Origin of the sequence: Rhizobium sp. Root1334 (assembly GCF_001426665.1) — a bacterium.
Lineage (GTDB): Bacteria > Pseudomonadota > Alphaproteobacteria > Rhizobiales > Rhizobiaceae > Pararhizobium.
In genome coordinates, this window is the sequence record NZ_LMEY01000001.1 from 1,136,942 (window position 1) to 1,248,882 (window position 111,941).

Annotated in this window: 115 protein-coding genes and 1 pseudogene (2 of these 116 running past the window's edge); 46 read left to right on the forward strand and 70 right to left on the reverse strand. The window is 60.3% G+C overall.

Features of this window, described 5'->3' with window-relative positions; all coding sequences use genetic code 11:
* Positions 1 to 780 carry the 5' portion of a heat-inducible transcriptional repressor HrcA gene (hrcA, locus tag ASD36_RS05475; protein WP_037104461.1) on the reverse strand. 300 nt of this gene lie to the left of the window's left edge, so the window shows 780 of its 1,080 coding nt (coding positions 1-780); its start codon is at positions 778 to 780; the stop codon falls past the left edge of the window.
* 188 nt (positions 781 to 968) lie between these two features.
* On the opposite strand from hrcA, the gene rph reads away from it, so the two are divergent.
* The 4 genes from rph (at position 969) to hemW (ending at position 4,421) form a co-directional block, all read left to right on the forward strand.
* The gene (gene rph / locus ASD36_RS05480) at positions 969 to 1,688 is read left to right on the forward strand and encodes a ribonuclease PH (RefSeq protein WP_060500862.1); all 720 of its coding nucleotides are present in this window, start codon (positions 969 to 971) and stop codon (positions 1,686 to 1,688) included.
* 138 nt (positions 1,689 to 1,826) lie between these two features.
* A complete protein-coding gene (locus tag ASD36_RS05485) occupies positions 1,827 to 2,246 on the forward strand; it encodes a VOC family protein (protein WP_060500864.1) in 420 nt (139 codons plus the stop codon).
* A 40-nt stretch (positions 2,247 to 2,286) separates the two neighbouring features.
* The gene (gene rdgB / locus ASD36_RS05490; RefSeq protein ID WP_060500866.1) at positions 2,287 to 2,931 is read left to right on the forward strand and encodes an RdgB/HAM1 family non-canonical purine NTP pyrophosphatase; all 645 of its coding nucleotides are present in this window, start codon (positions 2,287 to 2,289) and stop codon (positions 2,929 to 2,931) included.
* Positions 2,932 to 3,245: 314 nt separating this feature from the next.
* Positions 3,246 to 4,421, forward strand: a complete 1,176-nt coding sequence (hemW, locus tag ASD36_RS05495; RefSeq protein ID WP_060500867.1) for a radical SAM family heme chaperone HemW — start codon at positions 3,246 to 3,248, stop codon at positions 4,419 to 4,421.
* Positions 4,422 to 4,424: 3 nt separating this feature from the next.
* Here the strand turns inward: hemW and ASD36_RS05500 are convergent, their stop codons facing one another.
* Complete coding sequence (locus tag ASD36_RS05500) at positions 4,425 to 4,913, reverse strand: MarR family transcriptional regulator (RefSeq protein ID WP_060500868.1); 489 nt, start codon at positions 4,911 to 4,913, stop codon at positions 4,425 to 4,427.
* An 81-nt stretch (positions 4,914 to 4,994) separates the two neighbouring features.
* Here ASD36_RS05500 and ASD36_RS05505 point away from each other — a divergent pair, with 81 nt between their 5' ends.
* The gene (locus ASD36_RS05505) at positions 4,995 to 5,897 is read left to right on the forward strand and encodes an EamA family transporter (RefSeq protein ID WP_060500869.1); all 903 of its coding nucleotides are present in this window, start codon (positions 4,995 to 4,997) and stop codon (positions 5,895 to 5,897) included.
* Here the strand turns inward: ASD36_RS05505 and ASD36_RS05510 are convergent.
* From ASD36_RS05510 to ASD36_RS05520, 3 genes are all read right to left on the reverse strand, one after another.
* Complete coding sequence (locus ASD36_RS05510) at positions 5,887 to 6,669, reverse strand: pyrroline-5-carboxylate reductase dimerization domain-containing protein (protein WP_162246310.1); 783 nt, start codon at positions 6,667 to 6,669, stop codon at positions 5,887 to 5,889. The two genes, ASD36_RS05505 and ASD36_RS05510, sit on opposite strands and share 11 nt — an antisense overlap.
* Positions 6,666 to 7,913, reverse strand: a complete 1,248-nt coding sequence (locus ASD36_RS05515; protein WP_060501402.1) for an aminopeptidase — start codon at positions 7,911 to 7,913, stop codon at positions 6,666 to 6,668. Before ASD36_RS05515 ends, ASD36_RS05510 begins: the two co-directional genes overlap by 4 nt.
* Positions 7,914 to 7,987: 74 nt before the next feature.
* Positions 7,988 to 8,677, reverse strand: a complete 690-nt coding sequence (locus ASD36_RS05520; RefSeq protein ID WP_060500871.1) for a glutathione S-transferase family protein — start codon at positions 8,675 to 8,677, stop codon at positions 7,988 to 7,990.
* 78 nt (positions 8,678 to 8,755) lie between these two features.
* Here ASD36_RS05520 and ASD36_RS05525 point away from each other — a divergent pair, with 78 nt between their 5' ends.
* Entirely contained in the window at positions 8,756 to 9,211 is a 456-nt protein-coding gene (locus ASD36_RS05525; protein ID WP_060501404.1) for a MarR family winged helix-turn-helix transcriptional regulator, read from the forward strand.
* A 2-nt stretch (positions 9,212 to 9,213) separates the two neighbouring features.
* Here the strand turns inward: ASD36_RS05525 and ybaK are convergent, their stop codons facing one another.
* The 4 genes from ybaK to ASD36_RS05545 all read right to left on the reverse strand — a co-directional run bounded on the left by ybaK (position 9,214) and on the right by ASD36_RS05545 (position 12,306).
* A complete protein-coding gene (gene ybaK, locus ASD36_RS05530; RefSeq protein ID WP_060500872.1) occupies positions 9,214 to 9,687 on the reverse strand; it encodes a Cys-tRNA(Pro) deacylase in 474 nt (157 codons plus the stop codon).
* Positions 9,688 to 9,690: 3 nt separating this feature from the next.
* Positions 9,691 to 10,041 carry an ArsC family reductase gene (locus ASD36_RS05535; RefSeq protein ID WP_060500874.1) on the reverse strand — a complete coding sequence of 117 codons (351 nt, stop codon included), beginning with the start codon at positions 10,039 to 10,041 and terminating at the stop codon, positions 9,691 to 9,693.
* A gap of 319 nt (positions 10,042 to 10,360) precedes the next feature.
* Complete coding sequence (locus ASD36_RS05540; RefSeq protein WP_060500876.1) at positions 10,361 to 11,419, reverse strand: succinylglutamate desuccinylase/aspartoacylase family protein; 1,059 nt, start codon at positions 11,417 to 11,419, stop codon at positions 10,361 to 10,363.
* A 266-nt stretch (positions 11,420 to 11,685) separates the two neighbouring features.
* Positions 11,686 to 12,306 carry a 2'-5' RNA ligase family protein gene (locus ASD36_RS05545; protein WP_162246311.1) on the reverse strand — a complete coding sequence of 207 codons (621 nt, stop codon included), beginning with the start codon at positions 12,304 to 12,306 and terminating at the stop codon, positions 11,686 to 11,688.
* Positions 12,307 to 12,558: 252 nt separating this feature from the next.
* Here ASD36_RS05545 and ASD36_RS05550 point away from each other — a divergent pair, with 252 nt between their 5' ends.
* From ASD36_RS05550 to ASD36_RS05560, 3 genes are all read left to right on the forward strand, one after another.
* Complete coding sequence (locus ASD36_RS05550) at positions 12,559 to 13,056, forward strand: methylated-DNA--[protein]-cysteine S-methyltransferase (RefSeq protein WP_060500879.1); 498 nt, start codon at positions 12,559 to 12,561, stop codon at positions 13,054 to 13,056.
* Positions 13,057 to 13,115: 59 nt separating this feature from the next.
* The gene (locus tag ASD36_RS05555) at positions 13,116 to 13,679 is read left to right on the forward strand and encodes a methylated-DNA--[protein]-cysteine S-methyltransferase (protein ID WP_060500881.1); all 564 of its coding nucleotides are present in this window, start codon (positions 13,116 to 13,118) and stop codon (positions 13,677 to 13,679) included.
* 164 nt (positions 13,680 to 13,843) lie between these two features.
* The gene (locus ASD36_RS05560; RefSeq protein WP_060501406.1) at positions 13,844 to 14,770 is read left to right on the forward strand and encodes a hypothetical protein; all 927 of its coding nucleotides are present in this window, start codon (positions 13,844 to 13,846) and stop codon (positions 14,768 to 14,770) included.
* 110 nt (positions 14,771 to 14,880) lie between these two features.
* On the opposite strand, the gene ASD36_RS31660 is transcribed toward ASD36_RS05560, so the two are convergent.
* A complete protein-coding gene (locus ASD36_RS31660; protein ID WP_162246312.1) occupies positions 14,881 to 15,795 on the reverse strand; it encodes a LysR substrate-binding domain-containing protein in 915 nt (304 codons plus the stop codon).
* Between the two features lie 118 nt (positions 15,796 to 15,913).
* Between ASD36_RS31660 and ASD36_RS05570 the strand changes: the two genes are divergently transcribed.
* From ASD36_RS05570 to ASD36_RS05590, 5 genes are all read left to right on the forward strand, one after another.
* Positions 15,914 to 16,936, forward strand: coding sequence for an agmatine deiminase family protein (locus tag ASD36_RS05570; RefSeq protein WP_200963817.1), 1,023 nt, complete (start codon positions 15,914 to 15,916; stop codon positions 16,934 to 16,936).
* Between the two features lie 202 nt (positions 16,937 to 17,138).
* Entirely contained in the window at positions 17,139 to 18,128 is a 990-nt protein-coding gene (locus ASD36_RS05575) for an agmatine deiminase family protein (protein WP_244481795.1), read from the forward strand.
* Positions 18,129 to 18,266: 138 nt separating this feature from the next.
* The gene (locus ASD36_RS05580; protein WP_060500886.1) at positions 18,267 to 18,605 is read left to right on the forward strand and encodes a metalloregulator ArsR/SmtB family transcription factor; all 339 of its coding nucleotides are present in this window, start codon (positions 18,267 to 18,269) and stop codon (positions 18,603 to 18,605) included.
* A complete protein-coding gene (locus ASD36_RS05585) occupies positions 18,602 to 19,042 on the forward strand; it encodes an SRPBCC domain-containing protein (protein WP_060500888.1) in 441 nt (146 codons plus the stop codon). The genes ASD36_RS05580 and ASD36_RS05585 overlap by 4 nt, the downstream gene beginning before the upstream one ends.
* The gene (locus ASD36_RS05590) at positions 19,039 to 19,698 is read left to right on the forward strand and encodes a glutathione S-transferase family protein (RefSeq protein ID WP_060500890.1); all 660 of its coding nucleotides are present in this window, start codon (positions 19,039 to 19,041) and stop codon (positions 19,696 to 19,698) included. Before ASD36_RS05585 ends, ASD36_RS05590 begins: the two co-directional genes overlap by 4 nt.
* A gap of 23 nt (positions 19,699 to 19,721) precedes the next feature.
* Here the strand turns inward: ASD36_RS05590 and guaA are convergent, their stop codons facing one another.
* The 4 genes from guaA to ASD36_RS05610 form a co-directional block, all read right to left on the reverse strand.
* Positions 19,722 to 21,284, reverse strand: coding sequence for a glutamine-hydrolyzing GMP synthase (guaA, locus tag ASD36_RS05595; protein WP_060500892.1), 1,563 nt, complete (start codon positions 21,282 to 21,284; stop codon positions 19,722 to 19,724).
* 109 nt (positions 21,285 to 21,393) lie between these two features.
* On the reverse strand, positions 21,394 to 22,032 hold the full coding sequence (locus ASD36_RS05600) for a 5'-methylthioadenosine/S-adenosylhomocysteine nucleosidase (RefSeq protein WP_060500894.1): 639 nt from the start codon (positions 22,030 to 22,032) through the stop codon (positions 21,394 to 21,396).
* Positions 22,029 to 22,415 carry a PaaI family thioesterase gene (locus ASD36_RS05605; protein WP_200954882.1) on the reverse strand — a complete coding sequence of 129 codons (387 nt, stop codon included), beginning with the start codon at positions 22,413 to 22,415 and terminating at the stop codon, positions 22,029 to 22,031. The genes ASD36_RS05600 and ASD36_RS05605 overlap by 4 nt, the downstream gene beginning before the upstream one ends.
* A gap of 116 nt (positions 22,416 to 22,531) precedes the next feature.
* Positions 22,532 to 22,984, reverse strand: coding sequence for a TspO/MBR family protein (locus ASD36_RS05610; protein ID WP_060512013.1), 453 nt, complete (start codon positions 22,982 to 22,984; stop codon positions 22,532 to 22,534).
* Between the two features lie 136 nt (positions 22,985 to 23,120).
* Between ASD36_RS05610 and ASD36_RS05615 the strand changes: the two genes are divergently transcribed.
* Entirely contained in the window at positions 23,121 to 23,606 is a 486-nt protein-coding gene (locus ASD36_RS05615) for a GNAT family N-acetyltransferase (protein WP_244489758.1), read from the forward strand.
* Positions 23,607 to 23,616: 10 nt separating this feature from the next.
* Here the strand turns inward: ASD36_RS05615 and ASD36_RS05620 are convergent, their stop codons facing one another.
* The 10 genes and pseudogenes from ASD36_RS05620 to ASD36_RS05665 all read right to left on the reverse strand — a co-directional run bounded on the left by ASD36_RS05620 (position 23,617) and on the right by ASD36_RS05665 (position 35,492).
* On the reverse strand, positions 23,617 to 24,699 hold the full coding sequence (locus tag ASD36_RS05620; protein ID WP_112834651.1) for a DUF1513 domain-containing protein: 1,083 nt from the start codon (positions 24,697 to 24,699) through the stop codon (positions 23,617 to 23,619).
* 234 nt (positions 24,700 to 24,933) lie between these two features.
* Complete coding sequence (locus tag ASD36_RS05625) at positions 24,934 to 25,923, reverse strand: magnesium transporter CorA family protein (RefSeq protein WP_060500900.1); 990 nt, start codon at positions 25,921 to 25,923, stop codon at positions 24,934 to 24,936.
* A gap of 217 nt (positions 25,924 to 26,140) precedes the next feature.
* Positions 26,141 to 27,269, reverse strand: a pseudogene (locus ASD36_RS05630) (imelysin family protein).
* The gene (locus ASD36_RS05635) at positions 27,269 to 28,858 is read right to left on the reverse strand and encodes a di-heme oxidoredictase family protein (protein WP_082511900.1); all 1,590 of its coding nucleotides are present in this window, start codon (positions 28,856 to 28,858) and stop codon (positions 27,269 to 27,271) included. The pseudogene ASD36_RS05630 and the gene ASD36_RS05635 overlap by 1 nt, the downstream one beginning before the upstream one ends.
* A 50-nt stretch (positions 28,859 to 28,908) precedes the next feature.
* Complete coding sequence (locus ASD36_RS05640; protein WP_060500904.1) at positions 28,909 to 30,189, reverse strand: imelysin family protein; 1,281 nt, start codon at positions 30,187 to 30,189, stop codon at positions 28,909 to 28,911.
* Positions 30,190 to 30,418: 229 nt separating this feature from the next.
* Entirely contained in the window at positions 30,419 to 31,708 is a 1,290-nt protein-coding gene (locus tag ASD36_RS05645; protein WP_060500906.1) for an RsmB/NOP family class I SAM-dependent RNA methyltransferase, read from the reverse strand.
* Between the two features lie 187 nt (positions 31,709 to 31,895).
* Positions 31,896 to 32,297 (reverse strand): septal ring lytic transglycosylase RlpA family protein, encoded by a 402-nt coding sequence (locus ASD36_RS05650; RefSeq protein WP_112834647.1) that lies wholly within the window; start codon positions 32,295 to 32,297, stop codon positions 31,896 to 31,898.
* A 458-nt stretch (positions 32,298 to 32,755) separates the two neighbouring features.
* A complete protein-coding gene (locus ASD36_RS05655; protein ID WP_060500908.1) occupies positions 32,756 to 33,628 on the reverse strand; it encodes an SDR family oxidoreductase in 873 nt (290 codons plus the stop codon).
* Positions 33,628 to 34,788: a tRNA epoxyqueuosine(34) reductase QueG gene (queG, locus tag ASD36_RS05660; protein WP_060500910.1), complete on the reverse strand. Its 1,161-nt coding sequence runs from the start codon at positions 34,786 to 34,788 to the stop codon at positions 33,628 to 33,630. Before queG ends, ASD36_RS05655 begins: the two co-directional genes overlap by 1 nt.
* A gap of 11 nt (positions 34,789 to 34,799) precedes the next feature.
* Positions 34,800 to 35,492 (reverse strand): glutathione S-transferase family protein, encoded by a 693-nt coding sequence (locus tag ASD36_RS05665; RefSeq protein WP_060500912.1) that lies wholly within the window; start codon positions 35,490 to 35,492, stop codon positions 34,800 to 34,802.
* 179 nt (positions 35,493 to 35,671) lie between these two features.
* On the opposite strand from ASD36_RS05665, the gene ASD36_RS05670 reads away from it, so the two are divergent.
* Entirely contained in the window at positions 35,672 to 36,478 is an 807-nt protein-coding gene (locus ASD36_RS05670) for an undecaprenyl-diphosphate phosphatase (protein ID WP_060500915.1), read from the forward strand.
* Positions 36,479 to 36,575: 97 nt separating this feature from the next.
* Here the strand turns inward: ASD36_RS05670 and ASD36_RS31005 are convergent, their stop codons facing one another.
* From ASD36_RS31005 to ASD36_RS05680, 3 genes are all read right to left on the reverse strand, one after another.
* On the reverse strand, positions 36,576 to 36,740 hold the full coding sequence (locus ASD36_RS31005) for a hypothetical protein (RefSeq protein ID WP_112834648.1): 165 nt from the start codon (positions 36,738 to 36,740) through the stop codon (positions 36,576 to 36,578).
* Between the two features lie 250 nt (positions 36,741 to 36,990).
* A complete protein-coding gene (locus ASD36_RS05675) occupies positions 36,991 to 37,971 on the reverse strand; it encodes a complex I NDUFA9 subunit family protein (protein WP_060500917.1) in 981 nt (326 codons plus the stop codon).
* 121 nt (positions 37,972 to 38,092) lie between these two features.
* Positions 38,093 to 38,380 carry a DUF1330 domain-containing protein gene (locus ASD36_RS05680; RefSeq protein ID WP_060501418.1) on the reverse strand — a complete coding sequence of 96 codons (288 nt, stop codon included), beginning with the start codon at positions 38,378 to 38,380 and terminating at the stop codon, positions 38,093 to 38,095.
* Between the two features lie 150 nt (positions 38,381 to 38,530).
* Here ASD36_RS05680 and ASD36_RS05685 point away from each other — a divergent pair, with 150 nt between their 5' ends.
* The gene (locus ASD36_RS05685) at positions 38,531 to 39,595 is read left to right on the forward strand and encodes a right-handed parallel beta-helix repeat-containing protein (protein WP_060500919.1); all 1,065 of its coding nucleotides are present in this window, start codon (positions 38,531 to 38,533) and stop codon (positions 39,593 to 39,595) included.
* Here ASD36_RS05685 and pyrF read toward each other — a convergent pair whose 3' ends face one another.
* The 4 genes from pyrF to dnaN form a co-directional block, all read right to left on the reverse strand.
* A complete protein-coding gene (pyrF, locus tag ASD36_RS05690; protein ID WP_060512015.1) occupies positions 39,596 to 40,288 on the reverse strand; it encodes an orotidine-5'-phosphate decarboxylase in 693 nt (230 codons plus the stop codon).
* 2 nt (positions 40,289 to 40,290) lie between these two features.
* Positions 40,291 to 40,881: a histidine phosphatase family protein gene (locus tag ASD36_RS05695; protein WP_060500920.1), complete on the reverse strand. Its 591-nt coding sequence runs from the start codon at positions 40,879 to 40,881 to the stop codon at positions 40,291 to 40,293.
* Positions 40,882 to 40,890: 9 nt separating this feature from the next.
* On the reverse strand, positions 40,891 to 41,493 hold the full coding sequence (gene pmtA / locus ASD36_RS05700) for a phospholipid N-methyltransferase PmtA (protein WP_112834652.1): 603 nt from the start codon (positions 41,491 to 41,493) through the stop codon (positions 40,891 to 40,893).
* Between the two features lie 232 nt (positions 41,494 to 41,725).
* A complete protein-coding gene (gene dnaN / locus ASD36_RS05705; RefSeq protein ID WP_060500924.1) occupies positions 41,726 to 42,844 on the reverse strand; it encodes a DNA polymerase III subunit beta in 1,119 nt (372 codons plus the stop codon).
* Between the two features lie 258 nt (positions 42,845 to 43,102).
* Between dnaN and rsmI the strand changes: the two genes are divergently transcribed.
* The 10 genes from rsmI (at position 43,103) to ASD36_RS05755 (ending at position 50,741) form a co-directional block, all read left to right on the forward strand.
* A complete protein-coding gene (rsmI, locus tag ASD36_RS05710; RefSeq protein WP_060500926.1) occupies positions 43,103 to 44,032 on the forward strand; it encodes a 16S rRNA (cytidine(1402)-2'-O)-methyltransferase in 930 nt (309 codons plus the stop codon).
* Complete coding sequence (locus tag ASD36_RS05715) at positions 44,022 to 44,390, forward strand: YraN family protein (protein WP_060500928.1); 369 nt, start codon at positions 44,022 to 44,024, stop codon at positions 44,388 to 44,390. Before rsmI ends, ASD36_RS05715 begins: the two co-directional genes overlap by 11 nt.
* Positions 44,391 to 44,494: 104 nt before the next feature.
* Positions 44,495 to 45,793, forward strand: coding sequence for an extracellular solute-binding protein (locus tag ASD36_RS05720; protein ID WP_060500930.1), 1,299 nt, complete (start codon positions 44,495 to 44,497; stop codon positions 45,791 to 45,793).
* 349 nt (positions 45,794 to 46,142) lie between these two features.
* Positions 46,143 to 46,967, forward strand: a complete 825-nt coding sequence (locus ASD36_RS05725; RefSeq protein WP_060501421.1) for an ABC transporter permease subunit — start codon at positions 46,143 to 46,145, stop codon at positions 46,965 to 46,967.
* Between the two features lie 14 nt (positions 46,968 to 46,981).
* Positions 46,982 to 47,824: a sn-glycerol-3-phosphate ABC transporter permease UgpE gene (ugpE, locus tag ASD36_RS05730; RefSeq protein WP_060500931.1), complete on the forward strand. Its 843-nt coding sequence runs from the start codon at positions 46,982 to 46,984 to the stop codon at positions 47,822 to 47,824.
* A 12-nt stretch (positions 47,825 to 47,836) separates the two neighbouring features.
* A complete protein-coding gene (locus tag ASD36_RS05735; protein WP_060500933.1) occupies positions 47,837 to 48,952 on the forward strand; it encodes a sn-glycerol-3-phosphate import ATP-binding protein UgpC in 1,116 nt (371 codons plus the stop codon).
* Between the two features lie 97 nt (positions 48,953 to 49,049).
* Entirely contained in the window at positions 49,050 to 49,370 is a 321-nt protein-coding gene (locus tag ASD36_RS05740; protein ID WP_060500935.1) for a metalloregulator ArsR/SmtB family transcription factor, read from the forward strand.
* On the forward strand, positions 49,367 to 49,798 hold the full coding sequence (locus tag ASD36_RS05745; RefSeq protein WP_060500937.1) for an SRPBCC domain-containing protein: 432 nt from the start codon (positions 49,367 to 49,369) through the stop codon (positions 49,796 to 49,798). The genes ASD36_RS05740 and ASD36_RS05745 overlap by 4 nt, the downstream gene beginning before the upstream one ends.
* A gap of 44 nt (positions 49,799 to 49,842) precedes the next feature.
* Positions 49,843 to 50,055, forward strand: a complete 213-nt coding sequence (locus ASD36_RS05750; RefSeq protein WP_060500939.1) for a hypothetical protein — start codon at positions 49,843 to 49,845, stop codon at positions 50,053 to 50,055.
* A gap of 65 nt (positions 50,056 to 50,120) precedes the next feature.
* Positions 50,121 to 50,741, forward strand: coding sequence for a YdeI/OmpD-associated family protein (locus tag ASD36_RS05755; protein WP_060501423.1), 621 nt, complete (start codon positions 50,121 to 50,123; stop codon positions 50,739 to 50,741).
* 195 nt (positions 50,742 to 50,936) lie between these two features.
* Here the strand turns inward: ASD36_RS05755 and ASD36_RS31155 are convergent, their stop codons facing one another.
* Positions 50,937 to 51,137 (reverse strand): hypothetical protein, encoded by a 201-nt coding sequence (locus tag ASD36_RS31155; protein ID WP_060511960.1) that lies wholly within the window; start codon positions 51,135 to 51,137, stop codon positions 50,937 to 50,939.
* Positions 51,138 to 51,408: 271 nt separating this feature from the next.
* Here ASD36_RS31155 and ASD36_RS05760 point away from each other — a divergent pair, with 271 nt between their 5' ends.
* Positions 51,409 to 51,642, forward strand: a complete 234-nt coding sequence (locus tag ASD36_RS05760; RefSeq protein WP_060500941.1) for a hypothetical protein — start codon at positions 51,409 to 51,411, stop codon at positions 51,640 to 51,642.
* Between the two features lie 217 nt (positions 51,643 to 51,859).
* Entirely contained in the window at positions 51,860 to 52,108 is a 249-nt protein-coding gene (locus ASD36_RS05765; protein ID WP_060500944.1) for a glycine zipper 2TM domain-containing protein, read from the forward strand.
* Positions 52,109 to 52,276: 168 nt separating this feature from the next.
* Here the strand turns inward: ASD36_RS05765 and ASD36_RS05770 are convergent, their stop codons facing one another.
* Positions 52,277 to 53,068 carry an SDR family oxidoreductase gene (locus tag ASD36_RS05770; protein ID WP_060500947.1) on the reverse strand — a complete coding sequence of 264 codons (792 nt, stop codon included), beginning with the start codon at positions 53,066 to 53,068 and terminating at the stop codon, positions 52,277 to 52,279.
* Between the two features lie 197 nt (positions 53,069 to 53,265).
* Here ASD36_RS05770 and ASD36_RS05775 point away from each other — a divergent pair, with 197 nt between their 5' ends.
* The 3 genes from ASD36_RS05775 (at position 53,266) to ASD36_RS05785 (ending at position 57,086) form a co-directional block, all read left to right on the forward strand.
* Positions 53,266 to 53,814, forward strand: coding sequence for a dihydrofolate reductase family protein (locus ASD36_RS05775; protein WP_060500949.1), 549 nt, complete (start codon positions 53,266 to 53,268; stop codon positions 53,812 to 53,814).
* A 549-nt stretch (positions 53,815 to 54,363) separates the two neighbouring features.
* Positions 54,364 to 55,311 carry a glutathione synthase gene (gene gshB / locus ASD36_RS05780; RefSeq protein WP_060500951.1) on the forward strand — a complete coding sequence of 316 codons (948 nt, stop codon included), beginning with the start codon at positions 54,364 to 54,366 and terminating at the stop codon, positions 55,309 to 55,311.
* A 242-nt stretch (positions 55,312 to 55,553) separates the two neighbouring features.
* Positions 55,554 to 57,086, forward strand: a complete 1,533-nt coding sequence (locus tag ASD36_RS05785) for a YifB family Mg chelatase-like AAA ATPase (RefSeq protein WP_060500953.1) — start codon at positions 55,554 to 55,556, stop codon at positions 57,084 to 57,086.
* A gap of 243 nt (positions 57,087 to 57,329) precedes the next feature.
* Here ASD36_RS05785 and cysK read toward each other — a convergent pair whose 3' ends face one another.
* Entirely contained in the window at positions 57,330 to 58,298 is a 969-nt protein-coding gene (gene cysK / locus ASD36_RS05790) for a cysteine synthase A (RefSeq protein WP_060500954.1), read from the reverse strand.
* A gap of 134 nt (positions 58,299 to 58,432) precedes the next feature.
* A complete protein-coding gene (locus ASD36_RS05795; protein ID WP_060500956.1) occupies positions 58,433 to 59,050 on the reverse strand; it encodes a LysE family translocator in 618 nt (205 codons plus the stop codon).
* 153 nt (positions 59,051 to 59,203) lie between these two features.
* On the opposite strand from ASD36_RS05795, the gene ASD36_RS05800 reads away from it, so the two are divergent.
* Both ASD36_RS05800 and ASD36_RS05805 read left to right on the forward strand, forming a co-directional pair.
* The gene (locus ASD36_RS05800) at positions 59,204 to 59,836 is read left to right on the forward strand and encodes a LysE family translocator (protein ID WP_060500958.1); all 633 of its coding nucleotides are present in this window, start codon (positions 59,204 to 59,206) and stop codon (positions 59,834 to 59,836) included.
* A gap of 37 nt (positions 59,837 to 59,873) precedes the next feature.
* On the forward strand, positions 59,874 to 60,431 hold the full coding sequence (locus ASD36_RS05805; protein ID WP_060500960.1) for a cysteine hydrolase family protein: 558 nt from the start codon (positions 59,874 to 59,876) through the stop codon (positions 60,429 to 60,431).
* 3 nt (positions 60,432 to 60,434) lie between these two features.
* Here ASD36_RS05805 and ASD36_RS05810 read toward each other — a convergent pair whose 3' ends face one another.
* Both ASD36_RS05810 and ASD36_RS05815 read right to left on the reverse strand, forming a co-directional pair.
* Positions 60,435 to 60,740 carry an NIPSNAP family protein gene (locus ASD36_RS05810; RefSeq protein ID WP_060500963.1) on the reverse strand — a complete coding sequence of 102 codons (306 nt, stop codon included), beginning with the start codon at positions 60,738 to 60,740 and terminating at the stop codon, positions 60,435 to 60,437.
* A gap of 35 nt (positions 60,741 to 60,775) precedes the next feature.
* A complete protein-coding gene (locus tag ASD36_RS05815) occupies positions 60,776 to 61,672 on the reverse strand; it encodes a DMT family transporter (protein WP_060500965.1) in 897 nt (298 codons plus the stop codon).
* A gap of 133 nt (positions 61,673 to 61,805) precedes the next feature.
* On the opposite strand from ASD36_RS05815, the gene ASD36_RS05820 reads away from it, so the two are divergent.
* Entirely contained in the window at positions 61,806 to 62,252 is a 447-nt protein-coding gene (locus tag ASD36_RS05820) for an Lrp/AsnC family transcriptional regulator (protein WP_060500966.1), read from the forward strand.
* Between the two features lie 3 nt (positions 62,253 to 62,255).
* On the opposite strand, the gene ASD36_RS05825 is transcribed toward ASD36_RS05820, so the two are convergent.
* On the reverse strand, positions 62,256 to 63,152 hold the full coding sequence (locus ASD36_RS05825) for a GNAT family N-acetyltransferase (RefSeq protein WP_060500967.1): 897 nt from the start codon (positions 63,150 to 63,152) through the stop codon (positions 62,256 to 62,258).
* Positions 63,152 to 63,622 (reverse strand): dUTP diphosphatase, encoded by a 471-nt coding sequence (gene dut, locus ASD36_RS05830; RefSeq protein WP_060500970.1) that lies wholly within the window; start codon positions 63,620 to 63,622, stop codon positions 63,152 to 63,154. The genes ASD36_RS05825 and dut overlap by 1 nt, the downstream gene beginning before the upstream one ends.
* Positions 63,623 to 63,718: 96 nt before the next feature.
* On the opposite strand from dut, the gene ASD36_RS05835 reads away from it, so the two are divergent.
* Positions 63,719 to 65,302 carry a peptide chain release factor 3 gene (locus tag ASD36_RS05835; RefSeq protein ID WP_060500972.1) on the forward strand — a complete coding sequence of 528 codons (1,584 nt, stop codon included), beginning with the start codon at positions 63,719 to 63,721 and terminating at the stop codon, positions 65,300 to 65,302.
* Between the two features lie 195 nt (positions 65,303 to 65,497).
* On the opposite strand, the gene ASD36_RS05840 is transcribed toward ASD36_RS05835, so the two are convergent.
* The gene (locus ASD36_RS05840; RefSeq protein WP_060500973.1) at positions 65,498 to 66,871 is read right to left on the reverse strand and encodes an FAD-dependent oxidoreductase; all 1,374 of its coding nucleotides are present in this window, start codon (positions 66,869 to 66,871) and stop codon (positions 65,498 to 65,500) included.
* Between the two features lie 214 nt (positions 66,872 to 67,085).
* On the opposite strand from ASD36_RS05840, the gene ASD36_RS05845 reads away from it, so the two are divergent.
* A complete protein-coding gene (locus tag ASD36_RS05845) occupies positions 67,086 to 68,129 on the forward strand; it encodes a 2-dehydropantoate 2-reductase (RefSeq protein ID WP_060500975.1) in 1,044 nt (347 codons plus the stop codon).
* 3 nt (positions 68,130 to 68,132) lie between these two features.
* Complete coding sequence (locus ASD36_RS05850; RefSeq protein WP_060500978.1) at positions 68,133 to 68,489, forward strand: VOC family protein; 357 nt, start codon at positions 68,133 to 68,135, stop codon at positions 68,487 to 68,489.
* 10 nt (positions 68,490 to 68,499) lie between these two features.
* Here the strand turns inward: ASD36_RS05850 and ASD36_RS05855 are convergent, their stop codons facing one another.
* The 9 genes from ASD36_RS05855 to ASD36_RS05895 form a co-directional block, all read right to left on the reverse strand.
* Positions 68,500 to 69,174: an HAD family hydrolase gene (locus tag ASD36_RS05855; RefSeq protein ID WP_060500980.1), complete on the reverse strand. Its 675-nt coding sequence runs from the start codon at positions 69,172 to 69,174 to the stop codon at positions 68,500 to 68,502.
* Positions 69,175 to 69,300: 126 nt separating this feature from the next.
* A complete protein-coding gene (locus ASD36_RS05860; RefSeq protein WP_060500982.1) occupies positions 69,301 to 69,912 on the reverse strand; it encodes a LysE family translocator in 612 nt (203 codons plus the stop codon).
* 74 nt (positions 69,913 to 69,986) lie between these two features.
* On the reverse strand, positions 69,987 to 70,781 hold the full coding sequence (locus ASD36_RS05865; RefSeq protein WP_060500984.1) for an AraC family transcriptional regulator: 795 nt from the start codon (positions 70,779 to 70,781) through the stop codon (positions 69,987 to 69,989).
* 18 nt (positions 70,782 to 70,799) lie between these two features.
* Positions 70,800 to 71,204: a GFA family protein gene (locus ASD36_RS05870; protein ID WP_060500986.1), complete on the reverse strand. Its 405-nt coding sequence runs from the start codon at positions 71,202 to 71,204 to the stop codon at positions 70,800 to 70,802.
* A 36-nt stretch (positions 71,205 to 71,240) separates the two neighbouring features.
* Positions 71,241 to 72,041: a 5-deoxy-glucuronate isomerase gene (gene iolB / locus ASD36_RS05875; RefSeq protein WP_060500988.1), complete on the reverse strand. Its 801-nt coding sequence runs from the start codon at positions 72,039 to 72,041 to the stop codon at positions 71,241 to 71,243.
* Between the two features lie 174 nt (positions 72,042 to 72,215).
* Positions 72,216 to 73,133, reverse strand: coding sequence for a myo-inosose-2 dehydratase (gene iolE / locus ASD36_RS05880; protein WP_060500989.1), 918 nt, complete (start codon positions 73,131 to 73,133; stop codon positions 72,216 to 72,218).
* Between the two features lie 74 nt (positions 73,134 to 73,207).
* On the reverse strand, positions 73,208 to 75,058 hold the full coding sequence (iolD, locus tag ASD36_RS05885; RefSeq protein WP_060500991.1) for a 3D-(3,5/4)-trihydroxycyclohexane-1,2-dione acylhydrolase (decyclizing): 1,851 nt from the start codon (positions 75,056 to 75,058) through the stop codon (positions 73,208 to 73,210).
* Positions 75,059 to 75,276: 218 nt separating this feature from the next.
* Entirely contained in the window at positions 75,277 to 77,208 is a 1,932-nt protein-coding gene (gene iolC / locus ASD36_RS05890) for a 5-dehydro-2-deoxygluconokinase (protein ID WP_082511901.1), read from the reverse strand.
* 103 nt (positions 77,209 to 77,311) lie between these two features.
* Entirely contained in the window at positions 77,312 to 78,175 is an 864-nt protein-coding gene (locus ASD36_RS05895) for a MurR/RpiR family transcriptional regulator (RefSeq protein ID WP_060500993.1), read from the reverse strand.
* Positions 78,176 to 78,505: 330 nt separating this feature from the next.
* On the opposite strand from ASD36_RS05895, the gene ASD36_RS05900 reads away from it, so the two are divergent.
* Positions 78,506 to 79,333, forward strand: a complete 828-nt coding sequence (locus tag ASD36_RS05900; protein ID WP_060500995.1) for a class II glutamine amidotransferase — start codon at positions 78,506 to 78,508, stop codon at positions 79,331 to 79,333.
* Here the strand turns inward: ASD36_RS05900 and coaBC are convergent.
* The 4 genes from coaBC to ASD36_RS05920 form a co-directional block, all read right to left on the reverse strand.
* Positions 79,319 to 80,524 (reverse strand): bifunctional phosphopantothenoylcysteine decarboxylase/phosphopantothenate--cysteine ligase CoaBC, encoded by a 1,206-nt coding sequence (gene coaBC / locus ASD36_RS05905; protein ID WP_060501427.1) that lies wholly within the window; start codon positions 80,522 to 80,524, stop codon positions 79,319 to 79,321. The two genes, ASD36_RS05900 and coaBC, sit on opposite strands and share 15 nt — an antisense overlap.
* Before the next feature lie 101 nt (positions 80,525 to 80,625).
* The gene (locus ASD36_RS05910) at positions 80,626 to 83,184 is read right to left on the reverse strand and encodes an HWE histidine kinase domain-containing protein (protein ID WP_060500997.1); all 2,559 of its coding nucleotides are present in this window, start codon (positions 83,182 to 83,184) and stop codon (positions 80,626 to 80,628) included.
* Entirely contained in the window at positions 83,171 to 83,731 is a 561-nt protein-coding gene (locus ASD36_RS05915) for a biliverdin-producing heme oxygenase (protein ID WP_060511962.1), read from the reverse strand. The genes ASD36_RS05910 and ASD36_RS05915 overlap by 14 nt, the downstream gene beginning before the upstream one ends.
* 111 nt (positions 83,732 to 83,842) lie before the next feature.
* Complete coding sequence (locus ASD36_RS05920) at positions 83,843 to 84,265, reverse strand: helix-turn-helix domain-containing protein (RefSeq protein ID WP_060501001.1); 423 nt, start codon at positions 84,263 to 84,265, stop codon at positions 83,843 to 83,845.
* A gap of 83 nt (positions 84,266 to 84,348) precedes the next feature.
* Between ASD36_RS05920 and ASD36_RS05925 the strand changes: the two genes are divergently transcribed.
* On the forward strand, positions 84,349 to 86,667 hold the full coding sequence (locus ASD36_RS05925; RefSeq protein WP_060501002.1) for a heavy metal translocating P-type ATPase: 2,319 nt from the start codon (positions 84,349 to 84,351) through the stop codon (positions 86,665 to 86,667).
* A 36-nt stretch (positions 86,668 to 86,703) separates the two neighbouring features.
* On the opposite strand, the gene ASD36_RS05930 is transcribed toward ASD36_RS05925, so the two are convergent.
* The 7 genes from ASD36_RS05930 to ubiE form a co-directional block, all read right to left on the reverse strand.
* Positions 86,704 to 88,350 carry an alpha/beta-hydrolase family protein gene (locus ASD36_RS05930; protein ID WP_060501004.1) on the reverse strand — a complete coding sequence of 549 codons (1,647 nt, stop codon included), beginning with the start codon at positions 88,348 to 88,350 and terminating at the stop codon, positions 86,704 to 86,706.
* Between the two features lie 43 nt (positions 88,351 to 88,393).
* On the reverse strand, positions 88,394 to 88,861 hold the full coding sequence (locus tag ASD36_RS05935; protein WP_060501007.1) for a nucleoside deaminase: 468 nt from the start codon (positions 88,859 to 88,861) through the stop codon (positions 88,394 to 88,396).
* Positions 88,862 to 88,937: 76 nt separating this feature from the next.
* A complete protein-coding gene (locus tag ASD36_RS05940) occupies positions 88,938 to 90,884 on the reverse strand; it encodes a MacB family efflux pump subunit (protein WP_060501009.1) in 1,947 nt (648 codons plus the stop codon).
* An 11-nt stretch (positions 90,885 to 90,895) separates the two neighbouring features.
* The gene (locus ASD36_RS05945) at positions 90,896 to 92,077 is read right to left on the reverse strand and encodes an efflux RND transporter periplasmic adaptor subunit (RefSeq protein ID WP_244481816.1); all 1,182 of its coding nucleotides are present in this window, start codon (positions 92,075 to 92,077) and stop codon (positions 90,896 to 90,898) included.
* Positions 92,078 to 92,371: 294 nt separating this feature from the next.
* On the reverse strand, positions 92,372 to 92,620 hold the full coding sequence (locus tag ASD36_RS05950; protein WP_060501013.1) for a hypothetical protein: 249 nt from the start codon (positions 92,618 to 92,620) through the stop codon (positions 92,372 to 92,374).
* A gap of 171 nt (positions 92,621 to 92,791) precedes the next feature.
* The gene (gene ubiB / locus ASD36_RS05955; protein ID WP_060501015.1) at positions 92,792 to 94,366 is read right to left on the reverse strand and encodes a 2-polyprenylphenol 6-hydroxylase; all 1,575 of its coding nucleotides are present in this window, start codon (positions 94,364 to 94,366) and stop codon (positions 92,792 to 92,794) included.
* Positions 94,367 to 94,428: 62 nt separating this feature from the next.
* Positions 94,429 to 95,205, reverse strand: coding sequence for a bifunctional demethylmenaquinone methyltransferase/2-methoxy-6-polyprenyl-1,4-benzoquinol methylase UbiE (ubiE, locus tag ASD36_RS05960; RefSeq protein WP_060501017.1), 777 nt, complete (start codon positions 95,203 to 95,205; stop codon positions 94,429 to 94,431).
* A gap of 182 nt (positions 95,206 to 95,387) precedes the next feature.
* Between ubiE and mutM the strand changes: the two genes are divergently transcribed.
* From mutM to dnaA, 3 genes are all read left to right on the forward strand, one after another.
* Positions 95,388 to 96,278, forward strand: coding sequence for a bifunctional DNA-formamidopyrimidine glycosylase/DNA-(apurinic or apyrimidinic site) lyase (gene mutM / locus ASD36_RS05965; RefSeq protein WP_060501019.1), 891 nt, complete (start codon positions 95,388 to 95,390; stop codon positions 96,276 to 96,278).
* 203 nt (positions 96,279 to 96,481) lie between these two features.
* A complete protein-coding gene (rpsT, locus tag ASD36_RS05970; protein ID WP_037104210.1) occupies positions 96,482 to 96,748 on the forward strand; it encodes a 30S ribosomal protein S20 in 267 nt (88 codons plus the stop codon).
* Between the two features lie 1,088 nt (positions 96,749 to 97,836).
* A complete protein-coding gene (dnaA, locus tag ASD36_RS05975; RefSeq protein ID WP_060501429.1) occupies positions 97,837 to 99,288 on the forward strand; it encodes a chromosomal replication initiator protein DnaA in 1,452 nt (483 codons plus the stop codon).
* 76 nt (positions 99,289 to 99,364) lie between these two features.
* Here the strand turns inward: dnaA and ASD36_RS05980 are convergent, their stop codons facing one another.
* A complete protein-coding gene (locus tag ASD36_RS05980; protein WP_060501021.1) occupies positions 99,365 to 100,756 on the reverse strand; it encodes a M17 family metallopeptidase in 1,392 nt (463 codons plus the stop codon).
* Between the two features lie 140 nt (positions 100,757 to 100,896).
* Between ASD36_RS05980 and ASD36_RS05985 the strand changes: the two genes are divergently transcribed.
* Entirely contained in the window at positions 100,897 to 101,718 is an 822-nt protein-coding gene (locus ASD36_RS05985) for a tetratricopeptide repeat protein (protein WP_060501023.1), read from the forward strand.
* 221 nt (positions 101,719 to 101,939) lie between these two features.
* Here ASD36_RS05985 and ASD36_RS05990 read toward each other — a convergent pair whose 3' ends face one another.
* From ASD36_RS05990 to ASD36_RS06030, 9 genes are all read right to left on the reverse strand, one after another.
* Positions 101,940 to 102,926, reverse strand: a complete 987-nt coding sequence (locus ASD36_RS05990) for a type II secretion system F family protein (protein ID WP_060501025.1) — start codon at positions 102,924 to 102,926, stop codon at positions 101,940 to 101,942.
* A gap of 13 nt (positions 102,927 to 102,939) precedes the next feature.
* On the reverse strand, positions 102,940 to 103,950 hold the full coding sequence (locus tag ASD36_RS05995) for a type II secretion system F family protein (protein ID WP_060501027.1): 1,011 nt from the start codon (positions 103,948 to 103,950) through the stop codon (positions 102,940 to 102,942).
* Positions 103,951 to 103,958: 8 nt separating this feature from the next.
* Positions 103,959 to 105,425, reverse strand: coding sequence for a CpaF family protein (locus ASD36_RS06000; protein WP_060501029.1), 1,467 nt, complete (start codon positions 105,423 to 105,425; stop codon positions 103,959 to 103,961).
* Between the two features lie 31 nt (positions 105,426 to 105,456).
* Complete coding sequence (locus ASD36_RS06005) at positions 105,457 to 106,746, reverse strand: CpaE family protein (RefSeq protein ID WP_060501031.1); 1,290 nt, start codon at positions 106,744 to 106,746, stop codon at positions 105,457 to 105,459.
* Positions 106,747 to 106,776: 30 nt separating this feature from the next.
* A complete protein-coding gene (locus ASD36_RS06010) occupies positions 106,777 to 107,484 on the reverse strand; it encodes a CpaD family pilus assembly protein (protein WP_060501431.1) in 708 nt (235 codons plus the stop codon).
* Between the two features lie 60 nt (positions 107,485 to 107,544).
* Positions 107,545 to 109,065, reverse strand: a complete 1,521-nt coding sequence (locus ASD36_RS06015) for a type II and III secretion system protein family protein (protein WP_112834703.1) — start codon at positions 109,063 to 109,065, stop codon at positions 107,545 to 107,547.
* 20 nt (positions 109,066 to 109,085) lie between these two features.
* A complete protein-coding gene (gene cpaB / locus ASD36_RS06020; RefSeq protein ID WP_060501035.1) occupies positions 109,086 to 109,898 on the reverse strand; it encodes a Flp pilus assembly protein CpaB in 813 nt (270 codons plus the stop codon).
* A gap of 177 nt (positions 109,899 to 110,075) precedes the next feature.
* On the reverse strand, positions 110,076 to 110,588 hold the full coding sequence (locus ASD36_RS06025) for a prepilin peptidase (RefSeq protein ID WP_082511903.1): 513 nt from the start codon (positions 110,586 to 110,588) through the stop codon (positions 110,076 to 110,078).
* A 144-nt stretch (positions 110,589 to 110,732) separates the two neighbouring features.
* Positions 110,733 to 110,912, reverse strand: coding sequence for a Flp family type IVb pilin (locus tag ASD36_RS06030; protein WP_060501039.1), 180 nt, complete (start codon positions 110,910 to 110,912; stop codon positions 110,733 to 110,735).
* A 307-nt stretch (positions 110,913 to 111,219) separates the two neighbouring features.
* On the opposite strand from ASD36_RS06030, the gene ASD36_RS06035 reads away from it, so the two are divergent.
* Together ASD36_RS06035 and ASD36_RS06040 are read left to right on the forward strand one after the other, a co-directional pair.
* Positions 111,220 to 111,645, forward strand: a complete 426-nt coding sequence (locus ASD36_RS06035) for a pilus assembly protein N-terminal domain-containing protein (RefSeq protein ID WP_082511904.1) — start codon at positions 111,220 to 111,222, stop codon at positions 111,643 to 111,645.
* Positions 111,646 to 111,846: 201 nt separating this feature from the next.
* Positions 111,847 to 111,941, forward strand: the beginning of a protein-coding gene (locus ASD36_RS06040) for a TadE/TadG family type IV pilus assembly protein (protein WP_060501041.1). Its footprint extends 517 nt past the window's final position; only the first 95 of its 612 coding nucleotides appear in the window; its start codon is at positions 111,847 to 111,849; its stop codon lies off the right edge, out of view.

Consider the following 111,941-nt stretch of genomic DNA (forward strand, 5'->3'; position numbering starts at 1 on the left):
GCCTTCCAGAAGATTGGCACGGCCGCGCACGATCAGTTGCGTCGGCTTGTCGTCCGCCTCGCTGCCCGACCAGATGGCAAGGCCGCGCTCGACCAGGTCCTGACTCAACGTATCTAGTTCGCGCCGGACGGTTTCCTTGACCTTTTCCAGCTGGCCGCGAACCTCTGGCAACGTCTGTCCGGCCAGATGGGCGTTGAGGAAATTTGCGGCTTCCGTCAGTTGCGAGCTGGTGACGCCGGCCGGAAGCTCGATGATCCTGTTTTCCACCTGGTCGTGTTCGCCGACAAGCACGGCGAGCGCCTTGGTCGGCGCCAGCCGCACGAACTCGACATGCCGCAGCACCGGGTCGTTCTTGGCGGTGATCACTAGCCCAGCCCCGCGCGACATGCCCGACAGCATCTGGCTCGCTTCGGTGAGCAGCGTTTCGACAGGCTGGTCACGATCGGCGCGGCGCACGTGCCGGTCGATCGAGGCTCGGTCTTCCGGCGAGAGATCCCCCACCTGCATGAAGGCATCGACGAAGAAGCGCAGGCCGTTCTGTGTCGGCAGCCGCCCGGCGCTGATATGCGGAGAATAGATCAGGCCGAGGTCTTCGAGGTCGCTCATCACATTGCGAACAGAGGCCGGCGACAGCGACATCGGCAGGATGCGTGACAGGCTGCGCGATCCGAGCGGCTCGCCGCTTTCCAGATAGCTTTCCACGATGCGGCGGAAGATTTCGCCCGACCGCTCATCAAGCGCCGAAAGCCTTTCCCGCATTGCAGATTTATCCAGCACCATTCGAACGCAAAAACCCATCCTGTTGAAGTCAATTGAAATATAGTGATCCCGGCCCGGATAGCAAAAGGGAAATTGGCTGGAAAGCCCGCCGTACAGCGCCTTTTGCCGCTCTCCACTCTTTTAGAGCAAATGATTTCCCTTCCTTCCAAGTTAGGTTAGAAGGCTGACAAACATCACAGGAGTTCATGATGCGGCCTTCCGGCAGAAAAACCGACCAGATGCGCAAGGTTACCTTCGAGCGCAATGTTTCCAAGCATGCAGAAGGTTCCTGCCTGGTGAAGTTCGGCGACACGCATGTGCTGGTCACGGCGAGCCTGGAAGAAAAGACGCCGCCGTGGCTGCGCAACAGCGGCAAGGGCTGGGTCACGGCGGAATACGGCATGCTGCCACGCGCCACCGGCGAGCGGATGAAGCGCGAGGCGGCTTCTGGCAAGCAAAGCGGCCGCACTCAGGAAATCCAGCGCCTCATCGGCCGGTCGCTGCGCGCCGTGGTTGACCTGCAGGCACTGGGCGAGCGCCAGATCTCAATCGACTGCGACGTCATCCAGGCCGATGGCGGCACACGCACCGCCTCGATCACCGGCGCCTGGATTGCGCTGCGCGATTGCCTCGCCTGGATGGAAGCCCGCAACATGATCAAGGTGGAAAAGGTCCTGAAGGACCATATCGCCGCGATCTCCTGCGGTATCTTCGCCAATCAGCCGGTCATCGATCTCGACTATCTGGAGGACTCGGCGGCTGAAACCGACGCCAATTTCGTCATCACCGGCTCCGGCGGCATTGTCGAGATCCAGGGCACTGCGGAAGGCAAGCCGTTCTCGGAAGAGGAATTCGGCACATTGCTCGGCCTCGCCAAGAACGGCATTGCCGAACTGGTTGGTCTGCAGAAGCAGGCTATCGGGGGCTGAGGACGCCTATGCGATCACTGCCCCTCATCCACACTATCGGGCACCTTCTCCCCGTCGTGACGGGGAGAAGGACCAGTCGGCAATCTCTGTCGTCCCCTCTCTCCGCGTGCTGGGAGAGGGCCAGGGTGAGGGCAACGCATGGATAAGCTGAAATTCGAAGGTATTCTGGAGACGGCGCTCTATGTTGACGATCTCGATGCGGCGGAGGCGTTTTACGGCTCCGTTCTCGGCCTTGAGAAAATCAGCCGCGGCGGCAACCGGCATATCTTCTTTCGCTGCGGCCCCGGCGTTTTGCTGATCTTCAATCCAGCCGAGACGATCAAGCCTCCGCCGGCAGACGGCCTGCAGGTTCCGCCGCACGGGACACATGGAAACGGGCATATGTGCTTGCGGGTCGCGAAAGGCCAGCTCGCGGCCTGGGAAGACAAACTGAAGGCTGCGGGCGTCGCGATCGAGACCGATGTCCATTGGCCATCCGGCTCCCGGTCCTTCTATTTCCGCGACCCGGCTGGAAACAGCCTGGAATGCGCCGAAGCCGGCCTCTGGGCTATCGACTGAAACGAATGGGCGGACTGTCCGCCGGATGAGAAAGACGCAGATGCGCAAGCTTGAAGACAAGACCCTGATCGTTGCCAGCCACAATGCCGGCAAGATCCGTGAAATCCGCGACCTGATCGGCCCGATGGGCTTTGAGGCCAAGTCGGCGGCCGATCTGAATTTCATCGAGCCGGACGAGACCGGCACGACCTTCGAGGAAAACGCCACGATCAAGGCGCTGGCCTCGGCAAAAGCCTCCGGCATGCCGGCGCTCTCGGACGATTCCGGCCTTGTCGTCGATGCACTGAACGGCGATCCCGGCGTCTACACCGCCAATTGGGCCGAAACCGCTGACGGCACGCGCGATTTCGCCATGGCGATGCACAAGGTCGAAACTGCCATCCAGGAAGCCGGTGCCACCGCCTTCGACAAGCGCACTGGCCGCTTCGTCTCGGTGCTCTGCCTTGCCTGGCCGGACGGCCATGTGGAGCTGTTCCGCGGCGAAGTGGAAGGCCACATCGTCTGGCCACCGCGCGGCACACAGGGATTTGGCTATGACCCGGTCTTTCAACCGCTCGGCTACGACACCACATTCGGCGAAATGAGCGCCGAGGAAAAGCACGGCTGGAAGCCGGGTGATGCCGAGGCGCTGTCGCACCGCGCGCGGGCATTCAAGTTTTTTGCCGAGACATGCCTGAGTGCTTGAAAACGTGAGCGCGAAACCTCTTCTCCCCAGCGGGGAGAAGTGCCGAACGTGGTGAGGCGATGAGGGGGCTTCGGCGCAGCCGGAGCCAGACCAAGGTGCCTTCGGCCCCCTCATCCGGCCTTCGGCCACCTTCTCCCCGCTGGGGAGAAGGGAACGCCGACAGGCGGGGTAACCCGGCTCCGATTTCAGACATAGAGATAAAAGACCAAACGGTATAAGAGACGGGATAGCGTTTAGCGTTTCCGGTCTCTAAATATGCGGACAACACGACCTTAACGACGCAGCGCACAAGCGCCTGAAAGACCCAGAACAGAATGGCCACTTTTTCTTCCATCGGTGACAACAAGGAGCCCGGTTTCGGGGTCTATGTGCATTGGCCCTTCTGTGCCGCTAAATGTCCCTATTGCGATTTCAACAGCCATGTCCGGCATCAGCCAGTCGACCAGCCGCGCTTTGTCAGCGCATTTCTGACCGAAATGGCGGCGATGCGGCATATGTCCGGGCCGCGCACCGTCACCAGCATCTTCATGGGTGGCGGCACGCCATCGCTGATGAACCCATCAACGGTGGAGGCCATTCTCGATGGTATCGCCAATCTCTGGCATGTGCCGGATGGTATCGAGATCACCATGGAAGCCAATCCGTCCAGCGTCGAAGCCACTCGCTTTCGCGGCTACCGCGCAGCCGGGGTCAACCGCGTTTCGCTCGGTGTCCAGGCGCTCAACGACCGGGACCTCAAATTTCTCGGGCGTCTGCACAACGTCGAGGATGCGCTGAAGGCCATCGGCCTGGCGCGGGATATTTTCCCGCGCATGTCGTTCGATCTGATCTATGCCCGCCCGAAACAGACGGTCGAGGAGTGGGAACAGGAACTGAAGCAGGCGGTTTCCTATGCGGTCGACCACCTGTCGCTCTACCAGCTGACGATCGAAGAAGGCACGCCCTTCTACGGGCTGCACAAGGCAGGCAAGCTGATCGTGCCGGACGGCGAGCATTCCGCCGTGCTGTACGAGGCGACACAGGAAATCACCGAAGGTTTCGGCATGCCGGCCTATGAGGTATCCAACCATGCCGCTCCCGGGGCAGAAAGCCGTCATAATCTTACCTACTGGCGCTATGGCGACTATGCCGGCATTGGCCCGGGCGCCCATGGACGCCTGACGCGTGGCCGCAACAAGATTGCCACCGCGACCGAGCGCAAGCCGGAAGACTGGCTGCAACTGGTCGAGGAGCATGGCCACGGCATGATCGATCAGGAAGTGCTGGGTTATGAAGAACAGGCCGACGAGCTGCTGCTGATGGGCCTGCGGCTGAAGGAAGGCATCGATCTCGTGCGCTGGCAGGACCTGTCCGGCCGCGAGCCGGATCCCGACCGCGAACAGTTTCTGATCGAACACGGCTTCATCGAGCGGCTCGGCAATTCCCGCCTGCGCTGCACCCCGGCCGGCATGCTGATCCTCGACGCCGTGGTTGCCGATCTCGCCTGTTGAGTTTTACTCGAAAGCAGCCAGATATTTTTTGGCAATCGCATCCAGCGCTTTCCGCTCTTCAGGCTCCAGCAGCGCCGTCAACCGGTGCTGGTTGGCGACGTGGGCGGTAACAGTGCGTTCGACCAGTTCGAGCCCCGGCTGTGTCAGGGCGATCAGCACGCTGCGGCGATCCTCTGGATTGGTCAGCCGCTCAACCAGACCTGCCTTTTCCAGCTGATCGATCCGGTTGGTCATCGTTCCCGACGTGATCATTGTCGTGCCCAGCAGGTCGCCGGGCGACAGTTGGTAGGGCTTGCCGGAGCGCCGCAGGGCCGCCAGCACGTCGAAGCTCGCCGATGACAGCCCGAATTCCGAAAATGTCCTATCGACCTCGCGGCCAAGATAGGTGGATAGCCGCGCCAGCCTGCCGAGCAGGCCCATCGGCTCGACATCGAGGTCCGGGCGCTCCCTGCGCCACTGCACGAGAATTCTATCGACGTGATCTTCATCCATGGTTTTTGGTACGCAGGATTCATCTTGACGTCAAGATAATCGATGTTATTCTCAATTTATCTTGAAATCGAGATACTTTAAATGAAGATAAAATCCTCCTCCCTCGCTGATATCGCCTTGACGGCGATTGCGCCCGCCATCTGGGGCAGCACCTATGTGGTCACCACCGAATTTTTGCCGCATGGCTATCCCCTGACAGTCGCCATGCTGCGCGCGCTTCCCGCAGGCCTGATCCTGCTTCTCATCGTCCGGCAATTGCCGCAGGGCATCTGGTGGGCGCGCAGCTTCATCCTCGGCGCTCTCAATTTCTCGTTCTTCTGGGCCATGCTGTTTGTCTCGGCCTATCGCCTGCCCGGCGGCGTCGCGGCAACCGTCGGCGCCATCCAGCCGCTGATCGTCGTCATGCTGGCGCGGATGCTGATCGGAACGCCGGTGAGGACAATGGCAATCGCCGCCGGGATCGTCGGCATAGCCGGTGTCGGCCTGCTGGTGCTGACACCCGGCGCAACGCTCGATCCGATCGGCATCATCGCCGGGCTGGCCGGGGCGGTCTCCATGGCGTTTGGCACGGTGCTGTCACGGCATTGGGCGCCGCCGGTATCCAGCCTTACCTTTACCGCGTGGCAGTTGACCGCCGGTGGCCTCTTGCTGGTACCGGTCGCCCTGTTATTCGAGCCGGCCCTGCCAATGCCGACCATGGCCAATATTCTTGGCATGGCATGGCTGGGACTGATCGGAGCGGCCTTCACCTATCTCCTGTGGTTTCGCGGCCTGTCCAAGCTTGAGCCCGCAGCCGTCGCCTCACTCGGCTTCCTCAGCCCGTTGGTGGCCACGCTGCTTGGCTGGAGTGTGCTTGGCCAGAACCTGACGCCGCTGCAGATTGTTGGCATGGTTACGGTTCTGGTCAGCGTGTGGCTTGGACAACGGGCGCAGATGGCACCGCGTCCTGCAGCCCCGCTCGCAGCAAAAACGGTCAGCCCTTAGCCGCCTTCTCCGTCGCCGCGGCCAACCCCTTGGAGATTGGCCCGGTGATATCCGCCAACAGCATTGCCGTCAGCCCGGCGGCGGTGGTTCCGCCATAGTCCGTAAAGATCCGGACTGTATCGGCCGGTGTTTCCGAAGCCCCGGCCAGCCATGTCCCGGCACCCAGAAAAAGCTGGCGGACAGCGATGTCGGCCACATCCGGCGCCACCCCGTTTTTAATCGCATCCCGGATCATCACATCGGCAAAAGCGGCAATGAAGGCCGGACCAGAACCGGTCAGCGCGGTGAAATAATCCAGCTCGCTTTCCGTGGACACCCTCACTGCCCTTCCGGAGCAGGCAAAGAAGCCGTCGGCGAAATCAGCGTCCGCTGCCGTGATGCCGGGGGTTGAAAACCAGGGCGTGAAGGACAGGCCCTGTTCGGCGCAGGCGTTCGGCATGGCGCGGATGATGTGCTCGCTTTTGAACCGTGCTGTGAGCGCCGCCGCGGGCAAACGCGCCATGACCGAGATGATCAGTTTACCGGACAGATCAAGATCGAGCGCTCCGACATCTTCCGGCCGCACCGAAAGAATGATGATATCAGACCGGGCCGCCAGCTCGGCATTATCGGTGGTAAACCGAACATCCGGCCAAGCTTCGAACCCTGCCCTATTGCCGCTGCGCGACGATAGAACCAGATCGGCGGCAGCGACGAACCCTTTGGCCAGCGCGGGGCGAAGCAAAGCCCCGCCCAGCCAGCCGGTCCCGCCGATGACGCCGAGCGTGGTCAAGCCCATTCGCCCTTGCGCATGACCGGAACCTTGGCCCCGTCAGCGCGAACGCCGTCGATATCGACCTCACCGGAGCCGATCATCCAGTCGATATGAATCAAGCTGGAATTGCCGCCCTGTGCGGCGATCTGTTCCTGGCTGAGCGAAGCACCGTCGAGGAAGCATTTCGAATAGCACTGACCGAGCGCGATGTGGCAGGAGGCATTTTCATCGAACAGCGTGTTATAAAACAGGACGCCGCTGGCCGAGATCGGCGAGGAATGCGGCACCAGCGCCACTTCCCCGAGACGGCGGGCGCCTTCATCCGTATCCAGCACCTTGTTCAGTACCTCCTCGCCCTTCGACGCCTTGGCCTCAACGATCCGGCCGCCTTCGAAGCGGACCTGGATATTGTCGATCAGCGTGCCCTGATGCGACAGCGGCTTGGTGCTCGACACATGGCCTTCGACGCGCAGTGCATGCGGCGTGGTGAAGACTTCCTCGGTCGGAATGTTCGGGTTGCAGGTAATGCCGTTCTTCGCCGTCGAAGCGCCGCCGTGCCATTCGTGACCATCGGCCAACCCGACCGTCAGGTCCGTGCCGGGGCTGGTGAAATGCAGGGCGGAAAAACGCTCGCCGTTCAGCCATTTGGAACGCTTGGCGAGGTTGGCATTGTGCTCTGCCCAGGCGGCAATCGGATCTGCAACATCGACGCGGGAGGCGGCAAAAATCGCGTTTGCGAGCTTTTCGACGGCGACCTGTTCGATGTCATCCGGGAACATCTGCTTGGCCCAAGCGGGGTTGGGATAGGAAACGATGTTCCAGTTGATGTCGAAATTGGAGATCTTTTCGAGGGCCGGCTTGTAGGCCATCGACATCGCCTTGTTGGCGCGTGCCACCTTGGCCGGGTCCTGTGCGGCCAGCATCATCGGATTGTCACCGGAAATGGCAAGACGCGCGGTGTTGCTGCTGAAAGCCTTGGCCATGCCGTCGTAGAGCCAGCCGCTGGCCTTGTCGAAACTCTCGTCAGGGGCATGGGCGTAACGGGCAAGCGTCGTTTCCTCGTCGGAATAGAACGTCGTCACCAGCCCTGCCCCGGCGATATAGGCATGCTTGGTGATCAGCCGCACTAGCGGCAGGGCGGCGATCGGCGCGGTGATCAACAGATCCTGTCCGCGCTCAAGCCGGAGCCCGACCTTGATGGCGACTTCGGCCAGCTTGTCCAGTTTGACGGGATCGACGGCTTGGTGGGCGGGAGAGGTCATCGCATATTCCTGCTGGCTGGTTTTCCGAACCACTGGTTTAGAGCGGTTCGGATCAAAACAGAAGGCCTTTGCGATCACGCAGCGATCCTGCTGTGCGTCAGGAGATAGGCGCCATGATGCTGCAGGAACGCGAGCAGCCGCTCGGGATAATCCGGCGCCACCGCGCTTACCACGCTCGGCCGGACTGCTAGCGCCTGGCGCCAGGCGTTGACACGCGGCAGCCCATCAAAAATGCCGCTTGGAAGCAGCGCCTCGAACAGTTCGAAATAGCGGAACACCGGCGCAAAGGCCGCATCGACCATGCTGAATTGTGAGCCGGCGAAATACGGCCCCTTGGCAAGCTCCTGCTCAAGCGTGGCGAACTTCGTCCGAAGGACCTGGCACTTTGCTTCGAACCGCGCCACATCCGCCGTCGTTTCGTACACCCAGAGATCGGCGAGGATGGAGGAACCGAACTCCATCCAGCCGCGATGCAGGGCGCGCTGCAGGGGATCGGCGGGGTGAAGCGGTGCGCCACGCTGCGTTTCCTCCAGATATTCACAGATGACCGCGCTTTCGAACAGGATCGCATCGGCACGGCCGCGCGGAACCGCCAGCAACGGCACCTTGCCGAGCGGCGAGATCCGCAGGAACCAATCCGGCTTGGCGGCGAGATCGATATAGGTCCGCTCGAAGGGGACGCCCTTTTCCGACAGGACGATCGAGGCGCGCTGAACATAGGGGCAGAGATGATGGCTGATGAGGGTGAGAACTTTCGAGTGCATGACAAGTCTCCAGTTATTTATATGCAATTGCATATATTGTCATTTGCCAATCCCGTAAAGATAGATGTAAATGCATTTATGTCTGAGAAGCGAACCGATACCAATCAGGCGCCAAGCGCCGATGTCACCCGGGCCTGGATCAACCTGATGCGGGCGCAGCAGCGCGTGCTTGGCGCGATCGAGCGCGATTTCAAAGACGCAGGAATGCCGCCGCTCGGCTGGTATGATGTGCTGTGGGAACTGGCGCGGGCGCCGGACGGGCGGCTGCGGCCGTTCGAAATTGAGGAGCGGACGCTGCTGGCACAGTACAATCTCTCCCGCCTGATCGACAGGCTGGAAAAGGAAGGCCTTGTCGAGCGCCGCACCTTCGATGACGACGGCCGGGGCCGCTGGGTAATGATCACCGAAAAGGGCCGCAGCCTGCGCGAAGCGATGTGGGAGGTCTATGGCAAATCAATCGCGCGGCATGTCGGCGCCAAGCTGCCGGAGGGCGATGCGGCCCAACTTGCGGCGCTGCTGTCGAAACTCGCCTGAGATCAGGCAATCAGGGGGGCTGCGACCGCATTCAGGGCCTTGCGCGCTTCATCTGGTGCGAGCCGCACCTGCAAGCCGCGCTGGCCACCGTTGATATAGACCAGCGGCTCGGCAAGGGCTGCCTCCTCGATCGCCGTCGGCACCTGTTTCTTCTGCCCGAACGGGCTGATGCCGCCGACATGATAGCCGGTCAGCCGCTCGGCTTCCGCCGGTTTCATCATGTTAGCCGACTTGCCCTGAAACGCCGCGGCCAGCTTCTTCATGCTGACTTCACGATCAGAGGGCACGACGACGCAGACAGGCTTGCCATCGACCTCCGCCATCAGCGTCTTCAACACACGGCAGGGCTCTTCGCCCAGCGCCTCCGCCGCCGCCATGCCGATCCGGTCGGCAGACGGATCGTAATCATAGGTATGAACGGTGAAGGCGGCTGCGGCTTTCGTCAACGCAAGCGTTGCCCGGGTGCTCTTCGACATGATCTACCCCTGGAAAAGGCTGGCATAAATCTCCGGCTTGAAACCGGCGGTAAGCGTTCCATCGTGATCTAGCACCGGGCGCTTGATCATCGACGGCTGAGCGAGCATCAGAGCGATCGCCTTGTCTTCGTTGAGATCCTGCTTATCGGCATCCGGAAGCGCGCGAAATGTGGTTCCGGCGCGGTTCAGCACCGTTTCCCAGCCCAAGGCTGCCGTCCAGCGCTCAAGCGCCTCGCGAGAAATACCGGACGCCTTGTAATCGTGGAAATCATAGGCGATCCCTTGAGCGTCCAGCCAGGTACGCGCCTTCTTCATCGTGTCGCAGTTTTTGATGCCGTAAATGGTCACGCTCATGCACTTTTCCTCATTGCAGGCCCTCATTGCAGGCAAGCGGGATAGCATGAAGATACCCGGCTGAGAATATCTTCATCCGGACGCATCAGCCCGCCTTCACGCCGATCCGCTACGGCAGAGCGGCGACGGTTCTGACGGCGTGGCTGGCGCCCGCGCGCGCCACCTTTCACCGGCTTTTCGTAGAGCGCAGCCTGCGGATTTGGGGAAAGCACGGCAGTTCAGTCCATCGAGAAGCAGTGACAACCGCCAGCGGTGCGGCGATTGTCCATCCATAAGCTCAGGCAACATGTTGCCACGCCATCAGAGATCACCGGCGCGGTTAGGCCTCAAGCGCACCGGGCTTACGCACTGCCTTCGTCTGCTCGTCACAGGCGATTTTCATCAGGTTGTCGCGCCGGCGTGCGAAGCGCTGCGAGGTGCGCGTCGCGACCAGGCCGGCCTGGGGCGCGTGAATATCGATCGAGCCTCCTTCCATGCCCGGCGCCGTGACGATCGTCGCCAGCAGATCACCGGCAGCGACGGTATCGCCGATGGTGCGGTGAAACAGCACGGCACCGGCCTGCGGCGCACGGATCATCTCGATATTGTCGAGCGGCGTCACCTTGCCCTTGTAAGGCTCAAGCGCTGCGACAGTGCCGCCAACTGCGCCGCGAGCGGCTAGAAAGCGCCAGAGCCCGTCCGCATCCTTGCGGGCCGTGTCCGGATAGACATCGCGCGTGCCGCGAAGCTCGACCGTGACCGCCAGACGGCCGGGCAGCCGCTTTGCCTTCTCGGCAGTTTCATGCTTCCAGGCATAACCGACAGCCTCCTCGAAGGCGCTGCTTTCGCCATCGGCCAGAAACACGGCTTCCATATCAAGCGCCGATGCCAGATCGGCGGCTTCCGGCCAGAACGCCTCATCGACATAGGTATATTGCACGGACTCATCGTCGCAATGCAGATCGAGCATGAGGTCGGCGCCGAGCGCCATATGCAGCAATTGACGCTTCAGCTGCTCGACTGCCGGATAACGATCGAGATCCTCGATCAGCGTCTCGCGCTCTCCAATGAGGATCAGCGGAAACTCGCGGTTGAAATTGGTGCGCGACCCCAGATCGAAACGGCCCTGCAGATCGCCGAAATGCGATTGCGCGGTGCCGATCGGATTGGCCTGCGGGACGATCGTGATGTCGCTGAGGATCGTGCCGTCGGCATCCGCCTGACGCAACTTTTCGCACAGGAAATGCAGAAGTGCCGTGCCCGGAAGCTCGTTGGCATGCAAGGCTGCCTGGATATAGATTTTCGGCGCCTTAGCATCGCGACCTTTAAAGCGGATCACCGGCAGCCGCCACTCGGCGCCAGGCGTATCTCCCTTGATGACGATTTCAGAAATGTCCATGAATACCCTCCCGTTTGCAATTTCAGCGGCTTATGCGGCTTCCGGCCGACAGGTGCAAGACGCCAAAAATTGCAGCGTGTCCGGCGGCACGGCATCATGACCACAGCCGTCGCCGTGATCGCTGAAACGCCATCGCGGCGAGCCTCCGCAGCCCCGTTGCGTGCGAGGCTTCACAAAGAGACGGTTCATTTCCCTTTAGAAAGGCGAACAAAACAGGACAAGCGCTTGACCTGCCGCCCGGCAGGCCAAGTTTGGTGAAAGAAGCCTCAACCCAGCAGCGGCCAGCGATCGAGATATTCATATTCGCTCTTGCCGATGAGACTGCGGATGAGCACGAACTCGCGCGCAATCCAGCGGACGGGCTCTGCCAGCAAATGTTCCGGCACCGGCGTTTCATCATAAAGCACCGTCATATGCGGCATGAAGCGCGGATTGTAGGTGAAAGTCAGACCGACCGCCCACATTTCCTTGGCGAGTTGGACGTGCAGGTCCATCATTTCCTCGCTGCGGATCGCATTCGCCAGAACGACAGCCTTGGCGCTGGTAAAATGCATGGCACGATCGAAATTCACCTCGAAAGGCGCTGCTTTGACGGTGGCCATCGCCGCGGAGACAGCAAAGACGATATCGTCCGGGAAGTCCGGATAGTTGCCGATGCCATTCAGCGAGACATGCATCAGTTCATGCGGGCGGGGAGTTTTCGACAAGCCATAGCGCTGCGCAATGTCCCTTCCTGTCTCGACGGCCTGCAATGCAACCTCCCGTTCCGGCACAAGGGCCAAGAACAGGTTGCTTTTTCCAAGCTCGCCTGCCTGTCTCTGGCGGGTCTTCGCCGCCGCGGCGCCGCCGCCATGACCGAATGAAAATGACTTCTGTTCACTGCGCACAACTTCATTTCCGGCTCTTCCAAGCATGGCAGACCTCATCTCTTTTTGGATGTCGCTACTATACGCGAGTCGAATTCAAGATCAAGAACAAAACAGGAACATTGTGAATTTATTCCCACACGCCGTTAAGGGATGCGGGCCGGCGTTGCACCAATTTGACCCTGCAGCATCAGCGGCAACATCACCTTCGAGAGGCCATTCCAGAGCAAGAAACGGGTGGCGGAATGATGAAAACTGCGGGAAACTGCGACCATGACCTATGTGCATAAAATCATCGCATCCCCCGTCGGCAAACTTGAGCTTGTTGCGCGGGGTGACGGCTTGGCTGCCATCCTCTGGGAGAAGGATGACCCAAAGCGCGTGCGGCTGGGCGAAAGACAGGAACGCCCGGATCATCCTGTTCTGCTTGAAACCGAACGGCAGTTGGACGAATATTTCGCAGGCGCCCGAAGGGACTTTACCGTCCCGCTTGATCTGGCCGGCACCGGCTTTCAGAAAGCAGCCTGGCACGCACTGTTGACGATCCCGTTCGGCGAAACCCGGACCTATGCCGAGATCGCCAGGCAGATCGGTCATCCGACGGCATACCGGGCGATGGGAGCGGCCAATGGCAGAAATCCGGTGTCGATCATCGTACCCTGCCACCGCGCCATCGGATCGGATGGCCAGCTGCATGGCTTTGCCGGCGGACTGGATGCCAAGCGATATCTGCTTGCACTGGAGCGCAACAGACTGAACGCGGCGGCCTGACGGACGACCGCGTATTTTTGCCCCTGCTGCCTTGCGCGGGGAATAGAAGGAGTGGAACGATGGCAGAGAAAGCACAAACCTATCACGTCTTCAAAACGGCCGGCGGCTACTGCGGCATTGCCTGGAACGATATCGGCGTCACCCGGTTCCAATTACCGGCGCAAAGCGCCGAAGCCACCGAGCGCAACGTGCTGCGCCGGGTGCCAGGTGCCGAAGCGGGCGAACCGACGCCCGCTATCAACGAGGTCATCGCCGCCGTCCGGCGGTATTTTGACGGCGAGACCATCGATTTCTCGGATGTCGCCGTCGATCTGGATGGCCAGGACGAATTTTTCCGGCAGATCTACCATGCGCTGCGCCGCGTCGGTTGGGGCCATACGACCACCTATGGCAGCATCGCCAAGGAACTCGGCGCCGGGCCGCAGGCCGCCCGCGATGTCGGTCAGGCGATGGCCAGGAACCCGGTGCCCTTGATTATCCCGTGTCACCGCGTACTTGCCGCCGGCGGCAAGGTCGGCGGGTTCTCCGCACCCGGCGGCGCCACCTCCAAAGTCCGCATGCTGGAACTGGAAGGGGTCCATACCGGCGCGCCGGAGCCGGCGCAGCAATCGTTGCTGCTGTAAACAGCCGCGGTTTGTGCAACGGTAGCAATCACGGCAATAATCGGAAGGCATGGATCGCAATCCGGCCGCCGATTGCCCAGAAGGAACGCGCTTCCTTCTTCGGAACCCATTGACAATTTTGCGAAATTTGCCCTTCTTGTTGTGTCTCGCAGAACGTGGAGACAATCATGCATATTCCTTATGCCGGTTCCGGCCCCTATTGCTACGCCAACTCTTTCGCCATGATGTTCGGCGCCAATGCGCCATCCATCGGCGTCGTTGAATTCGCCACGAGCAGCGCTTTTGGCATGCAGTTGGTTGGTGGCACGCTTCCCTTTTTCGATCCTTACGGCTGGACGCCGGAAGCAAGTTTCAACGATGCCCTGGCCGCGTTGGGCTGGCGGTCGGAAATGCTGCGTAATGACGACCCACAAGCCGCGCTTCTTGCGCTGAGCACGGCCCTTGCTGATGGGCCGGTCTGGATCGGACCTGTCGAGATGGGTTACCTCAGCCACCAGCCGGGAATGACAGGCCCTATCGGCGCAGACCATTACCTCATCGTGGCCGAGATCGATGATCACTCGGTTCTGATGCACGATCCGCAAGGCTATCCCTATGCCCGGCTTCCCATCAGCCTGTTTCTCAAAGCCTGGCAAGCTGAAACCGTCGACTATGCATCGCCGTTCACCATGCGCTCCGGTTTTCGCCAGATAGAGCGAAAGTCCGAGCGTGACATCATCCTGTCGGCCATGCCGGCCGCGAGACGGTGGCTGGCGATGGAAAACGCCGTTCATGTCCCTCCTGGAACCATTGGTAACGGCGAGGCGGCGGAAGCGCTTGCTGAAGTCATCGAGCGAGGCATGGATGATGACCTGCGCGGTCATCTCATCCACTTCGCGGTGCGCGTCGGATCACGGCGGGCTGCGGATGCAGCCACATGCATGATCAAGGCCGGCTACGACCGCGCCGCACAAATCCTCGACCGGCAGGCACGCCTCATCGGCGCCCTGCAATATCCCCTCGTCATACGCGACGATGCGACAGCAGCCGCCGGTCTTCGATCGCTGGCCCCGACTTATGGCGACCTGCTGCATGTACTAAGTTCGCGGTAGAACGGCACCCCCGGACGCCCGCAAGTCCGCTTCATCCAGGCAAAAACCGGCAGAGGCCTGCGCTGTTGTCACCCGGCTGCTCTATCACCGTAAAAGCCGGGTGAACGCATCTACGGTTCGGAGCGGTCAGCCTCTGCAACCAGCCAATCCCAGAGCTCCGTTACCACCGGGTGCCGCAGATTGCGCGGATGAGCCGCCAGCATGAAAGGTTTGGCCGAGGTCATTCCCCGGTCACCAAGGAGTACAAGCTCGCCCTTCGCCAGCCGCTCCGATGCGAGGTTGATGCTGCCGAGGCAGACGCCGAAACCGCGCGCGGCGGCATCGAGCATGATGCCGGAATCGGAGAAATTGAGACCCGTGACGAGTGCGCCACCATCAAGCCCTCCGGCCAGAAACCATTTCTGCCAGTCGTCCTCCGTCTCGTCATGCAGCATCGGAAAGTCGAGGAACGTCTGCCCATCCGGATTAGCAGGCATCGTGGCTCTGAGGGAAGGCGCACACATCGGCCACAGTGTATCGGTGAACAGTACGGCCGACACCATGCCATCCCAGTTTCCGCGTCCATGCGTCACCAGAATGTCGATTTCGGATTCGGCGAGGTTCACCTCCTCCTCCGTAGTCACCAGCCATGGCTCCATATCCGGATGACTGGCCTTGAGCTTTGCCAGCCGCGGCATATACCAGCCGGCGGCAAAGGATGGCGGCATCGCCAGAACAACCGAACCGGGCTTTGTATAGAAGCCGAGCCTGCGGACACCCAACCGCAGTGTTTCCAATGTGGCAGCCACGGTATCGTGGAAATCCCGCCCGGCATCCGTCAGCTCGACGCGCCGGTTGAGGCGCAGGAAAAGCGGTTGTCCGAAATGCTCCTCCAGCGCCCGAACCTGATGACTGACCGCCGATTGCGTCATGTTCAGCTCTTGCGCCGCCAGCGAAAAACTGGACAGCCGCGCAGCGGCCTCAAAGCCGGCCATTGCCGCCATCGGCGGCAGGTTTCGATAGGGGTTCACATGAGATTTTTTCATCAAACACCTTAAAGATTCGCGTTTGCACGCGGATTGCACAGCTCTTAGATTTTGATTGCTCATGATGCGCTGCTGCAGCGTCCTTTACTGATGAGAAATTTTAATCCCGGGGTCAATGATGCAGAATGCCAATGGCACACCGAAACAGACTGGGTTCCGCATGCCGGCGGAATGGGAACATCATGAGCGCAGCTGGATGATGTGGCCGGCAAGAGCCGGGTTCTGGGACGACATCGCCGCCACCAGGCGCGACTATGCAGCGGTCGCCCATGCCATCCGCGCGTTTGAACCGGTTACCATGGCTGTACGGCCAGAGGATGCGGCGGAGGCCCGTTCGATGCTGGGCGGCGATATTGCGCTGGCGATCACCGCGATCGACGATTCCTGGGCGCGCGACGCTGGTCCGTGCTTTCTCGTCGATGACCACGGTGCGCGGGCTGGCGTGAATTTCAGGTTCAACGCCTGGGGCGGCAAATATCAGCCGCATGACAAGGACGACGCGTTTGCCGGCTACGTGCTTCAGCAAACGAATGTCCGGACGTTCAATTCACGCCTCGTCGCGGAAGGCGGCGGCATGTCCGTGGACGGTGAAGGCACGATTCTGACCACCGAAAGCTGCTTTCCCAACATCAATCGCAATCCGGACTGGACGCGAGACGAGATCGAGCTTGAACTCAAGGATATGCTTGGCGGCAACAAAGTGATCTGGCTGCCTGGCAACCCGGAGGAAATCGAAACGGACGGCCATGTCGATGACATTGCCACCTTCGTGGCTCCGGGTGTTGTGCTGATCGAACATGCCGGAGATCCGCAATCCCCGTGGCACGCCATCAGCATGGCCAACATCCGGGCGCTTGAAGGCCAGACAGACGCCAAGGGACGGCAGATCAAACTGATCACCATCCCCGAGGCGGTTGAGGCGGAGGCGATTGGTGATAGGTTCTGCCGGTCCTATGTCAATTCGTACCTGGTCAACGGCGGCGTGATCATGCCGCGCTATGGCGTCCGCAGTGACGATCTGGTGCGCGAAACGTTTGAAGCGCTGTTTCCCGGCCGCACGGTGCGCCAGGTTTCCATCGACAATATCGCAGTCGGTGGCGGCGGCATCCATTGCATCACCCAGCAAGAGCCGGCGGCGTAATCACGGCAGGAATGCCGGAACCCCAGGCCGGCGCTGGCCACCGGCGAAACAGTGCATCCCCCATTCGCATAAGGAGTTCTTGATGATGAAACGGCGAAATTTCCTGAAGCGAAGCCTGCTGGTTTCCGGAGGCGCGCTCGCAACGGGCGCTTTTGCCAACAGCTTCAGCACGACAGCCGCTGCGCAGGACAGCGTGTGGCGCATGCCCGACGAAGGCGAGCGCCATGCTGCAACATGGATGGCCTTTGGCCCGAGCGCTGATGTCTGGGGCCGCAAGCTGCTTCCCGTGGCCAGAGAAAACCTAGCCAGCATCGCCAAGGCGATTGCGGCGCACGAACCTGTGAAGATGCTGGTGCGCGAAGAGGAGCACGACATCGCAGCGCGCCTGTGCGGCCCCTCGGTGACGCTGGTGGTTCAGCCTATCGATGACCTGTGGATGCGCGACACCGGGCCGGTGTTCGTGAAGAACGAGGCGGCGCAAGCCGGCGCAGTCGGCTTCAACTTCAACGGCTGGGGCGGCAAGCAGGAGCATGATGATGACGCACAAGTCGCCAGCTTCATTGCAGATGCGGTCAACACCAAATTCATCGAAACGGATCTGGTTCTCGAAGGCGGCGGCATCGAGGTGGATGGCGAAGGCAGGGCAATCATCACCGAAAGCTGCGTGCTCAACGCCAACCGCAACCCCGGCGTCAGCAAGGCGCAGTGCGAGGAGGAACTCTCCCGCCTGCTCGGCATTCGCAAGGTCATCTGGCTGCCGGGTATCGCCGGCATGGACATCACCGACGGCCATACCGATTTCTATGCGCGTTTTGCCACGCCCGGCGTGGTCGTTGCCGGTCTGGACCTGGACCCGGATTCCTATGACCACGCCGTCACCAAACGCCATCTGGAGATCCTGCGGCGATCCACGGACGTCAACGGGAAAAAACTGGATGTCGTGGTGCTGGAAGGCCCCTCAACCGTGCGCGCAAAATACGAGAACAAGGAGTTCGCGGCCGGCTACATCAATTTCTACGTTTGCAACGGCGCCGTCATCGCCCCGGAATTTGGCGACCGGAAGGCCGACAACAATGCGCGCGACACGTTGCGGGACCTATTCCCGGGCCGGGACATCATCCAATTGAACATCGACGGCATCGCCGCTGGCGGCGGCGGCATCCACTGCACCACCCAACAGCAACCCGCCTGAAAAACGTTTTGAGCAGGATGCCCGCTTCTTCAAACCAGCAGCGGCCGGATCATGCACGCCTGCCGCCGGATTGCCGATTAAGCTTCCGGCCCACGACCAGCATTGACATCGCCTCGGGCATCGAAGATACTTCACTACATGGTGAAGTATCGAACATCCCCCATTGACCGTACATTTTCAGCGCTTGCCGATCCGACGCGGCGGCAGGTGCTGATGCGGTTGAAGGACGAGCCGGGGCTGTCGGTGAGCGAGCTTGCCCGGCCATTGTCGCTGAAGCTGCCGGGCATCATGAAGCATCTCGACGTCCTGTCCGATGCCGGATTGATCACCCGGACCAAGACCGGCCGGACCGTGTCGGTCAATCTCTCGGCCGGGCCGATGCAGGATGCGATGGCGTGGCTCAATCAGTATGAACGGCTCTGGACGGTCAGCATCGACCGGCTGGTGGCGCTGGTGGAAGAGGATGACGGACAATGATCAACAGCGTTGCGAGCGTCACCATCGTCCGCAGGATCAAGGCCTCGCCGGCCAGGGTCTGGGCGGCGATCACCCGGCCCGAACAGATGCTGAAATGGTGGGGCCCTGATGCCGGACCGACGCTCAAGGCCGAAGCCGATGTGCGACCCGGCGGCCGCTTCAGCGTTCTGTTCCGCCTGCTGAACGGCGAGGAACACAATCCCACCGGCATCTACCGGGACGTGCTTCCCGAGCGCAAGCTGGTTTTTACCTGGGAATGGCCCGGTATGCCCGAACGGGAATCCCTGGTGACATTCCTGCTCAGGCCACTCGATGGCGGCACCGAGCTCACCTTGATCCACGCGCAGCTCCCCGATGAAGAAGCGCGGGAAAGCCATGAGCGGGGCTGGAGCGGCCTGCTCGACAAGCTGCCGATCTTTCTTGGAGAAAAACCATGAGCGACTTGACCCTTATCACCTTCGACTGGGTTCCCGAAATGCCGCGGGGATTTGTACGTGACATCAGGGTGCGCTGGGCACTGGAGGAAGCGGGCCTGCCCTACCGCGTCGAGGGTGTGTCATTCAGCGGCCGCAATGCCGACCATTTCGCCCACCAGCCCTTCGGCCAGGTGCCGTGGCTGACCGATGGCGAGCTATCGATCTTCGAGAGCGGTGCGATCCTGTTGCATCTGGCGGAAATGAGCGATGCACTGATGCCGGGAGACCTGCGTGAACGCAACGCAGTGAAAGAATGGCTGTTTGCGGCACTCAATTCGGTCGAGATGGCAAGCCTGCCCTGGTCCCTGCTGATGTTCTCCGGCAATAATGACGGCACGCCCGGATGGAAGTTCTTTGACGGCTTCCTTCATCAGCACCGGCTGAAGCACATGGAGGCGGTACTTGCGGGACGCGAATGGTTGGCCGGACGCTTCTCTGTCGCCGATATCCTGATGGCGGATGTGCTGCGCCTGGTCGACCGGTTCGACGGGCTGGCGAACTATCCCGCCTGCCGTGCCTATGTCGCCCGCGCCACGGCCCGCCCCGCCTTTATCAAGGCGCACGCGGACCAGATGGCCCATTTTGCCAAAGGTGATGCAGCCACCGCCGCGAACTAGCGCGGCGGGCCAACACTACTGCCTTATTCCCACTCGATTGTGCCCGGCGGCTTGCTCGTCACATCGTAAACGACGCGGTTGATGCCGCGAACTTCGTTGATGATGCGCGTGGCGGCGCGGCCGAGGAAATCCATGTCGTAATGGTAGAAATCCGCCGTCATGCCGTCGACCGAGGTGACGGCGCGCAGCGCGCAGACGAATTCGTAGGTGCGGCCATCGCCCATGACACCGACGGTCTGGACCGGCAGCAACACGGCAAACGCCTGCCAGATGGCGTCGTAGAGGCCAGCCTTGCGGATCTCGTCGAGATAGACAGCATCGGCTTCGCGCAGGATTTCCAGTTTTTCGCGGGTGATACCGCCCGGGCAGCGGATGGCAAGGCCCGGACCCGGGAACGGGTGGCGACCGATGAAGCTATCGGGCAGACCAAGCTCCTTGCCGAGAACGCGGACTTCGTCCTTGAACAGTTCGCGCAACGGCTCGACCAGCTGCATGTTCATGCGGGCAGGCAGGCCGCCGACATTGTGGTGCGACTTGATGGTGACCGAGGGGCCGCCGGTGAAGGAGACGCTTTCGATCACATCCGGATAGAGCGTACCCTGGGCAAGGAAATCGGCGCCGCCGAGCTTCTTGGCTTCCGCCTCGAATACGTCGATGAACAGCTTGCCGATAGTCTTACGCTTGGTTTCCGGATCGCTTTCGCCTTCCAGCGCATTGATGAACATGTCGGATGCATCGACATGAACGAGGTGCAGGTTGTAGTGCTCCTTGAACATGGCGACGACATCGGCCGCCTCGTTCTTGCGCATCAGGCCGTGGTCGACGAGGATGCAGGTGAGCTGGTCGCCGACGGCTTCATGGATCAGCAGAGCCGCAACGGATGAATCAACGCCGCCGGACAGGCCGCAGATGACACGCTTGTCGCCAACCTGCTTGCGGATTTCAGCAACAGCCTTTTCGCGGTAGGCGGCCATCGACCAGTCGCCCTTGAGACCAGCGATCTTATGAACGAAGTTGGCGAGCAGCTTGGCGCCATCCGGTGTGTGCACGACTTCCGGATGGAACTGGACGGCGTAGAATTTCTTGTCTTCGTTGGCGATGAAGGCAAACGGCGCGTTCGGCGATGTCGCAACAACATCGAAACCGGCCGGAATCGCGGTGACGCGGTCGCCATGGCTCATCCACACCTGATGGCGGGAACCAACAGTCCAGAGACCGTCGTAAAGCGCGCATTCCTTGTCGATCTCGATGAAGGCGCGGCCAAACTCGCGGTGATGGCCCGCCTCGACCTTGCCACCGAGCTGCTCGCACATGGTCTGCTGGCCATAGCAGATGCCAAGGACCGGCAGGCCGCTGTCGAAAATCACCTGCGGCGCACGCGGCGAGCCGATATCGAGCGTCGAGGCCGGGCTGCCGGACAGGATGACCGCCTTCGGCTTCAGCCGCTTGAAGCCTTCTTCTGCCGACTGGAAAGGCACGATCTCGCAATAGACGCCGGTCTCGCGCACGCGGCGCGCGATCAGCTGGGTGACCTGGCTGCCGAAATCGACGATGAGAACGGTATCGGGATGGACTGTCGCTGTCATGACGCGCTTCCGTTGGCTTGGGCTTATGTGATGGGGAACTATGGCGAGCCTTTAAATAAAGGCGCGCCCAAGCGCAACGATTACATTGCACCCGGACAATTTTGCGGCCTCAAACGGTGATTTCGCCGGTTTTCAGGGCGTTTTCCAGTGCATCGGCAGCGTTCGCCAGCTTCTCGTCGATCACGTGCAGATATTCCGTCCAGTCGCTGACGTGCTTGAGTTCGGCCTTGCCATCGGAAATGCCGCGCAAGCCGATCAGCGGCAGGCCGAACGACTGGCAGGCGCGCAACACGGCAAAGGTTTCCATCTCGACCATATCGGCGGCGATCGTCTCATAGGTCGCACCGGACACGATGTTGGCGCCGGTCGACAGGCTCGCCTGTTTGACGCCCGGAATACGCAGCGGCAGATCGACGACGACAGGCAAATCCAGAAACGGCGTCGCGCCCTTTTCAAAACCCAGCGGCGAAGCATCCATGTCGCGATAGGCAACCGAGGTGGCCTGATAGACTTCCGCCTGTTCCAGCTGGGCTGAACCGGCCGAGCCGAGCGAGACGACGAGATCGGGCAGGCTGTCGCGGTGCGCCAGCTCGGCAAGCGTCCGTGTCAGCGCCACGGCGGCCTCGACCGGGCCGACGCCGGTCATCAGCGGCGAGATGCGCTCGCGCAGATGCACGCCATATTCGGCATCGACGGCCATGACATAGAGCAGCGTCTTGCCCGCCACATGCTTCAGTTCGAACGTCATCCTTCAATTCCCTCGCGTCCACGGATCACCATCATCGTGCCGGTCATCGATGCAATCAACTTGGCCGGGCCATCCTGTGAAATCGCATAGCCCCGGCCATCGGAAACGATGATCGTTGTACCGGGCTTGGTGACTTCGCCGCGAAACAGGAAGCGTTCGCCCCGGCCCGGCGACATCAAATTGACCTTGAACTCGATGGTGAGGATCGAGGCTTCGGGATCGATCACCGAATAGGCGGCATAGGTGCCGGCCGCATCGAGCGCCGCCGAAATGATGCCGGCATGCAGGAAACCATGCTGCTGCGTCAGCTTCTCGTCGAAGGGAAGCTCGATCTCGACGGACCCCTGTTCCACACGCGTCAACTCCGCCCCGATAGTCGCCATCGCGGCCTGCCGATCGAAACTCTTGCGGATGCGCTCGCGAAATTCCACCGTGTGCTCTCTTGCCCTAAGTTGTCCGTTGCGCAGACAGTCGCATGGCGGAAAAACCAGGACAAGCCTCAATTCATGAGGAAAATCGATGTGTTGAGCAGCGTGGCGAAGGCGACCCAGGCGAGATAGGGCGTAAACAGCAGCGCGGAGAGACCATCCTGTTTCCGACTCACCATGATGAAGCCGATGATCGAGATCAACAGCGCAATAATGACGATCAGGGCCATGGCAATCTCCTGAAACCCGAAGAACAGCGGCGACCAGGCAAAATTGAAAATCATCTGCGCCACCCAGAATCGCATGGCGGCGGTGCGACTATGATTGAGGAAGGTACGGGCGCCGACAAAGCCGATGATGACATAGAGGATCGACCAGACCGGCGCGAAAATCCAATTGGGCGGATTGAAGGACGGCTTGACCAGCGCCTGATACCATTCGCCGGGGATATTGTTGATCCCGATCAAAAGGCCGCAGCCGAGAACGAGGGCAATGAAGAGGGTGTAGATCAAAGTACGGTTCATACCGCAGACATAGGGCATGCCGCGGCGAACGCCAGCCGGGATGGGGCTTTTAATTTGGCAACAGCGATCCCAATATCCTTTCATGGATGACGACACATCTATCGTGATCAGACCGGGTACAGGAGACGATCTGTTCATGATCGCCGGGGTGCTGGTCGATACATGGCGGTCGACCTTTCGCGGTTTGTTGGCGGACGACTTTCTCGACGGCATGTCCCGCGAGGAACAGGCCGTGCGCCATGCCCGCAGGATGGGCGCTCCCGGGGTCTACTATCTCGTGGCAGCCGATCCTTCCGCCGGTGAGATCGTCGGCTTCGTCAATTTCGGGCCAGGACGTGGCAAGGTTCCCGATGATATCCACGAGATTTATGCGCTGTATGTCCGGGCCGAGTATCAGGGTTCGGGGATCGGCACCGCGCTTGTGCGGGCGGCGGCACAGCATAGTGCCGGGCGATGCGCCAGATCGCTATTTGCCTGGGTCCTGGCCGGCAATCCCAACCGGCGGTTCTATGAAAAACTGGGCGCGAGCGCGGTGGAAATGGCGGGGATCGGGTTGGGCAACAGAACCTACGATCAGGTCGCCTATCTCTGGGAGGATATCACGCTTCTGTTGCAGCCGTGATCACCAACGCTCAGAGCTTGCCGATCCGGATGATATGCTGGTCCCAGGCGACCCGGCTTTTGGTTTCGCCGAACGATCCTGAATAGGACGATGCTACGAAGCCATGGGGTGACGCGGCAATGCCTGCCGCATCGGCCAGGCTTTCCTGGCCGATGACCCGGCCGGTCTTTGCCTCGACCGTCACCGCCGTTCCGCCCTTCGGCGAGGTCAGCCCCACCAGTCCGTCCCGCCGGTTGACCGCGATGGCGCCGACATAGTTGGCGAGCGCCAGCGTCGTTTCTTCCGGCAACTCCAGAAACCGGATGTCTTCGCCGCGCGCAAAGGAGCCGGCCAGCGGCGGCAGATCGTTGCGGGCACCTTCGTACTGGCAGGCAAACCAGACTTTTCCATCCGCGTCGATATCGACATGGCGGGTCGAGAGTTGACGCAGATTATCTGGCATCGCGTGGCGCTCGATCAGGGCGCCGGTGGCCGTGTCGATCAGCGCCAGCGACGGTTCCATATGATCGAGATTGAGCTTGGTACGACCGAAATCCGGATGGGTCTCGATACCGCCATTGGCAACCACGAGCATCCGGCCGTCCGCCGACAGGGTCATATCGTGCGGGCCGATGCCATAGGAGGGAAATTCGCCGATGCGGGCAAACCTGTTGGTGCCGTCATAGACCCCGATCATACCGCGATTGCCGGCGAAATCATTCTCCGTGGCATAGAGCAAACGCCCGTCCGCGGAAAAGCAGCCGTGACCATAAAAATGCCGGCCCTCGACGGAGGTGATGACGATCGGCTCGATGCCCGGCGCAAAGATCATCGCATAGGTGCCGGGGCGGCGGGCAAAGACAACGGCGCGGTTGGTCACCGGCGACCAGGTCATGCCATGCGCCCGGGCAGGCAGCGGTACCCGCTCAATGATCGCCCCCTCCTCCGTCAGCGTCGCAACGCCATAGGACCCGTCCGGCGCCATGAAAGCCGAGGCATAGACTGCATCGGCGCGTGACAGCGCGAAGGCGGCTTGCGGCGAAAGCGTTGCAGCCCAAGCGGCACCGGCCATTGTCAGGAACGTGCGGCGGTCCGTGAGGGTTTGGCGGGAGATGTTTCGGTATGTCATACAAACAAATCCAAATTGGCCGGTGCGCTTTTTTTAGCTTCCGTCATTCTTGCCCCCAGGCTTGACCCGAGGGGTGTCACAGGAATCCAGCCATGCGACGTCGGTCGCATGGAAGAGCCTCTTGCGGCGCAGAAGCGCCGCAACAGGATCCCCCGCCACAAGGGCGAGGATGACGGAGAACCTGGGAAATCGCCAGACACACCGGGTTTAATAACGCGATTAAAGCCAGCCTCGCCGCTTGAAATACAGGAACGGCACCACCGCCGACAGCACCATCGCGAACAGCGCCAGTGGATAACCGAACGAGAATTTCAGCTCCGGCATGGCATCGAAGTTCATCCCGTAGATCGACGCGACCAGCGTCGGCGGCAGGAAGACGACCGAGGCCACCGAGAAAATCTTGATGATCTGGTTCTGCTCCAGATTGATCAGGCCCAACGTCGCATCGAGCAGGAAGTTGATCTTGTTCGACAGGAACAGGGCGTGGTCACCGAGAGACGTGGCATCGCGCTGGATCAGCTTGATCCGCTGGCGGCTTTCCTTGATCGCCTTGCGCGTGCCGGTGCCATCCAGCGCCGTGTGATACGCGACGAGACGTCCGACACTGACGAGGCTTTCGCGGATGACGCTCAAGAAATCGCCCTTCTGGCCGATCTGCTCGATCAGCGACTGCAGGTCGCGGGTCTTCTTGGTGACGCTCGAATGGCTTTTGCGAAACACTTCCCGTGAAATGCCCTCGATCTCGTTGCCGATCCGCTCCAGCGCATCGGCCGTACGGTCGATCATCGCTTCCAGCAGCCCGAGCATCACCAGCTCTCCGCTTTCGCAGGAGGCGCCGTTCAGGCGCTGCATGCGGGCAGCGTAGAGGTGAAACGGCTTCGGATTGGCATGACGGACCGTGACCAGCGTCGCGCCTTTGAGGATGAATGTCACCGGCACCTTCACCGGGTTGTCGCCATCGAGTTCCGTCGCGGCCGTCATCGTCATGAATTCGGCGCCGTCCTCCTGATAGAGGCGGTCGGAAAGCTCGATCTCCTGCATTTCATCGCGCGTCGGGATTTCGATACCGAGATGCTGCTCGACGCTACGGGTTTCATCCTGCACGGGATTGAACAGGTCGAACCATACGATCGGCGTGGTTTCACCCAGTTCCGGGATGGCATCGATAGGGGCAAGGTGATTGTTCTGGCAGGAATAGATGCGCAGCATGTCGGGTTCCAATCTGGCAAGTCATCGACCGCCAGCGGGCATCCCTTGTGATCAGGGCCGGACGGTCGAAAAAATCGAAGCTCTACTTCGACTGTCGGGGTTCATGATCCGTTGATCCTTGTTTGGCCGTGCTCACAGGTGAACACGGCTGATCCATTGCGCCAATGTGCTTTTGTTGTCAACCGCTTGCCGGTTAGGGGAATGCAGTCTTTTTTGCTCAGTCGCCATCGGCAAAGGAGAAGCCCGAGCTGAGCCCGATCGCAGCGCCAAAATCGAGGTTCAACCGCTGCAGAACGTTGTTGGTGTTCTGCAGAATACGGTTCAGCCTGCCGCGCTGTTCGTCACTGGCAATCGCCTGCTCGACCGGCAGATCGATTTCGTCGAGGTCATCGACATTGGCCTGCAGCAGGTAATTGATCGCGCTGACCATGTCGCGGTTTCCGTCGGGCAGCAATGCATCCATGCCGGCCGCATTGAACAGGGCCTGCAGTGCCGAAAAATTCGCAGACAGTGCCGGCATGGTGTTACCGGACCGCCAGTAGATGGCCATTTTCGGATGGCCCTTGTCCGGTTCGCCCTTGACGATACCGGCATAGAAAGGCCGCAGACGCTGGTCTCTGATGCTTTCGACGCCATGGACGAGAATGCCCAGCAACTCGGTCGCCGCTTCCTTGCCATCACGATAGACCGGATTGTCCGGCCCCGGATTCTTCCAGGCGGACTGGATGCCATCCGGCTTTTCCCATTCGGCGTGTAGTTCACCAGCCACGGCTTTCAGGTTGTCGGCAATGGCAGCACCATAGCGGCAACGAAACCCGTTTTTCTCGGTTGGCAGAACTTCAGCCCCGGTACCGTAAAGCACATATTCCAGCGCTCCCAGCCCCTGCGCCGCAACGCTCTTGCCTTTCAGGCTCTCTGCGGCGGTAGCCGTTTCGTCATTGGTTGCCAGAATACGCTGAACCTGCTTCAGCCCAGTGCTCTTGCGATCCGGGAAGAACAGGAAGCGTTCGAACCGATTGCCCTCGATAACCGGCCCGACACGGACGATCTCGATTGTCGACCATTGCTGGACGACTTCGTCAAAACTCATCTGCACGTCGCCGAGCGTCTCATCGGACGGCTTTTCGCAGAGCGTATGGGCGGCCTCGGCCAGCGTTTCTGTACCCTCCAGCAGATCGCTGGTAGCCAGGCCGGATGAAGTCGTCGACCGCCTTCTGCATGACACCCGGCACGGCATCCACGCGCAGCCCTGCGCGCGGCGCGGCCGCTTCCTCATCTTCTGCCATGGCGGACAGCGGCAGGAAGAAAAGGCTCAAACCGAGAAGCAGGATATGCCGGGGGCGCATCAGAGAGACTCCAGAAATGTGATCAGGGCTTGTCTATCGGCTTTTTCCAGCGCGGCAAACCGGTCGCGGGCTTTTGCCGCCTCGCCGCCATGCCAGAGGATGGCTTCCGTCAGGTTACGAGCGCGGCCGTCATGCAGGAAGAACGTATGGCCGCTGACTGTCTTGGTCAGGCCGATACCCCAGAGCGGCGGCGTGCGCCATTCGCTGCCGGACGCGACACCCACCGGCTGGCCGTCGGCCAGGCCTTCGCCCATGTCATGCAGCAGGAAATCGGAATAGGGCCAGATCAACTGGAACGCATGCGCCTTGTTGGCGGCATCGCGGCGGGTGACGAATTTCGGCACATGGCAGGAAGCGCAACCGGTGTCGTAAAACACCTTCTTGCCCGCCAGCGTCTCGGCAAAGCTCGCCTTTCGCCGTGCCGGAACGGCCAGGTTTTCCGAGTAGAATGTGATGAGGCCGAGAACGGGATCGGGCGCTTCCGTATCGCCAAGACGAGCCTGCACGCCATCCGCCATTGCCAGACATGCCGTCTGCGCTGGTGTGCAATCTCCGTGATTGCGCCGGGCATCCGGCGACGAGATGCCGATATCGCCAGCCAGCGCGTCGGCTGCCTGCTGACGCACCGTAGGGCTCTGCGCCTTCCAGCCGAAACGGCCGAGCGCCAGTTTGCCGGATTGCGGGTCGCGCACCACCGGCAGCTTGCCGCGGATCCCATCGCCATCCGCATCGTCCGGATCGGCATTGGCGATGATATCGGCGGGATGGATGGCCTCGATCAAACCGAGCCCCGACATCACCTGCGTGACACGCGGTGACAGCGTGGTCGTCGGATCGAGCGGCCCGTAACCGGGTTTGTCGATGGAATATTGCGGCTTGCGCAGGGAAACGATTTCCCCGCCCGCCAGCGTCACCGGCATTTCCGTATAGCTGATCCGCATATGGCCTTCTGCTGGCAGGCCGGGAACGGCGCTATCCTGCAATTGCTGGCCATAGACGGGATCGGGGAAATTCAGCACCTCATGCGCGGCGATCGCCGCCCGCTCGGCGTCGGTCTTTGGCGCACGGGCAAGGCGCAGGAACATCGATGTCGCATCATCCGAGCCCTCCGGCGGATGACCCCGGCCGTCTTTCAGATGACAGGTCTGGCAGGCGCGGGCATTGTAGAGCGGCCCCAGACCGTCCGATGCCTGCGTCGAGGAGGGCGAGGAGACCCAGAGCTTGCGGAAAAGCGCATTGCCGAGCTTGAAATTCTCTTCTTCGGCAAAAGTAATGTTGGCGGAGAATTGCGATAGAATGTCCTGGTTGACGGACGCGATCGATGTGCCTGCCCCGCCGGACATGGCTTCAAACTTTTCGGCCTTGGAAAAATCCGTGGCTGGGCGGGTGACGGCCTTAACCCGTGCCCGGTCCGCATCGGTCAGATCATCACGGGTGGACGGGAGCGGCAGCTGCTCCGCGCGGCCTTCCGTTTTGGCCTCGGGCTCCCCCGCCAGGATAGCGGCGCCAAAAACGGAAAAACCGCCCGCCGCTGTCAAAAACAGAACGGCAGACGGCACTATCAGGCGTCGGGCAGGCCAAGCACGCATTCAGAAAAAACCGGGCCGCTCGCGAGAAGCGGCGGCCCGCCTTTGCTTTCTCATTGGAAGACAGCGTTAGGATTATCCAGGCTGTCGGAACCTTCAAGCTCGATCGTACCAAGCTCCAGCGACGCAATGACGCGCTCGACCGTCTTTGCCTGCGCAACCAGGCCATCGATGGCAGCCTGAATGACGGCATTGCCCTCGGTGTTGCCTTCACCGATCATCTGGTCGTACTTTTCAACCGTCTCGCCGCGCTTGGCCATGGCCTGCATCGCGGTGATGGTGGCCGCCAGCTTTTCCTTCATTTCCTTGTCGAGCGCCGGATCCTTGGCGGCAACGAGTTCGGACAGTGACGGGCCGGTCACCTTGGTGCCATCGACCTTGGTATATTCGCCGGTATAGGCCGACTGGATACCGATCGCGTCATGAAGATGCGAGTTGTAGGTGTTATCGGAGAAGCAATCATGCTCTTCCTCCGGATCGTGCAGAAGCAGACCGAGCTTCATGCGTTCGCCGGCCAGTTCACCATAGGAGAGCGAGCCCATGCCGGTCAGGATAGCACCGAGGCCAGCCTTGGGATCGGCTTCGACATTCTTGGTGGCAGCGCCATCCGGCGTCCAGTTGGCGACCATCTCCTTCAGGTCCGACACGAGCAGATCGCTGGCGGCCTTCAGATAGGCGGCGCGGCGGTCGCAATTGCCGTTGGTGCAGGCCTTGGCGTCATAGTCGGTATACGGACGGTTGCCGGCGCCCGGGCCGGTGCCGTTCAGGTCCTGGCCCCAGAGCAGGAATTCGATAGCGTGGTAGCCAGTTGCCACGTTCGCCTCGATACCGCCGGCTTCCTGCAGCGTGCCTGCCAGGAATCCCGGGGTGATGTTCGTCGCGTCCACATCCTTGCCGTCGATCTTGATCGTCTTGTTGGCAATGACATTGGCAGTAAACAGCGAATTCTCGTCGCTTTCCGTGCCATAGCTCGGATCGACGTAGTCGATCAGGCCTTCGTCCAGCGGCCAGGCGTTGACCTTGCCTTCCCATTCGTCGACGATCGGGTTGCCGAAACGGTAGACTTCGGTTTCCTGATAAGGATTGCGCGCCTTAAGCCAGGCTTCGCGGGCGGCCTTCAGCGTCGCTTCGCTCGGTGTAGCGATCAGGGCATCGACGGCCTTGTCGAGCGCTTCAGCGGTCGAGAGTGCATCCGAGAATTTCGCGTGGGCGACATCGGCATAATGCTTGACGACGGCGGCTGCGTCGGTGGCAGCCTGCGCCGGTTGCAGCGCCAGCATCGACGTTGCGGTGGCAAGCGCCAGCGCGGCGCTGCGAAGGAATGATTTGGTCATGACCTCTCCTGGTATTGTCCGAATGAATTCGGCGTTCCCCACCGCCCGGCTCCGCCGGTCGCGCAAGCCGCGCGGCCCGATGGATGGACGTGGCTATTCAGCCCGGTTTTCATGGACCAAAATCAAACTTGTGTCAAAGTGTATAGTTTAGAATGTTTTCAATGTGGATGCGGCAGTAAAACCCGCCGCAAGACCTATTGTGACCCCGGCTAAAGCGTCTTCAGGGCGCTCAGCTTTTGCGGCCCATCAGGCAGAAGAAGAAGCCGTCGGTATCCGTCGATGCCGGCGTCAGCGTCACGGTCTTCATGTCCGCGGACCAGGGTTGCCGCTTGTCGGTGCCGAACAGATCGGCCCAGGCGTCGGCGGCCGACAGGATTTCAAACTCGGGATTGTCCTCGCAGAACGCGTAGACCTGCGCCTCGTTTTCCTCTGGCAGAACCGAACAGGTGACGTAGATCAGATGACCACCGGGGCGCACGAAGGATGAAGCACCGGCCAGCGCTTCCTGTTGCTGGCCCAGCCGCTCCTCAAGGTTCTTCTGCGTCAGCCGCCACTTTGTGTCCGGGCGGCGGCGCCAGGTTCCGGTGCCGGTGCAGGGTGCATCGACCAGCACACGATCGAACTTGCCGGTAAACGGCTTCAGCCCCTCCAGCCGGTCATGGACCTGCACATTGCGGGTGCCCGCGCGCTTCAGCCGCTCGATGATCGGGGCCAGGCGCTTGCGGTCCGTGTCATAAGCGTGGATCTGGCCCTTGTTGTGCATGGCTGCGGACATGGCCAGCGTCTTACCGCCGCCACCGGCGCAATAATCGAGAATCTGCTCGTTTTCCTTCGGCATGACAAGATCGGAAACGATCTGCGAGCCTTCGTCCTGGACCTCGAACCAGCCCTTTTCGAAGGAGATTTCGGCAGTCACGTTGGGAAGGCGCGAGGCGCCCTCGCCCGCTTTGACGCGAATGCCGTTGCGAGCAATCGCTGCCGGTTCGACGCCGCTGCGATCCAGTGCCTTCAAGACCTTGTCGCGGGTCGCCTTCAGCGTGTTGACGCGCAGGTCGAGCGCCGGACGGCCAGCCAGAGCCTGTGCCTCCTCCAGCCAGTCTTCATCGAAATTTTCTTCAAAGGACGGCTGCACCCATTCCGGGATATCGCCCTGAACATGCAGCGGCGCATCGTCGAGCGTGCGGCTGGCAAAGGCAGCAACCATTTCGGCGGTCAGGGGCTCGGGCGCAAACCTGTCGCCATCCAGTTCCGCGGCCAGTTGTTCGGGCGAAACGCCCCACTGGCGGAACATCACGGCATGGCCGAGCGCGGTCGCGCTGTCGCTGTCCATCAGATAGGCGTGGGAAAGTTTCATGCGCAGCGCGTCATAGACGATATTGCCGATCGCGGCGCGGTCGCCGGACCCGGCAAACCGATGGGCCAGCCCCCAATCCTTGAGGGCATCGGCCACGGGACGCTTGCGCGTTTCGATATCGGCAAGAACCTCAATGGCTCCGGCGAGCCTGCCACCCAGTCGCATCTTTCAAACTCCATTTTCCGCCGTGGTAGCGGTGATGGCCGTCAAGAGCAAGCCGGGAGGTGCTTGCGTGTGACGAATGCTGACCAGATGGGAGGCTATGGTCATTACCGGAAGGCGAAATCCTTGCCCGGATGACCCGTATCAAATCCATCCGGAACAATTCCCGGACAGGCGTGTTGTTCTGCCGTCAGCCGACGACGCGATAACAGATGCTGGCGGTGCCGGAGTTGATCATGCCGATATGGGAAGCGGCGGCCTTGGAGAGATCGAGCACACGGCCGCGAATGAAGGGGCCACGGTCATTGATGCGAACGACGACGGTCTTGCCATTGCGCTTGTTGGTGACGGCAACCTTGGTGCCGAACTTGAGATTGCGGTGCGCGGCGGTGAGGTAAGATGCATTCATCCGTTCGCCGGACGCGGTGCGCGACGTCAGGGCGTACCAGGATGCCCCACCGCAATTACCAGCCTTGGCCGGAGTAGCCTTTGCCTGACCAGGTGCAGCCTGGCTTGGTGTCACTGCAGTAAAAGTTGCCCCCAAGGCAAAAGCTGCAGCAAGAGCAGCAGACGTGATCTTCATCTTGATCAAACAGATGACCCCTTCGCTTGAAATTTAGTTAAGTCTTACGAAGGCTTGGGTTTTCAGGGGGAAAAATGGCGAAAACGTGCTTCAACCTTTAACGTTGCATTAGGAAATATTACCAATCTCCGAAAAATTAAAATTACGAAATTTTGAAATTCTGTCACAAAGCTGCAGAAGTGCTTTGGATTCAGGCGTTAGTCTGCCAAAGGCCGTTCACATCGGCGTGAACATCTATCGGTTCAAGAAAAAGGATTCAATTTTTTGAAATTTGCCAAATCCGGCTGATTTTGAAGCTAGAGAATCCAGTATTCCCGTTATAGGTGTACAAAAATGGCAGCACTACGGAGATATTCTTGTCATTTTCCTAGACCAAACGGTCATGGATACAACGATATTTGGCCACAATTTATCTGGTCTATCAGAGACAGATCATAGACTATCCGAACCGCCTTTTACTTGAAATATCAGCCGCGCCAGTGGCCGTTACTCCACAATTCCGCTAGCGAAATCCGATAGTCTGGGAAGCGGAAGACGAATCCGAGATCACGCAGCCGTGTATTGGAAACACGCTTGTTCTCTCCATAGAAAGACCGCGCCATTGGTGAAAGCTCGGCGGTTTCAAAGGGCATCTCCGGCGGCGGCTCAACGCCCATCAGGCGGGCGGCTTCGGCGACAATATCCTGCGGCGGCGCCGGCTCGTGATCCGTGACATTATAGATGCCGCCAATCGAACGGCCGGAGAGAAAGACGGCAGAGCCGGCAATATCCTCGACACGGATGCGGTTGAAGACCTGATTGGCCTTGATCAGGCGGCGCGCGGTTCCAGCGGCAAGATTGCAGAAAGCATTACGGCCGGGCCCATAGATACCGGAGAGCCGCAACACCGCGACGGGTATATTGGCGGCCTCACCGAAGGCCAGCCACGCCTGTTCAGCAGCAACCCGCTCGACGGACCGGGCGGAGACCGGTTCCAGCGATGCCTCCTCCGTCACCCATGCGCCGCCATGATCGCCATAGACGCCAACCGTCGAGAGGTAGCCAGCCCATTGCAAATTCGGCATCAAGCCGGCAAGCGGCGATGCGCCGGGACGCATCACCGGATCGCCGTCCCGGCCGGGCGCGATCGACTGGATGAGATGCGTCGTCTGCTTCATGGCAGCGGCAAGTTCGGGCGAGATCGTCACACCGTCATACACCAGTGCATCGAGGCCCAGATCACGCAGACCAGCGAGCTTGTCTTCAGAGCGCGTTGTCCCGGTCACTGATTGCGCCAGCGGCAAAAAAGCCTTGGCGATTGCCGATCCGGAAAAACCGGCGCCCAGAACCAGAACATGCATCAGTCAACTCCTGCCAGTTTCCATTCGGCGAGCACCTCGGAATCGGTCTCGTCCTGCCGTCTTGCCGCAAATTCGGAGAAATCACCAGCCGTCATCAAGCGCGACAAGGCCCAGATCGCCATCCCCCGCACGGCCGCCGACGGATCACCCGCCAGACCAAGACAGAGCTCGGCCAAGCCCGCCTCGCCGGAATTTCCAGCTGCAATCAGACAGTTGCGGACAAACCGGTCACGGCCGATACGCTTGACCGGTGAGCCGGAAAAGAACGTGCGAAAAGTGGGATCATCGAGCGTCAGCAGAAACGACAGCGGCGGCTCCTTCAGGTCCTCGCGCGCCTTCAGCTTCATCTGGGAGGCAGCGGCGGCAAACTTGTTCCACGGACAGGCCGACAGGCAATCGTCGCAGCCATAAATCCGGTTGCCGATCCTTGGGCGAATGGCGGGATCGATCGGGCCTTTATGCTCGATCGTCAGATAGGAAATGCAGCGGCGCGCATCGATCCGGTAGGGTGCCGGAAATGCATCCGTCGGGCAGGCATCGAGGCAAGCGCGGCAGGAACCGCAGTGATCCCGTTCCGGCGTATCAATCGAAAGGTCAGCGGTGGTGAACAGGCTGCCGAGAAACAGCCAGGAGCCGAACTCACGGCTGACGAGATTGGTATGCTTGCCCTGCCAGCCAAGGCCGGCCTGCTCAGCCAGAGGCTTCTCCATCACGGGGGCCGTATCGACGAAGACCTTGACGTCCTCGCCTGCCCGCGCAGCAAACCGGGTTGCCACTTCTTTCAGCTTGCCCTTGATCACATCATGGTAATCGCGATTGCGGGCATAAACGGAAATGGCGCCGCGTTCCGGCTTATCAAGGATGGAGCGCGGGTCTTCGTCCGGCCCGTAGTTCATGCCGAATAAGACGACGGAGCGCACGTCGCTCCAGAGCACGCGAGGATCGCCCCGGCGGTCGGCCGTGTCAGCCATCCAGTCCATCGTGCCGTGATAGCCTTCGGCGAGGAAATCGGCGAGACGTTCCGGCGCCTGCGGAATGGAAGCGGGCAGCGTCACCCGGCAGACATCGAAACCCTTGTCGCGGGCTTCGTCCTTCAGGAAGCTGGTCAGCGTCCGGCGCCGCTTGTCATGCTTCTCCTCCAGGAGCGCATTGCCGGGCACCGAACCGCTCCTTAAAAATCGAGATCGGCGTAATGGGAAACCGGCGTGACGCCACGCACACGCTCGGCCAGCAGCGGGCGGAACGACGGACGCGACTTCAGACGCTGATACCAATCCTTCACAGCCGGCGCTTCCGACCAGTCGATTTCACCGAGATAGTCCAGAACCGAAATGGCAGCCGCTGCAGCAAGATCGGCATAGGACAACCGGTCGCCGGCCAGATAGGTCCGCGAACCGGCAAGCCAGCCGAGATATTTCAGGTGCTGGCGGATATTCGAGCGCGATGTGCGCAGTATTTTCGAATCCGGGGCGCCGCCACCCTGATCGGGCGTCATCTGCAGCTTGAAGATACGCTCCCGCACCAGGGGCCGCGTCACGTCGGCTTCCATCTTCTGCAGGAACCATTCGACCAGACGGCGGATTTCCGCGCGCTGGAACGGGTCTTCCGCCAGAAGACGGCGATCGCGCTTCAGCACGCCATGGGTTTCGTCGACATATTCGGAAATCACCATCGCGCCACAGAGTGCCCGCATGCTGTCATCGACATAGACCGGCAAGGTGCCTGCTGGATTGAGCGTCAGGAAATCCCGCCGCTTTTCCCAAGGCTGCTCCTCCGCCAACTCCGTCTGATAGCCGTATTCCGACAGGATCAGACGGACGAACCGGGAGGATGTGGACATCGGGTGGTGATAAAGTGTCGGCATAAGCTATCGGATTTCGTCAGTTCGGTTGGGAGGGGGGTGGCTGTCTCGTGGCGGTTTCGTCTGGCCACGCTGCGTTAGAAAAAGCTATAGGAACTTGCTGCCGCAAACACAAGCGAATCAGCCAATGCCCTTCGTTGGCCCCAGAGCCTAACCTCCAATGCTTCAGGGAAGCTTAATTCATGGCCGATCAATCGATCATCAGTGCGCTTATCCTTGGCCTTATCGAAGGCCTGACCGAATTTATTCCGGTATCGTCCACCGCCCATGTCCTGCTCGCCGGGCATTTTCTTGGCTTCAAGTCCCCCGGCAATACCTTCGCCGTCCTCATCCAGCTCGGCGCGATCCTCGCCATCTTGCTGGTTTATTTCCAGCGCCTGCTGTCAATCGCGATGGCTCTGCCATCCAGCGCAAAGGCGCGGCGGTTTGTTCTCTCGGTCCTGCTCGCCTTCCTGCCGGCTGCCGTGATCGGCGCCATTGCGCATGACTTCATCAAGACCGTGCTGTTCGAAACGCCGATGCTGATCTGTGTCGTCCTGATCATCGGCGGCATCATTCTCTATGCAATCGATCGTATGCCGTTGAAGCCGATATACCGCGACGTCATGGATTATCCACCCTCGCTGGCCCTCAAAATCGGCCTGTTCCAGTGCCTGGCGATGATCCCCGGCACTTCGCGCTCCGGCGCTACGATTGCAGGCGCGCTTCTGATGGGAACCGACAAGCGTTCTGCCGCAGAGTTTTCGTTCTTCCTGGCGATGCCGACAATGCTCGGCGCCTTCACGCTTGATCTCTACAAAAACCGGGCCGCGCTCGACTTCAACGATGCAACGCTGATCGCCGTCGGCTTCATCGCCGCCTTCGTCTCCGCGCTGCTGGTGGTGCGCTCGCTTCTGAACTTCGTCTCCAGCCGCGGCTTCGCGCCATTTGCGATCTGGCGCATCCTCGTCGGAACGGCCGGCCTCATCGGCCTGTGGCTGTTCGGTTAAGCCCAATAAAAAACCGCATGCACCTCAATGAAGAGAGTACATGCGGCTCCTGGCCCCCGCCATAGTCTGTGCCGCCTTCGCGAGAAGGCGGAAACTCTTATTCTGCAGCAAGCGTGCCGATCGACGCCGTCGTGCAGGGATCGACGCCATAGGCCGGCGCGCAACCGCTGTGATTGCTGGCGACCGTCTTCGGCGCAGCGAAGGATCCAGCCAGGATAATAAGTGCCGCGCACGCAAAGAAAATCGCGATCGACTTGCCCATAAAAAATGTGCCTCTCAAGGTGATATGATGGAGCCGGTTGTTCCTTGTGTGAACGATGCGGCGCGGCTGCTGTGTATGTGCTGGAACTGTCGTTATCAATATCGATACATGTTGAATCGACGGTAAAGACCAATCGCTTTTTTAAGTGAGGCAGAACTGCAACGTTTTATTCTGTGACGGGCAAAAAGAAGCTGCCGGGGAGTACCGGCGGCTCAATCAAACTGTAGATTTCAAGCGGTATGCGGCGCGATCAGGCGGCGCTGCCGGACCGGGAATACTGGCCCTGCGGACGGTAGCGCACCACATAGGATGGCAGCACGGCCTCGACCGACGTCGGCGCGATGCCGAACGCCTGCAGCGTGCGCCCTTCGGCCTGCGCATTCGAGGACACGACATTGTCGCTCTTCAGCAGCGTGACCTGATCGACAGTGAGCGGCGGCGCGATGAACGGGACCATCGAGGCGACAGAGCCGATCAGGGAAGCGATGCCAAACGGGATCGGCAGCAGGGTGCGCTTGCGATCGATCGTCTTCATGAGGATTTCGAGACAGTTCTTGAAGGTCAGCACTTCCGGGCCGCCGATCTCGTAAATCCGGCCCTTGGCAACCTTGCCTTCGACAGACTTGGCGACCGCTTCGGCAACGTCGGTGACATAGACCGGCTGGAACGCGGTTTCGCCACCGCCGACGAGCGGCAGCACCGGCGAGAAGCGCGACATTTCGGCGAACTTGTTGAAGAAACCATCTTCCGGTCCGAAGACGATCGACGGCCGCAGGATGACGGCGTCTGGAACGGTCTCCAGGATCGCCTTTTCGGCACGGCCCTTGCTGCGGGCATAGAGCGATTCAGCGCTGGCATCGGCCCCGATGGCGGACACATGCGTCAGTGTCGCACCAGCACCCCGTGCGGCTTCCGCCACGGCGCGGGCACCAAAATCCTGGACCGAATCGAATGTGTTGCGTCCACTCTCGAACAGGATGCCGACGCAGTTGACGACATGATCGGAACCCTGAGCCGCCGCATCGACCGACTTGCGGTAGCGCAGGTTGGCCTGAACGAAGGAAATCTGCCCGACATTGCCCAAAGGCTGCAGGAAACCGGCGAGATCCGGGCGGCGAACGGCAACCCGAATGCGAAAGCCGCGCTTGGCCAGAGCCCGCACGACATGCCGGCCGACAAACCCGGAACCGCCGAAAACGGTGACGAGCGGCGGGAGATTGGACAAAGTCATGGCACAGGCACTCCTGATCTGCAGTATGGCGTATATGAGCTACATAGCCCAATCGTCGGGCGACGGGAAGGCTTATCGCAAAGGCTTTTCTGCCGCTTTACGCCGCAGTTGCTGCAGTGCATCAGATACCTTCGACGACCACCATTTCCGCATCGGCACATTGCTGGCGAATGCCGGCAGCGACCTGATATTCCGCAGAGTGATAACAGTCGACGGCAGCCTGCAGAGATGGGAATTCAATCACCACGTTGCGGCCGCGCACATCGCCCTCCAATCGCTGGAAAGCGCCACCGCGTGCCAGAAAATTGGCGCCGTACTTCTCAAACGCCGGCTTTGCCGCAGAAACATAATCCTTGTAACGCTCGGCATCGCGGACATCGACCCGCGCAATCCAGTAGCCCTTGGCCATGGCAATCTCCCTAAATTCGTTGCAAGCCAGAATTATCGTTTCGGCTTCTTCCGTCAAATCATTTGACCGGTCAAGATATGGAAACGTCTCAGAAAAATGCGACAGCTTCACAACCGGCGCTTGAGCCGCACAAATCACGGAAGACCGAGCATGTTTGCCTACAGAAGAATTGCAGCGCTGTCCGGCGGACTATTTGCATTGTTCCTGTATCCCGGGGCACCCCAGGCCAAGCCCACGCAATGCAGTGCCAGCGTCTATGCGGCGGTAAAGGCTCCAGCGGCAAAACAGGATGCAACTGTCGAACTGCGCTGCAATCTGACCCTGTCGCCCGGCGATATCATCACCAAACGCCTGATCTTCTCTGGCGCCAATGCGTCGGGGATGACGCTGGACTGCAAGGGCGCCACGCTTGACGGATCGCGCGGCTCGGTCAACTTCAGCCGGCCGAGCATTCTCATACGCTCCACCAAAGGCAAAAACGGTGACTGGAGCGCACCATCGGATGTCACCGTGCGCAACTGCGTGATCAAAGGGGCGCTTCGCCTTCAAGGTCTGGGCACCAACGGCCAGGCGAAAGCCGTCCAATCGTCATCTCTGACTGCCGGCCATACGGCCTTTGCGCAGGCATCGGCGCCGACGCGAATCTCGCTTTCCGCCCTGACATTCATCGCTGATACCAGGGTGCCTCTCTATATCGGGCCAGGCGTCACAAAGGTCCGTGTCGAAAATTCCACCTTTACGGGACAGAGCGATGGGCCGGCCCTCTATCTCGATGCGGAGTCGGCGGAAAACACGATCTCGGGCAATCGGTTTGCAGTAAACAGCCGGCGCGAGCAGCTTGCCATCGATGGGGCGGCGAGAAACATGATCCGTGGAAATGTCTTCGACAATCCGGTCAATGGTGGCATTTTTGTCTATCGCAACTGCGGCGAAGGCGGCACGATCCGCCATCAGAAACCACAGAACAACACGATTTCCGGCAACACCTTCAAATACCAGATGGCATTCATGGCGAAGCCCGCCGTCTGGCTGAACTCACGCAACGGCGCGCAACGCTATTGCTTCCGCGACCCCGCACATCCCTTCGGCAGCAGCATCAGCTCGCTGGACTTCGCGCAGTTCAACACCGTGACAGGCAACCGCCTGATCGGCGGCAGCACTTCCCTCATTCGCAATACCGACCCGAGCAACCGGGTCGAGGACAACGGCAATTGATCAGAGCACGCCGCTCATTTCACCGAGAATAGCGCGGGCCGCGGCCTGCGGATCGGCGGCCTTGACGATCGGGCGGGCGACGACGAGATGACTGGAACCGGCGCTCAACGCATCGGCCGGCGTCATCACGCGCTTCTGGTCGCCCTTGTCGCTGCCGGCCGGGCGGATGCCCGGGGTGACGATCGCCATCTGCGGGCCAACGACCTTGCGGACTGCGGCGGACTCTTCAGCCGAGCAAACGATGCCCCCCATGCCAGCGGCGCGGGCCTGTTCGGCACGCCGCAGCACCAGCGTATGCGGATCGTATTCATAACCGGCGTCGATGACGTCCTGCTCGTCCATCGATGTCAGCACGGTAACACCAAGCAGGCAGAGATCAGAGCCTTTTGCCGCTTCAACGGCCGCCCGCATTGCCTTCGGATAGGCGTGCAGCGTCAGCATCGACATGCCCATCTTGGCGATATTCTCGACGCCCTTGGCAACCGTGTTGTCGATATCGAGCAGCTTCATATCGAGGAAGATCTTCTTGCCATCGGCGGCCAGATCACGGGCGAACTCAAGACCACCGGCAAAGGCCAGCTGGTAGCCGATCTTGTAGAACAGCACGTCATCGCCAAGCGCTTTGACGATAGCTTCCGCCTCGCCGATGGTTGGGATATCAAGCCCGACGATCAGCCGGTCACGTGCGGTCACAGTCATTTTTGCCATCCTTGCCAATGCTCCATGGCGGTCCAGTCGCATGCAAGGGAGCGGTCTGCAAGGGAAAATGCGTAGAGGCAGCCGCCACCCGCCAGTTGATCATGACTGCGTGAAATGGGCAGCCCCGCCAGGTGACATTTCAGCAGCGTGCCGACACCACCATGCCCGACGAAGGCAATCGGCTTTGCCGGATCATGCCGGTCCAATACCGAAGTGACCGCCGTCACAATCCGTTTCTGGGCATCGGCCGCCCGCTCCCAACCATGGAAACTCTGTTCTGGATTGGCGAAGAACCAGTTGGCCGCCTTCTCGAATTCCTCGGGCACCAAAAAACCTGTGGCCGAGCGGTCGTTTTCGCCGGAATGTTCCAGGACCTCCACCTCGACGCCGCCCGAACGCGCGAGGATTGCGGCCGTTTCCAGCGCCTTGGTCTCGTCGCTGGAAAGGATGCGGGAAAGCTGGCTGACCCAACTCTGCTGCGCCGTCCTTTCGGCGCGTCCGGCGCCGATCTCGGACAGCCCCCAGCGGGGAACCGGCACATCCGGTTCAAGCCGGATTTGCGGATGGGTAATGTAAACGCCGAACATCGACCGTCCTCAATGCGTCTTGCGGTAAACCCACAGCTGTGCGGGCGGAATGTTGCGGACGACGAAATCATAATGGGAAATCTGGTAACGATCGGGCATCGCAACAACGGGCGACAGCGGACCGTAGGAAATCTGGATGACCGGACGGCCAACGGGGATGCGCGACAGGAGATCATCGATCAGCGAGACCCGCATGTGCATCGGAAAGTTCAAAAGCGGTACGGCGGAAATGACGCTGTCGAATTGCTGGTCACGGCGTGGGCCAAGCGTCTTGTCGAGATCGAAGGCGTCTCCGTTGATGAAATCGACATCCGGATAGGTCTTGACTAGGTGCTGGTAGAAATCGGTGGAAAATTCGATCGACACCAGGTTTTCCGGCTGAACGCCCTTCTGCAGGATTGCCTTGGTGATGACGCCGGTGCCGGGGCCAAGCTCAAGAACGGGCAGGCCTGAATGCGGATTGACGACGCTCGCCATTCGCCGGGCAGTGATTCCGGATGTCGGCACGATCGAGCCGACAGCCTTCATATTGCTTCGCCAGCCCTTGAAGAAACGTATTTCCTCGTCGAATTTCTTGCCAAAACGCTCTTTCAGACGAAAATTCATGCGTATCTCCAGCAAAACTCGCCTGCTTCTCCAACCAGGCTTCATGCCTGCCGGCGCAAACGCAGCGTCTCCAACTCCGAAATGATTATGCGTTGCCACGAGCGACAAAAACAAGTCATTTCGCGTCATTAAATCAGTCTGCCAACAACCAGTTAATCCTGCTTTCGCCATCGGATAACTGCATACGAAAACGGCCGGATCAGGTCCGGCCGTTTTCCATCTCAAATTCCTGTCAGGCCTAAACCCGCATCGGCATCAGAACATAGAGAGCGTCATCGCCCGCCATGTCGCGCACCAGCGTCGGCGAGCCCGCATCAGCCAGCATGAAAACGGCATCGGTGCCGGAAAGCTGCGCGGTGATATCGAGCAGGTATTTGGCGTTGAAGCCGATTTCCAGCGGATCGCTGTCATAGCCGACAGGAAGTTCTTCCGTGGCGCTGCCCGAATCCGGGTTGTTGACCGTCAGCGTCAATTGTCCGTCCGACAGCGCCAGCTTGACGGCGCGGCCGCGCTCGGACGAAATCGTCGAGACGCGGTCGACAGCCTGGGCGAAGGACTGGCAATCGATCTTCAGTTCCTTGTCGTTATTGGCCGGGATGACGCGCTGGTAATCCGGGAACGTGCCGTCGATCAGCTTCGAGGTCATGATGATCGAACCGATGGTCAGGCGGATCTTCGCATCCGATACTTCGACGGTAACGACCACATCCGGGTTGTCGACCAGCTTCTGCAATTCGCTGACGGTCTTGCGCGGGATGATGATGCCCGGCATGCCTTCCGAACCCGACGGCGCTTCGAGGTCGGCGCGGGCAAGACGATGGCCGTCGGTGGCGACGGCGCGCAGCTTCAGCTGGCCCTTGCTCTCGATCGTGTGGATATAGATGCCGTTCAGGTAATAGCGGGTCTCTTCCGTCGAGATCGCAAACTGGGTGCGATCGATCAGCATCTTCAGGTCCGTCGCCTTGATGCGGAAGGTGTGGGTGAACGCGCCGGCGGTCAGATCCGGGAAATCGGACTGCGGCAGGCATTGCAGCGAGAATTTCGAGCGACCGGACTGGACGGTCATTGCCGTGCCTTCGGCATTGGTGGCGAGCGCCACTTCCGAACCATCCGGCAGCTTGCGAACGATATCGTAAAGCAGATGCGCCGGCACCGTCGTCGCGCCGGGCGTCTCAACCTGTGCCGGTGTCGCTTCGGTAATTTCGAGGTCGAGGTCGGTTGCCTTCATTTCGAGGCTGGCGCCGTCGGAGCGCAAAAGCACGTTCGAGAGGATCGGAATGGTATTGCGACGCTCGACCACACGGTGAACGTGGTTCAGCGACTTCAGGAGATTGGACCGCTCGAGAGTAATGCGCATGAGATGCTACCGCTTTCAACCATCGCCGGGCGGGCCGCGCCTCCCGGCTTGAACTTTTGAAGTGTCCCCTTTCGGACGGGGAAGATGTGGACGGGCAAAATGGCAGAAACAAGCCGTCAAAAGCAAGAGGTAACGGTGGTTGAGCCCCAGTAATGTTTGCATTGCCGCAAATCCGCGGCTCTTGCCGAAGTGCCGCCGCTCACCCATAAAGACCGGGCGCCGGATGAACGGCAGGCAAAGGCATGAGGGCATACCGTTTTGGAAAAGCAGGCATCGGGCGAAACGCAGACGAACGAGCGGCAGAAGGGCTACCGTCTGCACAATGTCGCGGTGCCCGCACGGCCGCTGGAACCGGCGCTCTACCTGGTCGCCACCCCAATCGGCAATCTCTCCGACATTACCCTGCGCGCGCTGGAAACACTGGCCGGGGCCGATGTGCTGGCCTGCGAGGACACCCGCGTCACCCGCGTGCTGCTCGACCGCTACGGCATCGTCAACCGGCCCTATGCCTATCACGAATACAATGCCAACGAGGTCGGTCCGAAGCTTCTGGCAGCGCTGGACGAGGGCAAGTCCGTCGCCCTTGTTTCTGACGCCGGAACGCCCTTGGTCTCGGATCCCGGCTACCGGCTCGGCCAGATCGCCATCGAGGCCGGGCACCGGGTGGTGCCCATCCCGGGGGCGTCTGCGCCTCTGGCAGCCCTAGTCGGGTCCGGGCTTCCCAATGACGCTTTCCTGTTTGCGGGCTTCCTGCCGTCAAAGGACAAGGCTCGCCGCGACCGGTTTGCCGAACTCGCCAACGTTCCCGCAACCCTGATGTTCTTTGAATCGCCGCACCGGATCGCAGCTGCCGTCGTCGCGGCCCATGATGTACTGGGGGGCGAACGGCGCGCTTCGGTCTGCCGCGAACTCACCAAGACCTTCGAGGAATTCCGCCGCGGCACGCTCGCCGAGCTCAAGGCATTTTATGATGAAGGCGGAACCGTCAAGGGCGAGATCGTGCTCGTCATCGGCCCGCCGGATGCACCGGCGGCACCGGAAGCCGATGACGTCGATGCTATCCTCAGAAAACTCGTCAAGGATATGTCGACCGGCAAGGCGGCAACGGAAGCTGCCAAGCAGACGGGCCTCAACCGCAAGGACCTCTATGATCGGCTCCTGGAGCTCAAAGACCGGGATGAAACCTGAGCGGCCGGATCAGAAGAGGAAAAAAGCGCTCCGGCGCGGGTCGCTGGCCGAGTATCGCGCCGCGCTTTACCTTCTCTTTAAAGGTTACCGCATCGTCGCCTTCCGCTACCGGACGAAACTCGGGGAAATCGACATTATTGCACGCAAGGGCAATCTGATCGCCTGCGTCGAGGTCAAGGCCCGTCGGTCGCTGGAAGATTCTGTGTTTGCCGTTTCCGGTCTTGCACAACGCCGCATCCGCGCTGCAAGCGACCTCTGGCTCGCGAGACAAAGGGATTCTGCGGCGCTTTCAATCCGCTATGACATCATCTCCGTCACACCGTGGCGCTGGCCGTTGCATCTTCCCGATGCTTTTTGAACAGCTGTGCACAGTTGTAATCGTTCCGACACAAAAGCGTTATGCGGACGTCATGAAAGGGCTTTAGCCGGTTCCTCACCCTAAACCTGGTGAAAGGAACGACAATGATCAGGAAATTCACGATGACCGGCCTCGCGCTGGTTTTCTCCGCCACCTCCTCGTTTGCCGCGACCAATATCAGCTGGTGGCACGGCATGGCCGGCCGCAATGGCGAAGTCATCAACGAGATCGCCACCAAGTTCAACGCATCGCAGACGGCTTGCGCGCTCACCCCGGTTTCCAAGGGCACCTATGAGGAAGCGCTGGCTTCCGGCATCGCCGCTTTCCGTTCGGGCGAACAGCCGAACATCCTGCAGGTCTTCGATGCTGGTGCAGCAACGATCATCAACGCCAAGGGCGCCGTTATCCCGGCTGAAGACCTGATCAACAACGCCGGCTACACGTTCGACCGCGAAGCCTTCATCGATGGCGTGCGCTACTTCTACGCCGATAGCGACGGCAAGTTCGTCGGCATGCCGTTCAACTCGTCGGCTCCGATCATGTACATCAACGACGAAGCCCTGAAGAAGGCCGGCGTCGAAGCCCCGAAGACCTGGGAAGAATTCGAAGCTGCCGCTCCCAAGCTCAAGGCAGCCGGTTTCATCCCGCTCGTCCAGTCGCAGCTGACCTGGCAGTTCACCGAGAACTTCTTCTCGCGCAACAACATCCAGTTCGCCACCAACAACAACGGTTACGACAGCGTCACCGACACGCAGCTGAAGGTCACCGACCCGAACCTCATCATGATGTTCGACAAGCTGAAGGCCTGGGCCGATGAAGGCTACTTCGCCTATTACGGCGCCGGCTGGAACGATAACCAGAAGATGTTCGAAGAAAACAAGGCCGCCCTCTGGATCGGTTCGTCGGGCTCGTTCGGCGGCCTGACCAAGACGGCCCAGATGCCTTTCTCGGCAACCTTCCTGCCGTACTGGGGTTCGATCAAGGGTGCAGGCACATCGTCCTTCATCGGCGGCGCAGCGCTGTTTGCAATGGCCGGCAAGCCGGAAGCCGAAAACAAGTGCGTTGCCGACTTCTTCCAGTTCCTGACCTCGCCGGAAATCCAGAAGTTCTACCATCAGGCAACCGGCTACGTCGCCATTACCAAGGCTGCCTACGAGCTGGCCAAGGCTGAAGGCTACTACAAGGAAAAGCCTGCTGCCGAAGTCGGCATCCAGCAGCTGATGCTGCCGGCTGGTGAATGGTCGAAGGGTTACCGCCTCGGCTTCTACCCGCAGATCCGCGAAATCATGGAACGCGAATACGGCCGCATCTTCGCTGGCGAAGTCTCCGTCAAGGACGCCTTCGATACGATCGAGAAGGAAGGCAACGAACTGCTCGCCCGTTTCGCAAAGACGGCTGGTTGATTTGGTTCCCTTCTCCCCGTCGGGGAGAAGGTGGCCGAAGGCCGGATGAGGGGGTGTTTCGGCGCGTTCAGAGTATGCCGCACCGCCCCCTCATCTCCTCGCTTCACTCGGCACTTCTCCCCGCTGGGGAGAAGAGGGAAGTCCCTCGCACGATCATTTTGAAAGCCCGTTCATGACGAACACGACCACCTCCCAGGCACTGTCCGGAACAATGGCAGCCCCCGGACCCGGCGGGTTTTGGCGCATCCTCGGCCTGAACAAATCCGCCAGCAAGCCGCCGGAAGAGACGGACGCAAAGCGCGTGCAGTTCAGCTCGCGGCTCCTGCCCTATCTGTTTCTGGCGCCGCAGATGGCGATCATCTTCATCTTCTTCTACTGGCCCTCGGTACAGGCAATCCAATCATCCTTCTATCTCGAGGACCCCTTCGGTTTCGGCTCGACCTTCGTCGGTACGGCCAACTATACCGACGTGTTGAAATCCGGCGAATATCTCGGCATCGCCCGTTTCACTGCCGTGTTCACAGCCCTCGTCACGTTCTTTTCGCTTTCGATCGGCCTGCTGCTCGCCGTCAAGGCTGACGGCGTCATCCGCGGCAATGCCACCTACAAGACGCTGCTGATCTGGGTCTATGCCATCGCCCCGCCTGTCGCCGGCCTGATGGGCATGATGATGTTCGACCAGCATATCGGCCCGCTGGTGAAGGTTGCCGCCTTCTTCGGCTGGGACATGAAGGTCGGGCTGAACTACAACGACACGGCCTTCGCGATGATCGTCGTCTCGGTGTGGAAACAGATTCCCTACAATTTCATCTTCTTCCTCTCCGGCCTGCAGGGCATTCCGGTCTCCGTGCGAGAGGCAGCACTGATGGATTGCCGTTCGGGCTTGCGCCGCTTCTGGACCGTCATCCTGCCGCTGCTCGCCCCGACCGCCTTCTTCCTGTTGATCATCAACACCACCTACGCGCTGTTCGACACGTTCGGCGTCATCGACGTGATGGTGAAGGACAAGGCCGCCAACAACCCGATCACGCTGGTCTACAAGGTCTACATGGATGGCTTCCGCGGCAACGATCTCGGCGGCTCCTCGGCCCAGTCGGTCATCCTGATGATCATCGTCTTCGTGCTCACCATCTTCCAGTTCCGCTTCATCGAGCGGCGCGTCCACTACAATTGAGCGGAGGCGAAACCATGCATCGCACCAAGCTTTTCGATCACGTCATCCTGATGATGGGCGTCTTCTTCATGGTCGGGCCATTGCTCGTCGCCCTGATGACCTCCAGCCACGAGGCCGCCGAGATCCACCGCAATGGGCTGAGCATCCTGCCCGGCGGCCATTTCGTCGAGACCTACACCAAGGTGCTGACCAAGGAGGGCGGCTTCACCGGCAAGATCACCGGCGTCCGGATGATGATGAACTCGCTGATCCTCGGCATCGGCTTTGCCGCGGGCAAGATCATTCTCTCGATGCTGGCGGCCTATGCTCTGGTCTATTTCCGCTTCCGCTTTGCCACCATCACCTTCTGGATGATCTTCACGACGCTGCTTCTGCCGCTCGAAGTGCGCATCCTGCCGTCCTACGAAGTGATGAACACGCTGAAGCTGACCAACACCTATACCGGCCTGATCGTGCCGCTGCTGGCGTCGGCCACCGGCACCTTCTATTTCCGCCAGTTCTTCAAATCGATCCCCGACGAACTCCTGGAAGCCGCCCGCATCGATGGCGCCGGACCGTTCAAGTTCTTCATCGACGTGATCGTGCCTTTGTCGAAGACGATGATCGCGGCGATCTTCATCATCATGTTCGTCTATGGCTGGAACCAGTATCTCTGGCCGACGCTGATGACCACCGACGAGAGCTTCTTCACGCTGGTGCGCGGCATCAAGCAGATCCTGCTCGTCTGGGTCGGCTCCAACATTCCCGATTACAACGAAGCCTTTGCGCTGGCGATCCTCGCCATGGTGCCACCTGTGATGATCGTGATGATCTTCCAGCGCTGGTTCATCAAAGGCCTCACCGAAAGCGACAAGTAAAGGAACACCACCATGGCAGCGATCAACATCACCAATGTTTCGAAGATCTACGCAGGCGGTGTCGAGGCGGTGAAATCCGTCTCGATCGACATCGCGGACGGCGAGTTCATCGTGCTGGTCGGCCCGTCCGGCTGCGGCAAGTCCACGCTGCTGCGCATGGTCGCGGGGCTCGAGGCGATCTCCAGGGGCACCGTCGAGATCGGCGACCGGGTGATCAATGACGTCGAACCGGCCGAACGCGATATCGCCATGGTGTTCCAGAACTATGCGCTCTATCCGCATATGACCGTCTACAACAACCTCGCCTATGGGCTGAAGAACCGCGGCACGCCGAAGGCCGAGATCGACGCACGCGTGGCCGAAGCCGCCCGCATGCTGGAGATCGAGCAGTATCTTACCCGCAAGCCACGGGCGCTTTCCGGCGGCCAGCGCCAGCGTGTCGCCATGGGCCGCGCCATCGTGCGCAAACCGGCTGCCTTCCTGTTCGATGAGCCCTTGTCCAACCTCGATGCCAAGCTGCGCGTTTCCATGCGTGGCGAGATCAAGCAGTTGCAGAAGCGCCTCGGCACCACTTCGCTCTACGTCACCCATGACCAGCTGGAAGCCATGACGCTGGCAGACCGCCTCGTCGTCCTCAACGGCGGCCAGATCGAGCAGATCGGCCGGCCGCTCGATGTCTATCACACGCCCGCCTCGACCTTCGTCGCCAGCTTCATCGGTTCTCCTGCGATGAACCTCCTGCGCGGCACCCGTGAGGGCACGCAGCTGCATTTTGGCAGCCAGGTGCTCGACCTAGGCCGCGCCCCGGCATTTCCCGGCCCGGTCACCGTCGGCATCCGCGCCGAAGACCTGCGGATCGCGTCAACCGGCGAACCGTCGCTGACGCTGAAGGTCGAATATATCGAGGAACTCGGCGCCCAGCGCCTCGTTCACGGCACCGTCGACGGCAAGAAGCTGACGGCCTCGCTGTCGCCCGAGATCGGGATCAGCGAAACCCTATCTCTCTCCATCGCCCCGGAACGCCTGCATTTCTTCGATGCCGACACCGGCAAGCGCCTGGCGCAACCGTTCGACGCTTCCGCCACCAAACGCGAAACCGCGCAGACGCTGGAGATGGCTGCCGGGTGAGCAGCGGCCACCTTATCTCCCGTCCAAAAATCGCTTGACGAACCCATAACTCTTTGGCTATTTATCCAAACCAATAGCCAGAGAGTTATGTATTTTCATGCCAGATCAAGCCACGCTTTTTAAAGCCCTTGCCGACCCGACGCGGCGCGCCATCTTCGAGGGCCTGTGCCGTGATGGCGACCAGACCGTTGCGGCACTGACGGCCCGGGCGGGCATTTCGCAGCCGGGCGTGTCGAAGCATCTGGCCATTCTCAAAGGGGCCGGACTGGTCAGCGACCGTCACGAAGGCCGCCAAACCCAATACAGCGCCCAACTTGGCGCCCTTGCGCCTTTGACCGAGTGGACGGACCAGATGACAGGCTTCTGGCAGGGCCGGTTCAACAAGCTCGAAGATTTGCTGAACAGGATGGATCAATGAGCGCTGCACCGGCTTCCACACGCACCATCATTGTCGAGCGGGAGATCGCCCATCCGCCGGAAAAGCTGTGGCGGGCGCTTACCCAGCCGCATCTGATCTCCGAATGGCTGATGAACAACGACTTCAGTCCTGCCGTCGGTCACCGGTTCAATCTTCGCGGCGAATGGGGTGGCGTTCTCGATTGCGAGGTGCTCGTCGTCGAGCCGCAAAAAACGCTGTCCTATACCTGGATTTTCAAGCACGACGATCCGGCCTTTGATCTCAACAGTGTCGTGACGTTTACGCTCACTCCCATCGCCGCAGGAACCCGCCTGCGCATGGAACAGTCGGGATTCCGGCCGGATCAGAAGCAGGCCTATGGCGGTGCCAAAGCAGGCTGGCGCACATTTCTCGCAAAGCTGGAACAGGTTGTCGCGCAGACGGCCTGAAGGTCTCCAACGGTTCTCATCACGGATAACGACGGGAGTTTTCAATGAATTCGAACATGTGGATTCGCCAGGCGCACCGATGGCTATCGATCCTGTTTACTCTCACCGTCATTGCCAATTTTGGGGCGATGGCGCTGGGTGAACCTCCGCCGTGGGTGGTTTACGCGCCGCTGCCGCCACTCTTCCTGCTGCTGTTCACCGGCCTTTACATGTTCGTCTTGCCCTATGCGGTAAGGTGGCGTGGGTCAAAGGCTTGAGCCGGACGCGCCGCTTGTTGTCCTTCCCCTGATGCAATCAATCGAGAGACGCCATGGCCCCTATGATGATCACGGACATTGAAGACTACTTCACAAAGGGATGCGGCCGCTGCGAGCGTTTTGCGGGACCGGACTGTTCCACCCGGCAATGGTCGCAGGGCCTGGACGATCTGCGCCGGATTTGCACCGACGCGGGGCTGGTCGAAATGGTTAAATGGGGCCACCCCTGTTACATGCACCAGGGACGCAACATCGTCATCTTCGGCGCCTTTCGCGGTGATTTCCGCCTGACCTTTTTCAACGCCGCACTGATGAAAGACCCTGAAGGCGTTCTCGAAAAGCAGGGCGCGAACACGCAACATGCCGACATGATCCGCTTCGTTGACAGCGCGGATGTCACACGGATGGAAGACGTTATCCGGTCCTACCTGACGGAGGCGATGGGATACGCCGAGGCCGGCATCAAGCCGCCAAGAGACACGAGCGAACTGGAGTTGCAGGATGAACTGGTTGATGCGCTGGATTCCGATCCCGAACTTGCAGAAGCCTTCTGGGGCCTGACGCCGGGGCGACAGAAAAGCTACGTCATCCATCTCAGCTCGACCAAAAACCCCGAAACGCGCATGGCGCGCATCGAAAAGTTCCGGTCGAAGATCATCGCCGGAAAAGGCGCCATGGAGCGGTAATCGCCGTTCCGGGCGAGGTCGGCCGGATCACCATCGGCTTCCACGCCAATGACCTGCGGATCGCGGCATCCGAAAACAAGCACGTTGAGAGGCTGGCAATGTAAGCGGGCAGGACCGTAATCGGCGCGAAGGAGAGCTGACCAATCAGACATTTGCCGCCGCCCTGTAAACCAAGTGCAGCGTGACGAGATCGTTTCAAAGCCTACGCGCTTCAAGCCGTCGCTTGTCGCGCTCGGCATGTTCCGAGCCCAGCTCTGTCAGACGGAACTGGCGTTTCTGAAATTCCCCTCGGATAAGGATGAAGCCTTGTTCTTCGGCTTCGCTTAAAGTCTTCAGGCTTGTGCCTTTGGGAGGAGACTGCCAATCAACGCCAACGGCGCTGTGCAGCAAAACCATTATCTTGATAATCTCGTTTCTCCATTGCCGTGCATACAGCCGAACACATAGCTTCGCACGTGCGCCACCGCAACGTCTGCGTCTAGCGGGAAGCTGCCGTAGCGTCTGGCCGGATATGCCCGGCACTCGCAGGCCTCCCCAATGCCACCTCTTCGAAGGCGGCCCCGAAGTCCAATCCATCGTCACCCGTTGACTTCGGCATTGTTCACCGCGATAGGGTCGAGCCAAGAATTCTGGCAAGCGCCAGCCAAACAACAGCAGGAGTACAATCATGAGCGAACTGACCGTAGCGGATGCAACAAACCGCATTTATGAATCGCTCCAGGCGGATAATGCCGATATCGACATGCATATCGCCAATCTCAAGGCGGCGCTGACGCGGGCAGGTTTGAAAGAAGCCGTCTTCGACCCGGCCAAGTTGGTGCAGAACAACCGTTCGGGCAGAAAACTGATGCAGGCCTATTTTCGCCAGCGCGGCGTGACGGTGACCTATTCGGCGTCGTGACGCCTTCCCATGACGTCAGCCCGATCGCAGCGGCCGGCTGACACCCTTGAAGTGGGGCGAACGTTCACCCTCACCACATATGGAACAAAAACCCAGTTCTCCGAGTTGTAAGCTATTCGATCACCGCCGCGAGATTGATCTGGAGGCCTTGGCGATGTCCGCGCTGGTCGAAACTTCAGGACTAAGCAAGATTCGAAACCAACGATAGGAGGAAGAAATGTCTTGTTATTCCACTATGGTCGTCGTCGCTGCATCATGCTTTGCGTTGGCCGGATGCCAAACGGCGAACATGAATTCCGCCGCTGGCCCGGCGTCACCCGGCTGCGTGGCTGGGACGGTTGGAGGGGCAGTTGTGGGCGGCGTGGCAGGGTCGGCGATCGGGTCCGGCACAGGCCAACTCTGGGCCGTTGGCGCCGGGGCGACATTGGGCGGTGCTGCCGGTTCTGCAATCGCTTGCGGCCGCTAATTGTTTACGACAAGGCAGGTGGCGAAAGATATGCGTCACTTGCCTGAAAAATAATCTGATTTGTTCATTTGCCGTCATGACCTTAAAGACCCTCGACGTGCAGAGCACGCCGGGGGCTTTTCTGCGCCAAATGGCAGGTCCATTTCCTCAAACAATGCCGCGTTCGCCTCAGAGCGTGTCGATCAGCCCACCGTCCACGCGCATGGAAGCCCCGGTCGTCGCGGATGCCAAGGGCGAGGCGAGATAGGTCACGAGATTGGCAACCTCTTCGACGCTGGTCGCGCGCTGAATGATCGAGCTGGCGCGATGCGTCTTGACGAAGTCCGCCGCAAGCTCCTCGATCGGCTTGCCGGTCTTTGCACGCTCTTCGGCAAGCATCGCCTCGACGCCTTCCGAGAGTGTTGGGCCTGGGAGGACCGAGTTCACGGTCACGCCAGTGCCCGCCATGCGCTTGGCCAACCCGCGGGCTACCGCGATATCTGCGGTCTTGCTCACGCCGTAATGGATCATTTCCACCGGAATATTGAAGCCGGATTCCGACGCGATGAAGATCACCCGGCCCCAGTCGCGGGTCTGCATGCCCGGAAGGTAGGCGCGCGACAGCCGGACGGCCGACATGACGTTGACCTGCCAATGGCGATCCCACACCGCGTCGCTCGCCTCGAAAAAGTCGAGCGGCTGAAAAATACCCGCGTTGTTGATGAGAATGTCCACATGAGGAACCTCTGCGACGAGCGCGTCACAGCCTTCAGCGGTTGCGACATCGGCTGCAAAGGCGGCGACTGTGCCCCTCGCCCCTTCGCCTCTCAAGCGTTCGGCGGCCTTGGCGGTCTTTTCGTCAGACCTTCCATTGATCACCACGTCCGCGCCTGCCCTCGCAAGCTGGCGGGCGATCGCGTAGCCGATGCCTTCGGTAGATCCAGTAATCAGAGCGGTCTTGCCTGCGAGGTCGATCTGCATCTGCTGCTCCTTGTGAGGTTGAGCCCACAAGGTATGAACTTGCGGCCGGTCCCGCAACAGCCCGCGCAGGCCTCGTTTGCGGCAAGAACGCTTGCCTACCAGACCGCTTGCGATTTGCAGACAGTTGCGATAGCGTTGCACCACTTGCAAATTACAAGCAGTCCGATCTGTGAACCCACTGTGAGAAGGGACCGGTCATGGGCAAACTTATTTTGGCAATGAACGTCTCCATCGATGGCTATGTCGATGATCTCGGCGGAAATTTGGTCATGGCCGCCCCAAGCCAAAAGCACTTCGATTACTGGATCGAGACGATCCGCAACCATGTCGGCGCTGTGTATGGCCGGCGGATGTACGAGGTCATGCGCTACTGGGACGATGATCATCCGGAATGGGATGCTTCGCTGCGCGAGTTCGCGGCAGTCTGGCGCAAAATGCCCAAATGGGTCGTTTCACGCACGCTTTCGGAGGCCGGCCCGAACGCCATGCTTATCTCCGGCGATATCGAAACGCAGGTTCGCGACATCGTGGCCCGCACGGACGGTACGCTCAGCGTTTCCGGCCCGGAACTGGCCGGGCTTATGACAAGGCTGGGCCTGATCGAGGAATATCACCTGCACGTGCGGCCGTTCGTGCTCGGCGGGGGCAAACCTTTTTTCCACGCGGCACGGCCTCCGCTGCATCTGGTGTCGAGCACATTGATCGATGATGATACGGTTCATCTGATCTATGTGCCGCGGGACTGAGCGGTAAGGCGAACCGGCGCGGACGTCTGCACATCGCGCACCACCGACGCCATCCGCCGCTCCCCCCAAAAAAATTCATCCCCGCAAATCCCCGCTCTCAAAACCCGTGCCATACTTCTTCCCGTCCCATCACGGATACACCGGTTTGCGTTGCCGGCGAGGTGGGGCCGGTGCCCGGACGGTTTGGCGAAACGCGCGCGAAATCCCCGGGGCTGCGTGAAAGGTGGTTCTCCTCCGGTTCGTGAAAATGAACCGGGCGTGCCGGGTGGTCACACCGTTCTTGGACGGTCCAGGGCCAGACCCCGCCGGATTGAAAGGCTTGGCGGATAAGCGGCCGGGCTGGGGCATTGGAGGCTTTCCTGTCAGAGAGGAAAGCGCAGAAGAACCTGAGAAGCGCGGCAGCTTCAAGCCACGGGCGGAAAAGCCGCCGCGTGATCGGGAAGGCATGTCCAAATATGGCCCCCGGCAGAAATCTGTATGGTTCACCGGATACGATTTGATATAGACAAGCCTCATTCAATGACGCCCCCGATCAACAGGAAATGTCCCATGGCGAAAATCGTAAATGTCGCGGTCCAGATGGATCATGTCTCTGGAATCACTATCGCTGGTGACAGTACCTTTGCCATGAGCCTTGAGGCGCAGGCGCGCGGCTATAAGCTGTTCCATTACACGCCGAACCAGCTGTCGCTGCGCGACGGCAAGGTGATCGCCACTGTTCAACCGATGAGCCTGCGCGACGTCAAGGGCGACCACTACACGCTGGGAGATGCCGAGCGCATAGACCTCTCCACCATGGACGTGGTGCTGCTTCGCCAGGATCCGCCCTTCGACATGGCCTATATCACCTCGACGCACCTGCTCGAGCGCGTCCATCCGAAGACGCTTGTGGTCAACGATCCGGCCTGGGTGCGCAACTCGCCGGAAAAAATCTTCGTCACCGAATTTCCCGACCTGATGCCGAAGACGCTGATCACCCGCGATCCCGCCGAGATTGCCAGTTTCCGCGCAGAGATGGGCGATATCATCCTGAAGCCGCTCTATGGCAATGGCGGCGCCGGCGTCTTCCATTCGACCCGCGATGACCGCAACATGTCGTCGCTCCTGGAAATGTTCGGACAAATGTTCCGCGAACCCTTCATCGCCCAGGAATACCTGCCGGCCGTGCGCAAGGGCGACAAGCGCATCCTGCTCGTCGATGGCGAGCCGGTCGGCGCGATCAACCGGGTGCCTGCCGAACACGATGCCCGCTCCAACATGCATGCGGGCGGCACGCCGATGCCGACGGACCTGACGGCGCGGGAAAAGGAAATCTGCGCCCGCATCGGACCGGCGCTGCGTGAACGCGGCTTCCTGCTCGTCGGCATCGATGTGATTGGTGACGTGATGACCGAGATCAATGTCACCTCTCCTACCGGTCTTCGCGAAGTGAAGAAATTCGGCGGCGCCGATATCGCCGCGCTGCTCTGGGACGCGATCGAACGCAAGCGCGCCTGATGAATGATTGAGCGGCCGGGGCGGCTATCCGTCCCGGCGCCCGATTTCATCCCCCGGATGTTCACGGTTGTTCCGCTCCGTTCCTGAGGTACAACCGAGCCACAACCAGGCCGATTGGAACAGTCGAATCTGTTCGATAATTGTTCTTGTTTTATTCCGTTATTCGTGCAAGATTTCACACCACAACCGGAAAAGGTTGTGGTGGCGGGTTGCTGACCTGCCTCGCGGCAAGAGGGGCAATCATGGTCGCGCGTGTCAGTACGGTTGCATTTCAAGGCATAGAAGGCCTGCCTGTCGATGTTCAGGTGATGGTCGCGCCGGGCAAGGTCGGCATGCAGATCGTCGGCCTTCCCGATAAGGCGGTCGCCGAAAGCCGCGAGCGGGTGCAGGCAGCACTCCACGCCTCCGGCCTGTCGCTACCCGCCAAGAAGGTCACCGTCAATCTTGCGCCTGCTGATCTTCCCAAGGAAGGCTCGCATTTCGACCTGCCGATCGCGCTTGGCCTGATGGCGGCACTCGGCGCCATTCCCGGCGATGCGCTGGATGGATATGTGGTGATCGGCGAACTCAATCTCGATGGCACCATCGCCGCTGTCTCCGGAGCCCTGCCCGCCGCCATCGGCGCCAACGGCCTTGGCAAAGGCCTGATCTGCCCGTCCGACAGCGGCGCTGAGGCCGCCTGGGCGGGATCCGAGATCGACATTCTGGCGCCGCGCAGCCTGATTGCGCTCGCCAATCATTTCCGTGGCACGCAGGTGCTGTCGCGTCCCGAACCGGCCGTGCGTGCCAGCCCCGCCAACATGCCGGATCTCGCTGATATCAAGGGCCAGGAAAGCGCCAAGCGGGCGCTGGAAGTGGCAGCGGCCGGAAACCATAACCTCTTGATGGTCGGTCCGCCCGGTTCCGGCAAGTCGATGCTGGCCGCCCGCCTGCCCTCGATCCTGCCGCCTCTCTCACCGCCGGAACTGCTCGAAGTGTCGATGATCCACTCGATCGCCGGGCAACTGGCCGGCGGTAAGCTGTCGGACCGGCGCCCCTTCCGCACGCCACACCACTCCGCCACCATGGCGGCGATGATCGGCGGCGGCCTGCGCGCCAAGCCGGGCGAAGCGTCGCTGGCCCATAACGGCGTATTGTTTCTCGATGAATTTCCGGAATTCACGCCGCAGGTGCTCGATGCGCTGCGCCAGCCGCTCGAAACCGCCGAATGCATCATTGCCCGCGCCAATCACCGCGTCACCTATCCGGCCGCCATCCAGCTGGTTGCCGCGATGAACCCCTGCCGCTGCGGCATGGCGGGAGAGCCCGGCCATAGCTGCGCCCGTGGCCCGCGCTGCGTCTCCGATTATCAGGGCCGCATCTCAGGTCCGCTGATGGACCGGATCGATATCCGCATCGACGTCCCCTCGGTCACCGCCGCCGACCTGATCCGTCCGGCACCGGCCGAACCGAGCGCCGTCGTCGCCCGGCGGGTGGCGCGCGCCCGCGAAATCCAGATGGACCGCTTCATCGCACTTGGCATGCCGCACATCCTTTCCAATGCCCGCTGCTCAACAGCGATGATTGAAAAGATGACCGAGCCCGACGCTGGCGGACTGCAATTGCTGCGGGATGCGGCGGAGAAAATGAAGTTTTCGGCACGCGGTTATCACCGGGTGCTGAAGGTGGCCCGCACGCTTGCCGATCTCGATGAGAAGGCGACGGTCGGGCGCATTCATCTCGCCGAAGCGATTTCCTACCGGATCGCCGGCGAGCGGTTGACGGCAGCGGCGTAACATTTTCCCCGGCAACGCGAGGCAGGTTATCATCGCGAAGGAAGCGCCTCAGGAGGGTGCTGCCAGTTCTTTGAAAAGAGCATAGTGAAGACGGGGCTGTTCGGTCGCCCTCAGTGCTTTTCGGCAAGTTCCTTCGGCACCGGGAGCAACCGGGTCCCTGCGTGATCAATCGAAAAGGCAGCAAGCTGAGATACGGGATTGCGGTGGCGCCGCCAGATTGCGGCGCCACCGCGCATAAAATCCCTAACCGCCCAGACCTTCGAACAGCGCCGTCGACAGATAGCGCTCTGCAAAGGACGGGATGATCACGACGATGGTCTTGCCTTCGTTTTCCGGGCGCTGGCCGATCGTGATCGCCGCCTTCAGCGCGGCACCGGATGAAATACCCACCGGCACGCCTTCCAGGCGCGCCACGTGACGGGCGGTCTCGATGGCTTCCGGGCTCGAAACGGTGACGATCTCGTCATAGATTTTCGTGTCGAGGATGGCAGGCGCAAAACCGGCGCCGATACCCTGGATCTTGTGCGGACCGGGGGCGCCGCCGGAGAGAACCGGAGATTCGACGGGTTCAACGGCAATGACCTTGACCGACGGCTTCTTCGCCTTCAGCACCTGGCCAGCACCGGTGATCGTGCCTCCCGTGCCGATGCCGGACACGAGAATATCGACGCCACCATCGGTGTCGTTCCAGATTTCCTCGGCCGTCGTCTTGCGGTGGATTTCCGGGTTGGCTGGGTTTTCGAACTGCTGCGGAATGATCGCGTCCGGCAGCGTCGCGGCCAGTTCCTCGGCCTTGGCAATGGCGCCCTTCATACCCTTCGGGCCTTCCGTCAGCACCAGTTCCGCACCGAGCAGAGCCAGCATCTTGCGGCGCTCGATCGACATGGTCTCCGGCATGGTGAGGATGAGCTTGTAGCCCTTTGCAGCGGCAGCAAAGGCGAGCGCGATGCCGGTATTGCCGGAGGTCGGTTCGATCAGCGTCGTCTTGCCGGGGGTGATCTTGCCCTGCGCTTCCAGCGTTTCGATCATCGCGACGCCGATACGGTCCTTGACGGAGGCGATCGGATTGAAGAATTCGAGCTTGGCGAGAAGGTTGGCCTTGACGCCGTTTTCCTTGGCCAGCTTGTCGAGGCGAACGATCGGCGTATCGCCAATGGTCTCGGTGATCGAGGAATAGACGCGGCCGCGGCCGGGTTTGCGCTGTTCTGACATGGTGCTCTCCCTTTTCTCATCAGTTGGCGCAGAGAATAGGGGCAAAGCCTCCGGCATGCCAGAGTACGATTTTCCGCGGGCTTATTCCCGTTGGAAAAAACCGTTGCGTAACCGCCTGTTACGGAACGAATTTTTCAGGCGGCGCGCGTGGCGATATAGGCCGCGGTTGTGCCGATGATACCGGCGGCAATCCGGTTCAGCGATGTCAGGGCGCGGGGCTTTTTGAGGAGCAGCCGGGCACGCGAGGCCAGCAGGATGTATGGGATGACCACGGCCATCAAGACGGTGAAGGATGCACAGACAAGGATGACATATTCCTTGACGCCGATCACATGCAGGTCGATCAGGGTCGGCACCAGGGCGACATAGAAAAGCATCGTCTTCGGGTTGCCCAGCGTCACCAGCAAACCCGAGAGGAACGACAGGCCCATGCTGGCGCTCTTCTTTGCCTCGATCTCCTGCGGCAACAGCCCGGCAGTCCAGAGCTTGTAGGCGATGTACATCAGATAGAGCGCGCCTAAAACCTTGATCACCATGAAGGTCGTGGTGAATGTCTGCGCGACGAAAGCAAGCCCGAGGATAACGCCCGTCAGATAGACGATGTCACCAAGCGCCAGGCCCAGTCCCATGAAAAACGTCTCGCGGAAACCGGAGCCGAGTGCGCGGGCCACAAGCGCCGTCATGCCAGGTCCGGGGATCGCGGCGGCGATGAACAGCGCGGTGCAATAGGCAAAAAGCGTGGCAAGGCTCATCGTCAGGCTCCTGAAGGCAAGGCTGATGTCTAGCGGGTTTTCTCAAGGCTGGCAATTTGTACGCGATTGATCGAAAAGGAAGTTACCGCTAATGCAGTGGCGCAGCACATATCGAAACATCCGCCTTGCACATCCCGATGGGAAACACCGTTCATGCCTGAAACAGCAAGCCTTGCCGCCTTTGCCCTCGTCGCGCTCGGCATGGTGCTGACGCCTGGGCCGAATATGATCTACCTGATTTCCCGCTCACTCTGTCAGGGGCGGATGGCGGGATTGATCTCGCTCGGCGGTGTGGCGCTCGGGTTCCTCGTCTACATGCTGTCAGCTGCATTCGGCATCACTGCGCTGCTGTTTGCCGTGCCTTATGCTTATGACGTGCTGCGGATTGGTGGCGCGCTGTATCTTCTTTACCTTGCCTGGCAAGCGGTGCGTCCCGGCGGGCGATCGGCCTTCGAAGTCCGCAACCTGCCACAGGATACACCGCGGCGGCTGTTCCTGATGGGCTTTGCGACCAGCGTGCTCAATCCGAAGATCGCCGTACTCTATCTTTCATTGCTGCCACAGTTCATCGATCCGGCGCTGGGTCATGTTTTTCTGCAGTCGCTCACGTTCGGGACAATCCAGATCATCACCAGCCTATCCGTCAACGCGCTCATCGTTTTGACGGCCGGCTCCATCGCCACCTTCCTTGCGGGCCGTCCGGCCTGGCTTTCCATGCAACGCTGGCTGATGGGCGGCGTGCTTGGCGCGCTTGCCTTGCGGATGGCTATGGACAGCCGGCGCTGAGGCCGCTTCCTCTTCCATAACCAGACCAGAGAATACCATGACAACTGCACTCCTCATCATCGACGTCCAGAACGCCATCCTTGACGGCGAAGGCACGCCCGAGCGCCAGCCGGCCATCGATGCCGCCTTGACCGAAACCATCGGCCGTCTGCAATCGATCCAGGCCCGCGCCCGCGCCGCCCATATTCCGGTCATTCTCGTGCAATACGACGGCGGTCCCGGCGACCCGCTGGCGCGGTCGTCACATGGCTGGGGCTTGCGTCATGAGATTGCGCCGGTTTTGGGCGAAACGGTCATTCACAAGACGAGCTGCGACAGCTTTTTCCAGACCGGCCTCGAAGAAGAGCTTGGCAAACTGTCTGTCACCCATCTCGTCATCGGCGGCTGTCAGACGCAATTCTGCGTCGATACCACGGCGCGCCGGGCAGTCACGCTCGGCTACGATGTTACCCTTCTTTCAGACGGCCACACGACCGGCGATATGGGCGATCTGGCCTTTGCGCAGATCATTGCCCACCACAACCGCGTGCTCGGTGGCTTCAATGCCGGTGGTCACGCGATTGAATTGCGCCGGTCGGATGAAATCACCTTCTGATTATCATTCGAAGACCGGCCGCATAAAGCTGCGCTCATAGCTCAGGATGCAGCGGGTCTTTTCGGCAAGGGCAAAGGCGGCGAGGCATTCGGCATCCTTTGCCATCTTGCCGCGATACTCTTCATAGGCCGCAAGGCTGGGAAAACTGAAGAGGGCGAGCGCAATATTGTTCGCTCCTTCATGTGGCATGAAATAGCCGTGATGCGTGCCACCCAGCCGATTGACCAGCGGGATCCACAGCCTGGCATATTCCTCGAATTCGGCCAGCTTGTAAGGATCGATGGTGTAGCGCAGATAGCACGTGATCATTCCAGTCTCCATGTGTGATTTCGGGATGCGTGGTTTCAGTTTGCCTGATGCCGCACGGCTCGGGGCCATGTCCAGCCGAATGTCATGCCGGCAGCTGCAATCAGGATCGCCACCGAACCGAGCAGCTGCGCCGGTTGCAGCTGATGACCGAACGCGATGCGATCAACGGCCAGTGCGGCAACGGGATAGATAAACGAGAGCGCGCCGGTGAGATGCGTCGGCAGTTTCTGGATCGCGCCATAGAGCAGAACATACATCAGCCCGGTATGCACGGCGCCCATCGCCACCAGCAATCCCCACTGATAAGTCTCGCCCGGCAGCCCGGAGGAACCGGCGAACGGCGCCAGCATCAAAAGACCGGTTACCACCTGGATCAGCGCGATCAGATGCGGTGGCGTGCCCTTCAACCGTTTCGCCACCAAGGCTGCCAGAGTGTAAAAGAACGCGGCGGCCAGAGCCATGGCAATTCCGGTGAGATAATCGCCGCCGGTGAAGCCGCCGGATGGTTTTGCCTGCACGATCGCCGCCATGCCGGCAAAGGCGACGGCGAGCCAGCCGAGCTTGGTGACGGTGATCTTTTCCCGGAAAACCAGCCCGCCGATAGCCAAAAGCATGAACGGCTGGGTATTGTAGACCATGGTGGCGATGGAGATGGACGAGCGCGAATAGGCACCAAACAACAGCAGCCAGTTGACGACGATGGCGACGCCGCCCAAGACAGCGAGCCCGAACAGCCGCCATGTCAGGATACCGGCCCGGAAATGGCCGAGCGTCGCGCAGATCGCCAGAAGCGTCGGCGCCCCGAACAGGCAACGCCAGAACACGACATCAATCACAGGCTGGCCGGACATCAGCACGAACCAGCCGATCGTACCCGAAATCAGCATGGCCGCCGTCATTTCGAGACTGCCGGTCCTGATATCCTTTTCCATCACACCACTCCCTTGATCAAAGCAACAAATTATGATGTGGCGACGGCGGAATATATGGATATGTGAAGGCTATCTTGTAAAATAGCCTAATCATAAAAGGGAATTTATCGCTTTACCCTTACGGAGCTTTCTTATGCTTGACGATCTCGACCGGCGACTACTCGACATCCTGTCCGCTAATGCACGCATTTCCTTGAAGGACCTGGCGCAGGAGGCAGGGCTCTCCTCCCCCAGCTCCGCCGACCGGCTGCGCCGGCTGGAGGATCGCGGCGTCATCACCGGCTTCACCATATCGATCAACCCTGCAGCGCTTGGTTATGCGCTACAGGCGGTCGTGCGGGTTCGGCCCATGCCCGGCATGCTGCATATCGTCGAAAAGATGATCCAGGAGACGCCGGAATTCGTCGAATGCGACAAGGTGACGGGCGACGATTGCTTTATCGCCAAGCTCCTGGTGCGCGACATGGAACAACTGGATACGATCCTCGACAAGATCGCAGAGCGGTCCCAGACCAATACATCGATCGTCAAATCGTCGCCCGTTAAACGCCGGTTGCCGCCGCTCAATGGCGGAAGATAACCCTCAGAATTCCGCCATCGGAGACAGCATCACCGGCGCGGACAGGCGCTCCGCGCTATTGCCCCGAACCATCAGGCTGATATCGGACACAAACGGTTCAGCCGTTCCTTGCCAGCCCAGCTTGTCGGGCGAAAAGCAGACCTCGACACTATCGGGGTTTTGAGCGAGCGCTGAAAGAATGGCGGAGAGCGGGGGCATCGCTTTTCCGGCGGCATCGAGAAGATGAAAGGATGTACCTTCGGCCTTCCACGCGACAATAGCCTCATGCTCTTCCAGATAGCTGAGGCAGACATCGGTATCGAAGACGCTGTTGAGCAGAAACATTTCCACTTGAGCGGCAACGGCGAAGACAGATGAAACAGGCATTCTCTCGTGCAGCATCTGGCGGATCAGAGCAGCATCATCGGCGCTTTCGATCGAGAGGGCACGCGACCTGCCTGCAGATTTCGCTTCCGCAGGTGGCACGCCAATGAAGCGGTGCTGCGGCAGAACTTTGAAACCGTAGGGTTCATACATCGACGGCTTGTCCGTCAGGAGAAGACCAAGCTCGAAACCCTGCGCGTCGCACCAGCCGAATGCCCGATTCATCAGATCCCGGTAGAGCCCGCGGCCGCGCCATTGCGGCCGCACCGCGCCCGACTGGAAACCAGCGGCCTTCACCAGACGGCCATCGATCATCACCGGCATGGAAAAGGCGCTGAAATTGGCGACGCAAACACCGTTTTCATCGAAATAAGCGAAGGGCATGCTGGTTGGATCAGGCCCGCCAAAGCAATCCTGGATGCCGACATCGATGCCGAATGTATCCTCAAGCAGCGCCACCAGCCCGACCCAGGCTGCCGGGTCGGCAAAATAGTCCTGACGGAACGTCAACCCGGTGTTGAGTTCAGAAGCGGCCATCAAACGCCGGTGGAGCCGAAGCCGCCGGCGCCGCGTGCGGTTTCGCTGGCGCCGGACGTTTCGCGGACGGACACCTGCGTCACCGGCGCAATCACCATCTGGGCGATCCGCATGCCGCGCTCGATCAAGAAATCCTCGTCGCCGAGATTGATCAGCAAAACCTTCACTTCGCCACGATAATCGCTGTCGATCGTGCCGGGCGTGTTGAGGCAGGTGATGCCGTGCTTGAAAGCCAGACCGGAGCGCGGGCGGATTTGCGCTTCATAGCCTGCCGGGACTTCGAAGACGAAACCGGTCGGCACCAGCGCCCGCTTGCCCGGACCAAGGAACAACGGCCGGTCCGCCTCGACGGCGGCGCGAAGATCCATGCCGGCGGCGCCGGCGGTCTCGTATGCGGGAAGCTCGATGCCCTCGCCGTTTTGCAGGCGGACGAGGCTGAGAGTTGGGGCAGTCTGCGATGGATGGGTCATATCTCTCCTTAGCAATTCAGGCCGCGGCGCAGTCAATGCGAATTGCAAGTTATCCACGGCTCCGCTACATACGCGGCAATTCACAGGATTCACATCATGGCCGAAAGTATCGCCGAGGCGGTTTCCCGCCGTCGCACCTTTGCTATTATCGCACACCCGGATGCGGGTAAAACCACGCTGACTGAAAAACTGCTGCTGTTCGGTGGCGCCATTCAGCTTGCCGGTGAAGTCAAGGCGAAGAAGGACCGTATTCAGACGCGCTCCGACTGGATGAAGATCGAGCGCGAGCGCGGCATCTCCGTCGTCACCTCGGTGATGACCTTCGAATATCACGGCAATGTTTTCAACATTCTCGATACGCCCGGCCACGAAGACTTCGCCGACGATACCTATCGCACGCTGACGGCCGTGGACGCGGCGGTCATGGTCATCGATGCCGCCAAGGGTATCGAGCCGCGGACACTCAAACTGTTCGAAGTCTGCCGCATGCGCGACATCCCGATCATCACCTTCATCAACAAGATGGACCGTGAAAGCCGCGACCCGTTTGAAATTCTCGACGAGGTGGAAGAGAAACTGGCACTGGATTGCGCGCCGGTGACCTGGCCGATCGGCCGTTCGAAGACCTTCTGTGGCTCCTATCACCTGGCCGACAATACGGTGCGTGGCGCCGACACGCAGGAAATTCTGACGAAGGTCAACGGCCCGGAAATGGCGGCCCACCGGCTGCCGGAAAACGAGCGCGAGGCTTTCATCGACGAAACGTCCTTGGCTATCGAGGCCTGCAAGCCTTTCGACAGGAAGGCCTTCCTCGAAGGCCATCTGACCCCGGTCTTCTTCGGCTCGGCACTGCGGAACTTCGGTGTGCGCGACCTGATCAACGCGCTCGGCGACATTGCACCGCCGCCGCGCGACCAGGTGGCGGATATCCGCACCGTGCACGCGACCGACGAAAAAATGACGGCCTTCGTCTTCAAGATCCAGGCCAACATGGACCCGAACCACCGCGACCGCATTGCCTTTGCCCGCGTTTGCTCCGGCAAGCTGGAACGCGGCATGAAGGCGCGGCTGGCGCGCACCGGCAAGCAGCTGGGCCTGACGGCACCGCAATTCTTCTTCGCTTCGCAGCGGCAGCTGGCGGATACGGCCTATGCCGGCGACGTGGTCGGTATTCCCAACCACGGCACCCTCAGGATCGGCGACACGCTGACTGAAGGCGAACAGCTGGTCTTCCAGGGTGTTCCGAACTTTTCGCCGGAAATCCTGCGCCGCGTGCGGCTTGAGGATGCGATGAAGGCGAAGAAGCTGAAGGAAGCGCTGCAGCAGATGGCCGAAGAAGGCGTCGTGCAGCTGTTTTCGCCCGAAGACGGCTCACCCGCCATCGTCGGCGTCGTCGGCGCGCTGCAGCTCGACGTTCTGAAGGAACGGCTGCAATCGGAATACGGCCTGCCGGTTTCCTTTGACGTTGCCCGTTTCTCGGTCTGCCGCTGGATTTCCGCAGAACAGCCGGCGGAACTGGAAAAGTTCATCACCGCCCGGCGCGGCGATATCGCTCGCGATCTCGACGGCGATCCGGTGTTCCTGGCGCAGGATTCGTTCTCGCTGCGCTACGAGGCAGAACGTTACCCGGCTATCAAGATGATCGCCATCAAGGAATATCACGTCGCCAAGGCGGCGTGATCGGACCCTAATAAACGGGGTTTTCGGCTTGGTTCGTCTTCTCCCCAGCGGGGAGAAGGTGGCCCGCAGGGCCGGATGAGGGGGCGAAGCCATTAGCATTTGCCGAACCGCCCCCTCATCGCCTCGCTCCGCTCGGCACTTCTCCCCGCGGGGGGAGAAGAGGGAGATCGTGGCCGCTCCCGCAATCCATTCACTCTACCTGATCCGCACGCCTTGCCGTTCAAGCTCTTTCTGGGCGGCCAGCACATCTATCGCGTCAAGCGATCTTCCGGTTTTCACCGAAATCGCCGCAGCGACACCGGCACCCTGCCCCGCGACCGCGCAGCAGGCCATGTTGCGCGTCGCCGCATGGGCGATGCGGTCGCCGCCGATGGCGCGGCCAGCGACCAGGAGGTTTTCGACACCCTTCGGCAGCATCGACCGGTAGGGGACGTGCATGTAGCGCCCGGTCGTCGGCAGGATCAGGACGCCGTAGCCATCGATGAATTCCGGATAGATGCCGATCGTATCCTCGAAACGGCCTTCGTTGCGCACGTCGCTCTCGGTGATGTTGTAGACCGCATCGATCTTGCGGGTATCGCGAATGCCGATGCTCATGCCGAAATTGCGCAGGCGCGCACCCTCGCAGCCCGGCGTGTAGCGGCGCAAGGCGTCAATCGCCAGCATGGACTGGCGCCGCCCCTCGATCTCGAAACGGGTCATGCTGTCGGGGTCGGTGCCATCACAGCCGGCGAGATGGATGAGGTTCATATAGGTCAGTTCGCCCGTGTCATGCAGCGCGCCCCAGGTACCTGAAATCGTGTTCAGATGCGCCGGAATGATGCCGTCGCGGATTGCCTGGGCAAACGGCTTGCCAAGGAAGGGCGAGAACATCTGATCTTCCTTGCCCGATGTCTCGATCTGCCATTCGCCGGTCGACCAATCACCATAGGTCTGCGGATCGGAGCGGACACCGGCCATGAAGGCCTTTTTGTCGACACCGGCCAGATGAAACATCACCGACGCCGCCTGCATCTGCTCCACCGGCGTCTTGAACACTGGCGCTCCGGCGCGATGGGCGACATCGGCGTCACCGGTCGCATCGATCACGCGGGCGGCGAGAATGGCTTCGCGTCCGGCCTTGGATTCGACGACGATGCCCTTGATGACGTTGCCATCCATGACCGGAGCCACGAACTGACGGTGCAGCATGGCATAGATGCCGGCCTCTTCCACCAGCCTGTCGGCGACGAGCTTGAAGCCCTCCGAATCCAGCTCATAACTGAGCGACTGGCTCTCGGGAACGGCGGCGCCCATGGCCTTTGCCCGCTCCTCGAACTCCCAGCCGACACCGCCTGCCTCGACCGTTGCCTCGTGCCGGTACCATGCAAAGCCCTCGACACCAACGACCGTGATATTGCCGCCGAAGCAGCCGAACCGCTCGACCAAGGTGACGGACACACCGGCCCGCGCAGCAGCCAGCGCCGCCGCAAGGCCACCCGGACCCGAACCCACCACCAGCACATCGGTTTCGTGGATGACATCGATCTGGCGTGCCGGTTCGGTGATGGATTGGGTTTTCTGGGACATCGAGCGTTCCGGGTGACAAGAGAGGGGGTGGCCGGAGCTTAGCGGCCACTTTCCACCCTGTCGACGCTTGGAAGCGACCTGTTCGTGCGCATTCGCCTTCCGATCGACATGGGCTTCCGATCACTTTTCGCCAGTGGGCGGATTTCGCTGCTGGCCCCATGCTTTACCCATTGCTACTAATGATATCCATCACGGAAACACCCGGAGGAATGGCATGGACGAGACTGAAACAAGCAAGCCGGGCCGGTTCCGCAACATCTGTGTTTTCGGCGCCGGCGCCATCGGCGGCGCGCTGGCTGCCCGGCTTGCCTCCTCTCCCTTGCTTGAAGGCGCGACGATCACGGCCATCGCGCGCGGCGCTCATCTGCAGGCGATCCGGGATGATGGCCTGCACCTGCACGAACCTGGCAAGAGCGAGCCGCTGGTCGCGAAATTTGCCGCGACCGACACGGCCAGCGACCTTGGACCGCAGGATTTGGTGATCGTCACGCTCAAAGGGCATCAACTGACCTCGGCCAGCGAAGATATTGCCCGCTTGCTGAAACCCGATGGCCGCGTGGTGATGATCCAGAACGGCATTCCTTGGTGGTATTTCCACGGTGACAGGACGAGCGGCCTCGAAGGCCGGCAGGTGGAGTCGCTCGATCCGGGTGGTCTGGTCTGGCAACGGATCGGCCCGGAACGCGTCATCGGCGGCGTGATCTATCAGGGCGCACAGATGCTGGAGCCCGGCCATATCCGGCTGACCAGCGGCGGCCTGCTGCACCTCGGCGAGCCTTCAGGCACGATGTCGGCGGAACTGGCAGCAATCGCCGGTCTGCTGCAGGCCAGCGGCTGGACGATCAAGACGACGGACCGTATCCGCGACGAAATCTGGCTGAAATTTCTCGGCAACGCGGCGTTCAATCCGATCAGCGCGCTGACGAGGGGGCGTATCACGGAAATCATGGATGGTCCCGCCGTCGATCTGGTGAAGCAGGTCATGACGGAGGTGCATGCTGTGGCGGCACGGCTTGGCTGCCGGGTGAGCGAGACGGTGGAGGAGAAGATGGAGCATGGCCGTGGTCTCGGCAATGCCAAGACCTCGATGTTGCAGGATCTCGAGCAGGGGCGGCCGATGGAAATTACGCCGCTCACCCGCGCCATTACTCTCCTGGGACGTATGGCCGATGTGCCGACGCCGGCGAATGACATTCTGCTGTCACTGATTTCGCAACTCGATGAGTCCATTGCCAAGGCCCGCACGGCGGGGGGCTGAACCATGGCCGTTCTTCGCATCGTCGCCAATATCGAGGCAGCCGACCCGCAGGCCGGGCGTGCGTTTTATGGAGAACTGCTGGGCCTCGATCTCGTGATGGATCATGGCTGGATCACAACGTTTGCTTCCGCGAAGCAGGCCGCGGTGCAGGTTTCCATCGCAAGCCAGGGCGGCTCCGGTACGCCGGTGCCGCAGCTATCGATCGAGGTGGACGATGTTGATACCGTGTATTCCAAGGCCCAACAGCTGGGCCTGGAAATCGTTTATGACATCACCAACGAACCGTGGGGCGTGCGGCGCTTCTACGTCCGCGACCCCTTCGGCACGATCGTCAACATTCTCGCGCACGGAGACCGTTGACGATGGCTGATCAGCGGCGATCCGTCAGCGTCAGATCGCCGTTTTCATCGACCGAGACCTCGATGCCGATATAGCCCGGGATCGTCTGGTGCGCGGTTTCGAAAGGATGCGTGTGCGTGGCGGTAATCACCATGACATCGGAGCCGGCCGATTCACCGGCGATGACGCCAGCCGCCACATCTTCGAACACGAGGCAATCCTTGGCATCGAAACCAACGCGCTTGGCGCCGAGCAGGTAGCATTCCGGGCTTGGCTTGCCGCGCGACACATCCTCGGCAATGACGATGAACTTCGGCTCCGGCAGACCGGCGGCGGCGATGCGCACCTTGGCGAGTTCACGCGGCGACGAGGTAACGATTGCCCAGCGCTCCGGCGGCAGGCTTTTCAGAAACTCGATTGCGCCCGGCAAAGGCTTCACGCCCTCGATATCCTCGATCTCGCCCTGGCAGATGATGGCCGATTCTGCTTCCGGATCCACACCCGGCAGGCCGAGCTGGCGGATCGTATCGACGCCGCGCTTGCCGTGCATGGTCGGCAGGAAGGTCGCGACATCGAGGCCGTGGCTTTCAGCCCACTTTCCCCACACCCGTTCGGCAGCTTCGATGGAGCTTAGAAGCGTTCCATCCATGTCGAAGAGGAAGGCGGAGTATTTCTTGCCGAATACCGGCGAGGACGCTGAAGACACGAGGCAGGCTCCTTTGAATGTCTGGCGAGCCGCAACTCTTTGACCGTGCGGCGACCCCGTTCAAATAAAGGGATTTTCCCGTTAGATCAAACGGATATCGCCTCTGGAGCGTTTTCTTCATCAGCCTTACCGCGCCGACAGGGCCAGCTTCAACCCCATCAACCCGAAGGCGCCGGCAAAACCACGGCGCAGCCAGATGGTGACGTCTGGCCGGGAGATGACATAGCGTCGCGCTGCGGCGGCAAAGACACCGTAGAATACGAAGACGACGAAGGTCAGCACCATGAAAACGGTGGCGAGCCACAGCATGAACAGGGTGGGTGACGCGGTGCCATCCGGCACGAATTGCGGCAGGAAGGCCAGAAAGAACAGCGACAGTTTCGGATTGAGGCTGTTGAGCAGGATCGCCGTTCCGATGATCTTGCCGGGCCGGGTGGGCTGGGCTTCCTCCGTCACCTGCAGGCTGTCGGCATCGCGCAGCACGGTCCAGGCCATGTAGAGCAGATAGGCGGCACCGAGATATTTGATCACTTCAAACGCCAGGGCGCTGGTGTGCAGCAGGGCCGCCAGCCCGGCGATACTGGCAACGATATGCGGCAGGATGCCGAGCGTGCAGCCGAAGGCGGCGAGAATGCTGGCGCGCGCGCCGGAATTGAGCCCGGTTGCCAGCGTGTAGAGAACGCCCGTGCCGGGCAACAGGATGATGATAATGGATGTCAGCAGATATTCGAGGGTCACGGCAGGCTCCGTTCAAGGAAAGCCGAAGATAAGCGGATCGGCGGCCCTTCAGTCTTGAACGAAATTGCAGAACGTCAGCTATGCGCCAGCGCGTAGGCTCCCGGCGTGATGCCAAAGGCGCGGACGAAGGCCCGCGTCATATGGCTCTGATCCGCGAACCCGCCGGCAAAGGCGGCGTCGGCGAGCGGCGTGCCCCTGGCGATCATCCGCCGCACGGTTTTGATGCGGCACTGGACCAGATAGGCATGCGGCGTCATGCCGGTTGCCTGCGAGAAGGCGCGCACCACCTGAAAACGGCTAAGTCCGCTTGCGGCGGCAAGGTCGGCCAGCGTTGTGGCAGCCGTTGGATCGTCATCCAGCAAGGCCTTTGCCCGGCGGATGGACGGCGGCACGAAACGGGAGGCACGCTGGCGATCCATCAGCGATGCCACCAGCAGGAGAAGGCCCGTTTCCGGCGCCAGTGTTTCGCGGGCCTGCGTCATTGCCGTATAGACAGGCAGGAGGTGTTGGGCGGCATGATTGCCGTTTATCACCGGCTGTGTGAACTCAAATTCCTCTGGCCGGCCTTCGCCGATATCCAGGACGGCTTGGGCAATCAAGGCCGGATCAAAATAGAGCATCCGCCATGAACGCCCTTCCCCGCCAATCGGATGGCCGTCGTGCACTTCGCCGGGATTGACCGTGATCATATCCCCGGCGCCAGCCTCGACCGGGCCGCGGCCGCTGGCTGACTTCTGGGCGCCGTGGAGTATGACGCCGATGCCGTACTGGTCATGCGTATGGCGGCCGAAGCTGTGCGCCGTTTCGGCTTCAACGGCCTCGACACCTTCGATCGCACATTTCCGCATCCGGAATTGGCCAGGTTTCATCTCGTCGGTCCTCCGCGCCTAGCCGCGCTCCTGACCTGGTAGCGCATCGCGCTCGCCAAACCAGTTAATCGCCGAAGAACACCAGATCTGATGCCTTGGCGCAAGCGCGCGGCGCTGAGTGATATTGCCCCAGCGAACGCCGATCTCGTCAGCGTCCTCATCGGTTCCCGTCGTATAGACCGGCGAGCCGCAATTGCCACAGAACATCTGGAAACGCGTCCGGCCGTTGTCGCCGGTCTTTGTGTAGGTTTTCGGCTCACCCGCCGTAATGCGGAAATTACGCCGAGGCACCGAAACAGTGACCCGATAGGCCGACCCCGTGAGATGCTGGCAATCGGTACAATGGCAGATCCCAACCGCGCCGGGATCAATCTCCGCCTCGTAGCGGATCGCGCCGCAATGACAGTGTCCGTCGATATGCATCTCAGTTCCTCCCTGCTGAGGAAGGAAACTAGCGCATCAGGCGCCGGTTAACAGCCAGGCATGTTCCTTGGCATTGTTGAATTTCCAGATGCGCGACGGACCAGCCATGACGTTGAGGTAGTAGAGATCATAACCATGGATCGTGGCGCAGGGGTGGTAGCCCTTCGGCACCAGCGTGACATCGCCATTTTCGACCGCCATGGCTTCGTCCAGCGAACGGTCGTCCGTGTAGACGCGCTGGAACGCAAAGCCCTGCGGCGGGTTCAGCCGGTGGTAATAGGTTTCCTCCAGGAAGCTCTCGTCCGGCAGGTTATCCTGGTCGTGTTTGTGCGACGGATAGGAGGACGTATTGCCGTTCGGCGTGATCACCTCGACCACCAGCAGCGAATGGGCGGAATTGTCGTCTTCCGGCATGATGTTGGTGACATGGCGCGTGTTCGATCCCTTGCCGCGATGAAGCAGCGGGTGGGTGCCGGGAGGAATGAGCTTGGTCTTGAAATCACCGCCGCCCGGTGCGGAACAAACTGCAAGTTCGAGATCGGTGACGGCCTTCATCTGCCATGCCGAGCCGGGTGCAACGTAGAGCGCATGCGGCGCACCCTCAAAAGGGCTCATACGTTCGCCCACCACGCCGAAATCCTGGCCATCGACACTGGTCTCGCTCTTGCCGCTGATCCAGACGAGGCACGACTCGCGGTCACTGGCCGGTGCGCTGACCGTCTCGCCGGCCTTCACCCTGTGCACATCGAAGCCGACATAGGTCCAGCCTGCACTCTCCGGCGTCACATGGGTTACGCGGCCTTGATCGCCCTTGGGTTTTACGAGCAGGTTCGGCATGATGCTGTTCTCCTATTGCTTTCATCTGGCTTGGATCAACCCTCACCAATTTCGGCCAAGGGCTCATCCGGCCTTCGTATCCTCTCCCGCAACGGGAGAGGAGGGTTCGTTCCCGGCAAGCGGGCTGGTGGACTGCACACATCTGGCGAGGGGTTCAGCCCTTCCCAAAGAGTATTATCCCTTGGGGAAACCTTCGGTTTCCACCGTGTAGCCTGCAGCGGTCATGACGCGCATCAATTCGGCATAGCCAATCTCCGCCATCTTCTGCGGCGGCGACTTGCGCGGATCCTGCTCGGCCTCGACCACGAACCAGCCTTCATAGCCATAATCGGCGAAACGCTTGACGATAGCGCCGAAATCCAGTGAGCCGTCGCCCGGAACGGTAAAGGCGCCGAGAGCAACTGCATCGAGGAAGGATTGCTTGCTGCGGTCAAGACCGTCCACGACGGACTGACGGATATCCTTCACATGCACGTGGTTGATGCGGGCATGGTGGTTATCGATGGCGCGCAGCACGTCGCCACCGGCGAAAGCCAGATGGCCGGCGTCCAAGAGCAGTGGAATGCCTTCGCCCGAGTTTTTCATGAATGCGTCGAGTTCCGGCTCGGTTTCCACGACAGCGGCCATGTGATGATGATAGGAAAGCGGCATGCCCTGATCGGCGCACCATTCGCCAAACTCAGTGACGCGGCGCGCATAGGCCTTCGTCTCGTCATCGCCAAGGCGCGGCTTTGTGGCGAGCGGCTTTGAGCGATCACCTTGGATAGAGCGGCCGACTTCGCCATAGACGATGCACGGCGCGTTGACGGCCTTGAACAGCTCGATCATCGGCGCGATGCGGTCCTTGTTGGCCGCGAGTTCCTCGTTGACCAGCGTGCCGGAGAACCAGCCGCCGCACAAGGTCACGTCAGCGGCGCGCAGGATCGGTAGCATGTCTTTCGGGTTGTTGGGAAAACGGCGGCCCTGCTCCATGCCGGTGAAGCCCGCACCGCGCGACTGGCGCAGGCATTCTTCGAGCGACACGTCGTCGCTGAGTTCAGGAAGGTCGTCATTCCACCAGGCGATGGGCGACATGCCGAGTTTGGCTTTCATGCAAATTCTCCTTGAGACGGCGTTCGGGAAGCCCATGGCGGGCTTCCCGAAATGATCTGGCAAATGTGTGAGGCTTAACCGATGCGCTGGGCGGCGAGCGCTTTTTCATACCCCTTGCGGGCCTCGTTGACCTTCGAGCGCTCGGATACTTCCGGCACCGCCACATCCCACCAATGGCCACCTTCATCCGTGGTGATCAGCGGATCGGTATCGATGACGATGACGGTGGTGCGGTTCTCGCCGGCGGTTTCCTTCAGCGCGATTTCCAGCTCGCTGATCGAGGCGACCTTGCGGGTGAGCGCGCCCATGGCAGCCGCATGGCCAGCAAAATCGATGGCCGGCAGCGTGACGTGATGGGTGTCGCGCAAAAGGTTGTTGAAGTTGGCACCGCCGGTCGCCATCTGCAGCCGGTTGATGCAGCCGTAACCGGCATTGTCGAGCAGCACGATGGTGATCTTGGCGCCGAGCATGATCGACGAGGCGATCTCGGCATTCAGCATCATGTAGCTGCCATCGCCGACCATGACGATGACATCGCTGTCGGGCTTGGCGAGCTTGACGCCGAGACCGCCGGCCACTTCGTAGCCCATGGTCGAGAAGCCGTATTCCATGTGGTAGCTGCCGGGCGCTTCCGCCTGCCAGAGCTTGTGCAGTTCGCCGGGCAGCCCGCCGGCGGCGCAGACGAGCGTGGTATTTTCCTTGCGGGCGCGCTGGACGGCGCCGATGACCTGAGCGTCGGATGGCAGTGCTGCATTGGTGGTGGCGGTTGCCTTATCGGCGGCCTTCAGCCATTCGGCCTTGCCGTCCGTTGCCTTCTTTGTCCAGGCGGCATCGACCTTGTGCGAACCCAATCCGGCACTGAGCGCATCGAGACCAACGCGGGCGTCGGAGACCAGTGGCAGGGCTTCATGCTTTGCAGCATCGAAGGCCTGCGTGTTGAGGCCGATGATCTTCAAATTGTCGTTCTTGAACAGCGACCAGGAGCCGGTGGTAAAGTCCTGCAGACGCGAACCGACGGCGAGAACGACGTCCGCATCCTCGGCCATCTGGTTGGAAGCCGATGTGCCGGTGACGCCGACCGAACCCATGTTGAGCGGGTGGCTGTGCGGCAACGACGACTTTCCGGCCTGGGTTTCAACAACGGGAATGCCGTGTCTTTCAGCGAAGGCGGCAAGCGTCTTGCTGGCTTCGGAATAGAGCACGCCGCCACCGGAAATGATCACCGGCTTTTTGGCGGCCTTCAGCGCCGTAATCGCATGCGCCAGTTCGTCAGCATCCGGATGCAGGCGGCGGGTGGTCCAGACTTTTTCGTCGAAGAAGCTTTCCGGATAATCATAGGCTTCCGCCTGTACATCCTGGCAGAGCGACAGGGTGACAGGTCCGCAATCGGCCGGATCAGTCAGCACCTGCATGGCACGCCGCAGCGCCGGAATGATCTGTTCCGGCCTCGTGATGCGGTCGAAATAACGCGAGACAGGGCGGAAGCAATCGTTGACGGTCATCGCACCGTCGCCAAAATCCTCGATCTGCTGCAGGACCGGGTCGGGGCGGCGATTGGCAAAGACATCACCGGGCAGAAGCAGGACCGGCAGACGGTTTACATGTGCGAGTGCAGCCGATGTCACCATGTTGAGCGCACCGGGGCCAATCGAGGTGGTACAGGCCATGAAGCGGCGGCGGAAGCTTGCCTTGGCAAACGCGATCGCAGCATTGGCCATGCCCTGCTCGTTCTGGGCGCGATAGGTCGGCAACGTGTCCTTGATGCCATGCAGCGCCTCACCGATACCGGCGACGTTGCCATGACCAAAAATGGCGAAGACCCCACCGAAGATGGGGGTCTTCTCACCATCGATCACGGTCATCTGCTTGGTGAGAAACCGCGCGACGGCTTGCGCCATGGTCAGGCGAACGGTTTTCTGGCTCATCGTTTCCTCCTGCGGACATGATCCGACATATTTCTTTTTTCTTTGTCTCTTTCGGGGTAACACCCCCCGCTAGCTCTGTCGTCCCCTCTCCCCGCTTGCGGGGAGAGGGCTAGGGTGAGGGGCAAACTCTCATCCTAGCGAAGCCGGGGCGTCGGCCCCTCATCCGGCCTGTCGGCCACCTTCTCCCCGCAAGCGGGGAGAAGGTAGATGCCGAACCCTCAAGCCGCCTTTGTTTCCGCCAAACCAAGCCAGAGATTGACCAGCGCCTCGAACCTGCCCGCCATGTCGGCGATTGCCTGTTCATCATCGATCTCGCCAGCCAGCCAAGCCTTGCTTGCCTCGGCGAAGATCGTCCGGCCGACAGCAAAGCCCTTGACTGTCTTTGACGTGCGAGCAGCGGCAAAACCTTCCTTCAGCGCTTCATAGGGTGCTTCCAGGCCGAGCAGGACAACACCCCGGCAGAGCGGATCGCGCTTTTCGATGACGGCATCGATCGCTGCCCAAGCGGCGCGGCTTGCCTGCGGCTCAAGCTTCCACCAATCCGGCTTCAGACCAGCATCGTAGAGCTCGCTCAGCGCCCGAGGGATCGTGTTGTCGTCCAGCGTGCCGTGCTTGCCCGCGATGATCTCGATCAGGATTTCACGGCCGACCTTGCGGGCAGCCTCAAAGGCAGAGCGCAGCTTGGCGATCTGGGTCGCCTTCATCTCCGCCGGATCGTCCGGATGGAAGAAGCTCAGAACCTTGATGCAGTGGTCAACCGGCCAATCGATAAGCCGGCTACCGAGATCCTGGCTGAACTCGAACTGCAGCGGCCGCGAGCCCGGAAGTTCGATCGGCTTGCCGATCCAGAAGTTCTTGTTGACGGCATAGAGTGCGTCGCGGCCGTACTTGTCGTCGATCAGCATACCGAAGCCGGGGCGGCCATTGGCGATGCGCTCGGCAGCCTTGACGGCCAGAACCTTGAAGGCCGGGATACGGGCCAGAAGCCCGGCGTCGCCACCGGCCAGATCTTCCAGTTGGCTGCGGTGATCGATAGCGAGCGCCATCAGTTGCGGGATGTCGCGGCGGCGGGTGGTTGCCCAGTGAATGTGGTTGATCGCCTCGTCCTTGCGCAACGCCTTTTCCTTGCTGCCGTTTTCCAGGAAGAACTGCAGCTCGGTCCAGGTGGGGATTTCCGGCGCACAAAGAAGACGCGACACGGCAAACGCGCCGCAGGCATTGGCCCAGGTCGCGGAGGTGGCATGCGGCTCGCCCTTCAGCCAACCACGCAGGAAGCCGGACATGAAAGCATCACCGGCACCGAGCACGTTATAAACTTCGATCGGGAAGCCCTTGCCGACGATACCGTCTTCGAGATTGTCCGAGATCGGCCCGTCATAGACGATGCAGCCCATCGGGCCGCGCTTCAGGACGATCGTCGCCCTGGAATTGGCGCGGATGGTCTTCAGCGCTGCCAGAAGGTCACTATCGCCGGACGCGATGAGAACTTCCTCTTCGGTGCCGACGATCAGGTCGCAATCGGCCAGTACGGTCTTCAGATGCGCGGAGACCTTTTCGGAGGCGATATAGCGATTGTCCCCGGCGTCATGGCCGGCAAGGCCCCAGAGGTTGGGCCGGTAGTCGATATCGAACACCACCTTGGCGCCGCTTGCCTTGGCAATGCGGATCGCCTTGCGCTGGGCGGCATCCGTGTGCGGCTTGGCGAAATGGGTGCCGGTGACGAGGATGGCACGGGCGGAGCGGATGAACTCTTCGGAAACATCGTCCTCGCACAGCGCGCTGTCGGCGCAGTTGTCGCGATAGAACAGCAGCGGGAAGGAATGTTCATTTTCGACCGCCAGAATGGCCAGCGCCGTCAGGCGTTCGGGATCAGTAACGATGCCCTTGGTCTCGACACCCTCGCGCTCCAACTGCTCGCGGATGAAGCGGCCCATCTGTTCTTTACCGACGCGGGTCAGAAGCGCCGACTTCAGACCAAGGCGCGCAGTGCCGACCGAAATATTGGTGGGGCAGCCACCAACGGACTTGGCAAAGCTGGCGACGTCTTCCAGCCGCGTTCCGATCTGCTGGCCATAGAGATCGACCGAAGCACGGCCGATGGTGATGAGGTCGAGCGGCTTGTCTGCCTGCGTCCCGTTGATCTGACTCACTGCTTCCTCCCGGCGGGCGCTTGCGTCGCGCCGACATTTTTTTGGCTGGTGGGGTGTCGCCTTTATGAAACATAAATTCCGCCATTTAGTCAACGTGGAATTTTCATTCTATTAAATGATCTTCGCTGACCCGCCGCCGTTTTTCGGCAATCGCTACCGTCAAGGCCATGGCAAAAGCCATGCTAGCCGAAAGCGAACGAAACCCGGCATGATCAGCTTCGACGAGTTCGAACCAGACTTTCGAGGATTCTGCGAGCGGGGAGAATGCTGAATCGGTCAGGGACACTACCGGGACTTTGCGATTGGCAAGCAGCTTGGCCTGATTGACGCTTTCGGACGCATAGGGCGAAAAGCTGACGGCAAACGCTGCATCCTGCGGTCCTGCCATTGCCAGAATATCGTCATCGATCCCGGCTGCCGTGCCGACCATCTGATATTTGACCTTCAGCTTGCCGAAGGCATAGGCCATATAACCGGAGATTGGATAGGAGCGCCGCTTAGCGACCAGATAGATCGTCTCGGCACCGGCCAGGATATTGACGGCACGCTCGAATGCCTCGGGCTCGACGGAGCTGGCGATATTGTCCAGCGAGCGATGGGCCGCAGCCACAAACCCGTTGAAGATCGAGCCGCTTTCCAGCTTGCTGTGGTCGTTGCCACTCAGCGCCTTCAAGCGTTCGTCATAGCCGGGCGTGCGCTCGCGCAAGCGTGCGCGAAAGATCTGCTGCAGGCTGGAGAAGCCTTCGAAACCGAAATGCTGGGCAAAGCGTACCAGTGTCGAAGGCTGAACATCGGCCGATGTGGCGATGCTGGCTGCCGTACCGAAGGCGATCTCATCGGGATTGTCGAGGGCATAAGCTGCAACCTGACGCAGGCGCTTCGGCAGTTGGGCCTTGCGCTCGAGGATGATGGTCTTGAGACTGTCGAAATCCTGCGGAATGGCAATGTTGTTTTCTGTTTCGGCCATAGATTCCGGTCTCTTCCTGCTTTGCGCTGTCGTCAGGACCTTATGCAAACTTTCCTCGCAAGAATAGAACATACATTCCAGATTTGTATTTTTCTTACTGTTTTCGCGCCGCCCATGGCCACCCAGCATGTTTCGCGGCGCTGGAATGGTTTCCCGGCCAGCGTTCCCGAAGAAACAGCCGCAACGCCCAAAAATGGTAGATTGACCGGCAAGATGCGGAAACGAGCCTGTTCGTTAACGTATTTTTACCATGTTTGGCCGGATGATCGCCAATCATCATGGTTAACGAACCATCAAGGCGGGCCATCCCCGCGATCCGGAGTATTCTGCATGTGCCGCTGGGCAGCCTATCGCGGAGAACCGCTCTATCTGGAAGAACTGGTGTCGTCGCCGGCCCACTCGCTCATCGAACAATCCCATTGCGCCACCCGCGCCAAGACGGCGACCAATGGTGATGGCTTCGGCATTGCCTGGTACGGAGACCATCCGGAACCCGGACGTTATCGCGATATCCTGCCCGCCTGGTCGGATTGCAATCTGAAGAGCATTGCCCGGCAGATCCGCTCGCCGCTGTTTCTCGCCCATGTGCGGGCTGCGACCGGTGGCGGAACACGGCGTGACAATTGCCATCCCTTCGTGCATGGCCGCTGGTCCTTCATGCACAACGGCCAGATCGGCGACTTCGAAGCCCTGCGCCGGCCGATGGAAGCGATGCTCGACAATGATCTCTATACGGCCCGAACCGGCTCGACCGACAGCGAGCTTTTATTCCTGCTGGCGCTGCAATTCGGCCTTGAGCAGGATCCGCTTGGTGCCATCGCCGAAACCTTGGCCTTCGTCGAACGCCTGGCCGGGCATCTGGAACGCAAGGTACTGGTACGCTTCACGGCAGCCCTTTCCGACGGCCACAATCTCTATGCCGTGCGTTATGCGTCCGACTGGAAAGCGCCGACGCTTTATGCGGCGCCGATGGGACCGAGCGGTGGCTATTGCCTCGTCTCCGAACCACTGAACGACGATGACAATGCCTGGGTGGAAATCCCCGATGGCACCGCCGTCATCGTCGGCGAAAATGGCGTCGATGTGCGCCTGTTTGGAACGGCAGGTGTCGCCTCGGATACGCCCCGGATAGAACGGATGGCGTCAGGAAAAGTATGAGGCAATCAATTTTCCGAGCCGTACGGCGACGGACTGCTTGTCCATCTCCGGCCAACCCTCATCGCCCGTCTTACCGATCACCTTCACCGTGTTGCGGTCACCGCCCATGATGCCGGTATGGGGTGAAACGTCATTGGCTAGGATATAGTCCGCGCCCTTGCGTTCCAGCTTCGAGCGGCCATTCTCGGCGACATTCTGCGTCTCCGCAGCAAACCCGACCACCAGCTTAGGCCGCTTGGAGTGATGGCCGATGGTTTTCAGGATATCCGGATTTTCAGTCAGCAGCAGCGGTGGCGGCGCTTCGCCGGGCTGCTTTTTGATCTTGTTGCCGTAGGCGCTTGCCACCCGCCAGTCGGCGACGGCCGCGACCATCACCGCAATATCGGATGGCAATGCCTCTATCACCGCGTCGCGCATTTCTTCGGCCCGCTCGACATGGATGACCTTTACGCCCTTCGGATCCGGGATCGTCACTGGCCCCGAGACCAGCGTTACATCGGCACCGAGCCGGGCGAGTTCAGCGGCGATGGCATGGCCCTGCTTGCCGGACGAGCGATTGGCGATATAGCGCACCGGATCGATCGGTTCATGCGTCGGTCCGGATGTAACAATGGCTTTCTTACCAGCCAAGGGCTTCGGGCCTGTGTCCAGCAGCGCCTCGGCGGCAGCGGCAATTTCCAGCGGCTCGGCCATCCGGCCTTCGCCCTTTTCGCCGCTTTCCGCCATTTCGCCAGCGGCCGGGCCGATGAAGCGGATGCCATCGGCAACAAGCGTCGCGTGGTTGCGGCGGGTGGCGGCATGCGACCACATTTTCGGGTTCATCGCGGGGGCGGCAAGCACCGGCTTGTCCGTCGCCAAAAGAATGGTCGATGCGAGATCGTCGGCTAGGCCGTTCGCCATCTTCGCCATCAGATCGGCTGTTGCAGGCGCGATGATGATCAGGTCGCAATCACGGGCCAGCCGGATATGGCCGACATCCTGCTCGTCCTCGCGGGAAAACAGCTCCGTGAACACCTTGTCTGCCGCCAGCGCACCGACGGCAAGCGGCGTCACGAAAGCCTGCGCTCCCACCGTCATCACCGGACGAACGGAAGCGCCACGCTCCCGCAACCGGCGGATCAGGTCGAGGCTCTTATAGGCCGCGATACCGCCGGAAATGATGAGAAGAATACGTTTTCCCTGAAGCGTCATGACCAATTCCGATTTCGGCAGGCGGTTATGCCCAGCCTTTCCGGCTGGACCCTATCCGACCGCCCGTCGAGAGGCAATCAGATCACCGGTACCGGCACGGATCATCGGCTGTTGCTACCCTTCAACAGTGCTGCAATCGTCGCAATCAGCGACGTACTGTCATACGGCTTGCGAACGACCGGCACCCACGAAAAATCGAGCGGGATCATCTCGCTGTTTCCATAACCCGTGGCAAACAGGAAAGGAATATGACGCTCCGCCAGTTCGCGGGCCACGGCAAGAGAAGTCCCCTCCCCCAGATTGACATCGAGAATCGCAACATCCGGCGTGTAATCCACCAGCCTGCTCAGTGCATCGGCAGCCGAAGAAGAGGTCATCACATCGAACACACCGTGATCGCCGAGCATGCCTTCGACGTCGAGCGCAATCAGCATCTGGTCCTCGACCAGCATGACCTTCAAATCTGCGGCCAGCGCCCCTTTCGCCGGTTCATTGTCAACGGCCTGACCCGCTGCTGTATAGGACGGCTGTTCAGCAAACGAAATATGCTTTGCCGGGAGCAGGAAGCGGGCCACAACACCTTCACGCGCGTAGGTTACTTCACTGCGGCCATCGAGGTCGTAGGGCACGCTGCGATCGATCAGCGCCGAACCGAAACCGGTGCGAGAGGGCGGGGAGACGAGAGGACCGGCGGTTTCACGCCAGGCGATATCGCAGTCGCCATGCACCGTCAGGGACCAGGAGACATCCAGCCGGCCGCCAGGCCGCGACAAGGCACCATATTTAGCGGCATTGGTGGACAGTTCATGCAGAACAAGCGCCATCACCGAGAAGGCGCGGGAGTTGAGCAAGACCGGTGGGCCGCCGATGGTGATCGATATGGCTGGCTGCCGGTAGGGCGTCAGTTCCGCGTTCAGAAGGTCCATCAGAGGCCCGCCGCCATCGCCGCGCACCACCTGATCGTGAGCGAAGGAGAGTGCCTGAATGCGGCCTTTCAGCGATGCAACGTAATCGCTCAGCGTCCGGCCTTCCTGTAGCGGCTGACCGACCAGCGACTTGATGAGGGCGAGAATGTTTTTCACCCGATGGTTCAGCTCTTCATTGAGCATGCGCTGGCGTACATCGGCGCGGCTGCGCTCTTCCGCCATCAGTTCGCTGTGCCGCAGTCCGATTTCGACCAGGGCCGCGCGTGTGACTTCAGCAATTTCCCGGTCAGCCTCCGTCCATGGCTGAGCCTGCCGATGAACCGTCTGCTTCCAGATGGCGAAACTCTGGCGCGGCGTCAGCCGGTCACCCAAAGGTCCAGTCGCATAGGTCTTTTCCGGATTGCCGGCCCAATTCAGGGTCTGAACCAGTTCCTTGCGGAAAAAGAACAGATAGTCTCGCTTTGTCTGCGCCAGAGGGATGGCAAGCACGCCAGCCGCCTGCGCACAAAAATCCTCCGCTTCCGGCATGCTCTGCGACAAGGCATGCGTCGCCCAGACGCGGCCTTCGGCGAGCGTGCCGACGTGGCGAGACAGTGCAGCAATGGCAGTCGCCGGAGGTGCCGAACCCTGTGAGTTCCAAGTATCGTTCATCCAGAGCCCGATCCCGTCACATGGCATCAACGTACTGAAATCCAGCAGGTTTTCCGTCAGCAACTGGCCGATATCGGCGTGATGAGAGGCCAGGCGCAGGAAACGATCGAGCGAGCCGCGGGCGCGCGTGGCGGCGGCAAGCCTGGATTTCTGCCTCAGAGAGGTCAGATGCAGCGAGAAAAATTCGCCGAACATTTCGGCCGCCACCCGTTCCGCCATCGACAGGATGCGCGGCTGGTAGTGATGGCAGGCGATCAACCCCCAAAGTGCGCCATCGACGATGATGGAAATCGACATGGAAGCCGCGACCCCCATGTTGCGCAGATATTCGCAGTGGATCGGCGACACACTGCGCAGATGCGCCAGCGACAGATCCAGCGCTTCGCCCGATGCATCGAAGACCGGCACAATCCCAACCCGTTCGCCGCTGGCATCACCGATGATGCGAATGGTGTTTTTCAAATAAAGGGTGCGGGCCTGCTGGGGAATATCGCTAGCCGGGAAGTACTGACCGAGAAAACTCTCCAGATCGCCACGCTTGGCTTCCGCCATAACCTTGCCCGATCCATCCTGCTCGAAGCGATAGATCATCACGCGATCATATTCCAGCATTCCACGGATCAGCCGGGCCGACTGGCGCACCAGGGTGTCGATGTCGGCAATGTCGCTGATACGGCCGATGAGGCCACGCGCCAGCTGCAAAGGTTGACCCGCCGAGGCCGATTCGAACTCGATGATGACGGTCGAGCGGAAAATGTGGATAGACACATCGAAGACGCCGCCCGGCACACTCATCCCGGGCAACAGCGCCGGACGCACGCCCTCGCCCAACGTTGCCAGAGCGTTGCGCAATGTGTGCGTCGCCTGGGCGCCGATCAGCGTTTCGAGTGGCAGGCCATTGATCTCTCCGGGAACGCCCAGCATGGCGCCGGCATTGCTGGAATGCCGGAGAATCGTTGCCGCACGCGCATCGCACGCGATCAGGCAACCATGCCGCTGAATGCTGCCGGGAGTATGGATCGGCTCACGATCGCAATTGGTCAGGTTGACCGGTTCAGCCACTTTGATGTCATGCGGGTTCATGGGATGCCTGACGAAATGCCTGTTCGGCAGTCGCAAACGTTGCCCGCGAGGCATTGGCGACCTGCTCCATGTCGATTGCATCCGCATTTTCGAGCATAGCGAGAAAGGCGGGCCAGCGATCGCTGCGACGGGATTGGACGGCCAGATGCCGCGCGCCGAAATCTGCATCAAAACCAAGGCTCTGAGCACGCTTGTAAAGGACACGCGCGCCCAGTGCCGACCCTTCCAGCACGTAAAGCATGCCGAGAAGCGACTCGCGGCTCAACTCCATATCCGGAGCATTGACCGGTGGCTGAGGCGCCACATTCAGGTCTCTCAGATCCTCGGCAATCAAGCCCGAAAACATCTCAACATCCCAATTGTCACCGTGCCCCGGCCAGACTGCCGATGCTAGTTTATCCTCGACCGCCTCCCGGAAAGCCGAAATCCACCGCAGGTAATGTCTGTAGGTATCGGGACTATCAAAGGAGCCGACCATATTGTCGAGAGAGGCATGGGCTTGCGACGTCGTTTCGCGCAATTGTGTTCGGCGGGACCGATCTGGCATTTATGTTTTCCGGATATGTAACAATGGAATGGATATAGCTATCGATAGCGCTCAAAACGCATGAATAGTCGAAAGGTTCCGGGGCGCCTGCAAATATCTTTCAAAGCCGCATCAGTGGCCGTGATGGGTGCATTGGGCGTGATCAGCGAGCACCTCGATCACCCGGCATTGATCGACACGGCCGTGGCCGCATCCCTCGACCATCATTTCCAGCTCAGCCTTCAGCGCCATCAGGCTGCGAATGCGTTGCTCGACTTCGATCAACCGGGCCTTGGCGATCGCATCAGCGGACGCGCAGGATTGCAGCGGATTATCCTGCAGACTGAGCAGCGCGCGGATCGCCTCCACTTCGAAACCCAGCTCACGAGCATGGCGGATGAAGGTCAGGCGATTGAGATCGGATTGTTCATAGGAGCGCTGATTTCCGTCGCTGCGGCTTGGCTCCCGCAACAGGCCAATGCCCTCGTAATAACGGATGGTGGGAACCTTGACGCCACTTTTTCGCGCAGCCTCGCCAATCGTGATCTTTTTCATGATTTTCCCTCTTGCACCTCTAGTCACTAGAGGATGTAGGAAAGATGCCAGAGTTTGACAAGAACGTTCACAGGAAGCGGACAATGGCAGAGGCAACACAGACACGATACCGGGTGGAGGGCATGGATTGCGCCTCCTGCGCGGCCAAGATCGACACCGCAGTCCGGCGCATGCCGGGCGTTTCGGATGTCTCGGTTTCGGTGACGGCAGGCACCATGACCGTGAAGCATGACGCGGTCAGCGACCTCACAGCCATTGCCAAGAAGGTCTCAGGTCTGGGCTACTCGGTCTCGCAGATCGCCGGCAAAACCACGCCGGTTGCCGAGGCAAAGCAAGCCTGCTGCGGCCACGATCATGGCGATCACAGCCATGCCGGTCACGATCATTCCAAGCATGGCGACCACGACGGCCATGATCACGCGGAACACGATCACAGCGGACACGACCATGCCAGCCATGCGGGGCACGACCATTCGAAGCCCGCAGCCAAGGACACGATGGAAGGCCTGCACGGGCATGACCATGGCCCGTCAACCGGCCCCTGGTGGGCCAGCAAGAAAGGCAAGCTGACGATCTTTTCAGGCGCCGCTTTGGTGAGCGCCTATGCTGTCGGCCATCTGGTGCCGTCGATCGCATCCTATGCTTTTATCGTTGCCATGCTGATCGGCCTCATCCCGATTGCCCGGCGCGCCATCATGGCCGCGATGGCCGGAACGCCATTTTCGATCGAAATGCTGATGACGATTGCGGCGATCGGTGCCGTCATCATCGATGCCGGCGAGGAGGCTGCAGCCGTGGTCTTCCTGTTCCTCGTCGGTGAGCTTCTCGAAGGCGTTGCCGCCGGGAAAGCGCGTCAAAGCATCCAGTCGCTGGCGGCATTGGTGCCGAAGGAGGCATTGCTCGAGGAAAACGGCCAGACACGGTCTGTTCCGGCCGAAAGCCTTGCCGTCGGCGCCACCATTCTGGTGCGCCCCGGCGACCGCATCTCTGCGGATGGTGTGATCCTGTCCGGCGAAAGCGCGATCGACGAGGCACCGGTGACTGGCGAAAGCACGCCGGTGCGCAAGGGCGTCGATGAAAAGGTGTTTGCCGGGACGATCAACGGCGATGCGGCATTGCGCGTTCGTGTCACGGCGACGGCTGCCGACAATACCATCGCCCGCGTCGTCAAGCTGGTCGAAGAGGCGCAGGAATCCAAGGCGCCGACTGAACGCTTCATCGACCGGTTCTCGCGTTACTACACGCCCGGTGTGGTGGTCGTTGCAGCGCTCGTTGCGGTCATCCCGCCGCTGTTCATGGGCGGCGCATGGGGTGAATGGGTCTACAAGGGTCTTGCCATCCTGCTGATCGGTTGCCCTTGCGCCCTGGTGATCTCGACGCCCGCCGCCATCGCCGCCTCGCTTTCCGCCGGTGCCCGCCGCGGCCTGCTGCTCAAGGGCGGCGCCGTGTTGGAGACCCTGGGGACGATCAATGCCGTGGCGCTGGACAAGACCGGCACGCTCACGGAAGGCAAACCGAAGGTCACGGACATCCTCGCCTTCGGCCATTCGGAACCGGACGTGCTGACCTTTGCCGCGGCTCTTGAGACCGGCTCCAGCCATCCTCTGGCCAAGGCAATCCTCGACCGGGCCGCGGCCGACAAGGTTGCCATTCCGGCGGTGTCCGATGCCAAGGCACTGGGCGGCAAGGGGGTGACGGCAACGGTCAACGGCAAGGCCGTCTTCCTCGGCTCGCCACAGGCAGCCGGCGACCGCATTGCGCTGTCGGCTGAGCAGACGGCACAGATCACTGCACTCAACGACGAGGGCAAGACCGTCTCGGTGCTGATCATCGGCGAGACGCTGGCCGGTGCGATCGCCATGCGCGACGAGCCACGCGCAGACGCCAAATCCGGGCTCAAGGCTCTGACGGATGCGGGCGTAAAAATCGTCATGCTAACCGGTGACAACAAGCGCACGGCCACCGCAATCGGCAAGCAGCTCGGCATCGAGGTGCGCGCTGAACTGATGCCGGAAGACAAGCAGCGGATCGTTGGCGAACTCAAGCAGCAGGGGTTTGTCGTCGCGAAGGTCGGGGACGGGATCAACGATGCACCGGCGCTGGCGGCGGCAGATATCGGCATCGCCATGGGCGGCGGCACCGACGTGGCGCTCGAAACCGCCGATGCCGCGGTGCTGCACGGCAGAGTCGGGGACGTTGCGCAGATGATCGACCTGTCGAAACGCACGATGGGCAATATCCGCCAGAACATCACCATTGCGCTTGGCCTGAAAGCCGTGTTCCTGGTGACCACCATCGCCGGTATTACCGGGCTCTGGCCGGCGATCCTGGCCGATACCGGCGCCACCGTGCTGGTGACAATCAACGCGCTCAGGCTGCTCGCGCCGGTACGCAGCGCTTGATAGTCAAAGACCGGCGGCAGCGATGCCGCCGGTTTCTCAATCCCGCTTCGAAACCATCTCCTTCAGCCGCTCGATATCACCAGACGCCAGCCCTTGAGGATCGGTGACAGCCACCCAGGCATCGATGTAGTGCTCCGGAGCATAGACATGCCCGTAGCCCATCGGCGATGTGGTCGCCATCGCCATATCGAGCGCCAGTTGCAGCATGGTGACGATCGGATACCAGGCAAGATAGGGCGAGACATCGGGGCCACGCGGCTGCTTCATCCAGTCCGGTTCCCGGTAGAAGGAATGCGGATCGAAGAAAGTCACCGGATCGCTCGCATATTGCAGATAGACGATCCGCATCGGCCCCCATTTGGCGCCCGGAATATCCAGCGCATTCTTCTGGGCCGTGAAGCGGATGACGGAACTGTCGCGGAAGCGTGGCAGCCAAGCCGGAGACCCCGGCTCGCGGCCTGCGGTCACCGATTTCCAGCCGGCGGTTTCGAAGGGTGGACCGCTCCACAGCGCGCCCTGAAAGGGATCGCCGATCACATCGAAGAGATCGGCCGAACGCTCGGAATTCATGGCACCGAGGCTGAGGCCATGCAGATAGAGTTTGGGTCGCTTGTCCTTCGGAAGTGTCGTCCAGTAGCCATAGACCGCCTTGAACAGCGCCTCGCCTGCCTCGGCGCCATAGCTTGGCTCGACCAGCAGTGACAGCCAGCTGGTCAGGTAGGAATATTGCAGAGCGACACTCGCCACATCGCCGCGCTGCAGATATTCGACCGTATCCATGGCTGCCGGATCGACCCAGCCGGTGCCGGTCGGCACGACGACGATCAGCGTCGCGCGCTCGAAGGCGCCGGTCCGCTTGAGCTCGGCAAGCGCCAGCGCCGCCCTTTCCTTGGCGGTTTTCGCTGCATTCAGGCCGACATAGACACGGATCGGCTCCAATGCCGGTTGGTGCAGGAAGGCGCTGATCTTATCAGCCGTCGGACCGGAGGCGACGAATTCGCGGCCACGAAAACCCAGATCATGCCACGGAACGAGCGACGCGGCACTGCCGGTTTTCAAGGGATTCGCTGGCGGCGCCAGATCACTGTCGATCAGGGCATCCAGTTCGCGAAACGAGGAGTCGGCAAGCCGCAAACCGGCTTTAAGCAGCAAGCCATCGGCGATCGACCAGAACAGGGCGGCGGCCAGAAGGATGCCGAACAGCCGGGCGATGGGCTTGGGGGTCACATGCTCGAACCTACGCGAGAGAAAGGCGAACGTCATCCGGAACAGGCGAGCGAGTGCAATCAGGACGATGAAAACGAAAAGGGCGATCAGCGCGAGTTTGACCGGTTCGGCAGTCTCCACTGGATCGAGCCCCATCAGGCTGCGCACGGAGTTTTGCCAGCGGGCAGCCTGCCAGAGAAATGCGATCGCTATTCCGGCGCACCCGGCAATTGCCAAAACCTTGGCAACACGATCGATCTTTGGCGGCAAGGCAGGAAGCTCCAGATAGAGCCAGAGCCAACGTCCAAACACGCCGAGGCCATATCCGGCCGCCAGCGAACAACCGGACAGCACGCCCTGCAGCACATACGGCCGAGGAATGAGGCTCGGCGTCAGCGACACCGCAAAGAAGAGGATGCCAATCAGCAAACCCGGTAGCGACAGTGATGCCCATACACGCAACAGATAGTTTTGCATCTCACCCCTCTGGCTGGATCAGCCGCAGTCAACGCGTGCGGGCTTATCCCTGCTGCATTTCCCGCCAGAAATCATAGATATCGGCCTCTCCCTCAGGCCGCACCGGAAGATAGGAAAACGTCATCTGCTGATCCGCAAACGGTTTGCGCAGATCGGCATAGAGCGGTGCCGAAGTCAGGCCGTAGGGTGCACCGTCTTCATTCGAATAGGCGTAGAAAATGTCGGTGATGCCGGCCAGCCGCATGGCGGCAAGGCACATCGGGCATGGATGGCCGCTGGCATAGACGGAAGCCCCCTTGAGAGTGGCCGAGCCGCGCTTCATGGCCGCCGCACGCACCGCCACCAGCTCGGCATGGGCCGTCGGATCGTGCGTTTCCATCACGCCGTTGACACCGGTCGCCAACACCTCTCCATCGAGGACCAGCACGGCACCAAACGGCCGTCCACCCTTGCGAACATTATCGCGGGCAAGCGCGATGGCCTGGGTCATGAAGCGATCTGCGTCCGGCATGGTTTCCTCCTTCAGCCTTTGCACCAATGGAAACGATCAGGCGCACGGCGTCAACCGCTGGCAGATGGAACGCTGATCAGGTGGAGGCCAGTGCTACGGCAGGCTGCAGGCGCGAGGCGTTGTAGGCCGGCAGGTAGCCGAAGATCAGCCCAGTGAGGAAGGCGCTGCCGAAGGCGAGAATGACCGGGCCGGGAGCGAAGCTGACGGCAATGCCGAAAGCCTGAGCCACAGCACCGATGCTCAGCCCCAACCCAACGCCAATCAGACCACCGAGCGCCGAAACCACCAGCGCTTCGACAATGAACTGGGTGAGGATGTCGCGGCCCCTCGCCCCCGTCGCCATGCGGATGCCGATTTCGCGGGTACGCTCTGTGACGGAGACCAGCATGATGTTCATGACGCCGATGCCGCCGACGAGCAGTGAGATGGCAGCGATGGAGCCGAGGAAAACCTTGAGAATGTTAGACGTTTCTGTGAACGTCTCGCGGATTGCGGCCATGTTGATGATCTGCGTGTCCTGGCGCTTGTGGCGTTCGTCCAGCAGCGCCTGGATCTGGTCCTGCGTGACATTGATGGCGCTGCCGTCCTTCACCTGCACGGTGATGGAGCGGACATTCCTTGCCCCGAACAGGCGCAGGTTGCCGGTCGATAACGGCACCAGAACCGTATCGTCCTGGTCGTTGCCACCAGCACTGGCCCCCTTCTTCGACATCACGCCAATCACCTGGAAGGGGATGTTCTTGATGAGAATGTACTGCCCGATCGGATCGGCGCCATCGGGAAACAACGCATCGGCGACAGTCCGGCCCAACACCGCGACGGTGGCATAGGCGTCCATGTCCGTCTTTTCGAGGAATGCTCCATCCTCGACGGTCCAGGATTTGGCCTTTGGGAATTGCGGCACCGTGCCGTTGACCGTCGTCTGGGTATCGAGATTGCCGGCCCTGACCGTCAAGGTGCTCGACATTTCCGGCACCGCGAAGCTGATATTGGGCAGTTCCAGAATGGCATCGGCATCCGACGGGATCAGCGAGACGATGCTGCCCCCTTCCCCGCCACGGAAATTCGACATGTTGGGCCGCACGACCAGGAGATCAGACCCCATGGCGGCGATGCGGCTCAGAACCGAGTCCTGCGCGCCCGTGCCGATCGCCAGCATCGCGACAACGGAACTGACGCCGATGACGATACCCAGCAGAGTGAGGATGGTGCGAAACAGATTGGCCCTGAGCGCCCTAAACGACATGCGCACGGCTTCTGCCACATCAGTGACGATGGCGGCTTTTCCGGCCTTTCGGGCCGTAAGCTGTGGCTTGGCGCGACCGATGCGGCGGACATTGCCGGGAATACGGTCTGCGACGATCAGGCCGTCGCTGATCTCGATGACGCGATCGGCGGATTCGGCGAGTTCGGGCGCGTGCGTAATGATGATGACGGTGTGACCGTCCTCGTTCATCTGCCGCAGCGTCGCCATCACTTCCTTGCCACTCTGGCTGTCGAGCGCGCCAGTCGGCTCGTCTGCGAGAATGATCTGTCCGCCGTTCATCAGCGCACGGGCAATCGACACCCGCTGCTGCTGGCCGCCGGACAGCTGATTGGGCAGATGATCGAGCCGGTCTCCGAGACGCAGCGAACGTAGCAGCATGCTGGCCCGTTCCTCCCGCTCCCGCGACGGCATGCCGGCATAGATGGCGGGGATTTCGACATTTTCCTGCGCGGTTGCGGTCGGCACCAGATTATAGCTCTGGAAGACGAAACCGAACAGCTGGCGACGCCTCGCCGCCAGCTCGTCGGCGTTCAAATCCGAAACATCCTCGCCTTCGAGCAGATATTCGCCACCGGTCGGCGTATCGAGACAGCCGAGAATGTTCATCAGCGTCGACTTGCCCGAACCGGACGCGCCGACGATAGCGACGAATTCGCCCGGCTGGATATCGAGTGAGACGCCGCGCAGCACCTCGACGGCCACGTCGCCATTGACGAAGGTCTTGCGGATGTCCTTGAGCGAAATAAGCGGAGCCATCGGGTGTGCTCTTAGAACATTGGCGGCATGCCACGCCGCGAATTGCCACGGCCCGACGATGCAGACCTGTCACCGGAACCCGCGCCGACGACGATCATATCGCCTTCACCAAGGCCCTGCTTGATTTCAACGCGCACGCGATTGCGGATTCCGGTCTCCACCTTGCGGGTTTCATGGGCGCCGGAAGCCGTGACGACAGTGACTTCCCCGGACGTGCGGTCCTTGCCGAAATGGACGGCGGCGGCCGGTACAGTCAGCACATCCTTCGCCGATGACTCGACGAAAAAGACCTGTGCCGTCATGTTCATCATCAGCGTGCCATCCGGATTGGGCACGTCGAACAGGGCGTAATAGAGCACGACATTGTTTTCGGTGGCAGGCGTTGGCTTGATCTGGCGCAGAGTGCCCGGATAACGCTGGCCGGGCTGTCCAAGCAGGGTGAAATAGGCGTTCATCCCCACTTTGAGCTTGCCGACATCGGCTTCGGACACCTCAGCTTCGACCGTCATGGTCGAGAGATCACCAATGGTGACGATGGTCGGCGCGGTCTGGTTGGAATTGAGCGTCTGACCTTCCTTGGCCGACGTATTGATGATCGTTCCGGTCAAAGGCGCATAGATTTTGGTATAGCCCAGGCTGATGCGGGCATCCTTGAGCGTTGCCTGCTGCTTGCGGACCTGGGCTTTCAGCGCATCGACATTGGCCTCGGCTGTCGCCAGGGCCGCGACCGCCTCATCGAGCGCCGACTGGGCGGCGCTGTTGCCTGCAACGAGGGCGCGCTGGCGCGTCAGCGTGGCGCTGGCCAGCACCACCTGTGCCGATTTGTCGATCATCTGGGCCTCAAGATTGGCAAGCTCGGCCTCCGCAATCTCGATCTGCGTTTCGATGGAGGCGCTATCGATCTCGGCGATCAACTGGCCTTCCTTGACACTGTCGCCAATCTCGACCTTGAGGCTCTTCAGCTGACCGGAAACCTGGGCACCGACATCAACATCCTTGATGGGACTCAAGAGACCGGATGCGGTGACGCTGTTTTCGATATCGCCGCGCACAGGCACTTCGGTCACGACGGCGTCTGCCGCTTCCTGCTTGCCGTAGACCGACCAGCCATACCAGCCTGCAGCGCCGAGAAGGAGGACGGGAAGGACCAGCCAGCGTTTGCGTGTGCGCCGGCGCTTGCTGCGGGCCGGCATCGGCTGGGCAGCGGCGGCCTCCTGTTCTTCAAGCGCAGGGGCAATTTTCCGGGTGGCATCCGCCATTCACATCTCTTTCGAATTCAATCGGGCGTTGGGTCGTCACTTTTCGCGACTGCTAGATTGAAACTACGCCATAATGAAGTCCAACGACATGAAATCTCTGTAATCTTTCCCGTTTTTCGTTTCGCAATGTTTCCGCAGCACCGGCAGCGCGACGGAATTTTCGCACGAAAAACCGGCGGGGTGAACCGCCGGTTTTGTCAAAGACGATATATCTGCAGGACGGCCGGCTCAGTCGCAGACCCGGATGCGCTTGACGATCAGGTTGCCGTAATAATCGTACTTGCGGACCTTCTTGATCCAGCAATTGGGTTCATAATAGGTCTTCTTGTAGGAGTGGCGTCTCTGGGGCTGGCTGTAACCGCCACCATAATAACCATCATTGTAGCTGCCCCCATAGTAACCGCCCGCCTGCGATGGTGCCGCGAAGGACACGGCTGAGACCGTGGCAACGATGGAAGCGATGATCAGGTTACGCATGGTGGTCTTTCCTCCGGGCTGGATGAGCCAGCCTCATCCTTGAGAGAGACAATCCCACAATGAAAACAACGCGACAGTTCCCGATGGAACAGGGTTGGCGCGCCAATGGGTTAGCCCCCGCGCTCACGAACGCATAAACTTTGTAGAGCTGCAAATAGACCCTTGGCGGCGCTAGAAAAGCTTCCAGGCGATCGCAATGAGCGCGGCCGCAATCACCCAGAGCGCCACGCGGCCTGACCGGCTGTGGCGCGCCTCGGAACGACCGATGGCTTCGGCGGTCTCTGCGTCGAAACGCAGCCCGTTTTCGGCCATGGATGTCAGATCGCGCGAAAACTTTTCCGTCTTGGCGGCGATCTCAGGCGCTGCTTCGGCAAGGCGTAAAGCCGCGTGCAACCCCTCCTTGACGTCTCCTAGAATACGCTTGGGGCCGAGATTGTCGCGGATCCAGGCGCCGACCACCGGCTCGGACGCTTTCCACATATTGAAGCGCGGATTGAGCGTACGGGCGACACCCTCAACGACAACCATGGTCTTTTGCAGCATCACCAGCTCGGGCCGCGTCTCCATGTCGAACAGATGGGTGACTTCGAACAACAGTGTCAGCAGCTTGGCCATGGAAATGGTTTCGGCCGGCTGGCCGTGGATCGGCTCGCCGATAGCGCGGATCGCCTGCGCAAAACTGGCGACATCGTGGTGAGACGGCACGTAACCCGCCTCGAAATGCACGTCGGCGACGCGGCGGTAATCGCGAGTGATGAAGCCATAGAGAATTTCGGCGAGGAAGCGGCGCTCCTTCTTGCCGAGTCGGCCGACAATACCAAAATCGACAGCGACGATCATGCCCTGCGGATCGACGAACAGGTTGCCCTGGTGCATGTCGGCATGGAAGAAGCCATCGCGCAGCGTGTGGCGCAGGAAGGACTGGATCAGCGTATCGGCGAGCGCATCAAGATCGTGGCCGGCTTGGCGCAGCCCTTCGACATCAGACATCTTGGTGCCGTCGATCCACTCCATCGTCACGACGTCGCGGCCGGTGCGTTCCCAATCGACCTTCGGTACCCGGAAGCCCGGATCATCGGCGGCGTTTTCACCGAGTTCCGACAGAGCCGCTGCTTCAAGCCGCAAATCCATCTCGATCTTGGTGGTCTGCTCCAGCGTCTTCGTCACCTCGACTGGCCGCAGCCGGCGGGTATGCGGCAGGAAGCGCTCCTGCAGGCCGGCAACGAGAAACATCGCTTCTAGGTCATGGGCAAACCGTTGGCGCACGCCAGGGCGGATGACCTTGACCGCGACCTTCCGTTCGACGCCATCCTTCAGCACTGTGGCCGGATGAACCTGCGCAATCGAGGCGGCGGCGATCGGATCGCCAAATTGGGTATAGAGTTCGGCAACCGGGCGGCCGAGTGAGGCCTCAATGGCGGCACGCGCTTCCTCCACCGGAAACGTCGCCATGCGATCCTGCAGGAAGGACAGGTCTTCAGCAAATTCGGCACCGACGACATCAGGACGGGTGGCAAGGAACTGGCCGATCTTCACATAGGATGGACCAAGGCGTTCGATCGCCCGGGCCAGCCGGTCGCTGCGATCCTCCTGTCTGGCGCGACGCCGTGCGAAGAGGCCTGCGAAGGACTGTGCGGCCTTTGGCAAGGCCGGCATGTCTTCCGACGGAAGCGCCGACACGACGCCTTCGCGCACCAGAACCCAGCCGATCCGGACAAGGCGAAGATAAGCTCCAGGCGCGCTCATAACGGCTTGCCGCCGCGCCGGGGCAGCCCCTCAGAGCGCTTCACGAGAATGGATATCATGCGTCAGATCTTCCAGCCGGAATGCAGCGCGGCAATGCCGGCGGTGTAATTGGTGTAGGTGACACGCGAAAAGCCGGCCTTGGTGATCATGGCGGCGAAATCACTCTGGTTGGGAAACTTGCGGATCGATTCCACCAGATACTGATAGGGCTCGGCCTCGCCGGTGATCATCTGACCGAATTTCGGGATGGCGTTAAACGACCAGGCGTCATAGACCTTGTCGAGCAACGGCATTTCCACTTCGGAAAACTCCAGAACCAGCAGGCGGCCGCCACGCTTCAGGACACGGTGGGCTTCGGTCAGCGCCACATCGATGCGCGGCACGTTGCGGATGCCGAAGGCGATCGTATACGCGTCGAAGGAATTGGCTTCGAACGGCAGTTCCTCGGCATTGGCCTCGACGAAGGTGAGATTGGGCGACAGGCCCTTCTTTTCAGCACGTTCAGCACCAACGGCCAGCATCGAGCCATTGATATCGAGGACAGTCGCATGCGCCTTGCGGTCCGAGGCTTCCACGATCCGGAAGGCGATGTCGCCGGTGCCACCGGCAACGTCGAGAACCTTGTAATTTTCGGAGCGGCTGGGATTGAGCGAAGCGATCATCGCGTCCTTCCAGGCCCTGTGCAGGCCCATGGACATGACGTCGTTCATGATATCATAGCGCTTGGCAACCTTGTGGAAGACGTCGTTGACGAGCGCCTGTTTCTCGCCCTGGCCAACCTGGCGAAACCCGTAGGAGGTTTCCATGCCGCCATCGGCAGAGGTGCGCTCACCAGTCATCAAGGTTTACTCCATTCAATCGCTGTTGTGCCGACCATAGCGAATTCGCTTCATCCACGCTATCTCTGCGGCAGATTGCGGCCTGCGGCATTCGCGCCCGTGGAGCCTGCTATAGGATATGTGCGCTGCGAATGGAATTGCCAAATGATCCCGGTCTATTGGCAGATGATGAGGAAACGTGAATGCCGGAACTTCCCGAGGTGGAAACAGTCAGGCGGGGCCTGACGCCCGCAATGGAAGGTGCGCTTCTGGTCAGGGCCGAACTGCGCCGGCCGGATCTGCGCTTTCCTTTCCCTGCCGATTTTGCAACGCTCGTCTCAGGAAGGCGCATCCTGTCGCTCGGACGGCGGGCGAAATACCTTCTGATTGATCTTGAAGACGGCAACGTGATCATCGCCCATCTCGGCATGTCCGGCTCCTTCAGGGTGGAAGACGGTGCAGCGCCTGAGACACCCGGCGATTTCCATCATCCGCGCGGCAAAAGCGAAAAACACGATCATGTCGTATTTCATCTGGAAGGCACCAACGGCCCTGCCCGCGTCATCTATAACGACCCGCGCCGCTTCGGCTTCATGGACCTGGCCCGGCGCGACGTTTTAAGCAGCCACGCGTTCTTCCGCGAACTTGGCGAAGAGCCGACCGGCAACGTGCTCGATGCCGCCTATCTGGCCGCCCGCTTTGCCGGCAAGGCTCAGCCGCTGAAATCGGCGCTGCTCGACCAGAAGAACATTGCCGGCCTTGGCAATATCTACGTCTGCGAGGCCTTGTGGCGCTCGGGCCTATCACCGCTACGGGCCGCCGGCACGCTGGTGGACGCCAAGGGCAAGCCAAAGGCAACGCTTGTGTTGCTGACCGAGGCGATCCGGGCGGTCATTGCCGATGCCATTGCCGCTGGCGGGTCGTCACTGCGCGACCATATCCAGACGGATGGGACGCTCGGCTATTTCCAGCATTCGTTCTCGGTCTACGATCGCGAAGGCGCGCCTTGCCGGACGCCAGGATGCGGCGGGACGGTCGCGCGCGTCGTTCAGGCGGGACGGTCGACCTTCTATTGCCCGAAATGCCAGAAATAGTGCGGCTGGCGAAGGCCACGCCTCCGCGGCGTTTTCGAAAATATCGCGTTGACGGGAGGCCTGTTTAAGGCTATATGCCGCCCACAGTTTGGAAAGCCGCTCCAAGGTTTTCCGATATTGCTCCCTACTTGCTTGGACGACAGGTCGCAGTGACCCGGCACGGCGGTAGAGAGTTTTTGTCAGATTTCGAAGAGAGACACCAAATGGCCAATACAACTTCGGCGAAAAAAGCGACCCGCAAGATCGCCCGCCGCACGGAAGTCAACAAGTCCCGCCGTTCGCGCGTTCGCGGCTTCATCCGCAAGGTCGAAGAAGCCATCGCTTCCGGCGACCAGGTTCTCGCTCAGGCTGCCCTGAAGGCAGCCCAGCCGGAACTGATGCGCGCCGCCACCAAGGGCGTGCTGCATGCCAACACGGCATCGCGCAAAGTTTCGCGTCTTGCGAACCGCGTAAAGTCGCTTTCGGCTTAAGCCGGCTTATTAAAATATCGTCAATGCATTAGCCCGGTCCATGACCGGGCTTTTCAGATTCAAACTTCCGGCACACTGATGGTTAATCCTTGTGCAACTTATTATGTCACCGCAATGACAGAAATTTTTAAATAAAATCAGATGCTTGCGGGAGGACATTCAGACTCACCCGCCTCTCGCGGGGGCATCTCGGGGCTCTAAACGAGTCAAGAAATTTTTTATTTTTTTTGTTTTTCGCCAGCTAAGTTCCAGTCCGAAATTCAAAGCCCTTGATTCAAAAGCGATTCTCTTCCGCCGGGCTATCGTCCATGCAGGACACGCTATGAGAGTCAACGCCCGGTCCTTCCCAAGTGTTAAAAATCGCGATTGATCTTGTCACACGATCCTGCCTAAATGCCTCCACAGAAGGCGCAGGACATACCTGTGGACAAGATGAGAAGGCAGCCTTTCAACAGGCGGCGCAATTTCACTTAAGCCTTTTGTAACGGGGTGGTTCCACAACGTTCCATCAATCAGCATAGAGCGTTTTCAGCTGGGCATCTGCTTGCTCAGAACGACATTCTGCGACTTCCGGTTGCAGGCGGTTGAGAGTACCCGATACGCCGTACGATACGCATCGCAGCTTTTGCTGCGCGGTGAGGAGACGGCGGCCGATATGCGGATGAGGACGCATTATCAGCAAACTGGCCTGTCCTTCTTTTAACGAGGGTCGGGAAGGCTGGTCAGACATTGGCGGACCCGGAAAGGACACGAGGCCTGACCGGACGCTTGGAATACACTGTGCAAGCGGGACATCCGTTTGGTTCTGCCAAATGGATTTTGCACGAAACCGGACCACGAGAGGAGGATGAGGATTCCTCTCATGGTACGGGGAGCGTTTGAATTGGGCGGCATGCCTTTGAAAAAGGGCCGCACGAGACAGACATAAAGGCTGACGCCGGCAGCAATGGCGGCGTCGCGGAATGATATTGGAAGGCGGCAATATGCTTGGTAATTCGGTAACGGCGGCGATCGTATTTGAGAACGGGGAGAATTCACGCCAGATTTCGGTAAAACAATCCGACGGAACGACGGGGGAAAAGGGCGACATGATGCAGAGCGCACTTTTCGAACGGGTGAGTGCGCGTTTGAAGGCCCAGGTCGGCCCTGATGTTTTTGCCAGCTGGTTCGGCCGGTTGAAGTTGCAATCCGTTTCCAAGAGTGTCGTGCGGCTGTCCGTTCCAACGACCTTCCTGAAGTCCTGGATCAACAACCGTTATCTTGACCTGATCACCACCATTTTTCAGCAGGAAGACGCTGAAATCCTGAAGGTAGAGATCGTGGTGCGCAGCGCAACACGCAGCACCCGGCCCGGCCTCCACGAGGATGCCCCCCAGGCAAGCCAGAGCGATGCGGTAGCACCCGCCTCTTCGCGCCGTTCTGCACCGCAGACGCTCGGCCAGCATGCGGCCGCTACGGTCGGCAATCTGCAGAAGCCGCAGCCCGTCGCAGGTCCCCTGTTCGGCTCGCCGCTGGACTCACGCTACACATTCGAAAGCTTCGTCGAGGGTTCCTCGAACCGCGTCGCTCTTGCCGCCGCCAAGACGATCGCCGAAGCCGGCGCCGGTGCCGTGCGCTTCAACCCGCTGTTCATTCATTCGACGGTCGGCCTCGGCAAGACCCATCTTCTGCAGGCAATCGCCACCGCTGCGATCCAGAGCGCCCGCGCTCCGCGCGTCGTCTACTTGACAGCCGAATATTTCATGTGGCGTTTCGCAACAGCCATTCGCGACAATGATGCGCTGTCGCTCAAGGAAACCCTGCGCAACATCGATCTCCTGGTCATCGACGACATGCAGTTCCTGCAGGGCAAGTCGATCCAGCATGAATTCTGCCATCTTCTCAACATGCTGCTCGATAGCGCCAAGCAGGTCGTCGTTGCTGCCGACCGTGCGCCGTGGGAGCTGGAATCGCTCGATCCGCGCGTCCGCTCGCGCCTACAGGGCGGTGTTGCGATCGAGATGGAAGGCCCGGACTATGAGATGCGTCTCGAAATCCTCAAGCGCCGCCTCGAAGTCGCCCGCCTGGACGACCCGTCGCTCGACATTCCTGCCAATATTCTCGGCCATGTCGCCCGCAATATCACCGCCAGCGGCCGTGAACTGGAAGGCGCGTTCAACCAACTGCTCTTCCGGCTTTCTTTTGAGCCACATCTGTCGATCGAACGTGTCGATGAATTGCTCGGCCATCTCGTCAATGCCGGCGAGCCGCGCCGCGTGCGCATCGAGGACATCCAGCGCGTTGTTGCCAAGCACTACAACGTGTCGCGCCAGGAACTGGTGTCCAACCGCCGCACCCGCGTCATCGTCAAGCCGCGCCAGATCGCCATGTATCTGGCAAAGACGCTGACCCCCCGCTCCTTTCCGGAAATCGGCCGCCGTTTTGGCGGGCGCGATCACACCACGGTCTTGCATGCAGTCCGTAAGATCGAGGACCTGATCACCGGCGATACCAAGCTGTCGCATGAGATCGAGCTGTTGAAGCGGCTGATCAACGAATAGGACCGAGATCCTTCGGCTTTGTTGGAGGCATGCCCCTGTTCGCATGGACAGGGGCATGTTTTTTCAAGAGGACCGGCTATTTCTTCCCATTGGCGATCAGATGATACAGCGCCCGGATGGCTTGTGCCTCGCCACCCAGCGGCGAATGCGGACGCTCGGCCGGTGTCCAGCCGAAGATGTCGAAATGCGCCCAGCTCTTGGCATTGGTCACAAAGCGCTTGAGAAAAAGAGCCGCGGTAATCGAACCGGCCATACCACCCGATGGGGCGTTGGTAAGGTCGGCGATACGAGCCGAGATATCCTTCTCATAGCCCTTGTAGAGCGGCATGCGCCACATGGGATCATCAACCGTCAGACTCGATTCCGTCAGGTCGTGGGCCAGATCCTCGTCGTCGGTGTAGAACGGCGGCAGATCGGGACCAAGCGCGACGCGGGCAGCACCCGTCAGCGTCGCCATGTCGATCAGCAGGTCGGTGTCTTCTTCGTCTGCGTAGGCCAGCGCATCCGCAAGGATCAACCGGCCCTCTGCATCGGTGTTGTCGATCTGCACCGTCAGGCCCTTGCGGCTGCGGTAGATATCGCCCGGGCGGAACGCATTGGCGGAGATCGAATTCTCGACCACGGGCACAAGCACGCGCAGATCGACCTTCAGCTTGGCATCCATGATCATCAGGGCAAGGCCCATGACATTGGCAGCGCCGCCCATGTCCTTCTTCATCAAAAGCATGGAAGCCGCCGGCTTGATATCGAGACCGCCGGTATCGAAGCAAACGCCCTTGCCGACCAGCGTCACCTTGCGGTGACCTTTCTTACCCCAGCGCATTTCAAGCAGCCGCGGCGCCTCGGCGCTGGCGCGGCCAACCGTGTGGATCAGCGGAAAATTCTGCTTCAGCAGATCGTCGCCTGAAACGACGGAGACCTGGGCCTTGTAGGATTCTCCCAGCGCCCGGAACGCTTCTTCCAGCGCATTTGGCCCCATGTCGTTGGTCGGCATGTTGATCAGATCACGGGCAAGGAAGACGCCTGCGAGCTGCCGCTTGATATCGGCGGCATCGGCATCGGCCGGAATCATCAGGGTCGGTGCTTCCTTACTCGCAGCCTTGTACCGGTCGAAGCTGTACGAGCCTAAACCGTAGCCCAGCGCTAACCGGTTTGCCGTCAATGGCGCGGTCTCGATATGCCATTTTCCAGCCGGTAATGTCCGCGCCAGCTTACCGGTCAGAAACGGCGCTTCCGAAGGATTAGCGCCCAAGCCGAACAATGCACCCCCAAGATGGCCGTCTTCGGAAGGGATCAAGAGCACAGCGCCGGACTCTGCCTTGAAACCAGCCTTGCGGGCCCAGTCGAGCGCGATGGGATCGATGGCGCCGATATCGATATGGGCCGGTGTTACCGCGAAGATCGGCAGGGTTTTGCCGCCGCTGGTATTGAACGGCGACGGACGGTCGATGAATTGATAGGGGGCCATGGAAATCCTTCGGAAGAAGCGGTGCAGAATCACTCGATTAACGCTCTGTTAGGGTTAACAGATTATTGCTGGAGTGAAGATTGCGCCGATATGTTGGGTTTTTTGTCCGGTGCTTGAGAAAATGCTGAGGGGCATTGGCAATGAATTCACACGGACGGACGTCTTTTTCGAGCAGCCGCTTCCTGCGAGGAACTGCGATGGTGATCCTTTCCGTGACGCTGGCCAGTTGCGGCACACAGAAGAAGGAGCTGACGACAGGCTCCATCCCCTCCGCCAATTTCTCCAAACCTGTCCAGTCGATGAACGCCACCGAGCTTTCAGCGGCAGCCGAAAGCATCGGCAAGGCCTATGAGCGGAATCCCAAAGATCGCGCCGCCGGCCTGAACTATGCCAACATGCTGCGCATGACCGGCCGCAACGACCAGGCGCTGGCCGTAATGCAGCAAGTGGCGATCAACTTCCCCACCGACCGCGAGGTCCTTGCCGCCTATGGAAAGTCGCAGGCCGCCGCGGGTCAGCTTGAGCAGGCTCTGAACACGGTTACACGCGCCCAAACCCCCGACCGGCCGGATTGGAAGCTGAAATCAGCCGAAGGCGCGATCCTCGACCAGCTTGGCCGCGCCGGCGAAGCGCGCCAGCGTTACCGGGAGGCGCTCGACATTCAACCGAACGAGCCGACGGTTCTGTCCAATCTCGGCATGTCCTATCTGCTGAACAAGGATTTGAAGACCGCCGAGACCTATCTGAAGTCAGCCGTCAGCCAGCCCGGCGCAGACAGCAGCGTGCGCCAGAATCTGGCGCTCGCCATCGGTCTACAGGGACGCTTCCCAGAAGCCGAACAGATCGCCCGTCAGGAGCTTTCGCCGGACCAGGCCGAGGCCAATGTCAAATATCTGCGTTCGATCATGTCGCAGCAAAACGCCTGGCAGAAACTGGCCAAGGACGACAAGGGCACGAACTGAGCCCTTGCTGTTTTCGAGCAGCCCCCCCGGGCGCGCCGTCATAAACAAGCAATAGAATATAGCCCTCAGGCGGCGATACGTTCCCCGCGCCGAAGGTTGATGGGCTGCGGGCCAGCCGCGCCCTCCGCTCCCATTCGACAGGACAGAGAACGGCCGCACGTAAAATGCGGATTGCGCACTTCCATCTTTTGCCGTGCTTTGATGCTTGCCAAAGAGCCGGATCAGAACTTGTCGGAAACCTGGATACCAGCAGGGCCGAGAATGACGGCGATCAGCACGGGCAGAAAGAACAGGATCATCGGCACGGTGAGTTTCGGCGGTAGGGCCGCAGCCTTCTTTTCCGCCTCGTTCATGCGCTGGTCACGGCTTTCCTGGGCAAGCACACGCAGGGCCTGGGCGATCGGAGTACCGTAACGGTCAGCCTGTATCAGGGCCTGCACGACTGATTTCACGTCGTCGATCCCTGTCCGGAGACCGAGATTTTCCAGCGCGACACGCCGTTCCGGCAAGAACGAAAGCTCCGCAGTGGTCAGGACCAGTTCTTCTGCCAAAGGCGCTGACTGGTCGGCAATTTCATCGGCCACGCGCCGCATGGCGAGTTCCAGCGAAACACCCGATTCCACACAAATCAACGTCAGGTCCAGCGCATTCGGCCATGCCCTGCGGATCGAGTGCTGGCGCTTGTTTACGGCATTGGAAATGAAGATGTTCGGCGCATAAAAACCGAGATACCCACTGCAGATGACTGCCAGAAGCCGAATGGTGAATGGCTTTTCGGCAAGGTAGCCCAAAAAGAAAATATAGAAGGCACCCACGGCAAGGAACAGGAAGGGAAGGCAAAAGCGAGCCACGAGAAACATGTTCAGCGCGTTCTGCGACCGGTATCCGGCCGACTTCAACCGATTGACCGTATTCTCATCGACAAGCGCCTTGCGCAGATTGAGCTTCTCGACGAGTTGGCGGACTGACGTGTTGTTCTGTGATCGCAGCAATGCCTTGCCGGCGCCAATCTCTGCATTCAAGCGCACGCGCTCTCGTGCCCGGATCGCATCCCGCTCGGTCGCGACAGACTTCATCCGCTTTTCCAGATTCCCTCGATCCAGAAATGGAACTGCGAGCGAATAGAACGTCGCCAGTACCGCCACCGCCACCAGGAAGGCGACAATAATGTTCGGATTTGTCAGGGTACTGATCATGTCCTCGCTCATGCCGGACCCTTTCCTAGATGTCGAAACTGATCATGTTGCGCATGACCCAGATGCCAATGGACATCCACACCCCTGAACAGGCCATGATGAGATGCCCGCGCGGATCCGTGAACAGAATCATCATGTAATCCGGTGATGTGAGGTAAACCAGCAGCATAACAATGAACGGCAGCGCTCCGATAATACAGGCCGAAGCCTTGGCTTCCATCGACAGTGCCTGAACCTTGGCCCTCATCTTCTTGCGTTCACGCAACACCTTCGAAAGATTGCCGAGCGCCTCGGAAAGATTGCCGCCGGCCTGTGCCTGAATGGCGATGACAATGGCGAAGAAATTGACCTCCGGCAGCGGAATGGTGTTGATCATCCGTGCACAGGCTTCCGGAACACTCAGGCCGACCTGTTGTGCCTCGATGATGCGCTTGAACTCGGTCTTGACCGGCTCCCTGCCATCGTTGGCGATCAGGCGGATGGCATCGTTCAACGGCAGGCCCGATTTGATCGAGCGGACCATGATGTCGAGGGCATTCGGAAACTCAGTCAGGAATGCCTTGGCGCGCCGCTTGACCATGAAATTGATAAACCAGCGAGGAAAACCGGCGCTTGCGACGAGAAAAATCCCGGTGATGACCAGCAGCTTCATCCCGGCAATCAGCGCCAGGAAACTGGCCATGACGCCAAAAACAACACTGGCGATGTAGAACTGCGAGATGGAGATCTTGAAGCCGGCCTGAATAAGCCTCACCTTCATGCTCGGCTTTGCCTTGGCCGATTTTTCCTGCTGCTTTTTCTCAAGGTCCTTCAGAGAATCCTGAACGGATTTCCGCCGTTTGGACATTTCATTCACGCGGTCGCGTGCGGCCTTGATCTGAACCCTGTCGGTTTCGGCGGATGTGACCTTGCGGACGCGGCTTTCGGCTTTCTTTTCAGTCTCTATGCGCGTGAACAGAATTCCATAGGCTAGTCCGGCCGTCGAAAGCGCGACGAGACCAACGATCGCCAGAATGGTGATGTCTATTCCGAACATGAAGACCCTCAGTCCTTTTCCATCGCGTCGAGCGTCGCGGCCAGCCGTTTGTCCTCGTTAAAATAGCGGGCTCTATCCCAAAAATGCGGGCGGCCAATCCCTGTCGACTTGTGCCGGCCAATGATCTTGCCATTGGCGTCTTCGCCTTCCAGTTCGTATCGCATCAGGTCCTGCGTGATGATCACGTCACCTTCCATGCCGATCACTTCGGTAATGTGGGTGATGCGGCGGGAGCCATCACGCAGACGTGTGGCCTGAATAATGACATCGATGGAGCCGGCGATGATTTCACGTACGGTCTTTGCCGGAAGCGTGAAGCCGCCCATGGCGATCATCGATTCCATACGGCTCAGGCATTCGCGCGGCGTGTTGGCGTGGATGGTACCCATCGATCCGTCGTGACCGGTATTCATCGCCTGCAACAGGTCGAAGACTTCCGGTCCGCGGACTTCGCCGACGATGATGCGTTCGGGCCGCATACGCAGGCAGTTCTTGATCAGATCGCGCATGGTGATCTCGCCCTCGCCTTCGATGTTCGGCGGGCGGGTTTCAAGACGAACCACGTGCGGCTGCTGCAGCTGCAGTTCGGCCGTATCCTCGCAGGTGATAACGCGTTCTTCGAGATCGATATACCCGGTCAGGCAATTCAGAAGCGTTGTCTTGCCGGAGCCGGTACCCCCGGAGATAACGATGTTGCAACGAACGCGGCCGATGATCTGGAGAAGAACGGCACCTTCCGGCGTGATGGCACCGAACTTGACCAACTGGTCGAGCTTCAGCTTGTCCTTCTTGAACTTGCGAATGGTGAGCGCCGTGCCGTCGATCGCAAGCGGCGGGGCGATGACGTTGACACGGGAACCGTCGGGCAAACGGGCATCGCAGATCGGCGAGGATTCATCGACGCGACGGCCAACCTGGGAGACGATACGCTGGCAGATCGACAAGAGCTGGGCATTATCGCGAAACCGCACCTCGGATTCGATCGTCTTGCCGTTCACTTCGATAAAGGTCTGGCCTGCGCCGTTGACCATGATATCGGCGATATCGTCGCGTGCCAGAAGCGGCTCCAGTGGACCGTAGCCGAGAACGTCATTGCAGATATCCTCAAGCAGTTCCTCCTGCTCTGAGATCGACATCGCGAAGTTCTTGATCGTGATGATATCGTTGACGATATCGCGAATTTCTTCACGTGCGCTCTCGTTGTCGAGCTTGGCGAGCTGCGAGAGGTCAATCGTATCGATCAGCGCCGAGAATACCTGGGACTTGGTATCGTAGTAATCCTCTGTGCGGGCGGCTTTCTTGCGGGCCGGCGGAGGAGCCGGCACCGCCCGACTGACAGGGATCGTTTCGCGAACGGGTTCGGCAAGCACCGGCGCGCTCGGACGCTCGGCAACCGCCACGGACGTGGCCGGTTGCATGGTGGAGCCTATGGATCCACCCTTTCCGAAGCCGTCGTTTCCTCGTTTACCAAACATGTGCTCAATCCGGTTTCCGTTTGACTGTCAGTTACTTGCGCCCAAGCATCCCGAGAACTTTGCCAAGGCCACCCTTCTTGGCTTTCTTGGCTGTTGCCCTACCCGTCAGGAGATGGGCAAGCTGCGAGAAGGTCTCGGCCGTCGGTGCTTTCTTGTCGATCTCGGCAATCATCCGGCCGCTATTGGCGGCATTACCAAACAGGACGACGTCGAACGGAATGATCGCAACCGGCTCGACTTCAAGGGAATCGCAGAAATCGTTCGGCGATATTTCGGGTCGCTTCGGCAGTCCGACCTGATTGAGCACCAGATGCGGCATCTTGTCGTTCGGCCGGATCTTCTTCAGCGAATCGAACAGGTTCTTGGCATTGCGCAGGTTGGCGAGATCAGGCACTGCGGTGATTACCACCTCGTCCGCCTCCGCCAGCACCGTGCGGGTCCAATCAGACCATTGATGCGGTACATCGAGCACGGAGACCGGAGCATTGCGCAACAGGATTTCCATCAACGGCTGGAAGGCCGTCGCGTCGAAATCATAGGGCCGATCAAGCATTGACGGCGCTGCAAGCAGCGATAGCCGCTCGGAGCATTTCGTCAAAAGCCGGTCGAGAAACATTTCGTCGAGCCGTTCCGGAGAAAAGACTGCTTCGGAGATACCTTGCGGCGGATCCTGATCGAAATTGATATTGGCGGTGCCGTACGGCAGGTCGAGATCGGCCAGAACCACCTCGGTGGAAAACAGGTTGGAGATACCCCAGGCGCAATTATGCGCCAGCGTCGAGGACCCCACGCCGCCCTTGGCGCCGATAAAGGCAATGCTGCGGCCCAACGGTTCGGCTTCCGGATCGACGAAGATTCCCGCGATGGCACCAAGCACGTCGGACATGACCACCGGTGAAACGATATATTCGGAGATGCCGTTGCGGATCAGGTCGCGGTAAAGCGGGATATCGTTGTAAAGGCCGATGATGATGACTTTGGTGCTGGGGTCGCAGACCGCGGCAAGCGGTGCCAGCTCCTGCATCAGCGAGCGCGGTTCGGCTGACGTTTCAATGATAATCAGGTTGGGTGTCGGTGTCGCGGAGAACATGTTGGCAGCAGCGGCGATCGAACCGCTGTTGACCCTGAAGGTGACCTTGCTCATCCGCCGGTCCTGGCCGCACCGTTCCATCATCCGCTGCAAAGCCTCGGTCTCGCAGAAAGCATGGACAGATATCCGCGGGAGCGGCCGCAGGTGATCGACATCACTCGGGCGAACGGCATCGGAAAAGCCATCCGGTTCACCCGAGGCTGTTTCAATCTTGTAGTCAATCGTGCTCATCGTTCTATCCCGTCAAACCGGCCGGACGCGTCAGTTGAAGTTGATCGTAGTGCCGCCATCGTCACCACTGTCGATGCCGCGATAGTCCTTGATCACCTGACCGCGCTGTACCGCATCGATCGGCGACATGGCGCGCGGACCGAGGAGATCCAGCGGATTGGAAATCTGTGCCGCGAGGTTAGCCTGGCTGGCGCAACCGAAGTTCTCGTAATTCTTGTTCTCGATCGTGTTGACGACCAGATCCTTCGGCCAGTTGCCACAGGGCGCGGTCTTTGCGGTAATCGCCGTATAGCTCAGCCGCACCGGTGCCGCATCGCCATAGGGCTCGGCCTGATAAGTGACCTCGACCAACCGGTTGGCAGGCACTCCAGCCCCGACCAGAGCGCCTCGGATATCCTTGCGCAGCGATGATGCAGCCTCGGCGTTTGCGGACCCACGCGGCACCAGGATCTGAACCGTGCCCGTAGAGGAATTGGTATAACTCTGCGCGAAGCCGCGGATGACGTCGCGTGCACCGGCTGTCAGGCGCCTGTCGCTGGACCCCACCGGCACATCGATTGCATGCTCGGCTTCGGCGATCACGATCGGGTGGCGTGTCCGGTAATCGTCAGGCAGGGCACCCGTGGACATGTTGTCACGGTTGGCGCAGCCGGCAAGGCTGGTTCCGGCAACCAGCAGGGCGCCAATGGTTATCAGGCGTGCGAGGCGGGCCGGGCGTGCAAAAATGTTTGGCCGCATGATCGTGTGCCTTTTCATATCGCGGTTCAGGATGATCTTCGTTGTCATGTCCGCTCCCACCTACTTGTAAATGAAGCCGACATTGCCGTGATACTGCCCGGTGGGGGCTGCCTGGCGGGTGCCGTAGATACGATTGACTTCGCCGAGAAACGCGCTCGACAGATCGTCGGTCGGATTGAAATTGTCATCCGGGCGCGACAGGTCGCCGCGCGCGACCGGTTGGACCAGATAAGGCGTCGCGATGATGACGAGTTCCGTTTCGTTGCGGACGAAATCCTTCGAGCGGAACAGCGTGCCGAAAATCGGAATCTTCGAAACGCCTGGCAGGCCCGACATCGCCTGACGAATATCGTCCTGGACAAGACCACCGATAACGATGGAGCCGCCGGAAGGAAGCTCGACGCTGGTGGATGCCTTGCGGCGGCGGATCGACATATAGGTCTGGCCGGGGACATTGACCGCGTTGCCGTTGACGACCGATCCCTCGAATGTCGGCTCCGAAACCTCGGTTGCAATTTCCAGACTGATGCGGCCCGGCCCCAGAACGACCGGCGTGAAATCCAGGCCAATGCCATACTCGACGGTTTCGACGGTTCGGCTAAGGGTACCCTCATCATCGATTTCCTGCTCGGACGGCAGACGATATTCGCCACCGACGGAGAAACTGGCCTTCTTGCCGGAAATCGCCGTGAGGCTTGGCTCTGCCAGCGTTCGCATTACGCCAGCCTGCTCCATCGCATTGAAATAACTGGTAAAGCCCATAGATCCGGAACCGATGGAACCGCTGATCTGCGAGGCGAAAGCGTTGACCGCGTTGCCGAGATTCGCCGGATTGCGGAAAGTGATGCCGTTGCCGCTGGTCGAACTCTTGATCGAGCCGCTAAAGCCAAGCTGCTTGAGCACCTGGCGGGAAACTTCCGCCACCGTAACCTTGAGCATCACCTGGTCTTCACCATCGATCCGGAGAAGATTGACGATCTGCGAAATCTGACGGCGCTCGGCAAAGATGTCGGCGTCGCCATTGTTGCCCTGTGCGGTGATATTGCGCGTCGTTGCCTCACCGCCTTTGATGAAGGCCTGCGCAAGCTCCTCGACGCGCGTGGAATCCAATGGCGTACGAACCGTGCCCGTCAGAACGATGTTGTCGGAGATGATTTCGACCTTGATGTCGGAATCCGGCAGGAAGCGGCGGAGGTTGGCTTCAAGGCCGGAAATATCACGCTCGACTTCCAGGTCGAGGCTGACAATTTCCTCGCCACCCGGACCGAATACGAAAATATTGGTCTGGCCGACCATCTTTCCGAACAGATAGATGCGGCGCGAGCTTCGTGTCACGGCATCCGCCAGCGCCGGATCGGCGACAAGGATGTCGTGCGCGTCGGTCGGCAGATCGACGACAACAGCCTTGTTCAGCCCCAGCTTGATGGTTTTCTTGACCCCTGGTCCACTATCGACGATGCGTACAAGCGACTGCGACGCTGCTTCCGCAACGAAGGTTCCAGCTGGCATGCCTGAAAAAGCAAGGCAAAAGGCCAACCCACCTGCGACAGAGCTCCGAAATTTGTTTCCGATCCGCTTCACGTTCCGCTCCCGCTCACACATCATTTCGCTTGAACCATGGATGAGCTGTCATCGCTCTTGACGATAGAGCCCGACTTGATGACCTGAATTGAGGGCCGTCCGTCACCGCTCAGCAGATAATCAGCCCCGATCGTATCCGGCTCCTGTGCATCGGCGACGCTGCGCAACACCAGCGACAGGCGTTCTGCCATCTGCTGGGCGACCGTCATGACCTTCGACTGATCCGGTGTCAGTTCCAGCGTCGCGGTCGTCCCGACGACTGACTTGGAGCCATCTTCCTTTTCCTCGACCTGCTGATCGATGGCGAGAACGCGGACGTTGCTGAGAACGGTTTCGGTTAGGAAATTGTCGTCATTCTTGCGCACCATGATGACGTCGACGCGGTCGTTCGGCAGAATGAACCCGCCGGCGCCGGTCGCTACGGTAATTTCGGTTGCAACAGCGCGCTTGCCGGCCGGCAGCAGCGACGACATGATCCGGCTCGACGAATCCGCGATCTTTTCCTGCCGCACCGGCTCACCGTTAAAAATCGGCAAGCGGACAACGACGCCCTGGAGATCAGTGACAGCGTTCGGACGAAGCTCTTCGGTGATCAGGCCTTCGACGACACCGTTTTTGGGCCAGGAAATCCAGCGCACGGCATCCGGATCGAGCCTCGATCCCACGGGCAGGCTCTTGCTGGCCACCAGAACGTTGACGGTCGGCTCGCGCTCGATCACCGGCGCGGCTCGGCTGACCACGGTCTTGCCGCTGGTCAGCTTGAGTGCCAGGAACCCGGCCAGTCCTGCCGATGCGACAGCCACTGCCAGAATAATAACGCGCACCGGTTTCATGATCTTTCCCTGCAGCCCGAGAATATGCCCGCCGCAGATTGATCAGGAATTGGTGTAATTATGGTTAACGGACCACTTACATTCGTGGTTAACAAATGGTTCGCCTCAAAAAGGCGCAAAAATCATTTCAGATGTACCGCGAAGCGGACACCACCGGTTCAGAATGAAACGAAGAGATTAATGCAACCGGGCAAGCGCGGCCATCATCAGCGGCGATGACGGATAGGCAAGGAAGCCCCCCAACCCGATGGCTATGCCATAGGGAATCTTCTTGGCTGTGAACAGCAAATGCGGAACCGGAAGCCCGGACGCCAGGATCGTATTTTCGCGGCCGCGCAACATCAGGATCAGGATTGTCAAAACACCGCCGAAGAACGACACATAAACGAGAAACTCAATCAGCGAAAAATTGAGGCCGAACCAGACAGCGCTTGCCGTCAAGAGCTTGGCATCGCCACCACCCATGGTGTTCATAGCAAACAGGGCGAAGCACACGGCGAAAACGATCAGGCCGGCTGCCAGATGCATGCCGATCACCGGCAGGCTAAGCCCCGCAAGAGGCGCGACAAGCACAAATGCACCCAACAGGATTGCCGGCACCCGGTTCGGGATCGTCATAGTCAGCAGATCGCAGATGGCTGCGATAGCCAGGCAAAGCGGCACGATTACAAAAATAATAGCCTGTGCCATCCCGCTCTCCAAATTGCTGATTTCAATCTACGCTACTGCACTTAAAAAAGTTGAAACAACGCTGCGAAAGAACATTCATGCAGCCGCAATAAAAAAGCCGCTTCCACCGGGAGCGGCTTTCTCAAAATCAAACTATTTAAAGCGTTACGACGGCTGATTGTTTTCCAGTGTGGTTTTCAAGCCTTCGAAGGTCGTGTTCAACTGCGAGCCAAGCGCCCCTGCGCCGGCGATCAGGGCAACAGAGATGAGGGCAGCGATCAGGCCGTATTCGATCGCGGTCGCGCCGGACTCATCCTTCATGAAACGTGCGAAAGTCTTGGTCATGGTATCTCTCCTACTTCACTTGTTTGTTCAGCACTTCCGCCAACTGTTTCCGTTGATCGGATGAGCAGAACCTACAGAGCGTGAATTTCAATTCGCTTAAAGAAAAGAGTTACCGTCGCGTTAACAGTTGACACCCGGTTTCATGGTGAAAAATCCAATAACCCAAAGTATAAAATGCCAGCTCTCTCCAGCTTCCCTCGTTGCTTGAGCATGATGTGCACTTTTGAGTGTCACCGACAACATCGATTTAACGCTTCATTCACCAAACCATAGGATGCTTGGGAAATCACATCGTCAGGAAAAAGCCATGAAATTGCAAAACACAGCCATCAGCGTGCGGTTGCTGACTGCGGCCCTCGCAATTCCGGCTTTTATCGGTTCATTTTTGGCGCCTCCGGCGACCGCAGCCGACGAGATGCTGAATGTCTTCATGAATCAGGCGCGTGTACTTAAGCTCGACCGGCCAGTCAGCAAGGTCATCATCGGCAATTCCGATGTCGCCGATGCCACTGTAGCGGATGCGAAAACCATCGTTCTGACAGGGCGCTCTTTCGGAACGACGAACCTTGTCATTCTCGATACGGATGGAAATGCGATCGTCGACGAGCGCATTCTGGTTTCAATCGACGAAGGCAATACGGTGCGTGTCTATCGCCAGACGGTCCGCTCGGTACTTTCCTGCACACCCAATTGCGAAGAGCACGCAACGCAAAAGACAACGGTTGCAAACTGAAGGCCAGTATCTGCAAGTGGCGCATACAACGATGAGCGCCAGGGGCAACGGCATGAACGCCGTAACCGGGGGTAAGATCTGGCCGCCAATCCTTATCATCCGGTAAGGGTTTCCATTCAAATTATTCTCACCATTGCATACGAAATATCAACAGTCGCTTCCTAATATGCCTCATCGTATGGCGCATTGCGGAATGGCGAAATGTTCAACAACCATGGTGAAGAGACTGCGGCTGGTCAGATTGACGGCTCTAGGCGCACCCGCGGCCCGCTGCGGCGTTTATTCAAAGATAAGTC

Coding starts and splice junctions, on each gene's coding strand:
- ASD36_RS05590 (WP_060500890.1), top strand. CDS start 19,039: ATGAGCGACTTGACCCTTATCACCTTCGACTGGGTTCCCGAAATGCCG.
- ASD36_RS05675 (WP_060500917.1), bottom strand. CDS start 37,971: ATGACTTTGTCCAATCTCCCGCCGCTCGTCACCGTTTTCGGCGGTTCC.
- ASD36_RS05605 (WP_200954882.1), bottom strand. CDS start 22,415: ATGGCGACTATCGGGGCGGAGTTGACGCGTGTGGAACAGGGGTCCGTC.
- ASD36_RS05610 (WP_060512013.1), bottom strand. CDS start 22,984: ATGAACCGTACTTTGATCTACACCCTCTTCATTGCCCTCGTTCTCGGC.
- ASD36_RS05980 (WP_060501021.1), bottom strand. CDS start 100,756: ATGGCCCCCTATCAATTCATCGACCGTCCGTCGCCGTTCAATACCAGC.
- ASD36_RS05625 (WP_060500900.1), bottom strand. CDS start 25,923: ATGCTGCGCATCTATTCCTGCCAGAACAATCACCTTGCCCCTATCGAT.
- ASD36_RS05555 (WP_060500881.1), top strand. CDS start 13,116: ATGGCAGAGAAAGCACAAACCTATCACGTCTTCAAAACGGCCGGCGGC.
- ASD36_RS05935 (WP_060501007.1), bottom strand. CDS start 88,861: ATGCCGGACGCAGATCGCTTCATGACCCAGGCCATCGCGCTTGCCCGC.
- ASD36_RS05600 (WP_060500894.1), bottom strand. CDS start 22,032: ATGACGTTCGAACTGAAGCATGTGGCGGGCAAGACGCTGCTCTATGTC.
- ASD36_RS05810 (WP_060500963.1), bottom strand. CDS start 60,740: ATGATCACGTGCTATCTGCGCTACACCATCGATCCTTACAAGCTGGCC.
- ASD36_RS31005 (WP_112834648.1), bottom strand. CDS start 36,740: ATGGGCAAGTCGATCGCGATTTTCTTTGCGTGCGCGGCACTTATTATC.
- ASD36_RS05770 (WP_060500947.1), bottom strand. CDS start 53,068: ATGCAGATCGACCTCGCAGGCAAGACCGCTCTGATTACTGGATCTACC.
- ASD36_RS05500 (WP_060500868.1), bottom strand. CDS start 4,913: ATGGATGAAGATCACGTCGATAGAATTCTCGTGCAGTGGCGCAGGGAG.
- dut (WP_060500970.1), bottom strand. CDS start 63,622: ATGACCCATCCATCGCAGACTGCCCCAACTCTCAGCCTCGTCCGCCTG.
- ASD36_RS05670 (WP_060500915.1), top strand. CDS start 35,672: ATGGCCGATCAATCGATCATCAGTGCGCTTATCCTTGGCCTTATCGAA.
- ASD36_RS05755 (WP_060501423.1), top strand. CDS start 50,121: ATGATCACGGACATTGAAGACTACTTCACAAAGGGATGCGGCCGCTGC.
- ASD36_RS06010 (WP_060501431.1), bottom strand. CDS start 107,484: ATGCGGCCAAACATTTTTGCACGCCCGGCCCGCCTCGCACGCCTGATA.
- ASD36_RS05945 (WP_244481816.1), bottom strand. CDS start 92,077: ATGCCGGCCCGCAGCAAGCGCCGGCGCACACGCAAACGCTGGCTGGTC.
- ASD36_RS05520 (WP_060500871.1), bottom strand. CDS start 8,677: ATGCACTCGAAAGTTCTCACCCTCATCAGCCATCATCTCTGCCCCTAT.
- ASD36_RS05635 (WP_082511900.1), bottom strand. CDS start 28,858: ATGCGTGCTTGGCCTGCCCGACGCCTGATAGTGCCGTCTGCCGTTCTG.
- ASD36_RS05720 (WP_060500930.1), top strand. CDS start 44,495: ATGATCAGGAAATTCACGATGACCGGCCTCGCGCTGGTTTTCTCCGCC.
- ASD36_RS05950 (WP_060501013.1), bottom strand. CDS start 92,620: ATGCGTAACCTGATCATCGCTTCCATCGTTGCCACGGTCTCAGCCGTG.
- ASD36_RS05765 (WP_060500944.1), top strand. CDS start 51,860: ATGTCTTGTTATTCCACTATGGTCGTCGTCGCTGCATCATGCTTTGCG.
- rdgB (WP_060500866.1), top strand. CDS start 2,287: ATGCGCAAGCTTGAAGACAAGACCCTGATCGTTGCCAGCCACAATGCC.
- ASD36_RS05985 (WP_060501023.1), top strand. CDS start 100,897: ATGAATTCACACGGACGGACGTCTTTTTCGAGCAGCCGCTTCCTGCGA.
- ybaK (WP_060500872.1), bottom strand. CDS start 9,687: ATGTCGAAGAGCACCCGGGCAACGCTTGCGTTGACGAAAGCCGCAGCC.
- ASD36_RS05585 (WP_060500888.1), top strand. CDS start 18,602: ATGATCAACAGCGTTGCGAGCGTCACCATCGTCCGCAGGATCAAGGCC.
- ASD36_RS05640 (WP_060500904.1), bottom strand. CDS start 30,189: ATGACCAAATCATTCCTTCGCAGCGCCGCGCTGGCGCTTGCCACCGCA.
- ASD36_RS05900 (WP_060500995.1), top strand. CDS start 78,506: ATGTGCCGCTGGGCAGCCTATCGCGGAGAACCGCTCTATCTGGAAGAA.
- ASD36_RS06025 (WP_082511903.1), bottom strand. CDS start 110,588: ATGGCACAGGCTATTATTTTTGTAATCGTGCCGCTTTGCCTGGCTATC.
- ASD36_RS05870 (WP_060500986.1), bottom strand. CDS start 71,204: ATGCATATCGACGGACACTGTCATTGCGGCGCGATCCGCTACGAGGCG.
- ASD36_RS05845 (WP_060500975.1), top strand. CDS start 67,086: ATGGACGAGACTGAAACAAGCAAGCCGGGCCGGTTCCGCAACATCTGT.
- ASD36_RS05575 (WP_244481795.1), top strand. CDS start 17,139: ATGCCCGACGAAGGCGAGCGCCATGCTGCAACATGGATGGCCTTTGGC.
- ASD36_RS05835 (WP_060500972.1), top strand. CDS start 63,719: ATGGCCGAAAGTATCGCCGAGGCGGTTTCCCGCCGTCGCACCTTTGCT.
- ASD36_RS05995 (WP_060501027.1), bottom strand. CDS start 103,950: ATGTTCGGAATAGACATCACCATTCTGGCGATCGTTGGTCTCGTCGCG.
- iolD (WP_060500991.1), bottom strand. CDS start 75,058: ATGAGCCAGAAAACCGTTCGCCTGACCATGGCGCAAGCCGTCGCGCGG.
- ASD36_RS05930 (WP_060501004.1), bottom strand. CDS start 88,350: ATGCAAAACTATCTGTTGCGTGTATGGGCATCACTGTCGCTACCGGGT.
- ASD36_RS31660 (WP_162246312.1), bottom strand. CDS start 15,795: ATGAAAAAATCTCATGTGAACCCCTATCGAAACCTGCCGCCGATGGCG.
- ASD36_RS05540 (WP_060500876.1), bottom strand. CDS start 11,419: ATGGACATTTCTGAAATCGTCATCAAGGGAGATACGCCTGGCGCCGAG.
- mutM (WP_060501019.1), top strand. CDS start 95,388: ATGCCGGAACTTCCCGAGGTGGAAACAGTCAGGCGGGGCCTGACGCCC.
- ASD36_RS06005 (WP_060501031.1), bottom strand. CDS start 106,746: ATGAGCACGATTGACTACAAGATTGAAACAGCCTCGGGTGAACCGGAT.
- ASD36_RS05775 (WP_060500949.1), top strand. CDS start 53,266: ATGGGCAAACTTATTTTGGCAATGAACGTCTCCATCGATGGCTATGTC.
- cysK (WP_060500954.1), bottom strand. CDS start 58,298: ATGTCAGAACAGCGCAAACCCGGCCGCGGCCGCGTCTATTCCTCGATC.
- ASD36_RS05815 (WP_060500965.1), bottom strand. CDS start 61,672: ATGGAAAAGGATATCAGGACCGGCAGTCTCGAAATGACGGCGGCCATG.
- ASD36_RS06030 (WP_060501039.1), bottom strand. CDS start 110,912: ATGACCAAGACTTTCGCACGTTTCATGAAGGATGAGTCCGGCGCGACC.
- ASD36_RS05680 (WP_060501418.1), bottom strand. CDS start 38,380: ATGGCCAAGGGCTACTGGATTGCGCGGGTCGATGTCCGCGATGCCGAG.
- ASD36_RS05795 (WP_060500956.1), bottom strand. CDS start 59,050: ATGAGCCTTGCCACGCTTTTTGCCTATTGCACCGCGCTGTTCATCGCC.
- ASD36_RS05910 (WP_060500997.1), bottom strand. CDS start 83,184: ATGAACCCGCATGACATCAAAGTGGCTGAACCGGTCAACCTGACCAAT.
- ASD36_RS05615 (WP_244489758.1), top strand. CDS start 23,121: ATGATCGCCGGGGTGCTGGTCGATACATGGCGGTCGACCTTTCGCGGT.
- ASD36_RS05535 (WP_060500874.1), bottom strand. CDS start 10,041: ATGAGCGTGACCATTTACGGCATCAAAAACTGCGACACGATGAAGAAG.
- ASD36_RS05740 (WP_060500935.1), top strand. CDS start 49,050: ATGCCAGATCAAGCCACGCTTTTTAAAGCCCTTGCCGACCCGACGCGG.
- ASD36_RS05915 (WP_060511962.1), bottom strand. CDS start 83,731: ATGCCAGATCGGTCCCGCCGAACACAATTGCGCGAAACGACGTCGCAA.
- ASD36_RS05745 (WP_060500937.1), top strand. CDS start 49,367: ATGAGCGCTGCACCGGCTTCCACACGCACCATCATTGTCGAGCGGGAG.
- ugpE (WP_060500931.1), top strand. CDS start 46,982: ATGCATCGCACCAAGCTTTTCGATCACGTCATCCTGATGATGGGCGTC.
- ASD36_RS05805 (WP_060500960.1), top strand. CDS start 59,874: ATGACAACTGCACTCCTCATCATCGACGTCCAGAACGCCATCCTTGAC.
- ASD36_RS05570 (WP_200963817.1), top strand. CDS start 15,914: ATGCAGAATGCCAATGGCACACCGAAACAGACTGGGTTCCGCATGCCG.
- ASD36_RS05840 (WP_060500973.1), bottom strand. CDS start 66,871: ATGTCCCAGAAAACCCAATCCATCACCGAACCGGCACGCCAGATCGAT.
- ASD36_RS05550 (WP_060500879.1), top strand. CDS start 12,559: ATGACCTATGTGCATAAAATCATCGCATCCCCCGTCGGCAAACTTGAG.
- ASD36_RS05515 (WP_060501402.1), bottom strand. CDS start 7,913: ATGACCTCTCCCGCCCACCAAGCCGTCGATCCCGTCAAACTGGACAAG.
- ASD36_RS05715 (WP_060500928.1), top strand. CDS start 44,022: ATGAAACCTGAGCGGCCGGATCAGAAGAGGAAAAAAGCGCTCCGGCGC.
- coaBC (WP_060501427.1), bottom strand. CDS start 80,524: ATGACGCTTCAGGGAAAACGTATTCTTCTCATCATTTCCGGCGGTATC.
- ASD36_RS05920 (WP_060501001.1), bottom strand. CDS start 84,265: ATGAAAAAGATCACGATTGGCGAGGCTGCGCGAAAAAGTGGCGTCAAG.
- ASD36_RS05645 (WP_060500906.1), bottom strand. CDS start 31,708: ATGCGACTGGGTGGCAGGCTCGCCGGAGCCATTGAGGTTCTTGCCGAT.
- dnaN (WP_060500924.1), bottom strand. CDS start 42,844: ATGCGCATTACTCTCGAGCGGTCCAATCTCCTGAAGTCGCTGAACCAC.
- ASD36_RS05800 (WP_060500958.1), top strand. CDS start 59,204: ATGCCTGAAACAGCAAGCCTTGCCGCCTTTGCCCTCGTCGCGCTCGGC.
- ubiB (WP_060501015.1), bottom strand. CDS start 94,366: ATGAGCGCGCCTGGAGCTTATCTTCGCCTTGTCCGGATCGGCTGGGTT.
- ASD36_RS05850 (WP_060500978.1), top strand. CDS start 68,133: ATGGCCGTTCTTCGCATCGTCGCCAATATCGAGGCAGCCGACCCGCAG.
- ASD36_RS05685 (WP_060500919.1), top strand. CDS start 38,531: ATGTTTGCCTACAGAAGAATTGCAGCGCTGTCCGGCGGACTATTTGCA.
- dnaA (WP_060501429.1), top strand. CDS start 97,837: ATGATGCAGAGCGCACTTTTCGAACGGGTGAGTGCGCGTTTGAAGGCC.
- ASD36_RS05820 (WP_060500966.1), top strand. CDS start 61,806: ATGCTTGACGATCTCGACCGGCGACTACTCGACATCCTGTCCGCTAAT.
- ASD36_RS05785 (WP_060500953.1), top strand. CDS start 55,554: ATGGTCGCGCGTGTCAGTACGGTTGCATTTCAAGGCATAGAAGGCCTG.
- ASD36_RS05750 (WP_060500939.1), top strand. CDS start 49,843: ATGAATTCGAACATGTGGATTCGCCAGGCGCACCGATGGCTATCGATC.
- guaA (WP_060500892.1), bottom strand. CDS start 21,284: ATGACAGCGACAGTCCATCCCGATACCGTTCTCATCGTCGATTTCGGC.
- ASD36_RS05760 (WP_060500941.1), top strand. CDS start 51,409: ATGAGCGAACTGACCGTAGCGGATGCAACAAACCGCATTTATGAATCG.
- rph (WP_060500862.1), top strand. CDS start 969: ATGCGGCCTTCCGGCAGAAAAACCGACCAGATGCGCAAGGTTACCTTC.
- rpsT (WP_037104210.1), top strand. CDS start 96,482: ATGGCCAATACAACTTCGGCGAAAAAAGCGACCCGCAAGATCGCCCGC.
- ASD36_RS06035 (WP_082511904.1), top strand. CDS start 111,220: ATGAAATTGCAAAACACAGCCATCAGCGTGCGGTTGCTGACTGCGGCC.
- cpaB (WP_060501035.1), bottom strand. CDS start 109,898: ATGAAACCGGTGCGCGTTATTATTCTGGCAGTGGCTGTCGCATCGGCA.
- ASD36_RS05580 (WP_060500886.1), top strand. CDS start 18,267: ATGGTGAAGTATCGAACATCCCCCATTGACCGTACATTTTCAGCGCTT.
- ASD36_RS05525 (WP_060501404.1), top strand. CDS start 8,756: ATGTCTGAGAAGCGAACCGATACCAATCAGGCGCCAAGCGCCGATGTC.
- ASD36_RS05940 (WP_060501009.1), bottom strand. CDS start 90,884: ATGGCTCCGCTTATTTCGCTCAAGGACATCCGCAAGACCTTCGTCAAT.
- ASD36_RS05725 (WP_060501421.1), top strand. CDS start 46,143: ATGGCGATCATCTTCATCTTCTTCTACTGGCCCTCGGTACAGGCAATC.
- ASD36_RS05735 (WP_060500933.1), top strand. CDS start 47,837: ATGGCAGCGATCAACATCACCAATGTTTCGAAGATCTACGCAGGCGGT.
- ASD36_RS05485 (WP_060500864.1), top strand. CDS start 1,827: ATGGATAAGCTGAAATTCGAAGGTATTCTGGAGACGGCGCTCTATGTT.
- iolB (WP_060500988.1), bottom strand. CDS start 72,041: ATGCCGAACCTGCTCGTAAAACCCAAGGGCGATCAAGGCCGCGTAACC.
- gshB (WP_060500951.1), top strand. CDS start 54,364: ATGGCGAAAATCGTAAATGTCGCGGTCCAGATGGATCATGTCTCTGGA.
- ASD36_RS05665 (WP_060500912.1), bottom strand. CDS start 35,492: ATGCCGACACTTTATCACCACCCGATGTCCACATCCTCCCGGTTCGTC.
- ASD36_RS31155 (WP_060511960.1), bottom strand. CDS start 51,137: ATGGTTTTGCTGCACAGCGCCGTTGGCGTTGATTGGCAGTCTCCTCCC.
- hemW (WP_060500867.1), top strand. CDS start 3,246: ATGGCCACTTTTTCTTCCATCGGTGACAACAAGGAGCCCGGTTTCGGG.
- ASD36_RS06000 (WP_060501029.1), bottom strand. CDS start 105,425: ATGTTTGGTAAACGAGGAAACGACGGCTTCGGAAAGGGTGGATCCATA.
- ASD36_RS05990 (WP_060501025.1), bottom strand. CDS start 102,926: ATGAGCGAGGACATGATCAGTACCCTGACAAATCCGAACATTATTGTC.
- ASD36_RS05655 (WP_060500908.1), bottom strand. CDS start 33,628: ATGCATGTTCTGGTTCTGGGCGCCGGTTTTTCCGGATCGGCAATCGCC.
- ASD36_RS05865 (WP_060500984.1), bottom strand. CDS start 70,781: ATGAAACCTGGCCAATTCCGGATGCGGAAATGTGCGATCGAAGGTGTC.
- ubiE (WP_060501017.1), bottom strand. CDS start 95,205: ATGACTGGTGAGCGCACCTCTGCCGATGGCGGCATGGAAACCTCCTAC.
- ASD36_RS05505 (WP_060500869.1), top strand. CDS start 4,995: ATGAAGATAAAATCCTCCTCCCTCGCTGATATCGCCTTGACGGCGATT.
- ASD36_RS05825 (WP_060500967.1), bottom strand. CDS start 63,152: ATGGCCGCTTCTGAACTCAACACCGGGTTGACGTTCCGTCAGGACTAT.
- iolE (WP_060500989.1), bottom strand. CDS start 73,133: ATGAAAGCCAAACTCGGCATGTCGCCCATCGCCTGGTGGAATGACGAC.
- ASD36_RS05895 (WP_060500993.1), bottom strand. CDS start 78,175: ATGGCCGAAACAGAAAACAACATTGCCATTCCGCAGGATTTCGACAGT.
- ASD36_RS05695 (WP_060500920.1), bottom strand. CDS start 40,881: ATGTTCGGCGTTTACATTACCCATCCGCAAATCCGGCTTGAACCGGAT.
- ASD36_RS05925 (WP_060501002.1), top strand. CDS start 84,349: ATGGCAGAGGCAACACAGACACGATACCGGGTGGAGGGCATGGATTGC.